This window comes from Sphingosinicella microcystinivorans, from assembly GCF_003634215.1.
GTDB classification, from domain to species: domain Bacteria; phylum Pseudomonadota; class Alphaproteobacteria; order Sphingomonadales; family Sphingomonadaceae; genus Sphingosinicella; species Sphingosinicella microcystinivorans.
In genome coordinates this window covers 384073-495409 of sequence record NZ_RBWX01000007.1, presented here as the reverse complement: position 1 = coordinate 495409, position 111337 = coordinate 384073, and the positions used below count along the sequence as shown (strand labels likewise).

Genomic DNA, 111337 nt, shown 5'->3' with positions numbered 1-111337 from the left:
CGTGCCGCAGCGCTGCGCGCTGTTGCTGCTCGATCTCGATCGCTTCAAATCGGTGAACGACACGCTCGGCCATCCGGTGGGCGACAAGCTGCTCGAACAGGTTGCCGACCGGCTCGGCACGCTCGTCGGCGCGGACGGCCGCGTGGGGCGGCTCGGCGGCGACGAGTTCGCGGTCGTCGTGCGCGATGCCGAAACGCTGGCCGGGCTTTCTGCCTTCGCCCAGCGCATCATCGACTATCTGTCCGCGCCGTATACGGTGGAGGGACACCGCATCATCATCGGTGCGAGCATCGGCATCGCCATCGGCCCCGACAACGGCCACAGTGTGGACGCGCTGATGCGCAATGCCGACCTCGCACTCTATGCGGCGAAATCCGACGGGCGCGGCAAGCACCGTTTCTACGAGGGCGGGATGCACCGCAATGCCGAGACGCGGCGGCAGATCGAGAACGACCTGCGCGGCGCACTTGTGGGGAACGGGCTGACACTCAATTTCCAGCCGATCGTCGAAACGGCGAGCGAAACGCTCGTCGGCTTCGAAGCGCTGGTGCGCTGGCACCATCCGCGCCACGGAGAGATCTCTCCGGCGACCTTCATTCCGATCGCCGAGGAAACCGGCCTTATCGACGGCATCGGCGAATGGGTGCTGCGGAATGCCTGCATGGTCGCGGCGAAGTGGCCCGAGCACATCGGCATCGCCGTCAATCTCTCGCCGATCCAGGTGACGAACCCCCAACTCCCCGCGCTGGTGATGAACGCGCTCGCACAGGCCGGCCTCGCGCCGGAGCGGCTGGAGCTGGAGATCACCGAAAGCGTCTTCCTGGAGGAGAATCCCGCGACGCGCGCCACGCTGCAGCGCCTCGGGGCGATGGGCGTGCGGCTGACTCTGGACGATTTCGGAACGGGGTATTCGGGCTTTGCCTATCTCACGAAGGCGCCCTTCAAGAAGATCAAGATCGACCGCTCCTTCGTTTCCGGCGCGGCCGAGCGCGGCGGGCAGAAGGCCGCGATCGTGAAGGCGACCGTGGCGCTTGCAGACAGTCTGGGCATGATCACCACGGCCGAAGGGGTCGAGACGCACGACGACCTCGACGTCATCCGCCGCATCGGCTGTACGCAGGTGCAGGGCTTCATCTTCGGCAAGGCTGTGCCCTGGGCCGAGGCCGGCATTCTTGCACGCTCCGAAGCGCCGATCGCGCCGAACGGCGTGAAATCGAACCGGCCGCGTCGCATCGCCATGCTGCGACGCGCGACGATCCTGCATAACGGCCGCAGGCGCAACGCCCGGCTGCGCAACACGTCCGATACTGGCGCGATGTTCGAGGCGCGCTGGCTGCCGAAGCCCGACGACCGGGTCACGACCTTCGTGGAGGGCCAACAGCCCCGTGCGGGCATCGTGCGGTGGGTGGAGGAAGACCGGTTCGGCATCCACTACGATGAGCAGATCATCGCAGCCGACGTCGAAAGCCAGGAACGCGCTGCCTAACGCGCGCCTAGTGTCCGGGCGCCAGCATCGTTTCGGGGCGGACGAGCGCCCGGAAACGCGTTTCATCGATCAGATCGAGCGCTTTTGCCGCTTCGAGCAGCGTCAGCCCGTGCTTGTGCGCGTGCTTGGCGATGGACGCGGCATTGTCGTAGCCGATCTCGGGCGCAAGCGCCGTCACCAGCATCAGCGAGCGCTCCACGAGATCAGCGATGCGCGCTCGGTTGGGCTCGATCCCAACGACGCAGCGATCGGCGAAACTCACGGACGCGTCGGCAATCAGGCGGATCGACTGGAGCACGTTGTAAGCGATCACCGGCTTGAAGACATTGAGTTCCATATGCCCCTGCGCGCCGCCCACCGTGACGGACACGTGATTCCCCATCACCTGCGCAGCCACCATCGTCAGCGCCTCGGCCTGCGTGGGGTTCACCTTGCCCGGCATGATCGAGCTGCCGGGCTCGTTTTCCGGCAGGGACAGTTCGCCCAGCCCGGAGCGCGGCCCGGACCCGAGCAGGCGGATATCGTTCGCGATCTTGTTCAGGCTGACAGCAAGCACGTTGAGCGCGCCCGACAGCTCCACCATCGTGTCGTGCGTGGCGAGCGCCTCGAACTTGTTGGGTGCGGTTTCGAACGGAAGGCCGGAAAGCCGCGAGAGTTCCTTCGCGATGCCTTCGGCGAAGCCCTCGGGCGCGTTGAGCCCGGTGCCGACTGCCGTGCCGCCCTGCGCCAGCCGGTAGAGCCGCGGCAGCACCGCCTCGGCGCGCGCGATGCCATCCGTAAGTTGCTGCGCGTAGCCCGAAAACTCCTGCCCCAGCGTCACCGGCGTGGCGTCCTGAAGGTGCGTGCGGCCGATCTTCACGATGTCCGCAAACGCTTCCGCTTTCGCGGCAAGCGCCACGTGCAGATGGCGGAGCGCCGGGATCAGCCGTTCGTTCACCTCACGCGCCGCCGCGACGTGCATCGCGGTCGGGAACGTGTCGTTGGAGCTTTGCGACGCATTGACGTGATCGTTCGGATGCACCGGCACCTTGCCGCCGCGCGTGCCGGTAAGGATCTCGTTGGCGCGCCCCGCGATCACCTCGTTGGCGTTCATGTTGCTCTGTGTGCCCGAACCGGTCTGCCAGACGACGAGTGGGAACTGATCGTCACGCTTCCCCGCCGCAACCTCGGCGGCCGCCTCGATGATCGCGGGCGCGAGATTGTTGTCGAGCACGCCGAGCTCGGCGTTCACATAGGCGGCCGCCTGCTTGATGAGGCCGAGTGCGCGCACCAGCGGCACGGGCATACGCTCGCCGCCGATGGGAAAGTTACCGATTGAGCGCTGTGTCTGTGCGCCCCAGTAGGCCGAAGCGGGCACGTCGATCGGCCCGAAACTGTCGGTTTCGACGCGCGTAGCGCTCATTTCTTCCGGAAGGCGTCGAGCGTCACCACGTTCGACCCATCGCCGCTTTCGGGTGGTGTGGGCTCGGGTTCAGGCTCCGGCGCGGAGGGGATGACGCCCTCGGGTGTCGGAAACTGCAGCGCGAACTCCACCGAGGGGTCGTGAAAGCCCGTGATCGCCGTATAGGGAATCGAAAGCTTGGTCGGCACCTGGTTGAACGAAAGGCCGATCTCGAAGTGCTCGCGATCGACTTTCAGCTCCCAGTAGCGGTGCTGGATGACGATCGTCATCTCATCGGGATAGCGCTGGCGCAGGTGCACCGGCATCTCGACGCCGGGGGCGCCGGTCTTGAAGGCAATGTAGAAATGGTGGTTGCCGGGCAGACCCCCATCGGTCTCCACGCGCTTCAGAACGCCGTACACGACGCCGCGCAGCGCATCCTGCACGATCTCGTCATACGGGATCAGGCTTTCCGGTGTTTCGGCGTTCATGCGGCCCTCTTTATCACAAGGGCACTTGGTGGCGCGGCGTCGCGGCGCGGTCAAGCCTGTCTTCCGATGAACGATGAAAGTGGGGAGCTTCTGTTGCCCGGCGCTCCCCGTGCCGCTGGTGTCCGCTTCTGTTGCCCGGTGCGGCCCGAACCGCGCTAAGCTTTGTAACCTATTCCCCGAAGGGCTTTAGTTACGCGGCGATCGCGAATGCCTCGTTATCGTTGGCATTTGTAGGTTTTGAACGGTTTTACGGCGCATTCAGGCCGGGCGAAGAAAACCGTCTTTCAGCACACGTCGATCCTAGTTCGGCCCCATGTCCGGACAGGCCGCTATAGCCTGCCCGGCGAAACTGGTGGAGCCGCCGGGTACCGCCCCCGGGTCCGCTGTACCTATTTCACGGCATCATTTATCGCCATAGCCGCCCGAAGACGGCAACACCCATATAGGGGCTAACGTCGGACTTTTGAAGAGCTGCGTGCGACAACGGTGCGATAGCGCTGCAACAGCGCGCCGTTGATCGCGTCCCAATCGAAGCGCTTGCTGATCTCGCGCCCCGCTTTTCCGGCCGCCGTGCGGCCTTCCGGGTTGGCGATATAGGCGGAGAGCGCATCGGCCGATTCCTGGATGTCGTCGGGCGTCGTTAGCTGCCCGTTGAGACCGGGCGTCACCAGACTGAGGCTGCCGGTCGCCCGCGCCGCGACCACGGGAAGGCCGCTCGCCATCGCTTCGAGCGTCACATTGCCGAACGTTTCCGTGGACGACGGATTGAACATCACGTCCGACGAGGCATAGGCGCGCGCCAACGCCTCACCCGACTGGAAGCCAAGGAAGATGCCCTGCGGCGCCTGCGCCTCGATCCACGGTCGCGCCGGACCGTCTCCCACAAAGAGCGCCTTGTAGGGCACGTCCCGCGCGTCCAGCTCCGCAAGCGTCGCCGCGAACGTATCGAGGCCTTTTTCAAGCACCAGACGGCCCACGAACAGGATCACCGCGTCCTCGTCGGCGATGCCGAGGCTTCGCCGCCATTCCATGTCGCGCCGATCGGGGCGATAGAGATCGCCGTCAATACCGCGGCTCCAGATATGGACATTGCGGCTCATGCGCTGATCGGTGAGCACGGCAGCCATGCTTTCCGAAGGCGCATAAATCTCCACGCAGCGCCGGTAGAGGCGGCGCAGCAAGGCTTCGATCACCGTTTGCATCCAGTGCATCCGGTAGTAGCGGAAATAGGTTTCGAAGCGCGTGTGAACGGATGCGACCGCCGGCTTCCCCCGCGACCGTGCCCACGAGACCGCGCGGTGGCCGATGATATCGGGCGAGGCAATGTGAACGATGTGCGGATCAAAGGCCTTGAGATCCGCCTTCACGCCGCCGATCCCGAGCCCGAGCCGGTATTCGCCGCGCCCCGGAATGGGCACGGACGGAATCGAGACGAGGTCGCCCGTCGGCGCGAACGGAGGGTTTTCGATCGTCGGCGAATAGACGCGAACCGTCACGCCCTGCCTGAGCAGATAGCCGACGAGCCGGTTAAGCGCCTGATTGGCGCCGTCCTTCACGTAGTTGTAGTTGCCCGAGAACAGGGCGACCCTGAGATCGCTGTTAGGCAATATGACGCTCCGCATTGTGAAAGCGCCGGACGTTAGTCGATACGCGGAGCAAATTCCAACAGGTGTCCATGGACTTCGACAGGCTCCGGCGGCGTTGGCCCCGCCTTTCGGGCCTCCGCGACTTCGATGCAACCCCGAAAGTCACATTGATATAAGACGGATGCCGGAACCCCTACCGGTGAGGGACGCGAGCAACAGCGGGGCGTTCAGCCTTGCCGCTGGTTCTCGTCCTTATCCGTGGGCTCGTCGCCGAAATCTATCCGGCCGAGTGTCCGGCGGCCCGGCGCCGGCGGCGCCAACAGCGCAGCAAGGAGCAACGCACCAACTACGCCCGCGACCCACCAGAGCATCGGCCCATCTCCTGTCCCCCTGTCCCGTGATGGGACAAGCACGTATCGTGCCATCACGGCTGGAGGGCGGAAATCCAGTCTTTCCGCTCTGCAGGGCAGAGCGTCTCCTGACACGGATGTAAAGAGCGCCGACGCTGTGGCCAGAAACGAAAGAAGCCCCGCCGGTTTCCCGACGAGGCCCCTTTCATCATCATGAGGCGCTTCAGGCGTCGACGGTTTCGCCGACCGCAGCCTGCCCCGCATCCAGCGCCCGCTTCTGACGGGCACGGAGCTGCGCGTCGCGGCTGGATGCCGTGATGCGAGCGCGGGCAAGCGCGGCGCCGGTGCCGGCCGGGATCAGGCGGCCGACGATGACGTTCTCCTTGAGACCCATCAGCGTGTCCGACTTGCCCTGCACCGATGCCTCGGTGAGCACGCGCGTCGTTTCCTGGAACGAAGCCGCCGAGATGAACGACCGCGTCTGCAGCGACGCCTTGGTGATGCCAAGCAGGATGGGCTTGCCCACCGCAGGATCGCGCTTTTCCTTCGCGGCCTTGATGTTTTCCTCGTTCAGTTCTTCGACGTCGATCTGTTCGCCGACGAGCAGCGTCGTGCCGCCCGAATCGGTGATCTCGACCTTCTGCAGCATCTGGCGAACGATCACCTCGATGTGCTTGTCGTTGATCTTCACGCCCTGGAGCCGGTAGACCTCCTGGATCTCCCAGACCAGATATTCGGCGAGAGCTTCCACGCCCAGCACGTCCAGAATGTCGTGCGGATCGGGGTTGCCGTCGAGCAGGTAGTCGCCGCGACGCACGAAGTCGCCTTCCTGCACCGAGATGTGCTTGCCCTTCGGGATCATGTACTCGACCGCATCCGAACCATCTTCCGGGTGGATGATGATGCGGCGCTTGGTCTTGTAGTCCTTCCCGAACTCGATGCGACCATCGCAGCGCGCGATAACCGCATTGTCCTTCGGCTTGCGCGCCTCGAACAGTTCCGCGACGCGCGGCAGACCGCCGGTAATGTCGCGGGTCTTCGCGGCCTCCCGCGGAATACGCGCGATCACGTCGCCCGCTTCCACCTTCTGGCCCTCGTTCACCGAGAGAATGGCGTCCACCGACAGCATGTAGCGGCCCGCTTCGCCCGACGATTCATCAAGCAGGGTGATGCGCGGACGCAGATCGCCGGACTTCGGCTGGCTGCGCCAGTCGACCACCATCTTGTTGGTGATGCCGGTGGCCTCGTCGACGTTTTCGGTCAGCGAGACGCCCTCGATCAGGTCCTGATACTTCACCGTACCCGATTTGTCGGTGATGACCGGCAGCGTGTACGGATCCCACTCGGCCAGACGATCGCCCTTCGACACGATGTGCCCCGGCGCGTTCGCAAGAATCGCACCGTAAGGGATGCGATGCACCGAACGCTCGCGACCATCCATGTCGACGATCGCGAGTTCGCCGTTGCGGCTCATCGCGATGTGACGGCTGCGGCTGTCCGTGATCGTATCGAGGTTGCGGTGTTCGATCGTGCCGTCGAAGCTCGCTTCCAGCGTCGACTGCTCGGAGACCTGCGCCGCACCACCGATGTGGAAGGTACGCATCGTGAGCTGCGTGCCCGGTTCGCCGATCGACTGCGCCGCGATGACACCCACCGCTTCGCCGATGTTGACCGGCGTACCGCGTGCAAGATCGCGGCCGTAGCAGGCACCGCAAACGCCCTGACGCGTTTCGCAGACCAGCGGCGAACGGATCTGCACCGACTGCGGCGCCGCCGCCTCGACGATTGCCGTCTCGGCTTCGGTGAGCAGCGTGCCCGCCGGCATCACGACCTCGTTCGTCTTGTGATCGACGACGTCCGCGGCCAGCGTGCGGCCGAGGATGCGCTCGCCGAGCGAGACGATGGTGGTGCCGCCCTCGACGATGGCCTTGATGGTCAGTGCGTTGTCGGTGCCGCAATCGTCTTCGATCACCACGCAATCCTGCGACACATCGACCAGACGGCGGGTGAGGTAACCCGAGTTCGCCGTCTTGAGCGCGGTGTCGGCCAGACCCTTACGGGCGCCGTGCGTGGAGTTGAAGTACTCAAGGACGGTCAGACCTTCCTTGAAGTTCGAGATGATCGGCGTTTCGATGATCTCGCCCGAAGGCTTGGCCATCAGGCCGCGCATACCCGCAAGCTGCTTCATCTGCGCCTGCGAACCACGGGCACCCGAGTGCGCCATCATGTAGATCGAGTTGATCTGCAATTCGCGCCCGTTCTCATCGACCGGACGCGCCGAAATGCGCGCCATCATTGCGTCGGCAACACGGTCACCGCAACGCGCCCAGGCGTCGACGACCTTGTTGTACTTCTCGCCCTGCGTGATCAGACCGTCCTGATACTGCTGTTCGAAGTCCTTCACGAGCGCGCGTGTCTCGTCGACCATCCCTTCCTTCTCGTCCGGGATCACCATGTCGTCCTTGCCGAACGAAATGCCGGCCATGCAGGCGTGACGGAAGCCGAGGCCCATGATCGCGTCGGCGAACAGCACGGTCTCCTTCTGGCCGCACTCGCGGTAGACGGTGTCGATAACGTCCGCGATCTCCTTCTTGGTGAGGAGACGGTTGACGATCTCGAACGGCGCCTTGTGGTTCTTCGGCAGACACTCGCCGAGAAGCATGCGACCCGGCGTCGTTTCGTAACGCTTCATGTAGGTCTTGCCGGCCTCGTCCGTCTGCGGGACGCGGCTGGTGATCTTCGAATGCAGCGTCACGGCCTTGGCGTTCAGCGCCTGGTGCACCTCCACCATGTCCGTCAGCAGCATCCCCTCGCCCGGCTCGCCCTTGCGCTCCATCGAGAGGTAGTAGAGGCCGAGAATCATGTCCTGCGACGGCACGATGATCGGCTTGCCGTTCGCGGGGCTGAGGATGTTGTTCGTGGACATCATCAGAACGCGCGCTTCAAGCTGCGCTTCGAGGCTGAGCGGAACGTGCACGGCCATCTGGTCGCCGTCGAAGTCGGCGTTGAACGCCGAGCAGACGAGCGGGTGCAGCTGGATCGCCTTGCCCTCGATCAGCACCGGCTCGAACGCCTGGATGCCGAGGCGGTGGAGCGTCGGCGCGCGGTTCAGAAGGACCGGGTGCTCGCGAATGACTTCGTCGAGGATGTCCCAGACTTCCTTGCGCTCTTTTTCCACCCACTTCTTCGCCTGCTTCAGGGTCATGGAGAGACCCTTGGCATCGAGGCGCGAGTAGATGAACGGCTTGAACAGCTCGAGCGCCATCTTCTTGGGCAGGCCGCACTGGTGGAGCTTCAGCTCCGGACCCGTCACGATCACCGAACGGCCAGAATAGTCGACGCGCTTGCCGAGCAGGTTCTGACGGAAACGGCCCTGCTTGCCCTTCAGCATGTCGCTGAGCGACTTCAGCGGACGCTTGTTGGCGCCGGTGATGACACGGCCGCGGCGGCCGTTGTCGAACAGCGCATCGACCGCTTCCTGAAGCATGCGCTTTTCGTTGCGGACGATGATGTCCGGCGCGCGCAGCTCGATGAGCCGCTTCAGACGGTTGTTGCGGTTGATGACGCGGCGGTAGAGGTCGTTCAGATCCGACGTCGCGAAGCGGCCGCCATCGAGCGGCACCAGCGGACGCAGTTCAGGCGGGATCACCGGAACGACGTTCAGGATCATCCACTCCGGACGGTTGCCGGATTCAAGGAAGCTCTCGATGACCTTGAGGCGCTTGATGATCTTCTTGGGCTTCAGCTCGGACTTGGTGACCGCGAGCTCTTCGAGAAGGATCTTCTTCTCGCCTTCGAGATCGAGGCTTTCGAGCAGCTTCTGGATCGCCTCGGCGCCGATGCCCGCCGTGAAGGCGTCTTCGCCGTGCTCATCCTGCGCTTCGAGGAGTTCGTCCTCGGTGAGCAGCTGATACTTCTCGAGCGGCGTGAGACCCGGCTCGATCACGATGAACTGTTCGAAATAAAGCACGCGCTCCAGCTGCTTGAGCTGGATGTCGAGCAGCATGCCGATGCGGCTCGGCAGCGACTTCAGGAACCAGATGTGCGCAACCGGCGCGGCCAGCTCGATGTGGCCCATGCGCTCGCGGCGCACCTTGGAGACGGTGACCTCGACGCCGCACTTTTCGCAGACGATGCCCTTGTACTTCATGCGCTTGTACTTGCCGCACAGGCACTCGTAGTCCTTGATCGGACCGAAGATGCGCGCGCAGAACAGGCCGTCGCGCTCGGGCTTGAACGTCCGGTAGTTGATCGTCTCCGGCTTCTTGATCTCGCCGAACGACCACGAACGGATCCGCTCCGGGCTCGCCAGACCGATGCGGATCTGGTCGAAGGTCTCCGGCTTCGCCGCCGGGTTGTAGAAGTTCATCAGTTCCTGATTCATACCGCCTCCAGATCAGCCCTCGCGCTTTCGCAGCGAGGGAAGGGGCCCAAGCCTTGCTTGGGAGGAAGAGGGGCACGGGCCGCCGAAAATGGCCCCTCTTCCCGTGTTGCTTACTCGGCCGCGATGGCTTTCGCCTCGGCTTCGTCGTCCTCGCTGTTGCGCAGCTCGACGTTGAGGCCGAGCGAACGCATTTCCTTGACGAGCACGTTGAAGCTTTCGGGGATGCCGGCCTCGAACGTGTCGTCGCCCTTGACGATCGCCTCGTAGACCTTGGTGCGGCCGGCGACGTCGTCCGACTTCACCGTCAGCATTTCCTGCAGCGTGTACGCCGCGCCGTAAGCCTGCAGCGCCCACACTTCCATCTCACCGAAGCGCTGGCCGCCGAACTGCGCCTTACCGCCCAGCGGCTGCTGGGTGACGAGGCTGTACGGCCCGATCGAACGCGCGTGGATCTTGTCGTCCACAAGGTGGTGCAGCTTCAGCATGTAGATGTAGCCGACGGTCACCTTGCGGTCGAACATCTCGCCCGTGCGGCCGTCGTACAGCTCCACCTGACCCGACCGGTCGAGACCGGCGAGCGCCAGCATGTTCGACACGTCCGCCTCGCGGGCGCCGTCGAACACCGGCGTCGCCATCGGCACACCCGAAGCGAGGTTCGTGGCAAGTTCCATGAGCTCGTCGTCGGACTGGCCGTCGATCTCCGCATTGTACTGCTGGCCGTAGATGGCCTTCAGCTTGTCGCGCAGCCCCTTGGCGTCGTCCTTGTCGAGACCCTGCGCCTTGGCGTGGATGTCTTCCAGCATGCCGCTGATCTGACGCCCAAGACCGCGCGCGGCCCAGCCGAGGTGGGTTTCGAAGATCTGACCCACGTTCATGCGCGAAGGCACGCCGAGTGGGTTCAGAACGATGTCCACATGCGTACCGTCGTCGAGGAACGGCATGTCCTCGATCGGCAGGATGCGGCTGATGACGCCCTTGTTGCCGTGACGGCCGGCCATCTTGTCGCCCGGCTGCAGCTTGCGCTTCACCGCGACAAAGACCTTCACCATCTTGAGCACGCCCGGCAACATCTCGTCACCGCGCTGCAGCTTCTCGACCTTCTCCGCGAAACGGCGGTCCAGGCTCTTCAGTGCCTCTTCCCACGTCGCCTTCACGGCTTCAAGATCGGACTGGAGCTTGTCCTCCTCCACGGCGAACTTCCACCATTCGCGGCGCGGCTGCTCGGCGAGCATCGCATCGTCGATCACGGCGCCCTTCTTGATGCCCTTCGGCGCGGCCGAAGCAGTCTGACCGATGAGCATATCCTTCAGACGCGCGTAGGTCGCCCGATCGAGGATGGCGCGTTCGTCGTCGCGGTCCTTCTCGAGACGCTCGATCTCCTCGCGCTCGATCTGGAGCGCGCGCTCGTCCTTGTCGATGCCGTGACGGTTGAACACACGCACCTCAACGACCGTACCGGCAACGCCCGGCGGCAGCTTGAGCGAGGTATCGCGCACGTCCGACGCCTTCTCGCCGAAGATGGCGCGGAGCAGCTTTTCTTCCGGCGTCATCGGGCTTTCGCCCTTCGGCGTGATCTTGCCGACGAGAATGTCGCCCGGCTCGACCTCGGCGCCGATGTACACGATGCCCGCTTCGTCGAGGTTGCGGAGCGCTTCCTCACCGACGTTCGGAATGTCGCGCGTGATGTCCTCTGGCCCTAGCTTGGTGTCGCGGGCCATCACTTCGAACTCTTCGATGTGGATCGAGGTGAAGACATCGTCCTTCACGATCCGCTCGGAGATGAGGATGGAGTCCTCGTAGTTGTAGCCGTTCCATGGCATGAACGCGACGAGCACGTTCCGGCCGAGCGCGAGCTCACCGAGCTGCGTCGAAGGACCGTCGGCGATGATGTCGCCGCGCTGGACCATGTCGCCCACCTTCACCAGCGGACGCTGGTTGATGCAGGTGTTCTGGTTCGAACGCTGGAACTTCTGCAGCGTGTAGATGTCCACGCCCGACTTGCCGGCATCGCTCTCTTCCGTCGCGCGGATAACGATACGGGTCGCGTCGACCTGATCGATGATGCCCGTGCGGCGCGCAGCGATCGCGGCGCCCGAATCGCGCGCCACGGTGCCTTCCATGCCGGTGCCGACGAACGGCGCCTCGGCGCGGAGCAGCGGCACGGCCTGACGCTGCATGTTCGATCCCATGAGCGCGCGGTTGGCGTCGTCGTTTTCCAGGAACGGAATGAGCGACGCGGCAACCGAAACGAGCTGCTTGGGGCTGACGTCCATCAGCGTGATGTGGCCCTTCGGCGCCATCAGGAACTCTCCCGCTTCACGCGCGGAAACGAGATCCTCGACGAGACGGCCTTCACCATCGAGCTCGGCGTTCGCCTGCGCGATCGTGTGCTTCGCCTCTTCCATCGCCGAGAGGTAGATGACTTCGTTCGTCACCTTGCCGTCGACGACCTTGCGGTACGGCGTTTCGATGAAGCCGTACTTGTTGACGCGGCTGAACGTCGCGAGGCTGTTGATAAGACCGATGTTCGGGCCTTCCGGCGTTTCGATCGGGCAGATACGGCCATAGTGCGTCGGGTGAACGTCGCGAACCTCGAAGCCCGCGCGCTCGCGGGTGAGACCGCCCGGCCCGAGCGCCGAAACGCGGCGCTTGTGCGTCACTTCGGAGAGCGGGTTCGTCTGGTCCATGAACTGCGAGAGCTGCGAGGAACCGAAGAACTCACGCACTGCGGCCACAGCCGGCTTCGCGTTGATGAGGTCGTTCGGCATCGTCGTTTCGATATCGACCGAAGACATGCGCTCCTTCACGGCGCGCTCCATACGGAGCAGACCGACGCGATACTGGTTTTCCAGCAGCTCGCCCACCGAACGCACGCGGCGGTTGCCGAGATTGTCGATGTCGTCGATGTCGCCCTTGCCGTCCTTCAGCTCCACGAGCGTCTTCACAACCGCAAGAATGTCTTCGTTGCGGAGTGTCGTCACCGTGTCCTCGGCATCGAGGTCGAGGCGCATGTTCATCTTCACGCGGCCAACGGCCGAGAGGTCGTAGCGCTCCGGATCGAAGAACAGGCCGGCGAACATGCCTTCCGCCGTCTCGCGCGTCGGCGGTTCGCCGGGGCGCATGACGCGGTAGATTTCGGCAAGCGCGTGGTCGCGCTCTTCCACCTTGTCCGCCATCAGCGTGTTGCGCATCCACGCGCCGATGTTGACATGGTCGATGTCGAGCAGGTCGATGTCGCCGATCCCGGCGGCGTCGAGCTTCGCGAGGTTCTCTTCCGTCACCTCGTCACCGGCTTCGATGTAAATCTCGCCGGTCTTGTCGTTGACGAGATCGAACGCTGAATAGCGGCCGAAGATTTCCTCAGTCGGGATCAGCAGCTCGGAAAGACCGTCGTTTTCGGCCTTCTTGGCGGCACGGGGCGTGATCTTCTTGCCCTGCTCGAAGACGATCTCACCCGATTTGGCGTCGACGATGTCGAACAGCGGCTTGTTGCCGCGCCACTGATCGGCGAGGAACGGCACCTTCCAGCCGCCTTCGGCGCGCTTGTAGGTCACGCGGCCGTAGAACTCGTTGAGGATGTCCTCGCTGTTCATGCCGAGCGCATAGAGCAGCGTCGTCACCGGCAGCTTGCGCTTGCGGTCGATACGGACGTTCACGATGTCCTTGGCGTCGAACTCGAAGTCAAGCCACGAGCCGCGGTACGGAATGACGCGCGCGGCGAACAGGAACTTGCCCGAGCTGTGCGTCTTGCCGCGGTCGTGATCGAAGAACACGCCCGGCGAACGGTGCATCTGCGAAACGATCACGCGCTCGGTGCCGTTCACGATGAACGTGCCGTTCTCGGTCATGAGCGGCATGTCGCCCATGTAAACGTCCTGCTCCTTGATATCGAGGACGGAGCGGCTTTCCGTATCGGGATCGATTTCGAACACGATGAGGCGCAGCGTCACGCGCATCGGCGCTGCATAGGTCATGCCGCGCTGGCGGCACTCGTCGGTGTCGTACTTCGGCTCTTCGAGCTCGTAGTTGACGAAATCCAACTCGGCGGTGCCGGCGAAGTCGCGGATCGGGAAGACCGACCGCAGGGTCTTTTCAAGACCCGAGACATAACCGCGCGACGGATCCGAGCGCAGGAACTGCTCATAGGATTCGCGCTGCACCTCGATGAGGTTCGGCATCTGCACGACTTCGGCAATGTGGCCGAAGACCTTGCGGACGCGCTTTTTACCGGTGAAGGATTTCGCCTGGGTGGCCATGCTGTTTGTCGCCCTTGCTCTTCAAAATTCGTCAGGCGCTGACGCGAAAAAAGCCGCAGGCTCCCCCGCATCCGGGAGAACCGCAGCTTTCCGCATCAAGCCGCAGCCGATCCATTCGTGCGATGCGCTGCGCGAAGGCGCATCATTTCCCGAAAGGCTGTGGAAGGAAGCGGGATATAGGAGCCGCAGGCGGCTCTGTCAAACCCTCCGCGCAAGAGTCCCTTTCGGTCCGGCGCGCGCTCTCCTAACAGTGGGCCCACATATCACGGGGGAGAGCGTCGCCACATGACCGATTCAAAGGCCGCAGACAGTCGTAAACGCCTGAAATCCATCATCGGCGGCGCCACCGGCAACCTTGTGGAATGGTACGACTGGTATGTCTATGCGGCCTTCGCGCTTTACTTCGCGCCGCACTTCTTCCCTGAAGGTGACCGTACCGCGCAGCTTATGAGCAGTGCCGCCGTGTTCGCCGTCGGCTTCCTGATGCGCCCGATCGGTGCGTGGATCATGGGCATCTATGCCGACAGGCATGGGCGCAAGGCGGGCCTCACCCTCTCCGTCACACTGATGTGCGCGGGCTCGCTGCTCATCGCATTGACGCCGGACTATCAGGCGATCGGCGTGTTCGCCCCTGCCCTCCTCGTCCTCGCGCGCATGATGCAGGGCCTTTCGGTCGGCGGCGAGTACGGCGCGAGCGCCACCTACCTTTCCGAAATGGCCGGGCGCGACCGGCGCGGCTTCTTTTCCAGCTTTCAGTACGTGACGCTGATTTCCGGGCAGTTGCTGGCAATTTGCGTACTGCTTGTGCTGCAGGCCGTATTGCCGGAAGGCGCGCTCGACAGCTGGGGCTGGCGCATCCCGTTCGCGATCGGCGGCGTGCTGGCGATCGTGGTGTTCTACATCCGGCGCGGCCTTGCCGAAACGGAGAGCTTCACCAATGCCAAACGCGAAGGCATCGCGGTTTCCGGCCTCGGCGAGTTGTTCCTGCGCCATCCGCGCGAAGCCGCGGTGGTGATGCTGCTCACGGCGGGCGGCACGCTCGCCTTCTACGCATACTCGATTTACATGCAAAAATTCCTTGTAAATACAACCGGCTTCAGCCGCGAAGTCGCCTCGCAGATCAATGCGGGCACGCTGTTCGTCTTCATGTTGCTGCAGCCGATCGCGGGCGCACTGTCGGATCGGATCGGACGCAAGCCGCTGATGGTCGGTTTCGGGATCGCAGGCGTGCTCTTCACCTATCCGATCTTCTCGGCTCTGGAGACGACGCAAGACCCGCTCGTCGCCTTTGGCCTCGTGCTCGGCGCGCTCATCATCGTCACGGGCTACACCTCGATCAACGCCGTGGTGAAGGCGGAACTGTTCCCGGCGCACGTCCGCGCGCTCGGCGTCGCTTTGCCATACGCGCTCGCCAACACGATCTTTGGCGGCACCGCCGAATATGTCGCCCTCTGGTTCAAGGCGCAGGGCATGGAGCAGGGCTTCTACTGGTACGTCACAGCGATGATCGGCATTTCGCTGATCGTGTACCTGCGGATGCGCGACACGCGCACCCACAGTCGCATTCTGGAGGATTGAAGCGTCAGGCCGTGGTCCAGCCCGATCGACGACCGGCCGCGACGATCTCCCAAACCGCCATGAACAGCGCTGCGATGACGGGGCCGATGACGATGCCGTTGAGCCCGAACAGTTCGATGCCGCCAAGCGTGGAGACAAGTACGATATAGTCGGGCATCCGCGCGTCGCGACCGACAAGGATCGGGCGCAGGATGTTGTCGATCAGCCCGATCACGAAGAAGCCGCAGAACACGAGCACGACGCCCTGCCAGATCGAGCCGGTGACAAGCAGATAGATGGCGACCGGCACCCAAACGAGCCCCGTGCCAACCGCCGGCAGCAGGGAGAGGAAGCCCATAAGCACGCCCCACAGCAGCGCGCCGTGGATGCCAAGGCTCCAGAACACGACGCCGCCGACCGCGCCCTGAAGAATTGCCACGACAATGCTGCCTTTCACGGTCGCGCGGATCACCGTCACGAACTTGGCGATGAGCGCATTGCGCTGCGCCGGATGCAGGGGGATCGAGGCGCGCAGCTTCTCGACGAGTGCGTCTCCATCGCGCAGGAAGAAAAAGATCAGGTACAGCATCACCCCGAGACCGACGAGGAAGCCGAACGTCCGCTGCCCGATCAGGACAGTCTGCGCTGCGAGCACCTGGAAGCTGTCGGCGATGCCATCCGCGATCTTTTCGCGGATGGCGCTGATGTTGCCGAGGCCCAAGCGGCGTAGCATCGATATGGCCCAGTCGGGCAGCAGGGCCTGAACCTGACGGAAATAGCCGTTCACGTCGATCTGGCCGCCTTCGATGCGCCCATAGATCGCGGTCGCTTCCTGCAGCAGGAAAACGCCCAGCGTGATCGCGGGCAGGATCACCATCGCCACGATCACCAGCAGCGAGATGACCGCGCAGAGGTTCGGACGTCCAGGCAGCTTCGCCAGAAGCCGGCGGTTGAGCGGTTCAAAAAGGATCGCGGCAATCAGCGCCCACAGGATCGCGCCGAAAAACGGCAGCAACACCCACGCGAATGCCAGTGAAACAATGACGATAAGGGCGAGAAAGGTTCTGTCTTCGATCTTGCGCATGGCTGCCGCCCGGTCCGTAGCTTTGTACCATACATCAAACGCGCGGCTTGGAAATCAGCCGCTTATGCGCGCATGAAAAAAGGGCGGCTCCTTTCGGAACCGCCCTTTCATTCGATAAGCCGTGAAGCTTACTTGATTTCGACGGTCGCGCCGGCTTCTTCAAGCTGCTTCTTGATCTTCTCGGCTTCTTCCTTGTTCACGCCTTCCTTCACCGGCTTCGGGGCGCCTTCGACGAGCGCCTTGGCTTCGCCGAGGCCGAGGTTGGTGATCGCGCGGACTTCCTTGATGACGTTGATCTTCTTGCCACCGTCGCCGGTGAGGATCACGTCGAACTCGGTCTTCTCTTCCGCAGCCGGGCCGGCGTCGCCGCCGCCACCCGGAGCCGCCGCAACCGCGACAGCAGCAGCGGCCGAAACGCCCCACTTCTCTTCGAGGAGCTTCGAGAGCTCAGCCGCTTCGAGAACGGTAAGAGCGGAAAGGTCGTCAACAATCTTCTGAAGGTCTGCCATTTTAAGTCTCCATGCGGGCCAATCGGCCCAATGTTTCAATATCGGTCGTGAACAATTGTCCGGACTGGCTTACGCGGCGTCCTTGGCCGCATAGGCACCCATGACACGGGCCAGCTGGCCTGCGGGCGCCTGGACGATCTGAACGAGCTTGGTCGCCGGCGCATTGAGAAGGCCAACGATCTTGCCACGCAGTTCGTCAAGCGACGGCAGCGATGCCAGCTGCTTGATGCCATTCGCATCGAGGACGGTATCCCCCATGGCGCCGCCGACGATTTCCAACTTTTCGTTGGTCTTCGCGAAATCGACGGCTGCCTTGGCAGCGGCAACGGGATCACTCGACGTTGCCAGCGCCGTCGGGCCGACCAGCATGTCGCTGATCGCCGTGTACGGCGTACCTTCCAGTGCGATCCGGGCGAGCTTGTTCTTCGCGACTTTATAGCCCGCGCCCGCCTCGCGCATCTTGCCGCGGAGAGCCGTCACCTGGGCGACGGTAAGGCCGTGGTTGCGCGTAATGACGACAACCCCGGTCTCCGAGAAGACGCGGTTGAGCGATGCGACGAGCGCCTTTTTTTCAGCGCGATCCATGCTTCACTCCTGGTTTGTCTTTCCGGCGATCGCTCGCCTTCCAGACGGTTGAGCCGAAATCCCGGACCATTCCGGGGGTCTCGGCCCGTCCGCGGGGTCGTCGTCTGCATGGGGGCGAAAGGAGCCCTTCGGCAGACCCGGTTCGCCATCGCACGGCTGCAACCGGTAAAACTTGTCCCCGTCTCATGCAGGCTGGCGTTTTGAGCTTCCTCTCGGAAACGCCTGCAATCTCGGACGGTATCTTGGGGCGACCCGTCTCCGGCCCGCCCCGCGATGCTATTTAGGCGGCCGCGCCTGCGGTCGCCGTGTCGATCTTCACGCCCGGCCCCATCGTGGAGCTGATGGCGATCTTGCGAACATACTTGCCCTTGGCGCCCGCCGGCTTCGCCTTGACGATGGCGTCGACGAAGGCGTCGAAGTTCGCCTTCAGCGCCGCGTCGTCGAAGCTCACCTTGCCGATGCCGCTGTGGATGATGCCGGCCTTCTCGACGCGGAACTCCACCTGGCCGCCCTTGGCCGCTTCCACGGCTTCGGCGACGTTCGGGGTAACGGTGCCCAGCTTCGGGTTCGGCATCAGGCCCTTGGGGCCGAGCACCTTGCCGAGGCGGCCGACGATGCCCATCATGTCGGGCGTCGCGATGACGCGGTCGAAGTCGCTGCGGCCGCCCTGTATCTCTTCCATCAGGTCTTCGGCGCCGACGACCTCGGCACCCGCCTTCTTCGCGTCTTCAGCCTTGTCGCCGCGTGCGAACACGGCAACGCGAACGTCCTTGCCCGTGCCGCTCGGCAGACGGACGACGCCGCGCACCATCTGGTCGGCGTGACGCGGGTCGACACCGAGGTTCAGAGCAACTTCGACGGTCTCGTCGAACTTGGAACTCGCGAGGCTCTTCACCAGCGCGATGGCTTCGTCGATGCCGTAGAGCTTCTCACGGTCAACCTTGCCGGCCAGCGCCTTGGCCTTCTTCGTCAGCTTGGCCATGTTCAGCCCTCCACCACTTCGAGACCCATCGAGCGGGCGGAGCCTTCGATGATCTTCATTGCCGCGTCGATGTCGTTTGCCGACAGATCGACCATCTTCGCCTGCGCGATCTCACGAACGGCGGAACGCTTGATCGTTCCGGCGCTCGCCTTGCCCGGCGTCTTGGAGCCGGACTTGAGGTTCGCTGCCTTCTTCAGAAGGAAGGTGGCGGGCGGCGTCTTGGTGACGAAGGAGAAGCTGCGGTCGGCGTAGACGGTGATGACCGTCGGCACCGGAGCACCCTTTTCCATTTCCTGCGTCTGGGCGTTGAACGCCTTGCAGAATTCCATGATGTTGACGCCGCGCTGACCGAGCGCCGGCCCGAGGGGCGGCGACGGGGTGGCAGCGGCAGCCGGCACCTGCAGCTTGATATAGCCGGTGATCTTCTTGGCCATTGGTCTCACTCTCTTTCAAGTTTAGCGGTCCAGACGGCCACCCGAAGGCAGCCTCCCGCAGGCAACGCCCCTCCCCTTAACGGCGAGGGGTAAAAAACTACTTCGTACGCTCGACCTGCTCGAAGTCGAGCTCGACAGGCGTCGCACGCCCGAAGATCGACACCGAAACCTTCACGCGGGCGCGATCGAAATCGATCTCTTCCACGAGGCCGTTGAAGCTGGCGAACGGGCCGTCGAGCACGCGCACTTCGTCGCCGATCTCGAAGTTCACCTTCATCTTCGCCTTCGGCGCTTCGATGTGGTGACCCTTGGTCGAAAGGATGCGCGCTGCTTCGGCCTCGCTGATCGGCGAGGGCTTGCCGCTCGCGCCGAGGAAACCCGTCACCTTCGGCGTGTTCTTCACAAGGTGGAACACGTCGTCGGTCATGTGCAGCTTCGCCAGCACATAGCCGGGGAAATACTTCCGCTCAGCCTGCACCTTCTTGCCGCGGCGGACTTCCGTCACGGTTTCGGTGGGCACTTCGACCTGCTCGACGAGCGCTTCAAGGCCGAGCCGCTTCGCCTCGTCGAGGATCGAATCGCGGACCTTGTTCTCGAAGTTCGAGTAGGCGTGAATGATGTACCAGCGCGCGGCCATACCCGTTTTCGAACCTTCCCCGTTTACTTCGCAAAATCGAGCAGGAACTGAACGATTCGGCCCAGCACCTGATCGACGCCCAGGAAGAACAGCGACAGGATGGTGGTCATGATAAGCACCATGATCGTCGTCACGATCGTCTCGCGGCGCGTCGGCCAGGATACCTTTGCGGTCTCCTGACGAACCTGCCGCACGAACGTGCCCGGATTGGTCATCTTAGCCATCTAACGCGCTCAATTCCCAAACAAAAACAGCCGACCGGCAGCGCCCTTCTCTTCCGGGCGGCGCCGGTTGACTGGTGAACCTCTACTCGTTCCCGAGCCCCAAAACTGCTCGCCTATCGGAGACTGGCAGGAGTGGAGGGACTCGAACCCACGGCCCTCGGTTTTGGAGACCGATGCTCTACCAACTGAGCTACACTCCTAGAGCCCGGGAGCCGCGTCTATAGTCGGCGGCTTTCCTGCACGCAAGTCCTGTCGTTTGATGTGCATGCGGGGTTGATCCGGCAGGTGCGCTGCCTCCACAATGGAGGAACCGAAGGCAGCCGAAGGACGTTCTTCATCGCGCATCACATGGGCATCGATTCTTCCGCAGAGACTTCAACAAACGACGCGCGGACGCCGCCGCCGCCGCCCCTGCCCGGAATGATCGAGCGCCTGTCGGTTTTCCTCGATTTCGACGGCACGCTTGTCGAATTTGCGCATGCACCGGATGCCATCGAGCTCGGATCAGGCTTGATAGACCTGCTCGAGCGCGCCGCTGCCGCCCTCGAAGGGCGGCTTGCGATTGTCAGCGGTCGCGCGCTTGCGGATCTCGACCGTCACCTCGGCACACGCCGCCTTACCCTCTCGGGCTCTCACGGCGGCGAACTGCGTCTTGCCGCCGCCGACGCGAACGCGCCTCCAGGCTCAGCATTCCCGCGTCAGGCGCACTTGGAAGCGAGCGCCTTTGCCGCCGCGCACGGGCTTCTGCTCGAAACCAAGCCTCTCGGCTTCGCCTTTCACTATCGGCAGAAGCCGACAGCCGGCGCAACCGTGGAAGCTTTCGCCCGGCAGCTCGGCACGCGCTACGGGCTTGAGATGAGGGCCGGCAAAATGGTTGCCGAACTCATGCCTCCGGGCATCGACAAGGGAGGCATCGTGGCATCGCTGATGGCAACGCCCGGATTCCGAGGCAGCACGCCCGTGTTCATCGGCGACGACCTGACAGACGAGGACGGCTTCCGGGCCGCCGCGGCGCACGGCGGTTTCGGGATTCTCGTCGGCACACGTGCCGGGACCGCCGCGACGGCAAGCCTTGGTGATGTGAACGCCGTTCACAAGTGGTTGGGGCACATATGAGCAGTCTTGATCTCTGGCCCGTCGGCAACTGCCAGGTGAGCGGGCTCATCGACACCGCCGGGCGCCTTGTTTGGGGCTGCGTTCCACGGGTCGACGGCGACCCTGCTTTTTGTGCGCTCCTCAACAACGACCCAGGCGACCACGCGAACGGCGCCTGGGCAATTTCGCTCGAAGGGCAGGTTTCTGCGCGGCAGGCCTATCGGCGCAACACCCCCATTCTGGTCACCCGGCTTGAGGATGAATCCGGCGGCGCTGTCGACATCATCGACTTCTGTCCGCGTTTCGAACGCTCAGGACGCATGTACCGGCCCGTCGCCTGGGTGCGTGTCGTAAAGCCGGTCGCAGGGTCGCCGCGGCTCAGGATTCATCTTGCTCCGATGCGCGGATACGGGCGGGAACTTGCGCCGCGCACCAGCGGCACCAACCACGTCCGGTACCTGCTCGACGACCAGACGCTGCGTCTGACAACCGATGCGCCGGTCGGCTATGTTCTCGATAGCCGTCCGTTCCGGCTCGAACGTCCCTTGCACTTCTTCCTCGGGCCCGATGAGCCCTTCGCCGGCAATGTCGCCTACGAGGTGCAGGCCATGCTGGACCGTACCGAGTCCTACTGGATGCAGTGGGTCCGCGGCCTCGCGACACCCCTTGAATGGCAGGACCATGTGATCCGCGCCGCGATCACGCTCAAGCTCTGCCAGCACGAAGAAACCGGCGCGATCGTTGCCGCGCTGACCACATCTATCCCGGAGGCTGCAGGCTCGGGGCGGAACTGGGACTACCGCTACTGCTGGATCCGCGATGCCTATTATACGGTGCAGGCGCTGAATCGGCTTGGTGCGCTCGATGTCCTGGAAAAATACCTCGCCTACCTGCGCAACATCGTCGACGCTGCAGACGGACAGCTTCAGCCGCTCTATGGCGTGTCGGGCGAGCGCACGCTGGACGAAACGATCGCGGGCAGCCTCGCCGGCTATCGCGGCATGGGCCCGGTGCGTGTCGGCAATGCCGCTTATACGCAGGTCCAGCACGACGTGTTTGGCCAGATCGTGCTGCCCAACATCCAGGCATTCGTCGATCGACGGCTGCTCAGAATGGGCAACCTCGACGACTTTCACAGCCTGGAGCACGTCGGCGAAATGGCATGGCTGCGACACGACACGCCCGACGCCGGCCTGTGGGAATTCCGCACACGCACCGCCGTTCACACATACAGCGCGGTTATGAGTTGGGCAGCGTGCGACCGATTGGAGAACGCGGCGCGTATTTTCGGCCTCGAAGAGCGCGAACGCTACTGGGGCGGTCGTGCCGCCGCTATCCGCGAGACGATCGAGACCCGCGCCTGGTCGGAAGACGCCGGGCACTTCGGCGCCTCCTTCGGCGGCAACGAACTCGATGCGAGCCTGCTCCAGCTGGTCGATCTGCGCTTTCTGCCGGCCGATGACCCCCGCATGGCCGCAACCTTCGCGGCGGCTGAAAAGGCACTGCGCCGCGGCGAGCATATGCTGCGCTACGACACGGAGGACGATTTCGGAAAACCGGAAACTGCGTTCAATTTCTGTACGTTCTGGCTGATAGAGGCACTCTGCCTGAGTGGGCGCGAGAGTGAGGCGCGCGGCCTTTTCGAACGGATGCTGGAGCACACGACAGATGCAAGCCTGCTGTCCGAAGACATGGACTTCGAGACCGGCGAACTGTGGGGGAACTATCCGCAGACCTATTCGCTGGTGGGAATCATCAACTGCGCAGGATTGCTGTCGAAACCCTGGAGTACCATCCGATGAACCGCCTTATCGTCGTTTCGAACCGCGTTTCCGTTCCAAAAGCGGCCGATTCGAAGGGCGCCCAGGGGGGGCTCGCCGTCGCGCTGGCCGCCGCGCTCCGTGAACACCGCGGGATATGGTTCGGCTGGTCGGGAAACGAAACCGAAACGTTCACCGGCCACCTCAACATGCAGCGCCAACACGGCGTGACGACCGCCACGATCGACCTCGAACATCAGGACATCGACGAATATTACAACGGCTACGCGAACCGGACGCTTTGGCCGCTGTTCCACTATCGCGTGGATCTCACTGAATATGAACGCAGCTTTGGCGCCGGCTACGAACGCGTAAATCAGCGCTTCGCCGACAGTGTGACGCCCCTCGTGGAACCGGACGACCTCGTCTGGATACACGACTATCACCTGCTGCCGCTCGGGAAGTTCCTCCGAGACCGCGGGATGAACAACCGAATCGGGCTCTTCCTGCATATTCCGTGGCCGCCGACACGCCTGTTCGTATCCCTGCCGTTCCACGAGCGTCTGGTCGAACACATGCTCCACTACGACGTGATAGGCTTCCAGTCGCGAGAATGGCTCGAATCCTTCAATCATTATGTCGAAAAGGAGCTTGGAGGCACGGTTTCGGACGACGGTACGGTCGAATGGAATGGCCGCCGCGTGGTGGCGCGCGCCTTTCCCATCGGCATCGATTACGCCGAGTTCATGGCGGCCGCCGAAAGCGACATCGCCAAGCGCGCGTTCGAACGGCTGAAATCAAGCGCCGACGGGAAAAAGGTCATCATCGGTGTCGACCGGCTCGACTATTCCAAGGGCCTCGTCGAGCGCTTCGAATCGTATCACCGCTTCCTGACCGAACACCCGGAGGCAGCGAAAGATGTCGTGCTGCTCCAGATCGCGCCCCCCTCCCGCGAGGACGTCAACACGTATCAGGACATCCGCAACACGCTGGAGCAGTCGGCCGGCCACATCAACGGTGCCCATGCGGACGTCGACTGGGTGCCGATCCGGTACGTGAACCAGGGCTATTCCAGGGCGGAGCTGGCTGGCTTCTACCGCGCATCCCGCGTGGGGCTCGTGACGCCACTTCGGGACGGCATGAACCTCGTCGCCAAGGAATATGTCGCAGCACAAGACCCGGAGGACCCGGGCGTTCTCATTCTCTCGCGCTTCGCGGGCGCCGCGCTGCAACTTGCCGAGGCACTCCTCGTCAACCCGCACAGCAGCGAAGAGGTGGGCGATGCCATCAACACCGCGCTGTCCATGCCGCGTGAGGAGCGTATCCGGCGCTGGCAGAGCATGGTGCAAAGCGTTCGCGACGAGGATGTGATTGCCTGGCGCGACGACTTTGTCACGGCGCTCAAAGGTCCGCCCGCAAACGCCAACCCGCGCCAGGCGGCCGCATAACAACAAAAAAGGCCGGGGGCATTCGTCCCCGGCCTTTTTCAATGCAATTCAACAGGTTCAGGCGGCTTCGCGCTTGCCTTCGATCACCTGCGAACCGCTCTGGCCGCCGATGACGACCTTGCGCGGCTTCTTCTCCTCCGGAATCTCGCGGACGAGATCGATGTTGAGAAGACCGTGCTCATAGTTCGCGCCTGTCACCTTGATGACGTCGGCGAGCTGGAAGCGGCGCTCGAAAGCACGCTTGGCGATGCCGCGGTGCAGGAACTGGCGGTCGCCGTTCTCCGTCTCGGCGGTCTTGCCGGTCACGATCAGCGTGTTTTCCTGAACCGTGATGTCGAGTTCGCTCTCAGCGAAGCCCGCCACCGCCATCTGGATGCGGTACGCGCTCTCGCCGGTCTTTTCGATGTTGTAGGGGGGGTATCCGCCGCCCTCGTCGCCGCGCGCGGCGAATTCCGCGAGCCGGCTGAGGTTTTCGAAGCCGATCGACGAGCGAAGCAGCGGGGTCAGATCGAATGTACGCATGTCCATATCCTTTCAATTCAAAGCAATATGCGGTCCTTCAGCCCACCATATGGCTGGGCCTTGCCGGACGCTCGGACCCCATCTCGGGCATCCCTTCGCCGGCGCTGATGAGGTGGTTGTTAACCCCTTTTGTTTCAAGATGTCCGTTGACCCGGGAACGACAAGGCGCGATTCACTCGCGGCAACGATGATGAACGAACACACGCCGATCACAGCGAAGCTGGTGGCTGCCCTCTATACGGAGGCAATGCTGCTTGCAGACGAGGCACGCAGCTACTTCGATTCCGAAGGCCAGCTGGAGCGCGCAGCGCTCGATCCTGTGCTGCGCGTCGCGTATTCGTGCGAGTCTCTGCGCGTAACGACACGGCTGATGCACGTCGTTTCATGGCTCCTCGTCCGCAAGGCCGTGGCGGCAGGCGAAATGACCGAGGCCGAGGGCGAGGCGCCCGAACGCCGACTCGGCCGCGCCGGCGACACCGAACTCGATTCCACGCGCCTGGGGCAGCTTCCCCCGCGCGCCCGCGAAATCATCGAAGCGAGTCGCGACCTCTACGAGCGCGTGAAGCGCCTCGACGACCAGTTCGCCACCGAAGTACCGCTCTCCCCGGCACGCGCGCTGCTCGGGCGTCTGGAGCGCTCCTTCTAGGGCCTTGCGTGCCCGGCAGGGGCTTGCCACTGTCGCGCCCATGACCCTTCAGCCGTTCCATCTGGCCTTTCCCGTCGATGATCTTGCCGCCGCCCGCCGCTTCTACGGCGATCTGATGGGCTGTCCCGAGGGACGCTCGTCCGACAGCTGGGTGGATTTCGACTTCTTCGGCCACCAGATCGTCGCACACCTCGCCCCGCCGGGCAGCATCCACCGCAATCCGGTGGACGGCGACCAGGTGCCCGTGCCGCATTTTGGCATCGTTCTGGATTGGAACAGTTTTCATGCGCTTGCCGAAAGGCTCGGCGACGCGGGCGTCCACTTCGAGATTGCGCCGCACATCCGCTTCGCCGGCGAAGTCGGCGAGCAGGCGACGATGTTTTTCTTTGATCCCAGCGGCAATGCGCTCGAATTCAAGGCGATGCGCGCGCCCCAAAACCTGTTCGCGAAGGACTGAGCATGGCGGCAAACGGCTATGAACGCAGCCTCAACATCGCGCTCCTGATCGACGCGGATCAGGGCGGCCAGAAATATCTCGATGCGGTGCTCACCGTGCTCGCCGAACTCGGCACGGTGAACATCCGCCGCGCCTACGGCAACTGGTCCAAGCCCGAGCTCGGCACATGGGAACCAGTCTTCCATTCCTACGCAATCATGCCGATGCAGCAGTTCGATATCGCCAAGCGCAAGAACGCCACCGACATGGCGATGGCGATCGATGCGATGGACCTGCTCTATTCCGGCCGCGTGGACGGCTTCGGCCTGATGTCGTCGGACAGCGACTTCATGCCGCTCGCCATGCGCATCCGGCAGAATGGACTGCCCGTCTACGGATTCGGCCGCGCCAGCACGCCTGAGTCTTTCCGGCAGTCGTGCACCCGCTTCATCGATGTCGATGCACTGATGCCGGTTGCCGACAAGGCGCCGAAAGGCGAGGTCGACGATCAACTGATCGACCTGTTGATCGACGCCTACAACGCCGTGAAGCGTGACGAACAGGGCTACGCACGCCTTGCCGAGGTCGGCAAGATCGCGGGCAACCGTTCCTCCTTCGATGTGCGCAACTACGGCTTCAAGCGGCTCTCGGAACTTGTCGAGGCGGTGCCGAACTTCGTCACCGAGCGCCGCGAGGGCGGCACCGTCTTTATGAAGCGCGTGCGCTGATCAGCGCGAGGTGATCGCGTAAAGCGCCACGGCTGCCGCGTTTGAGACGTTGAGGCTCTCGACCCGGTTCGAAATCGGCAGCTTCGCGAGCACGTCGCAGTGTGCGCCGACGTTCTGGCGCATCCCCGGGCCTTCCGCGCCGAGCACAAGCACTGTCGGCATGTCGGCAAGCGTGTCGGCAAGCACCTTGTCCGCATCGCCGGTGAGCCCGATGCGCCAGTAGCCCGCCTTCGCCAGCTCCTCCAGCGCACGCGACAGATTCGTCACCCGCACCCAGGGGACGACTTCCAGCGCACCGGACGCCGCCTTCGCCAAAGCGCCCGATTCGGGCGGAGCATGACGATCCTGCGTCACCACCGCCGCCGCGCCGAACGCCGCCGCCGAACGCAGTATGGCGCCTACATTGTGCGGGTCCGTCACCTGATCAAGCACAAGAATCGGCCCGTCGAGGCCGACTACATCTTCTATATGAAGGTCGTCGAGCGGCTCGACTTCCAATACCAACCCCTGATGCGGCGCATCGGCGGGCACAAGCCGCGCGAGGTCCGCCGCCTGTCCGATCTCCACGGGAAGGCCTTCAGGCAGGTGGAACTTCTGCGCGATGTCGCTCGTCACCCACAGCTTGCGGGGGATGCGGTCCGGGTTACCGAGCGCCGCCTCAACCGCGTGCTTTCCATAGAGGCGCGGATACCTGAACGCGCCGCCGCCTTTCGCCTTGCCGGATTTGCCCCGTCTACCCATTGCTGTCTTCCCGTTTCGCCGCGACGCTGCGCGCTTCCTTGCGGTTCCTTAGCCCGCGTGTCTTCGCGCTCCAACCCTCTGTTCGGTGTCAGCGGATTGCGGTATGTTCGGCGCGTCAAAGGGATGGGGGCTTCCATGGCAACACTGGCACCGCGGCGCCCGGTCGCCCACGCCGACCGCTGGTTCTTTTCATCGACTGCGCTGCTGATGCTTGCGCTCGTCTTCGTCGGCTTTGCACCGAGCTACTATCTTTCGGGGATCGTGGGGCCGCCGCCGGGACTGAAGCCCGCAACAACGCTCGTTCATATCCATGCCTTCCTCTTTTCGGGCTGGATGCTGCTGTTCGTGCTGCAGACCCAACTCGTCGCTTGGCGCCGCACGGATCTCCACCGAATGCTCGGCACCATCGGTTTCGTGATGCTGCCCGCCATGATCCTGATCGCGGCTTTGTCTGCGCTGTACGGCGTCCACCGCGGTTCTGGCCCGCCGATGATTCCGCCGCTCACCTTCCTGGCCGTGCCGCTGCTCGACATCCCGGTGTTTGCGCTGCTGATCGGCGGTGCGCTCGCCAACCGCCGCATTCCCCAAACGCACAAGCGACTGATGTTCATCGCCATGATCGGCATGATGAGCCCCGCGATCGGCCGCATGCCCCTGCCCCCACCGTTCGTGGGCCCGGTGGCGATCTTTGCCCTGCCGGACGTCTTCCTGCTTGCGCTCGTGCTGTTCGACCTGATGACACTGGGTCGTGTCCACCGCGCCACCTTGTGGGGCGGGCTGCTGCTTGTGAGCTCGCAAATCCTGCGTGTCCTCATCTGGGAAACCGAGAGCTGGCTCGCCTTCGCCCGCTGGGCTTCGGGGCTCGTTGCGTGAAGCTGCACATCACGCGTTGACATCGCCGCAGCCATTCGCCATCTAGCCCGCCTTGCCGCGCCCGGCTCCACTGCCGGGCCGCCCGCCCTGTGGAGGGGTGGCCGAGTGGTTAAAGGCAGCAGACTGTAAATCTGCCCGCATAGCGTACGCTGGTTCGAATCCAGCCCCCTCCACCATCACCCCGAAACGAGACCTGAAGTCGCAGCTCTCCGCTCAAGGGGTATCGGCTTGCCGATTCCAGGCTTCGACAGCCTGTTGCCGGGTGTGGACGTGCAGCTTGGTGTAGATTCGCTTCAGATGATGCCGCACGGTCTCGTACGAGAGGTTGAGATGCCGGGCGGCGAGCTTGGTCGGGTGCCCCAGGCAGAGTTCGGCCATCACCTCCTGTTCGCGCGGGCTAAGAAGCCTGGCGAGACCGCCGCGGTCCGCATCCTGAGCGACGCGCGCTGAGAGGAAGCTGAAGATTTCATGCCCCCGTTCATTCTGCAGTTTCTCCTCAAGCAACGCCTGAACATCTTCATGGGCATCAAGGAAGAGCCGAACTGCACCGCTCCCTTCCACCTGCTTCACTGCCAGATCGATCGCGGCCTCGGCCCTGCCGCGATGGCCAGCGGCCAGCGCAGCAGCAGCGGCGTCCAGAAACCCTCCGGCTCCCATCAGAAGACGCCCGCTTTGCAACGCACGCACGGCGAATTCATGCGCAAGATTATAGGCACGGTCGGCTTCGTCCGTCCGTAGCCAATAGCGGGAAAACAGCCGCACCAGCGATTCCGTTTCGAGCCATGGGCGGACAAACCATGTGCGGTGCTGATCAAGCACAGCATCAAGCTTCGCGGACCTTATCAGCTGCTCGCAACCACTCCTGTCTCCCGCTGCCAGCCGTAACTCCGCACCCACAGCCGGCGCGATGACGGACATGTGCGGCAGAGCCTCCTCCAGCGCATATTGATAGTCGTCGTCGAGATCAGAGAGTGCCTGATCAATCTCGCCCCCAAGAAAGAGGCAGCGCGCACGTGTGCAGATTGCGTACACCTGTGTGCTCAGCAGCGAATAGGCTATCTGCCTCGGCACCGCATCAAAGTGAGCCAGCGCGACATCGACCATGTTCTGCTCGAAAAAGCTCTGGCCGAGAATGGCCGTGCAATGCCGCCGCATGAAGGTGTTGCGCATCTCGCCGGCGTCCGCGAGGCGTTCCAGAACTACACGCGAGTAATGCTCTGCGTCGCGGGATTGCCCTTTGGTGACGGCAATGAAAGACAGATGATTGGTGATCCATACCGTGTTGGGCGCATAATGCTCGGTTTCGAAAAGCGCCTGCAACTCCTGCGTCCGTCTTTCGGCGAGGCTGACCGACCCATAGTCGCAGAGCAGAATTTGCTCCGCAGGCAGGCAGATGCCGAGATAGCGAGGTTCCTCATATCGCAAGGCCAGGCACTTTTCCCTGAGCTTCGCGAGTTCTGCCCAAGGTGCGCTGAGTACGGCGTAACGTGTTTCAGAGCAGTTGCGGATCGCCCTTATGAGGTCCGTGAGGAACACGTACGTATCGTCCGCAGACGCAGCGTGTGTAGCCCCGCAGAGATAGTCCAACCGCTCGAAATCCCCAAGCCAATCGGCGGACGTGCCTTCCATCGCTTGCTGCATCACACGCAATTGACGCAGCTTGGTCTGTGCCGTCACCACATTCGCAGGAAGTGTAGCGAGAAACGCTCCTGCCGCGGCAATCCCCTCGCTGATCACGAGAAGCGTCCCCCCTGCGTCCTCCAGAATCTTGACGGTCAAATCGTTCTGACCCGACAGGCTTGCGTGGTGTACCGCCCTATGCAGATCGTGCACAGCGGCGAAATGAACCGCGGCTCTTTCGTGCAAAGCGTTGGGCGCAGACGGTATTCTGACGGCGAGTTCCTGACGCAGGAAATCTCTGAAGAGCGGGTGTAGGCGCAGCGAAAGCGGTGCTTCGGAAAGCGTGGTGACGATGGGGCTGAGATTGAGCGCGGCGCGCAGGACTCTCTCCGAGGTCTCGTTCTGCGTAACGGCGCACGCGGACGCCACATCGACATCCGAAAGGATCGATATCTGCAACAGGAATTCCTGCAACTCCTGTTCCTGTTGCGCCAGCACCTGCTCGGCAATATAATTGAAGATGCTGGCCCGATGCTGACCCGCGATCGGTGGGATACCCGTTTTCTGCAATGGCTGCCCTTCAAGGCGCAACAACTGCAGGATCACCGGCCAACCATCACATTGCTCCAGCAGACCTCCGTATTGATCCATGTCTCCCATGTCGGCCATGAGAAGGCGGGTTTCCGCCGGGTTAAACTGCAGCTCATTTGCTTTCAGCAGCCGCGTTCGTGCATCGACGAGCAGTTTAGAAAGGCTGATCTTTGGAAGCTCGCGAGTTGCCACGAACAGCTTGCAGTTCGGCGGCAGCATGCGGATGAAGAGTTCAAGAAAATTGTCGGTCTCATCCGAACTCGCGCACTCATACTCATCGATGAAGATCGAGACAGGGCCACAACCGGAAATCGACGAGACAATGTCGCTGAGCCCAAATTCCGACATCGATGGAAACATTCCAACACGCTGGAAACTCGCCGCGAGGTCGACCAGAAACGCCGCGGGTTGAACATGATCAGCGGTGCAGTTGAGCCACGCGGACCGAAAGCCCAACGGCTGAAGCTCGTCTCTGATCTGCACGAGCAACGTTGTCTTGCCGTATCCCGCCGGTGCAGTGATGATCGTGGAGCCGGCCGCTGCCGGTGCACCCCGCAGTGCAAGCTCGATCAGCCGCTTTCTCTCAACCGCATCCGAAGCGGTTCCGAGCGGCAGGAACTTCATGCCGCCGGGGTGCCGGTTGGTGCCAAACGCGCCATGGATCGTCTTTCCTCCCCCTTCATGACGAGCGCGGTGCTGCCCGTTTTATCGGCCGCATCACGATACTCGACGTGAGGCTCCGCACACTCGGCAGTTTCAACAATGTATCCATCGTCAACTGCGCCATGTCGGCCATATCGCGGACCACCGCCCGTACCAGTATGTCGTGGGTTCCGGTAAGCGCAACGCATTCGACGATGCGGTCGTCACGCGCGATCTTGTCAAAAAACATCTTCGCATCGGTTTCGATACGCTGGTCGAGATCAATCATGATGTAGAGTGAAATGCTTGACCCCAGCGCTGCCGGGTCGACGACAGCAACATAGCCACTGATGATCCCCGCCTCTTCGAGCGCACGTGTGCGCCTCAGGCACGTGGAGGGCGACATGCCGACGCGCGCTGCAAGATCGATGTTGCTGAGACGTGCATTCCGCTGCAACTCACGCAGAATTTTTCGGTCACCAATATCGATCGATATGGTCATTTCCACCATTTTCTATATATTTTTGATTCACAAATTTCGATTTATATCAAAATTATGGCATATCTGGCGAGACTCTTCAATCCACTCCTCTTAATCTCCCCGAAACAGTGAGATGAGGGCCCACGGCGCAATGACGCAGGATCGCATACCTTGGCTTGAGATCACTGAGGAGGCGCTGCATCGTGACCCTTATCCGGCGTTCCGGCAGTTGCAGTCGGGGTCGTCCGTAGGCTGGGTCCCAGACCTCGGCATGTGGCTTGTTGCAGGCTACAAGGAGGTGGAGGCCATCCTTCGCAACAGCGATAACTTCGTGACAGGGACCGCGGACTCGCTGATTTTCGATACGTTCGGGGAACACATGCTGACCACGGAAGGCGCGCAGCATGAGCGCTTCAAATCCCGCTTCCGCGGCGCCTTCAGCCCGGCCCGCATCCGCGCGTCCATGGAACAAAAGACGGAAGCTTGCTCGAAATTGCTTCTCGATGGGCTCGTGGGCCGCGGCAAGGCCGAGTTTCGCAAAGTGTATGCCAGCCGGTTGCCCGTGCTCTCGATTCTCGCCCTGTTTGACATTCCCTTTGAAGAAGAGGCGAAGCTGCGCCTCTGGTACGATGGCTTCGAGCAAGCGCTTTCGAATTTCGCGCGGCGCGAGGAAATTCGGTCGCGTGCACACGGATACGTCAGGGAATTTCATACCCTTATACAGTGCCACATCGCGCGGGTAAGGGCGGCGCCCGATGACAGTCTTCTCAGTCAGGTCGTCAGCGACCAGAGCGATGACCGGCTGGATGACGCAGAGATATGCAGAAATGCGTCCATCATTTTCTTCGGCGGAATATCGACGGTGGAAGCGGTCGTGCTCAACAGTCTTTATGCGCTCTGCACACACCCCGGTGCGCTTTCGAGCGTGCGCCGGAATCCCGATCTCATCCCGCAAGCCATCGAGGAGACGCTGCGCTGGCTTTCGCCGGTGCAGTCCGCCACGCGCCACGTCGTAAGGGATTTCTCCTTCGGCGAATCCACCTTTCGCGCTGGCGATATCGTCAATTGCATGCTCGGCGCTGCCAACCATGATCCCCGCGTTTTCGACGAGCCCAGCAAGTATCGGCTGAACCGGACGAACGTGCGGAAGCATCTTGGCTTCGCGCTCGGCCCACATTTCTGCCTGGGATCCAACCTTGCACGCCTCGAAGCCGTCACTGCCATCCGGCATATCCTGGGGCACTGCCCGGATCTTCGGCTTTCGACCGATCACCTTACGGATGTTCGCGGCTACGAGTTCCGCCAGCCGACAGCGCTGCATCTTGAGTGGCGGGTTTAGGCACTTTCGCATCAGCCTTCACAAGTGGGCGCATCGAAGCTCTGTCTCGCTCGCCAAATCGACGAGGGCACGTGCCGCAGCAAGGTCCTGAACGATATGGCCCAGCGAGCGATAGAGCGTGATATCGTCATCACATGTTCGCCCGACTACGCGACCCAGGTAAACGTCGCCGATTTCGGCAACGATATGCGTATCTGTAATCGTGCCGTTCCGAAGCAGTGAACGGAATTCGCCGGCCTCGGCGAGAACGGATGCGCGGCAGTCGGCGATATAGCGCGCGCGGAGCACCAGATCGGCATCAATCTCAGCCGCCTCACTTCTGGCAAAGCCGACGACATTGATGTGGGTGCCTGACGCTATCCAGCGACCGCAAAGGATCGGTTCGGCCGCTGCCGTTGTCGTGCAGATGATGTCGGCGCCGTCAACTGCCCTCGCAATATCGGTCACTGGCGTGCACGGAACAGCACATGTCGCCGCAATACGATCGGCAAAGCGTACACAGCGTTCCCGATCACGGCCCCACACGCGGATGCTCTCGACCGAACGAACCTTTAGAATCGCACGGATATGCGTCTCAGCCTGCTCGCCGTATCCCAGAACAGCGAGCGTTGTCGCATCCAGCCGGGCAAGGACATCAGTTGCAGCAGCGCTAGCCGCGGCCGTTCTGATCGCAGTAAGCGCCGAAGCATTGATGAGGTAGGAGAGGTTTCCGTCCATGGGGTCGAACAATGCGACAAGACCAAGGTGCGACGGCTTTCCACACCGGATGTTGCCGGGAAACAGGCTGATCAGCTTGGCGCCGAATATGTCGCCCGCGCCAAGACTTCCCGCCATTGCACCGAACATGTTGCCGCCCGCGAGATCGAGAAAGGTGCGCGGAACGCCGCTCGCCCGTCCTTCGGAGAACGCCGCCATGGCACCCCGCATTGCAGCGATGCAAGCTTCGTAGGAGAGATGCGCCCACACGTCGGTGGCACCGAAAATGCGCACATCGTGTCCCTGATACATGGTTAAGGAACCTTTCGCATCCGCTCGGAAACGCAGGATGCCTCCGCCAAGCGTGTGGCGACGGCACCCTGATCCGATCTGGAAATCAGAACTTGTAGGAGCCCTGAACGCCGAATTGGCGCTTCGGGCTTGGAATACGTGAATGCAAGCCGTCTCCGAAGGAATTGGCGAGTGCCTGCGTCGGATAGCGCGCGTTCGTAAGGTTATCGACGTAAGCCCCGATCGAAAACCCGCTGCGCTCGACGAACAGCCGAGCGTTGATGAGGTTCCTCGCGGGCGTCCGCAGCGTGTTGGCAGCATCCCACATAATCGAGCCGCGCCGCACGAAGCTGCCGTTGAAGCGAACGTCGAATTCATCCGCCAGCGGGATCACATAATCCATGCTGAGGCTTGCCGTGTACGCTGGGCTCTGCGGGGCGCGATTGTCCTTGTAAAGCGCGGGCGCGGCATCACTGAACCGCTTGATCGTCGCATCCGAGAGACCAAAGCCCGCGTTAATCGTAAGCTGCGATGTCGGGCGGGCGGCGAGCTCGACTTCAAGGCCGGAAATATCCACCTTGTCGATGTTCACAACATTCTGGGATGGCGGGCTCACGGTGATAAAGAAAAATTGCTGATTGTCGAACTTGATGTGAAACGCCGATGCAGAGAACGTCAGACGGCGATCCAGGAAATCCCCCTTCATGCCGACCTCGAAGCTGTCAGACCTTTCCTTGTTGAATTGACGGTCGGCGCCAGCGGCAAAGAACGCGTTGAAGCCACCCGACCGGAACCCGCGCCCATAGCTCGCGAACACGTTGAGATCGTCGGCAATCTTGTATTTCAGCTGTAGCTTTGGCTGGAACGCCTCGAACGTATCGCCAGCCTCGGAGGCACCCCCAATTGCGGTATCCACGGACCGCCGCTTGTCGCGATCGTAGCGCATACCAAGCGTCAGCTCGAGATCATCGGAGACATCAGCGCTCGTCGAACCGAATGCTGCGATCGACTTGCTCGTGCCCGCGTCAAAGCTCTGGATGGCGAATGTGCCGTTCGATTGGCCCGTGCCGTCATCGAAGGGAATGAGCAGGAAATTGTCCGTGTCGCGCTTCTGATAATAGAGGCCAACGAGCCACCGCAGCCAACCATCCCCCTGCGACGACAGCCGCAGCTCCTGCGTGAAAGCCTTTACGGTCAGATCGAGATCCTGAAGCAGGAACGGCGTCGGCGAGAAATCCGCGTCGCCGAACAAATGCGCATCGCTCCGGCTGTATCCGGTGATCCATGTGAGCATCGCTGCACCGAAATCATAATCGGCCTTGAGCGAAAGGTCATAAATCTCCCGCTTATCATAGGTCAGCACATTGCGGTTCAGCAGCGAGGTACCGTAATCATCAAAATTGGCGTTGGTAACCACCTCGAGCGAGGGCGCACCTGCGCGTTGGTGGAGATAATTGCCCCTCAGATTGATCTCAAGCCGATCAGTCGGCGTAAAGATCAGGCCAGCCTTGACGAGGTAATTCTCGTCGTAGTCGGCCTTGCGGTCTCCGTCGCGCGCGGTCTGGTCGCGCAACTGCCCTTTGTAGTCGCGCATCGAGGCGGCGAGGCGAAACAACAGCTTGTCCTTGACAAGCGGCCCCGAAATAGCGCCGCCGACGCGGATGTCGTTGCCGCTGGCGTAGGAGGCGCGGACCATGCCTTCGAGTTCGTTGGTCGGACGCCGGGTCGTGATGTTGAGCGCGCCGCCGATGGCATTGCGACCGTAAAGCGAGCCCTGCGGACCGCGCAGCACCTCGATCTGCTCGATATCCAGCAGTTCCTGGTTGACGAATGTGGGATGCGAGACCTGCACACCGTCGATCACGACCGCAACAGGAGCCTCTCCCCCCTGCGCAGTCGGAATACCACGGATCGTCATCTGCATTTCCGCCGGTCTGAACGTCGGCGTGAAGAACATGTTGGGCGTAAGGTTGGCGAAATCCGTAACATCGTTGATGCCGGCGTTCTCGATGGTCTGCGCCGTGAAGACGGTGACGGCGTCGGGAACCTCGATCTGGCTTTCCGCGCGCTTGCGCGCCGTAATCACAATTTCGCTTTGCTCGGGCTCTGCGGCAACGGCAGGTGCGGCAACGACAACCAAGCCGGCAGCCGAAACAGCGGCCAGAATCCGCGTTCGAACGGTTTCCATCATATTCCCCCTCTTTATGTACAACCGATACTTGCGAACGAGTACCCGTGAACGATAGTCGGGGCGAACGGCGGGTGGTCCAAGTCAAATGTTGGGTGATCCCCCATAGTTGAGGCCTATGCCGAGACGGCTTTGGGTTATCCCCCATGTGTAACCTTGCAAAGAGGCCCGCACCCCGCTTCCCTCAATGAACTGAGTTCATCGTTCGCAAGCCCGGCTGGGTGCGCGGGCAAATTATCGAGAGCGGGAGCGCATGACACAGGATCGCTACAGGGTCGCCGTGGACGTAGGCGGCACATTCATGGACTTCGTTTTGATGGATGAGGCCACCGGTGCCGCCCGCGTGGAGAAGATTCCCTCGATTCCGGACAGGCTGCACGAGCAGTTCCTCAATGGCATCGAGAGTCTCGATGTCGACATCGACAGCATCCAGCAGATTTTCCACGGCATGACCGTCGGCGTGAATGCGCTGGTTCAAGAAAAGGGGGCAAAAGTCGGCCTGCTGACCACCAAAGGCTTCCGCGACGTTCTGGAGATGGGCCGCGGCGGTCGGAAGCCCGTTTACAACTTCCTGCACCAGGCGGCGGCGCCGCTTGTCGAACGCTACCTCCGCCTCGAAATACCGGAGCGCATGACCTTCGACGGGGAAGTGCTGACGCCGATCGATCTTGAAGCGGTCGATACGCAGGTCGACCTGCTGCTGGCACGCGGCGCGGAGGCAATCGCGATCTGCTTCCTGCACGCCTATGCCCAGCCCGCCCATGAAATCGCGGCGCGGCAGCGCATCCTCGCGCGGCACCCGCATCTGCCGATCTCCATGTCGCACGAGATCGCGTCCGAATGGCGCGAATATGAGCGGACCTCGACGACGGTGCTGAACGCCTTCATTCAGCCCACGGTCCAGACCTATCTCACCAATCTCGAAACGAAGCTGAAGTATACAAACTACACGCGCGCGCTTGCCATCATGCAATCGAGCGGCGGCGTAGTAGACGCCAAGACGGCTGGTCAGAAGCCGATCCGTACACTGATGTCCGGCCCCGCGGGCGGCGTGATCGGTGCCAAGTTCCTTTGCGATCGCCTCGGCTATGCCAACGTCATCTGCACAGACGTCGGCGGCACCACCTACGATGTCGCGATCATCGAGGAAGGACGCGTGCTCGAACGCAGCCAGGCCGAGATCGCGCAGCGGCCGATCCTCGGCTCGCTGATCGACGTCATTTCGATCGGCGCGGGCGGCGGTTCCATCGCTTGGCTCGATCATCGCGGCGGCCTGCAGGTCGGCCCGCAAAGTGCCGGCGCTTCGCCCGGACCGGTGTGCTTCGGGCGCGGCGGCACGGAGCCGACCGTTACTGACGCACATCTTACGCTCGGCCGCCTCGATCCCGCCTATTTCCTCGGCGGCCGAATGCAGCTCGATACCGACGGCGCGCGCGCGGCCATTGAAAAGAAGATCGCCGAGCCCCTCGGGCTCGATCTTCAGTTGGCCGCGCAGGGCATCGTTTCGATCGCCGAAACCAACATGGCGAACGCCATTCGCAGCAAGACGGTCGAACGCGGTCTCGATCCGCGCGAGTTCGTGCTGCTCGCCTACGGCGGCGGCGGCGGGCTGTTCGCCTGCTCGGTGGCGGAAGAGCTGGAGGTGCCCAAGGTCATCGTGCCCAACGCACCGGCGAACTTTTCGGCGTGGGGCATCCTCACCACCGATTACATGGAGGATGAGGTCCGCACCAAGGTCATGCCGTTCGACGCCGCGCACATCGCAGGCGCGCTGGTGACGATGAACGACCTGGAAACGCGGGCGGCGAGCGGCATCGGCCAATACGGCTTCGCTGACGGTGATATCGAGCGCGTGAAGCGGTTCGACCTTCGGTTCGAAAATCAGGAATACACGATCACGATCGATCTGGAGGACGCATGGCAGGATGCCGCGTCCATTCTGGAGGGCGCGCGGAAGCGGTTCGTCGAATCGCATATCCGGCTTTATGGCCACGGCGAACCGGATGCCCCGCTGGAGCTGGTCTCCATCCGCTGCCGCGCGATCGGGCGTGTCCGCGCGCCGGAGATCGCGCCGATGCCGGAGAGGCCGCAGGGCGCGGCGATGCGACAGCTGGACGTCTATTTCCCGCGTACAGGCAAGGCCGTGCCGACCGACGTCTTCGATCGTGAAACCCTCGCGGCCGGTCAGGTCGTCACCGGCCCGGCGATCATCAACGAATGGACAATGACGACGATCGTTCCGCCCGGATGGCAGTCGACCTGCGACACCTTCGGCAATCTCGTTCTCGAACCCACTCTCTAAAGGCGGAAAGACATATCATGCGCAAAGTAGACGTCGTTCTGACGGAGATCATCCGCAACCGCTTGGTGGCCGCGACCGAGGAGATGGCGAAGACCATGATCCGCACGGCCTTCAATCCGCTGCTCTATGAAGTCCAGGACTTCAGCGTCACCATCATGTCGGCAACCGGCGACATGTGGGCGGAAACACCGGGCGTGATCGTGTTCAGCCAGGCCTTCCCGGAAGCCGTGCGCGCCGGAATGGCGCGCTGGAAGGGCAATTTCGCGGAAGGCGACGTTCTCATCGTCAATGATCCGTTCGAAACCGGAACGCACATTTCCGACACGAACGTCTACATGCCGGTGTTCTTCGAAGGTGAACTCGTCGCCTTCTGCGGAACCGCCGCGCACTGGGCGGACGTCGGCGGCAAGAATCCCGGCGGCTGGTGCCCGGATACGACGGACACGTTTCAGGAAGGCCTCTGCTTCAGGCACCAGAAGATCGTGGAGCGCGGCGTGAAGAACCAGGGCCTGTGGGATCTGATCGACTGCAACGTCCGCGTGCCGGAAATCGTGAAGGGCGACCTTGAAGCGCAGATCGCATCGTGCCGGCAGGGCTGCGAGCGCATCCAGTCGCTGTGCGCCAAATACGGCACGGAAACGATCCGCGAGGCGATGGACTATGTGATCGACCAGACCGACCGCTCGATGCGCGCGACGATCGCGGCATTGCCGGACGGCGAATACGGCACCTCGATTCGGCTCGACAGCGACGGGGTGCAGGAAGACGGCGAATTCCTCGTCTGCCTGAAGGTCACGATCCAGGGCGACCGCGTCCACTTCTCGCTGAACGGTTCGAGTCCCACGGCGCGCGGGCCGATCAACCTCCCCGCCCCTTGCACCAAGGGCATATTGGCATCCTCGCTGAAGGGCATCCTGCTGCCGTTCGATCCCTGCAACGCCGGCCACACCAAATGCCTGGATTTCGAACTGCCGCCGGAATCGATCGTCAATCCGGTGTGGCCCGCGCCGACCGACTCCTACGGCTATGTCATCGAGTGCCTGATGGAGATGATGTTCCGGTGCTTCCTCAATATCGTGCCGGACAAGTGCCCGGCCGGAGGCTATCAGCTGACCGGCGCGTTCTTCTCCCGCAGCCAGTCTCGCCATGGCAAGCCGTTCGTGATGATGGATCCGATGCACGGCGGCAACGGCGCGCTGATCGACCGAGACGGTGCGACCAACCAGCTTACCGGCAACGGCGACCTGCCGAACACACCGATCGAGATCACCGAGACGCGCCACCCGTTCCGCGTCGAGCTGTTCGAGTTCGCGCCGGAAGTCGCGGGGGTCGGCAAGTTCCGGGGCGGCATGGGGGTTCGCAAGGACTACCGGTGTCTCACCGATGGTGTCTACGCCTCCTTCGTCATCGAAAACACCGCAGACACCACGGCTGCGGGCTTCAACGGCGGTACGGACGGCGATCACGGCAGCCTTACCGTGACGCCTGTGGGCGGCGAACCCATCGTCTACAACGAACGCGTCGGCTCCATCGGGCCGTTTGGCGAGGGCACATTGTTCCGCGTCATCACCGGCGGCGGCGGGGCGTGGGGCGAGGCCATCGAACGCGATCCGGAGCTTGTGCTCAGCGATGTGCGCAACGCGTTCATCACCCCCGAAGACGCGCGCAGGCTTTACGGCGTCGCGATCGAGCAGAACGGTGGAACATGGTCCATCGACCTGCAGAAAACGCGGGAGCTGCGGGCCGCGGCATGACCACGGTTCCCGAGGCGACGTTCGACATTGCCGTGATCGGTGCGGGCATGGCCGGCGCCTCGATCGCAAGCGCGCTGGCCTCGACGCACCGGGTTTTGCTTATCGAACAGGAAGATCAACCGGGTTACCACGCGACGGGGCGCTCCGCTGCGGTCTTCACAGCCATCTACGGCGGTGAAACCGTTCGCGCCCTGTCGCGTGCCAGCCGGGGATTTCTGACGGCACCGCCCGACGGCTTCGCCGATGAGGCACTGTCATCACCGCTGGGAAACATGTTTGTCGCGCGCGCGGATCAGCTCGGCCGCCTGCAGGCCTTCCATGAAAGGCCGGATATCGGGCGCCTCACGACATGGCTGGACGCTGCCGCCACACGCAGCCTCTGTCCGCTGCTCGCCGAGCCTTATGTGGCGGCCTCGGTTTATGAGCCCGGCGCGCTTGCGATCGATGTCGACGCCCTGCTGCAGGGCTATCTGCGCACATTCCGGCGAAACGGCGGTGTTTTGGCCACACAGTCGGAGCTGATGGGCCTCGACCATAGCGGCGGCGGCTGGACGCTGCGCACGGCGACGGGCGTTTTCGCCAGCGCGTTCGTCGTGAACGCAGCCGGCGCATGGGCAGGCCGGGTCGCCGCCATGGCAGGATCGAGAGCCGGCTACGTGCAGCCATTCCGCCGCACCGCCATCCTCGTGGACCCGCCCGCCGACACGACGACGAAGCACTGGCCGATCGTGATGGATATTGACGACGAATTCTATTTCAAGCCCGACGCAGGCGCGCTGCTGCTGTCGCCTGCCGATGAAACAGCCTGCGAACCGTGCGATGCGCAGCCAGACGAATGGGACATCGCCGTCGCAGTCGACAGGGTGTGTGCGGCGACAACGCTCGAGGTCCGCCGCGTTCGCCACAGCTGGGCCGGCCTCCGCACGTTCACACGGGACCGGCTGCCGATCGCCGGGCCGGACCGCGACCTGCCAGGCTTTTACTGGCTTGCCGGTCAGGGCGGCTACGGCATTCAGACGGCCCCTGCGCTTGCCCACCTGCTTGCGGCGCGCATTCGGGACGAGGACTGCCCGGAAGCGCTGCGGGCCGAAGGCGTTTGTTACGCGGACACGGGCCTTGAGCGTTTCGATTTGCAGCCTGCGGCCTGAGTAAGGCGCCGCCGTCAGCACTGCTTTTGCGTGAAAGGGAGCCGCGCAGACCGACGGTCAGCCTTTGCAGAGCAGCGCCAGCCCCCTATATTCCTCTCTATGCGTACCGCGAAGTCCATTACACACTCTGCCGCTGCTCCCACGCCGCGCCTCCTGCCGCCCTTTGGCGAACCTGTGACCACCGCCAGTTTCGGCATCGGTGAAGTGGTGCGGCACCGCTTTTTCCCGTTTCGCGGCATTATTTTCGATGTCGATCCGGAGTTCGCCAACACCGAGGAATGGTGGGAAGCGATTCCCGAGGACATCCGCCCGGCGAAGGACCAGCCCTTTTATCACCTGCTCGCCGAAAACGACGATCAAACCTATGTGGCCTATGTCAGCCAGCAAAACCTGCTGCCCGACGAGAACCGTGCGCCCGTCCTGCACCCTGCGGTTTCCGAGATGTTCGAGCGGATGCCGGACGGCAGCTATCGACTGAAATCGCGGCATCGCCATTGATGGCAAAAGCTGCGCTGAATCGGTTGACATTCGCGCCCACGGCCAGTAGCTAGCTGCGCTTTCCACAGGCATCGGCGTGGTTCCACGCGCTGGTGCCTGTTGTTCAATTTCTGGGCCTAAGGTAGCCAAAGCCATGTTCGCAGTCGTGCGCACGGGCGGCAAGCAGTATCGCGTCGCCGCCGAACAGAAGATCACAGTCGACCGCCTGAAGGGTGAAGTCGGCGAAACCGTCCAGCTGGGCGATATCCTTGCCATCGGCGAGGGCGGCGAACTCAAGGACGTGGCCGGCCAGGTCGTTTCTGCCGAGATCGTGGCCCAGCCCAAGGGCGACAAGGTCATCGTCTTCAAGAAGAAGCGCCGCCACGGCTATCGCCGCCGCAACGGCCACCGCCAGCTTCTGACGGTTCTGAAGATCACCGCGATCGGCAAGGCCGCCGCGAAGGCGCCGAAGGCCGCGAAGGCCGAAGCCGCTCCGGCCGCGGAAGCCGCCGCCGAGCCGGCTGAAAAGCCAGCGAAGAAGGCCCCGGCAAAGAAGGCTGCGCCTGCCAAGGCCGCTGCCAAGACCGACGCCGAGTAAAGAGGAGTTTGAACCATGGCACATAAAAAAGCTGGCGGTTCGTCGCGTAACGGTCGCGATTCGGCAGGCAAGCGTCTTGGCGTGAAGCGCTTCGGCGGGCAGGACGTGCTCGCTGGCAACATTCTCGTCCGTCAACGCGGAACCAAGTTCTACCCGGGCCGTAATGTCGGCATCGGCAAGGACCACACGCTGTTCGCGCTCGTCGAGGGCCGCGTAGCGTTCCACGACGGCAAGCTTGGACGCAAATTCGTCAGCGTCGATCCGATGCCGATGGCAGCGGAATAGCGAGGCGGCCCGCTTGATATACGGCCGCCGGGTAGGCGGCCCCTGAATCTGGTGCAGACGCACAGGGAAAGGGAGATGGGTCGCCATCTCCCTTTTTTCGTTTCTCCCCTTCCCGATCGGGCATGGAGCGAGAAATGTTTGCACGTACGAGACGGCTGTTCCTGAGGCCGGCGTGGCCGGAGGATGCAGAGGCGCTGGCCGCTGCGATCGCCGACGAGGCGATCGTCCGCAACCTTGCGACCGCGCCCTGGCCCTACGGCATCGACGACGCGCGCGACAAGATCGCCAAGGACGCCGAAACGCCGCCGCGCGAGGCAAGCAGCCTTATCTTCCTGCGCACGGACGGCGCGCCGGAACTCGTCGGCAGCGTCGGTTTCGGACGCTGGAACGACAAGATCACCATTCCGGAAATCGGCTATTGGGTGGCACGGCGCCACTGGGGCAAGGGCATTGCGGTCGAAGCTGCCGAAGCGATCATAGCGGCGGCCTTCCTCGGTGCGCGCAACGACATGCTCGGCGCAGGCCACTTCATCGACAACCCGGCCTCGGGGAAGGTTCTAAGAAAGCTCGGCTTTGTGCCGACGGGCGAGATCGTGCCCCACTATTGCCGCGCGCGCGACTGCGAGATCGATTCGGTCGAATACCGCCTGTCACGCGAACGCTGGCTAGATCGCATCGGCATGTATAGGGAAGCGGCATGAAGTTTCTCGATCAGGCCAAGATCTACTTGCGCTCCGGCGGCGGCGGTCCCGGCGCCGTGTCGTTTCGCCGTGAAAAGTACATTGAGCACGGCGGACCGGACGGCGGCAACGGCGGCAGGGGCGGCGACATCATCTTCGAAGCTGTCGAGGGTCTCAACACGCTGATCGACTTCCGCTACCGCCAGCATTTCAAGGCGCCACGCGGTGAAGGCGGCGCCGGCCGCAACCAGACCGGCGCATCAGCCGAAAACCTGGTGATCCCCGTGCCGGTGGGCACGCAGATACTCGCGGACGACGAGGAGCGCACAGTGCTCGCCGACCTCACCACGGTCGGCGAACGCCTCACCTTTCTGCATGGCGGCATGGGGGGACGCGGCAACGCCTCTTACAAGACCTCCACGAACCGTGCGCCGCGCCAGTCGCAGCCCGGCATTCCGGGCGAGGAGATGTGGGTTTGGCTGCGGCTGAAGCTGCTGGCGGACGCAGGTCTGCTCGGGCTGCCGAACGCAGGCAAATCCACCTTCATCAATGCCGTGACCAACGCCAACGCCAAGGTCGGCGCCTACCCCTTCACGACGCTGAAGCCGCAGCTTGGCGTCGTGCTGCACCGCGACCGCGAGTTCGTACTCGCCGACATCCCTGGCCTCATCGCGGGCGCTGCGGACGGCGTCGGTATCGGCGACCGCTTCCTCGGGCATGTCGAACGCTGCCGCGTGCTGTTGCACCTCGTCGATGCGAGCGCAGCCTCACCCACCAAGGCGTACCGCACCATTGTGGACGAGTTGGAAGCGTACGGCGCCGGGCTTGAGGACAAGCCGCAGGTGGTTGCACTCAGTAAGATCGATCTCATCGACGCGCGCGGGCGCGCGGCCAAGCTTCGCGCACTGGAAAAAGCCTGCGGACACAAAGTCCATCTCGTCTCCGCCGCCACTGGCGAAGGCCTGACCGAAGTGCTCGATGCGCTGCTGACCGAAATCGGCGAGCCCACGCGCGGAGCACGAAAAGAGGCGGACAAACAGGCAGCATGGTCACCGATCTGAGTCCCTTTTCGCCCGGCAACTGCAAAGCTCTGGTCGTCAAGGTGGGTTCAGCCCTGCTTGTCGACGAAGACGGCAAGCTGCGACGCGAATGGCTACAAAGCCTCGCTGCCGACATCGCGGACCGCCGGGCGCGCGGCCAGCGTATCGTCGTCGTCTCCTCGGGCGCCATCGCACTCGGTGCGCGGCGGCTCGGTCTGCCGAAGGGCGGCCGCGCCTGCCTTGAAGATGCGCAGGCCGCTGCTGCGACAGGCCAAATTCTGCTCAGCCAGGCGTGGGCCGAGCTTCTGGGCGACAACGGCATCACCGCCGCCCAGATGCTGCTGACGCTCGGCGACCTTGAGGATCGCCGCCGCTTCCTCAACGCTGCCGCGACGCTCGAACGCCTGCTCGGCCTCGGCGTCGTGCCGGTGCTCAACGAGAACGACAGCGTCGCGACCGAGGAAATCCGCTTCGGGGACAACGACCGGCTCGCCGCGCGCGTCGGACAGGCTGCAGCGGCAGAGGGCGTGCTGCTCCTCTCCAACATCGACGGGCTGTTCACCGCCGATCCGCGCAGTGACCCGAACGCGGAGCTCATCGCGCGTGTCGACGACATCGACGCCGTGCTGAAGCGGGTAACGCTCGGCGAAAGCGCCGCGATGGGATCGGGCGGCATGGGTGCCAAGGTCGCCGCCGCACGCATCGCCTGCAAGAGCGGCATTCCGCTCGGCATTGCGCAGGGCACCGGTCTTAACCCCCTCGCGCGGCTGGAGGAAACCGGCCGCTGCACGTTGTTCGCCGCCGTTTCGGCGAGCCGGGCGCGCAAGGCGTGGCTCGCGGGCCGCCTCACCTCCGCCGGACGTCTCACCATCGATGCGGGCGCCGTGAAAGCGCTCCAGCGCGGCGGCAGCCTCCTCGCAGCGGGCGTGCGGCAGGTGGAGGGCAAATTCGCGCGTGGTGACGCCATCGAGATCACTGACGAAAGTGGCCACGTGCTTGCGCGCGGGCTTGCGGGTTACGATATCGCTGATGCGCGGGCAATCGCGGGCAAGCGTACCGAGGCGCAGGCAGAGATCCTCGGCTATGCGCCGCGCTCCGCCATGGTACACAGGGATCATCTGGTATTGTTATGAGTGAGATCGAAGCCCGCATCGCCGAAATGGCCGTAGCCGCTCGCGCCGCATCGCGGACGCTCGCGGCAATGCCGACCGCGCGCAAGGCTGCAGCCCTCAAGGCCGCTGCCGCAGCGATCCGCGCCGATGCGTCTGCAATCCTTTCGGCCAATGCCGAAGACATGAAAGCCGCCGAAGCGCGCGGCACTTCGGGCGCCATGCTCGATCGGCTCCGGCTGGACGATGCTCGCCTGGAAGGCATCGCCGCGGGCGTGGAAGCGGTGGCGAACCTCCCCGATCCCGTCGGCGCGCCGATCAAGGGCTGGACGCAGCCGAACGGCCTGAAATTCGAGCAGGTGCGCGTACCGCTTGGCGTTATCGGCATCATCTATGAAAGCCGCCCCAACGTTACCGTTGACGCAGGCGCACTGTGCCTGATGTCCGGCAACGCCTGCATCCTGCGCGGTGGCTCAGAAGCGCTTGCCACATCGAAAGCGCTGCACGCCGCGTTCATCAAGGGCGTAAACGCCGAAGACCTTCCCGCCGACGCCATTCAGCTCGTCGATACGCCCGATCGCGCGGCCGTGGGCGCGATGCTGGGCGCCGCGGGCCTTATCGACATCATCATCCCGCGCGGGGGCAAGGGCCTCGTCGCGCGCGTACAGTCCGAAGCGCGCGTGCCCGTGCTCGCGCATCTCGACGGCATCTGCCATGTCTACATCGACCGCGACGCGGACGCGGACAAGGCCGAAGCCATCGCCCTCAACGCCAAGCTGCGCCGCACCGGTATCTGCGGCGCGGCCGAGACACTGCTCATCGACGAGGGCGCACAGGCGACCGGCGTGCGCGTTGTGAAGGCGCTGCTCGATGCGGGCTGCGAGGTGCGCGGTGACGAGGCGGTGCAGGCCATCGATCCGCGCGTGGTGGCAGCGGACGAAGCCGACTGGGGCACCGAGTATCTGGACGCGATCATCTCCGCGAAGGTGGTGGACGGCGTAACCGGGGCGGCCGAACACATCGCCCGCCACGGCAGCGCGCACACCGAGAGCATCGTCACCGAGAACGCCCAGACCGCGGAACGCTTCCTCGCAGGCGTGGACAGCGCCATCGTCATCCACAATGCCTCCACGCAGTTCGCGGACGGCGGGGAGTTCGGCTTCGGCGCGGAGATCGGCATCGCCACGGGCCGGCTGCACGCACGCGGACCGGTCGCGCTTGAAGGCCTGACCACCTACAAGACGGTGGTGCGCGGCAACGGGCAAGTCCGGCCCTGATCGCCGCATGACCCCACTTTCGATCCTCGACCTCTCGCCCGTCGTTCAGGGCAGCAACGTGCGGCAATCATTCGCGAACTCGGTGGCGCTCGCGCAGGCGGGCGAACGCCTCGGCTACCGCCGCGTCTGGCTCGCGGAACACCACGGGATGCCGGGCATCGCAAGCGCCGCCACATCCGTGCTGATCGGCCATATCGCGGGCGCGACCTCTACGATCCGCGTGGGCGCGGGCGGCATCATGCTGCCGAACCACGCTCCGCTGCTGATCGCCGAACAGTTCGGCACGCTGGATGCCCTCTACCCCGGCCGCATCGACCTCGGCCTCGGCCGCGCGCCCGGCTCCGATCAGAAGGTCTCGCATGCGATCCGCCGCGATCTCCACGCCGCTTCCGACCGCTTCCCGCAGGACGTGCAGGAGGTAATGGCCTATTTCCGCGGCGAGGGCCCGGTTCTCGCCGTGCCCGGGGGCGGCGCGAACGTGGACGTGTGGGTGCTTGGCTCCAGCCTGTTCGGTGCGAGCCTCGCCGCGCATCTCGGCCTGCCCTACGCCTTTGCCTCGCACTTCGCGCCGCAGGCGCTCAGCCAGGCGATCGAGGTGTACCGCGGCCACTTCAAGCCATCTGCCTACCTCGACAAACCTTACCTGATGCTCGGCTACAACGTCATCGCCGCCGATACGGATGAGGAGGCCGCCGTGCTCGCCACCTCCCAGCAGCAGGCGTTCGTCAACCTGGTCACAGGCCAGCCGGGTCGGCTGCCACCGCCGGTCCCGGGCTTCCGCGAATCGCTGCCCGCTGAACTTCAAGCCCACCTCGCGCGGACGCTCTCCTGCTCAGCCGTCGGCAGCGTGGAGGCCGTATCGCGGCAGATGCAGGCGTTCGTAAAAGAAACAGGCGCAGACGAGCTGATGGTCGCCGGCATGATCTTCGATCAGGCCGCCCGGCTCCGCTCCTATGAAATCGCCGCGCAGGCGGCGGGGCTGTAGTGGCTCGGATCGGCCTCATCGGCGGATCGTTCAACCCGGCGCATCAAGGCCACCGGCACATCAGTATCGAGGCTTTGCGGCGGCTTGCGCTCGACGAGGTCTGGTGGCTGGTCAGCCCGCAGAACCCCTTGAAAGAAAAGGCGGGAATGGCCCCGCTTGCTGCGCGCATGGAGTCCGCTCGGCGTGCTGCGCGGCATCCGCGCATTCGTCCCACGGACATCGAGGCGGCGCTGGGCACCGTCTACACTGCCGATACGATCACAGCACTGAGGCGCACGTTCCCGCAGCACCGCTTCATCTGGATCATGGGCGCGGACAATCTGTTGCAGTTCAGCCGCTGGAAACGCTGGCGCGATATCGCACGCGAAGTGCCGATTGCCGTAATGGCGCGGGGCGATTACATTGGGCGGGCACGCCGGGCTCCGGCCATGGCGTGGCTTCGGCGGCATATTCGCGGCGAAGCGCGTGCAAAACTCTGGGCTGAATGGGAGTTGCCGGCGATAGTGATCCTTTCGATCCCGCTCGATCCCACCTCCGCCACAGCGATCCGCACGCGCGATCCGGGATGGGCGAGCCGAATTGGTGCAACGAACCCGAAGGGATAAGGATTGTCTCCCAGCAGCGCCGCGGCAACGCCCGGCGACCATGAAGGCGGAAGCTCCGAAGAGCTGCACGCCCTCATCCTGAAGTCGCTCGACGACGATCAGGCCGTCGATGTCATCGACATTCCGCTCAGCGGAAAAACGCAAATCGCCGATCACATGATCATCGCCAGCGGCCGATCCACGCGGCAGGTGGCCTCCATGGCTCAGAAGCTCGCTGAAAAGATCAAGGCGGACCTCGGACGTGTTGTGCGCATCGAAGGCCTGCCGACCGCCGATTGGGTACTGATCGACGCAGACGACGTGATCGTTCACCTGTTCCGCCCGGAAGTCCGCAGCTTCTACAACCTCGAGAAGATGTGGGCCTTCGACAAGACGCCGGCGGCGGCCGCAACCGCCTGAGAGGTGCTCCTCCATGTCATCGCGCGCGGACGCATCGGGCGCGGCCCGGAAGCTGATCTTGTCGAACGCTACCGCGCGCGGATGAGTTGGCCGTTTCGCATCACCGAGCTTCCCGACAAAGGCGGCCGCGTGCCGACACCGACCGGCGATTGCCGCACGGTGGCACTCGACGAACGCGGCGAAAGCCTCGCTTCCACGGCGTTTGCGGAACGTCTCGGGCGCTGGCGGGACGACGGCGTCCGCGAAACACGCTTCCTGATCGGTGCGGCTGACGGCCACGAGGCTGAAACGCGCGAACGCGCGGACCTCCTCATCAGCTTCGGCAAGGCGACATGGCCCCACCTGATGGTGCGCGCCATGCTCTCCGAGCAGCTTTACCGGGCAACGGCCATTCTCGCCGGCCACCCCTACCACCGCGAGGGCTGATGCGCGCCGCGGCCTTCGCCCTCCTGTTCCTCGCCGCGGCCGCACCTGCGGACAAGGCGGAACAGGACGCGCTGAAGGCCGACTCTCGCGCCTCCGCGCTGCGCCGCGACGCCGACGCCGCCGACACCAGGGCACGCGCCGCGCGGCAGACCGCGATCGATCTTGCTCGGCGCATCCAGAACGGCGAGGCGCGCGTGAACGCCATCGAGGCTGGAATCACCCGACTCGAGCGGCTGCGGCGCCAGCAGCGCGCCCGGCTCGCCGCGCAGCAGGGCGAAATCAGCCGCCTCCTCGCCGTGCTCCAGACGCTGAGCCGCCGACCGGCCGGCCTTGTGCTTCTCGAACCTTCCTCCGCCGTTACGACCGCCCGCGTCAGCGCGCTTCTGGAAGCCGTGCAGCCGACGCTTCGAACCCGCACCGCCGAATACCGCCGCGCACTCGTCGACTCCCGTGCCGTGCAGGCTAGGCTCGTTACGTCGAAGCAGCAACTACTGGCCGCCAACACCGAGCTTTCACAGGCGATCCGCCAGCTGGATGACATGCAGACCGCTCTCCGCGCCGAGCGCGACTCGCTCGATCGCGAGGCCGACGAGGAACGCGCGCAGGCGCGCACGCTTGCCGCAAAGGCGATGGACCTGCGCGGCCTTGCAGGCGCATTCGATGAAAGCGCGGGTACGAACGCCAGGCGGCTGGCCCCGCCCCGCCCCATCCGCGCCGCCGCCGCGCCTCTGCCGTTTCCCTATCTGCAGCCTGCTGCAGGCCGCATCGTGGAGGGTTTTGCAGACATGAGCCGAGTCGGCGTCCGTGCGCGCGGCATCACGCTCGCAACGCGCAAGGGCGCGCAGGTCGTCGCCCCTGCGAAGGGTCGGATCGCCTACGCCGGGCCGTTCCGCACCTACGGGGATATCGTGATCGTCCAGCATCCCGGGCGTTTGCTGAGCATGATGTCGGGTCTAGAACGCGTCGACGTTCTTGTTGGGGAAACCGTGTCGGCCGGAACGCCGATCGGTCGCATGGGATCGCTGGAGCCCCAGCTTTACCTCGAACTCCGTCAAAGCGGCCGCCCGATCGACCCGGCACCGCATGTTCGCAAAACCGGCAGCGATGGCTGAAATCCGTTACTCGCCAATTCATCGGCGCGTGCTATGATAACGCCAACACGCTGGGACAGAGGGCCGCACCGTCGGTCACGATAAGGGCCGGTCACGACAAGGAAGAAGTGATGTCTCGTAAGCTTTTGCACACGCTGATCCCCGCCGTGGCGATCGCGCTCATTCCATCGACAACCGCCGTGCAGGCGGCGAACCCGGCCAGCACCTATCGGCAGCTTGACCAGCTGATGGACGTGTTCGAGCGTGTGCGCGCCGAATATGTAGACGAAGTAACTGATGAGAAGCTGATCGAGGGCGCGATCAACGGGATGCTTTCCAGCCTCGATCCGCATTCCAGCTTCCTCAACATGCGCAACTTCGAGCGGATGCGGACGCAGACCGAGGGCGAGTACGGCGGGCTTGGCCTTACCGTCAGCCAGGAAGACGGCGTCGTGAAGGTGATCGCGCCGACCGACGACACCCCCGCCGCGCGTGCGGGCATCAAGGCAGGTGACTACATCACGCACATCGACGGCGAGCTCATCTACGGCCTGTCGCTCGACGATGCGGTCGACAAGATGAAGGGCGTGCCGGGCACCACCGTGAAGATCAGCGTCGTGCGCACCGGCCAGCAGAAGCCGATGGAACTGACGCTGAAGCGCGAGATCATCTCGCTGAAGCCGGTGAAGTCCGAGGTGAAGAACAACATCGGCATCCTGCGCATCTCCGCCTTCAACAAGCAGACCGGCGAAGCGACGCGGCAGGCGATTACGGCAATGGAAAAGCAGGCGGGTGGCAAGCTGCTCGGCTTCGTGGTCGACCTACGCTCCAACCCCGGCGGTCTCCTCGATCAGGCGATCGAAGTGTCGGACGCATTCCTGGAGCGCGGCGAAATCGTCTCGCAGCGCGGTCGCCGCAAGGGCGACGTGCAGCGCTACTACGCGCGCGAGGGTGACGATACGAAGGGCAAGCCCGTCGTCGTGCTCGTCGACGAAGGCTCGGCGTCCGCCGCCGAGATCGTCGCGGGGGCGCTGCAGGACCACCGCCGCGCGCTTGTGCTCGGCCAGCGCAGCTTCGGCAAGGGATCGGTGCAGACGCTGATCCCGATGACGCAGGACACGGCGCTCCGGCTCACCACCGCGCGTTACTACACGCCGTCTGGCCGGTCCGTGCAGGAAGCGGGCATCGAGCCCGACATCACCGTGCCGCAGCTTTCGGACGCCGATTACAAGGAACGCCGCGTGATCCGCGAGGCGGACCTCCGCCAGCACCTGCGCAACGACGCGGTGAAGGACAACAAGATCATCGAGGAAGACGACAAGCAAAACCCGCGTTTCACGCGGACCGCCGCCGAACTCGAAAAGGCGGGCGTGAAAGACTACCAGCTCGACTACGCGATGAAGATCATCGGCCGGTTGGGTCCGCAGCCGGTGCAGACCGCAGAGGTGTCCCGCTGAGCGACGACATCGCCCCGCGTCGGGGCCGGGGACTGCTGCTCGCGCTTGGCGGCGCCGTGCTGTTCATTGGCCTTGCGACCGTGTTCGTCGAGCTGCTTCGGCCGCTCGCACCGAGCCATGCCGCCGCGCAGACCAGCGACGTGCCGCGCCGCGCGCTGCCGCCGGAAGCCAAGGTGAAAGCGAAGGATGCGGCTGGTGCCGGCACGCTTCGTCCCCCCATCGCGCAGGTGCCCGTCACCGACGTCGACAAGCCCGAGATCGACCAGGCGCGGCTTGCCGCAGGCGACACGCCGCCCACTCGCCCCGCGATGCCGGCAGAGCCGATCCCGACGGGACCGATCGTCGCCATCGTGCTTACCGAGCTTGGCCCGAACGCGACTGCCGCGAAGGCTGCGATCGACCGCTTGCCTGCAGCCGTGAGCCTCGCCTTCTCGCCCTATGCCGACGCCTCGCGCGACCTTGCCAAGGCCGCGAAGGCGGGCGGGCATGAAGTGTGGCTGTCCGTGCCGATGCAGCCGAAGTCATATCCGCGCGTCAATCCCGGCCAGAACGTGCTGCTGACGGCCGAGGCGCCCGCCGAAAACGTGCGGCGGCTGAACTGGGCGCTGTCTCGCGTCGAGGCGCCCATGGGCATAACCAACATGATGGGCAGCGCCTTTACGGAGAATGCCGCCGCGATGCGCCCGGTGCTCGATGCAGTGAAGGCGAAGCAGCTCTTTTACGTGGATGCACGCTCCTCCGGCCGCTCGGTTGGCGAGAAGGAAGCGCGCGCCATCGGCCTCGCCTCGGCCACCAACGATCGCTTCCTCGACGAGCCGGAGACCCCGGCGAACATCCGCAACAACCTCGACGCCCTTGTCGCCACGGCGAAACGTCGCGGCTATGCGGTCGGCTACGCCCGCCCCGTCTCCACGACCATCAGCGAGATCGAGCGCTGGTCGGCCGAGCTTGAAAAGAAGGGCGTCACCCTCGTGGGCGCAAGTCTCGTCGCACGAAAGGCGAGCAATGGTTGACCGGCTGCGCCCCGCGCACCTTCTGCTGCTGCTCGGGCCATCAGCGCTGCTCGGCGGCGCCTTCGCCTTCCAGCATATCGGCGGACTGCACCCCTGCGAGATGTGCATCTGGCAGCGCTGGCCGCACGCGATCGCGCTGAGTCTCGCCAGCCTCGCGCTGTTCGTGCCGGGCATGGGCAAACGCGCGCTGCTGGTGCTCGCCGCGCTCGCCGAACTCGTCACGGCGGGCATCGGCGTTTTCCACGCGGGCGTCGAGCAGCGCTGGTGGCAAGGCCCCACGGCGTGCAGCGCAAGCGACCTCGGCTCGGGCGATTTCCTGTCCAACGTGATGGCGACGCCGGTCGTGCAGTGCGACCAGATCGCGTGGTCGCTGGCGGGCATTTCGATGGCCGGATACAATGCCATTTTCTCCGGTCTGATCGCGGGAGTCGCATTGTGGCTGATCCTGAAACGCTGAAACGTCTGCTTCCGGGAGACCGGGGGGCCGATACGGCAGCGATGCTGCGCGTCGACCAGGCAGGCGAATACGGCGCCGCGCGCATCTATGCGGGACAACTCGCGGTGATGGGGAATCGCCACCCTGACAGCACCGAGATCGCGCGGATGCGCGCGCAGGAACAGCATCACCTCGACGTCTTCAACCGCATGGTCGTGGAACGCGGCGTGCGCCCGACGGCGCTGGCGCCCTTCTGGCATGTCGCAGGCTACGCGCTGGGGGCAGCGACCGCGCTGATGGGTCCGCGCGCGGCGATGGCCTGCACGGCCGCAATCGAGACCGAGATAGACCGCCACTACGCCGAGCAGGCGGAAGCGCTCGGCGACAGCGATCCCGAGCTGAAAGCCCGCATCGAGGAGTTCGCCGAGGAAGAGCGAGAACATCGCGATACGGCGATTGCGCACGGGGCCGAGCAGGCCCCCGCCTATCCGCTGCTCTCCGCTGCGATCCGCGCCGGTTGCCGGGCGGCGATCGCGATTTCCAAACGGGTTTAGTTCGCCGGCTCCAGCCGATCGTTGACGAGGCGGCCCTGCCGGGTGAGGCGGGCGACGACGACCATCGGCTCCCGGCGCAGCATATCCTCAAGTTTTGGCGCGCTCGTTTCGGAAACGAAGATGCGACTGGAAAAGTCCGGTGCCTGTCCTACTGCGCCGCTGAAATACCGGATGTTGCTGCCGTTTACATCGATATAGGCGGGGCAGGCGGTGCCCGGCGCCACCATCGTCGCCACGATCTCTCCCGTCTCTTCAGCAAGACAGAGACTGCACGCTGCGCCCGTGCAAAGCCCAGGATCGCCGGCCACGCGCCAATCGTAGCGGAACTGGATAAAGCGACCGCGAATGGGGTCGCGCGGATCGAAGCCTGCGATCGGAATGCGCCATTCAGACGCCCCCGAAAGACCCGCCTCCCGCGCGGCGATGCTGAGCGCGAGACCGACGAGCGGGAGCAACAGGGCAAGGGCGAGCCAGCGCTTCATGCCCGTTTCCTCCCGACGAGTGCGAACACCCGCCGCCAGCCGAGCGCGAGCGCGATGAGCAGCACACCGCCGATGATGAGGCCGGCGCCGGTCGTCGCCAGCGAGCCGAACAGTTCAAAGTAGATTATAAAGATGCGGATGCCGATCGCGGCGATGGCGACGCCAAAGAGCGCGCGCCATCCCGATGCGATCGCGGCGCGGGCAACAAGGCCCCACATCGCCATATAGATGAGCGCGCCGACGAGTCGCGCGGGCCAGCCATCAGCATGGGGAACCACGGTCGCCAGCAGCAGCGCCGCCATCGGCGCGGCAATGATCGGCAGCAGCATCGTTTGCGGGATCATCCGCCAGCGCCGGCCGGCCAACATTGCGCCTGCGGCGATGATGACGGGCACGACCAGGCGCACCGCCATCTCCCCAGCCTCGGACGAGGTCACGGTGCCCGCCCATACGAAATGCGCGAAGCTGACGCCGCCGAGCCAAACGAGGATACCGACCTCGCGCAGCCCGTCCGCGAAGCTGAGGCGGCTCCGCCACGGCAGCAGCGACAGACCGATGAGAATGACCGGGCCAGCAATCGCGAGGCCGTGGGCAAAGTACCACAGGCCGGCGGCGTGTTCGTTTTCCAGCGCCAGCGATGCCAGCGTCCAAAGCAGCATACCCGCCCAGCCATAGGCCACGAGCCGCGTACTCCCCGCGATCAGCATCGCGGGCGTCATCAGCACCAGCCAGGGCACGAGCGCCTGCCACATCGGGCCGGTGAGCTGATAGACCTGCGAATGGAGCGCGATCCCCGCGAGGACGAGCGCGGCGAGCAGGAACAGCGCGCCTTCCTTCAGCCACCGATTGCCCCGCGCGGCCCCGATCCAGACAGCGGCGGCAGCGGCGGCAGTCAGCGCCATATGGACGCTGAGCTTCAGCCAGTCGGCAATAACGTCCCAATTCGCGGCAACGATGAGCGCGAGGCCAAGCGCCAGCGCGAACAGGCCGAGGCCCACGATCGCCCACAGCACGTAGGGGCGATCGTTCGCTTCCTCGTGGGCGCGGATACGCGCGGCGGCATCGGCATCGATGAGACCGGCGGCGACCCACGCCTCGAGCTTGCTTTCAAGCGACATGGCGCGGACTGTGACGAAGTCGCGGCACCCTGTCTAGGCGGCGAGAAACGCCTTCTCTTCCGCCACGACCGCTGCGAAAGACGACCGGGATAGAATCGTGGGCAGCCACGCGCCAAGCCGGGGATGCTTCGCACAATCCACATCGAGCGCGCAGTGCGACAGATTCACGAACGGGCTCGCCACCGCGATATCGGCAAGGCTGAGCGCATCGCCGACGAGGAAACCGCCGGGTTCGGGCACGACGCCCTCAAGATAGTCGAACAGGCGGGGCAGTTCGGCAATGCCCTGCTGCACCATGTCCTCGCTGCCCGCCTGCTTCAGGAAACGCGGGGCAACGACGCGGTTGAAGAACACTTTCCCGGCGGAGGCGACAACGATGGTGTCCCCAAATTCATCGTACCAGACCGCGCGCGCCAGATCCTCGGGCGATTGCGGGATGAGGCGCGGCTGGGGATACTTCGCATCAAGGTAGTGAACGATGGCGGAGGAATCGGAGATGGCGAAATCACCGTCGCGAAACGCCGGCATTTTGCCGAAGGGCGAGATCGAGAGAAACTCGGGATCACGCGCCGGAAGGCCCGAGGGCACCACCTCGTAATCGAGCCCCTTCTCGGCGAGAACCACGACGACCTTGCGAACGAACGGCGACAGTGTCGACCCGTAAACCTTGATCATGGTCCTCTCCTCGATAGCGGCTATTCGGTGAGTTCATCCCATTTGGCACGAATCTTCGCGAAGAAGCCGTGGCTTTCCGGGCAGCTCGCCGCCTCGGGCTCCAGCGCCTGGAACTCTTCCAGAAGCTCGCGCTGTCGCTTCGACATCCGCGTCGGCGTCTCCACCTCGACCTCGATGATAAGATCGCCGCGTCCGCCAGAATTCAGCGGCGGCATACCCTGGCCGCGCCGCGAAAACTGCTTGCCGCTCTGCGTGCCGGCCGGAATCTTCAGCTCCACCGCCTCGCGATCGATCGACGGCACTTCGATCGTGCCGCCGAGCGCGGCGAGCGTCATCGGGACGGGCACCTTCACATAAAGATTGGTGCCGTCGCGCTCGAAGATGTCGTGCGGTTCGAGGTGGACGAAAATGTAGAGATCGCCCGGGGGACCGCCACGCGCGCCCGCCTCGCCCTCGCCCGAAAGGCGGATGCGCGTGCCGTCGTCGACGCCCGCCGGGATGCGCACGTCGAGCGACTTGTGCTTGTCGACGCGGCCCGCGCCGTGACATTCCTTGCAGGGATCGGAAATGACGCGCCCCGCGCCGTGGCAGTTCGGGCAGGTGCGCTCCATCAGGAACATGCCCTGCTGCACGCGCACCTTGCCGTGGCCGCCGCAGGTGCCGCACGTGTTGGCCGTCGCGCCCGGTGCAGCGCCCGAGCCGTTGCACGGCTCGCAGGCTGTGGCGACATCGATTTCTATGGTGCGGGTGTTGCCCGCGAAGGCTTCCTCAAGGCTGAGATTCAGATCGAAGCGCAGGTCCGCGCCGCGCATCGCGCTGCTGCGCTGCCGCTGGCGCCCGCCCCCCATGAACTCGCCGAAAATGCCTTCGAAAATGTCGGCGAAGTCGCCGAAGCCGGCACCGCCCGCGCCGTTGCCGGGGCCGCCGTTCTGGAACGCAGCCTTGCCGTAGCGATCGTAGGCGGCGCGTTTCTGGTCATCCTTCAGGCAATCATAGGCTTCGTTGATCGCCTTGAACTTCGCCTCGGCATCCGTGCAGCCGCCGTTCTTGTCGGGGTGGTACTGCATGGCGAGCCGCCGATAAGCGGACTTGATCGTGCCACCGTCAGCGGTGCGCTCGACACCAAGGAGTTCGTAGTAATCGGCTTCAACCATACGCCCGGATCGCCCCCGCTGGCACGGCGGCCACCCGTTGCCGGATGACCGCCGTTCCTGACTTTACGCTTTCTTGTCTTCGTCGACTTCCGAGAACTCGGCGTCGACGACGTCTTCGTCACCGGAGGACGTGGAGGCCTGTGCTTCGCCCTCGCCCGACGCGGCCGACTGCTCGGCCTTGTAGATGGCTTCGCCGAGCTTCATCGCTTCCTGCGCGAGCGCCTGCGTCTTGGCGTTGATGTCGTCGACATCGTCGCTGTCGAGCACGGACTTCAGCGCGGCGACGGCGGTTTCGATGCTGCCCTTCGTGGCGGCATCCACCTTGTCGCCGTGATCGGCAAGCTGTTTCTCGGTCGAGTGGACAAGGCTGTCCGCCTGGTTGCGGGCCTCGGCCTTCGCGCGGCGCTTCTTGTCCTCGTCGGCGAACTTCTCGGCGTCCTTGACCATCTGTTCGATGTCGTTGTCCGAAAGACCGCCCGAGGCCTGGATGCGGATCTGCTGCTCCTTGCCGGTGCCCTTGTCCTTTGCAGACACGTTCACGATGCCGTTCGCGTCGATATCGAACGTCACCTCGATCTGCGGGACACCGCGCGGCGCCGGCGGGATGCCGACCAGATCGAACTGGCCGAGCGCCTTGTTGTCCGCCGCCATCTCGCGCTCGCCCTGGAAGACACGGATTGTCACCGCGCCCTGATTGTCCTCGGCGGTCGAGTAGACCTGGCTCTTCTTGGTCGGGATCGTCGTGTTGCGATCGATCATGCGCGTGAACACGCCGCCCAGCGTCTCGATGCCGAGCGACAGCGGTGTCACGTCGAGCAGGAGCACGTCCTTGACGTCGCCCTGCAGCACGCCCGCCTGAATGGCGGCGCCCATCGCAACGACCTCATCGGGGTTGACGCCCGTGTGCGGTTCCTTGCCGAAGAACCTCTTCACCTCTTCGCGGACGAGCGGCATGCGCGTCATGCCGCCGACGAGGACGACCTCGTCGATCTTGTCCTTGTCGAGCCCGGCGTCCTTCAGCGCCTTGCGGCACGGCTCCATGGTGCGGGCGACGAGATCGCCCACGAGCTTTTCAAGGTCGGCGCGCGTGATCGTTTTCACGAGGTGCTTCGGGCCGTTCTGGTCGGCGGTGATGAACGGCAGGTTCACCTCCGTCGCCTGCGCGGACGACAGCTCGATCTTCGCCTTCTCGGCAGCTTCCTTCAGGCGCTGCAGCGCAAGACGGTCGGAGCGAAGGTCGATGCCTTCGTCCTTCTTGAAGCCTTCGGCGAGCGAATCGACGATCTTGGCGTCGAAATCCTCACCGCCGAGGAACGTGTCGCCGTTCGTGGACTTCACCTCGAACACGCCGTCGCCGATCTCGAGGATCGACACGTCGAACGTGCCGCCACCAAGGTCGTAGACCGCGATGGTCTTGCCGTCGTTCTTCTCAAGACCGTAGGCAAGCGCGGCCGCGGTCGGCTCGTTGATGATGCGCAGCACTTCAAGACCCGCGATCTTGCCCGCGTCCTTGGTCGCCTGGCGCTGCGCGTCGTTGAAGTAGGCAGGAACGGTGATGACGGCCTGCGTGACGGTTTCGCCGAGATAGGACTCGGCGGTTTCCTTCATCTTCTGAAGGATGAAGGCGGAGATCTGCGACGGGCTGTAGTCTTCACCGCCGGCCTTCACCCACGCGTCGCCGTTGCCGCCCTTCACGATGTGATAGGGGACGAGCGCGATGTCCTTCTTGGTGACGGGATCGTCGAAACGGCGGCCGATCAGGCGCTTCACAGCGAACACCGTATTGTCCGGGTTCGTCACCGCCTGACGCTTCGCCGGCTGGCCGACGAGTCGCTCGCCGTCCTTTGTGAACGCGACCATCGACGGCGTCGTGCGCGCGCCTTCCGCATTCTCGATAACCTTGGGCTTGCTGCCCTCCATCACGGCAACGCAGCTGTTGGTCGTGCCAAGGTCGATACCGATTACCTTGCCCATATCTCCCGTGCTTCCTCTTTCAAATTCCAAGCAGGAACAAACGATTGATCTCGCCGCTGCGCATATTTGCCGCAGCGTCGTTGATCCACGCGGGCGATGTAGGAACAGCGCCAGCGCCATACAAGGGCGCATGCGCGCCGCCGATGCGTTTTGCTTGTGCAATGGGGACGTGCTGCCGCATGGCGCAAATGCCCCCAGCTGTGGCATGAAGCGTTCATGCGGAGTGTGGATGCCTCTGGCGAAGGATACAAGATCTTGGCGCGTATCGACAGAAACCTTGGAATCGCGGCGTGTGTGACCGCGCTGCTGCTGCTCGTGGCGGCGGCGATCGGCGGCCGGGCGCTGGCAGCACCCCCCACCCCGCCGGCCGTGAGCAACGCCTGGATTCGCCTGCCCGTCGTCGCGGGCCGGCCTGCCGCGATGTACGCCACGATCACGGGCGGCCCGCTCGCGGATCGGCTGATTGCCGTCGAGGGGCCGAAACCCGCGCGCTTCGAACTGCACGCGAGCAAGGCCGAGAACGGCGTGATGCGTATGGTTCCGCTCGTCGGACTGCCGGTCAATCCGGGCCAGAAGATCGAATTGAAGCCGGGCGGCATGCACGTGATGGTATTCGGCCTTCCTGCAACCAAGCCCGATTCGCGCGTGCCGCTCACCTTCGTGTTCGAAAAGGCGGGCCGCGTAACCGTCTCCGCGCACGCGATGAGCGCGACAGCGCCCGAGATGAAGGCCGGAGAGCATTCACATCATTAGACCGCTGACGGAAGGCGAGCGCATGATGGCACGCCGCGCCTTCGGCAACGCCATCGATCTGGCGCGCGTCACCCTCCGGCGGGCGAAGTGGTGGTGGCTGCAACCGGCATGGGTGGTGATGGCGCCCGACGGGCACATCTGGTTCCACCCCAACAACGCCTCCTGGCGCGAAGATTTCAGCCGCGCCTCACTGTTCCTGCAGGGCCTGATCGTCCACGAACTGACGCATGTGTGGCAGCATCAGCAGGGCGTGAACCTGATCCTGAGGCGCGGACCGCTGGCGCGCTACGACTACCTCCCCCTGAAGCCCGGCCTCGGCTTCTCCGACTACGGTTTGGAGCAGCAGGCGGAAATCGTCCGCGACGCCTATGTGAAAAGCCTGGGCGGCGAGATACCGGGCACCCCGCCGCTCGCGACCTATGACGCGTTGTTACCGTTCCGGGGGGAGCGCGGGGAGCGGAGGATTGCTTAGCGCTCGCGTGCGCGCTCGCCACGGCTCCAATATTCAGCATTAGAAACGCCGTTCCGACGATAACGGTCTCCAGCGCCTTCGAGGCGCCGGGGGCGATTCTGCACGTGCGCGGCATCGGCTCGCCGCATGAGACTCTCGAAACGTCTCCGTAATACTGGCGTTAACCACAATGTTGTGTCCGAAGGATGCATCCGAACACGCAAGGCATCCGTGACGTTCGGGTTCGGCGCCAGGGAGGGGACTCCGGCAGCCGGATACGGCGTCGCGGAAGATGCAGATCGGACGACACGCGCGCCCACGCGCGGTCGGTTGGGTCGAATTTGAAGGAGCAACACGATGAGCGTCATTTCCAAAAGTCCGAGAATGTTCTTGCTGCTTGCGCTTTCCGGCATGGTGCCGGCCAGTTTGCATGCGCAGCCGCAGGATATGAGCGCGGCCGACCCGTCCATAGACGTGAACGCCTATCCGCCGGCGGACCTTTCCGGCATGCCCGCGGGGCCGGACGTCGAAGGCTTCATCTCGGCACGCAAGGACCAGAAGATGCTGGTCACCGCCCCGGGCGGCGCGAAGCAGACAGTGTTCATCAGTGACGCGACCAAGGTGAAATCCAGCGGCGGCTTCCTTGGCGCGAACAGCAAGAAGCTGGCCGCCGATGCGCTACTGAACGGCCTGCCCGTCACCATCAAGACGGTGCAATGGGGCGAGGCGCTGGTGGCAAGCCAGATCGCCCTCAAGAACAAGGATCTCAAGACCGCATCGATGATCCACAACGCGACGGACCAGCGCTTTGCGGAACAGACAGCGGCAACCGAGGCGCTTCGCGGCCGCGTCGCGGATATCGATCAGTATAATGTGAAAAACACGATGAGCGTGAACTTCGACACCGGCAAGGCCGTGCTTTCGGACCAGGCGAAAACCGATCTCTGCGCGGCCGCGAGCGAAGCCGAAGCGATGGACAACGCGCTGCTGCTTGTCGTCGGCTACACCGATTCCACGGGAAGCGAGGAATATAACCAGGTTCTGAGCGAGAAGCGCGCCGCGCGGGTCGTGAATTTCCTGCAGCAGGCCTGCGGCTGGAAGCCGTATCGTATGCTGACCCCGACCGGTATGGCGGAAGCCGACCCGGCGGCGAGCAACGATTCCCCGGAAGGCAAGGCGCAGAACCGCCGCGTTGCCGTGAATATTCTCGTCAGCAAGGGTCTCGACGGGATTTGAGGTCTTGCGGGGCGGGCTTCGCGCCCGCCCCCATCATTTTTCGCGCGGCGTAGCGCTGCAATCAGACCGCGCGCACCCAGATGATGTCGTGGAAAAATTCGGCGCCCGACCGGCTGGTTTCGGGGGGCGTGCGGAGCACCAGGCGACCGTCGCCCGTGGGATCGAATTCCACCACGCGGCGCGTGAGCGTCGTGCCGACCCAGCGCTGGACGGTGGCGTGCTCGACGGCGTGGTGAACGTCGTCGCCTTCACGCCGCCAACGGCCTGCATAGGCGATGACCTGCGGATCGCCGTCTGTCTGCCGCGTGAGGATCGCGCTCACATGACCTTCGGGATGGTAGAAGATGCGCCCGCTCGCATCGAGGACGTAGGGATCGCCGTCGCGAAACTCGACCCACTGGTCGAGCTGCCACACGCCGCAGATGGGATCGGGCTCAGCCATCAGCCTTCCTTTGCCACAGTGACCATCGCAGGACGCAGCAGGCGGTCCTTGAGGACATAACCGGTTTGCAGCTCGGCAACGATCGTGCCCGGTTCCGCACCGTCCTGCACGACTTCGAGCATCGCCTGGTGCCGGTTCGGATCGAGCTTCTGACCGACGCTTTCAACGCGCGCGATGCCGTGCTTTTCGAACGCCTTGAGCAGCTCCTTCTCGGTGATCTCGACACCCGAAAGCAGCGGGCTCGCCACGACATCGTCCTTCGCGGCGGCATCGAGCGCGCGGCGGAGATTGTCGGCGACGCCGAGCAGATCGCGCGCGAAGCCGGTGACGGCATAGGCGACCGCATCCGCCTTTTCACGTTCGAGGCGGCGGCGGACATTTTCCGATTCCGCGACGGCGCGAAGCAGCCGGTCCTTGAGATCGGCGACCTCGGCCTCCTTCTGGGCGAGCGGATCGGCTTCCGGCGTCTCCACCGGCTGTTCGGCGGCGGCGATCTCTTCGGGGGTCAGCTTTTCGTTGTCTTCAGTCATCCTATCAACCTGCTGAGTGTTCGGGCGGTATAATCCACCATGGGTACGATACGTGCGTAGTTGAGGCGCGTGGGGCCGATGACGCCCACGACGCCGACGATCCGGCCTTCGGCGCCGCTGTAGGGCGCGGCGATAACCGATGAACCGGAGAGCGAGAAGAGCTTGTTTTCCGAGCCGATGAAGATTTTCATCGCCCGCGCCTCGCGCGCGTCATCGAGCACGCGCAGCATTTCGACCTTGTCGTCGAGATCCGCGAGAAGCGAACGCACGCGCTGCAGATCCGCCTCCGCCGCATCGTCGAGCAGATGCGACTGGCCGCGCACGATGAGCACGGCGCGATCGGCATCGTCCGAAGACCAGCTGGCAATGCCGCGCGCGACAAGATCGCGCGTCGCCGCATCGATGAGCGCGCGTTCGGTTTCAATCTCCAGCTTCAGCAGCGTCGACGCATCGGCGAGCGTGGAGCCGGCGAGGCGTGCGGTGAGATAGTTTCCCGCCTCGATGAGCGCCGCGGGCGAGACCGGATACTCCAGTTCGACGATGCGGTTTTCAACCGTGCCATCGTCGGCAACGAGGATCGCGAGAATGCGCGTCGGCGACAGCGCCGTGAAGCTCGCCTGCCGCAGCACGCGCTCGGTGCGCGGCACCATGACAACGGCGGCGCAGGACGAGAGGCCGGAAAGCACGGCGGTGGCGCGCGAAAGCACATCCTCCACAGCGCGGTCCGGCGCGCTGAGGCCCGCTTCGATGGCGGCGCGCTCCTCCGCACCCGCCTCGCTCGCCTGCATCATGCCGTCGACGAACAGGCGCAGGCCGAAATCAGTGGGCACGCGGCCTGCCGAGGTGTGCGGGCTGCCGAGCAGGCCGACGCGCTCCAGATCGTGGAGAACGCTGCGGATCGAGGCCGACGAGAGGCCGAGGCTATCGGCGCGCGTCGCGAGCGTCTTCGAACCGACCGGCGTGCCCGAGGCGATATATTCCTCGACCACCTGCCGAAACACGGCGCGCGCGCGGTCGGAAAGCTCTGATATGGTTGGACCGCTCGTCATCGTGACGCAATGTAGGGTGGCGCCGCGCCCCTCTCAAGTGATCTGGACCCCGGTGCCGCGAGCCGGTACACGGCGCGGCAGAACCCATTCCCCCGTACAGGAGTTTTCATGCGACCTTCCGGCCGCGCGCCCGACGAGATGCGCACCATCGAAATGATCCCCGGCTTCTCGCGCCACGCCGAAGGTTCCTGCCTCGTGAAGTTCGGCGACACCCATGTGCTGGTGACGGCGAGCCTGGAAGAGCGCGTGCCGCCGTTCCTGCGCGGCAAGGGCGAAGGCTGGGTGACGGCGGAGTACGGAATGCTCCCCCGCGCCACGCACACGCGCGGCTCGCGCGAGGCGGCGAAGGGCAAGCAATCCGGGCGCACGCAGGAAATCCAGCGCCTGATCGGCCGCTCGCTGCGCACGATCGTGGACCTGAAGGCGCTCGGCGAGCGGCAGATCACCGTCGATTGCGACGTGCTGCAGGCGGACGGCGGCACACGCACTGCCGCCATTTCCGGCGCCTGGGTGGCGCTACGGATCGCCATCGACAAGCTGATGGCGGACGGCCTGCTGACGGTGGACCCCATTCGCGCGCAGGTCGCGGCGATCAGCTGCGGCGTTTATGAAGGTGCAGCCGTGCTCGACCTCGATTACCCGGAGGATTCCGCCGCCGAGACCGACGCCAACTTCGTGATGACCGACAAGGGCGGCATCGTCGAGGTGCAGGGCACCGCCGAGCGCGACCCGTTCGACGAGGAGACGCTGCTCCGTATGCTGCGCCTCGCGCGCATCGGATGCAGCAAGATCTACGCTGCACAGCTGAAGGCGACCGGGCGCTAGGCTGTGGCGCGCAGGCTCCTTCCCGGCACGCTGATCGTGGCGAGCCACAACCCCGGCAAGGTGCGGGAAATCCGCGACCTGCTGGCACCGTTCGGCATCGAGCCGGTGTCGGCGGGAGATGCCGGCCTGCCCGAACCGGAGGAAACGGAGACGACGTTCCGGGGCAATGCCGAGCTGAAGGCGCTCGCCGCCGCGCGCGCCTCGGGGCTTCCGGCGCTTTCCGACGATTCGGGGCTCAGCGTTCACGCCCTCGGCGGCGATCCCGGCATTTATTCGGCGCGCTGGGCAGGGCCGGAGAAGGATTTCGGCCTCGCGATGCGCAAGGTGCACGAGGCGCTCGGCGATGCCGCGGACCGCACCGCGCACTTCACCTGCGCGCTGACGCTGGCGTGGCCGGACGGACACGTCGAAACGTTCGAGGGCCATGTGCACGGCACGCTCGTGTGGCCGCCGCGCGGCGACAAGGGCTTCGGCTACGACCCGATGTTCGTGCCCGAGGGGCACGACATCAGCTTCGGCGAGATGGCGCCGGACGCGAAGCATGCGATGAGCCATCGCGCACGCGCATTCGCGCAGTTGGTTGAGGCATGTCTCCAGTAGCGGATCCGCTCGCGCTTTACGTCCACTGGCCGTTCTGCGTCTCCAAATGCCCGTACTGCGACTTCAACAGCCATGTCCGCGAGCGCATCGACGAGGCGGCGTGGCGCGACGCGCTGATCGCCGACATGGAATACGAGGCGCGCCTGACGCCGGGGCGGCGGCTTTCAAGCCTGTTCTTCGGGGGCGGCACGCCTTCATTGATGTCGCCCGAAACCGTTGGCGCGATCATCGCAGCGGCTGACCGGCTGTGGGGTTTCGACAACGCCGAAATCACGCTGGAAGCAAATCCTTCGAGCGTCGAGGCCGGGCGCTTCGCGGGGTTCGCCGCGGCGGGGGTGAACCGCGTGTCGTTGGGGCTGCAGGCGCTTGACGATACGGCACTGAAAGCGCTGGGGCGCGCGCACGACCTTGCGGAAGGGCTTGCCGCGCTCGATGTGGCGCAGCGGCATTTTCCGCGCGTGAGCTTCGATCTCATCTACGCACGCGAAGGCCAGACGCCTGAGGAATGGGAAGCCGAACTCAGGCGTGCTCTGGCGTTCGGCACGGAACACCTTTCGCTCTACCAGCTCACCATCGAGCCGGGGACGGCGTTCGCGACGCGCGCGCGGCTCGGGCGGCTGACGCTGCCGGAGGAAGACGCCTCGCTCGGCATGTTCGAGATGACGCGCGCGATGACCGCGGCGGCGGGGCTTCCGGCCTATGAGGTTTCGAACCACGCCCGGCCGGGCGCGGAGAGCCGCCACAACCTCACCTATTGGCGCTACGGCGACTACGTTGGCGTCGGCCCCGGCGCGCACGGACGGCGCGGCGGCATGGCGACGACCCGCGAACGGCTGCCGGAGACGTGGCTGAAAACGCCGGTGGCGAGCGAAACGCCCCTCGAAGCCAATACGCGCGCCAACGAAGCGCTGATGATGGGGCTGCGCCTGCTTGAAGGCATCGACGAGACGGCGTTTGCCGCGCGGACGGGCGTCGCGCTCGACACGGGGATCAGCACCGCGGGTCTCGCCGAAACCACGCGGCTCGGGCTGGTCGCGCGCGAGAATGACCGCCTGCGACTGACCGAAGCGGGTCAGCCGCTGCTGAACGCGGTGATCGCGCGGCTGATGGCCTGATCAGGCGCCCGGACGCTTCGCGAAGGTGCGCGGCGCGGGCGAGACGACGGTGGTGCCCGATGCGCCCACCTGCCCCACTTCGAGCCCGCGATCGGCAATGCCCGACGCGCCGAAGCGGAAGATGCCATCGACACCCGCGAACCCGTCTGAATCGCGCAGGCGGCCTTCGGGGAAGCTGGAACCGATCGTCCAGCTATCCGCGATCGCATTCACCAGCAGCACCGAATCGTAGCCCAGGCTGGCGAGCCGGGACGGCGCACCGCCGAACTTCGCCCGGTAGCGCGAGGCGAGCTGCGTGAAGCGCGTATCGGGCACGCTCGCGTACCACGCGCCGTGCAGACCCTGCACGGTGCGGATGCCGGGCTCGGCATTCCAGAGTTCCGGCCCAAGGTAGCGCACCTTGCCCGGACCGGCGCCGTACTGCGTGAGCGGACCAAGGAACGCGGACGCGATCTGGCTGCCGTCCGCGATCAGCAGTGCCTGGAAGGACACCGGCCCAAGGCGTTCCTGCACCGGCGCGACGGTGCCGTCAGCGCGAACGATGCCGCCCTGGCTCGCCCGTGCGACGCGCGCTTCATAATCGGTGAGGCGGCGCACGGCGGCCTGCAGCTTGGCGCGCGAACGCTCGTAGGTTTCGACCGCCGTGACCTTGCCGCCCGCGTCGCGCACCGCGCGCAGCATCGCGCCGGACGCGCGCTGGCCATAGTTGCCGACGGGAACAAGCGCGCCGAAGCGTTCGACACCCTGCGAACGCGCATAGCGCACGACGCGGTCGATCGACTGATCCGGCTGGAAGCCGAGGATATAAACGCCGTTTCCGGCGACCTCCGCGTCATTCGAATAGGAGATGATCGGAATGCCCGCCGCCTTGGCGACGCCGCGCACGGCGGTGACGTCCGCCGCGAGCAGCGGCCCGAGGAACAGCTTGTTGCCCTCCGCAACCGCGCGGCGGGCGGCAGCGGCGGCACCGGGCGCGGTATCATAGACGGTGAGCTTGATGTTCGTGTTCTTCACATCGAGCAGCGCCATGTTCGCGGCGTTCGCCAGCGATTGGCCGACACGCGCGGTGCCTCCCGACATCGGCAGCAGCAGAGCAACGCGGTTTTGCGGAATTTCCTTTGGCGCTTCCACGACCGGCACAGGCGCGGGAGGCGCCTCCACTTGCGGCGCTTTCTGGACCGTTTGCGTACAGGCAGCGGCGGCAAGCGCCACCATCGGCAGCGCCGTCCGCTTCAGGCCGGAAAAACAGCGATTCCAAAATCGCCCGCGGCCCTCCATGCTGTAAATCGACATGTCCATGGCACCCTTACCCCCAGAATCTGAACCCGGTAATCTTGAACCCGGCCTTTACATCGTGGCGACGCCCATCGGCAACCTGGGCGACATAACGCTCCGTGCGGCCGACGTGTTGAGGTCCGCAGGCTTAATCGCCGCTGAAGATACACGCGTGACAGCAAAACTGCTCGCCCGCATCGGCAGCGACCGCCCGATGGCACCCTACCACGACCATAGTGACAGCCGCGTGCGCTCACGCCTGCTGGAACGTATGCGAAATGAATCGGTTGCACTCGTGAGCGACGCGGGCACGCCGCTGATTTCCGATCCCGGATTCAAGCTGGTGCGGGAGGCACGCGCTGAAGGCATCCCGGTCACCACCATCCCGGGGCCGTGCGCGGCCATTTCCGCGCTGACGCTGGCGGGGCTTCCCACCGACCGCTTCCTGTTCGCGGGCTTCCTTCCGGCGAAAGCCAAAGCGTCGGCGGACACGATCGCGGAATTCGCGGGGCTGGATGCAACGCTGGTGTTCTACGAATCCGGCAATCGGCTGGCGCGGTCGCTGGAGGCGTTGAAGCAGGGCCTCGGCGACCGCCCCGCCGCCGTGGCGCGCGAGATTACCAAAGCCTTCGAGGAAACCGTGACGGGCACGCTCGGCGAACTCGCCGCGCGCTATGCGGACGCGCCGCCCAAGGGCGAGATCGTCATCGTCGTCGGCCCACCCGAACCGGCTGCGCCAGCGGACGCCGACACGCTCGATGCGGCACTCGCCGCCGCGATGGCAACCCAGCCGCTGAAATCCGCCGTGGCGGAAGTGAGCGCCGCGCTCGACCTCCCCCGCAAACAGGTTTACGCCCGCGCGCTCGAACTCCGCGACAACGCATGAAACGACAGGCGGCCGAACGGCGCGGCCGCCGCGCCGAACGCATCGCGGCGCTGTGGCTGCGCGTCAAAGGCTACCGCATCCTTGGTGAGCGCGTCCGCACACCGGCGGGCGAGATCGACATCGTGGCGCGGCGCGGCCGGATGCTGGTGTTCGTCGAGGTCAAGGCGCGCGACGACGAAACCGACGCCTCCGCAGCGCTCGAGCCCGCGCGCCTGCGCCGTGTCGCGCGCGCCGCCAACCTCGCGCTTGGCCGCTATATGGCGGATTGCGAAGGCGCGCGCATCGACGCACTGGTCATCTCGCGCGGCCGCCTGCCCCGCCACATCGAAGGCGTGGTCGACGGCGATTGGGCTTAGCTGCTAGACGGCCTTCGCGAATCAAAGGAACGCCCATGAGCCTCACCGTCGCTGTCCAGATGGACCCCATCGAGCGCATCAACATCGCGGGCGATTCGAGCTTCGCACTGATGCTGAAGGCCCAGGAGCGCGGCTACACGCTCTATCACTACCTCGCCGACCAGCTTTCCTGGCGCGGCGGGCGTGTGATCGCACACGCGCGGCCCGTCTCCGTGCGCAACGTCGCGGGAGATCACTACACACTCGGTGAGGCGCGAGACATCGACCTCGGCAGCGAGGTCGATGTCGTGCTGATGCGGCAGGATCCGCCGTTCGACATCGGCTATATCACCGCCACGCACCTCCTGGAGATGCTGGAGGGCGAAACGCTGGTGGTGAACAACCCGCGCGAGGTGCGCAACGCGCCCGAGAAGCTGTTCGTCACGCAATTCGCCGACCTGATGCCGCCCACGCTGATCACGCGGCGGCTGGAAGAGGTGCTGGCGTTCCGCAAAAAGCACGGCGCCATCGTCGTGAAGCCGCTGCACGGCAATGCGGGCGCCGCCGTGTTCAAGCTGGGCGAAGACGACGGCAACCTTCCCGCGCTTGTCGAGCTGTTCTCGAACGTATGGCGCGAGCCTTTCATGGTGCAGCGTTTCCTTCCCAAGGTAAGCGACGGCGACAAGCGCATCGTTCTTGTAGACGGCAAGGTCGCGGGTGCCATCAACCGCCTGCCCAAGGCGGGCGAAATCCGCTCCAACCTCGCGGCGGGCGGCAATGCGGCGAAAACCGAACTGACGCCGCGCGAGGAGGAAATCTGCGCGCGGCTGGGGCCGGAGCTTGAACGGCGCGGACTGATCTTCGTGGGCATCGACGTGATCGACGGCAACCTCACCGAAATCAACGTCACCTCCCCCACCGGCATCGTGGCGATCGACCGATTCAACGGCACCGATACGGCGGGCATGATCTGGGACGCGATATTGAAGCGGCTTTCCCGCTGATATGGGTGAGTGGGTCCAGCAGCTGATCGCCGAGAGCGGCTATCTCGGCATCGCCTTCCTGATGTTCCTGGAAACGGTGTTCCCGCCGATCCCGAGCGAAGTCATCATGTCTTTCGCGGGGCTTGAAGCCGCAAAAGGCGGGTTCAGCCTCATAGGCGCCATTGCGGCCGGCACCACGGGCGCGATGTTCGGCAACGTCTTCTGGTATCTGCTCGCCAAGCAGATCGGCATCCACCGCTTCGATTCCATTGTCCGGCGCTTCGGCCGTTGGCTGACCGTCAGCCTCGGCGACATCGAGAAGGCGCACAAGTGGTTCGACCAGCACGGCGCGGCCTTCGTTCTGTTCGGTCGCATGTTGCCGACGCTGCGTTCGCTCATTTCCGTGCCTGCGGGCTTCATGGAAATGCACTTTCGGCAGTTCGTGATCTATTCGACCATCGGCACCGCGGGCTGGACATCGCTGCTCGCCATCGCAGGCTACAAGCTCGGGCAGGATTATGCCGAGATCGAGGCGTATGTCGGACCCATCGGCACTGCGGTGATCGTGGTATGCGTGGCCGGCTACCTGTGGCGCGTCATCACCTGGAAGCCGCACGCCTAAGCGCGCGGGTGCGCGTGCCGGTAAACATCGAGCAGCCGCGCCGCATCGACCTCCGTATAGACCTGCGTCGAGGACAGGCTGGCGTGGCCGAGCAGTTCCTGGATCGAGCGCAGGTCCGCACCGCGCGCCAGCAGATGCGTCGCGAAGCTGTGGCGGAGCGCGTGCGGCGTCGCAGAGGGCGGCAGGCCGAGCGCAGCGCGCGCACTGCGCATCGCGGCGCGGATCATGCCCGCTGAGAGCGGCCCGCCCTTCGCGCCCCGGAACAGCGGCGTGCCCGGCGCGGGCGTGAACGGCGCGAGCGCGAGATAGGCGTCGATCGCCTCCTTCACCTTCGGCAGCACGGGCACGACACGCGTCTTGCCGCGCTTGCCGGTGATGGTGATCGTCGCGCCGACCGGCAGCACATCGCCGGTAAGCGACAACGCCTCCGCGATGCGAAGGCCGGACCCATAGAGCAGCAGCAGCACCGCCGTGTCGCGCGCACCGATCCATGGCTCGCGCGCATCCTCTCCGGCAAGGTCGGCAACGCCGGTGGCATCGGCAGGCGCGAGCGGGCGCGGGACACGTTTCTTGAGGCGCGGTGAGGCAAGTCCCGCGATCGCCTTGCAATCGATGCCGCGGTGTTTTCTTGCCCATCGGAAGAAACTCCGAAGCGCCGCCACCTCCCGCGCGACGGAGACGTTGGCGAGACCCTCGCCACGGCGGTGCGCGAGATAGGCGCGAAGGTCAGCGAGGCTGAGCGCAGCGAGCGCGCTGTCCGTCACTGCGGCGCCAAGGTGCCCGCCCATGAAATGCACGAAGCCGTTGAGGCTCGTCTGATAGGCGCGAAGCGTGTGCGCGGAGCGGCGCTCGGCAGCTTCGAGGTGGCCGAGCCATTCCGCGACGCGGGCGTGCGCGGGCTGGTTCAGCGCCGGAAGGTTTAGGGGGTCTAGGGCTCGATCTGCATCCACCGCGCGATCATGCGCGAAACCACATCGCCGAGAAAGGCGAGAAGCTCGTTGCCGTGATAATCGCCAAAATTGTGCGGCGCGCGCGAGCCGAGCGCGATGATGCCGGTGGGCGCGGGCGGCGTGGGTTTGAGCGCGATCAGCGCTTCCGAGCGGATGAGATCGGCGGCCGGACCGAACACGGGCGAGCCGTGCTTTACGCTGCGCGCCTGCCCCACGGGAAGCAGGTGGCACCAGAGCTCGACCTGTTCGGGATCGATGAACTGAACGCCGCTCGCACTGGCGCGAATACCCTGGCCGCTTGTCGTCAGCCCAAGGCCGACGGCATCGATGCGGAGGATATCCACCCAGTCCTGCGTGACGACATGGATCAGATGCTCGAAGTCCTGCGCGTCCATCGCGGCGAGCGCGGCGGCGTGAATCTGCTGCACGGCGCCTGCATGACCGCGCGCATAGGCGAGCAGATCATTGTTTGCTTCACCGAGGACGGCGACCCGCGTGCGGAGGCGAACCAGCGCTTCGGACTGGAAATCGAGAACGGCCATGCCCGCGACTCTATCGCGGACATGGTTAAGAGAAGCTGAGCGTTACAGGATGGACTGGCCGGTCTTTTCCCAATCGGCGAGGAAGCCGGCGATGCCCTTGTCGGTGAGGACGTGGTTGAAGAGCGCGCGGATCACAGCCGGGGGCGCCGTCATCACGTCCGCGCCGATCTTCGCCGATTCGAGCACATGAATCGGGTGACGGATGCTGGCGACGAGGATTTCGGTCGCGAAGTCGTAGTTGTCGTAGATGAGGCGGATGTCGCTGATGAGCTGCATCCCGTCGAGGCCGTTGTCATCGTGGCGACCGACGAACGGCGAGATGAACGTCGCGCCGGCCTTCGCTGCGAGCAGCGCCTGATTCGCCGAGAAGCAGAGCGTGACGTTCACCATTGTGCCGTCGCTGGTGAGTGCCTTGCAGGTCTTCAGCCCATCGATGGTGAGCGGCACCTTGATCGCGATGTTGTCGGCGATTTTGCGGAGGACTTCGGCCTCCTTCATCATCGTCTCGTGATCGAGCGCGACAACTTCGGCGGAAACCGGACCGTCGACGATCCCGCAGATCTCCGTCACGACCTCCACGAAGCCGCGGCCGGACTTGTGGATGAGGCTCGGGTTCGTCGTCACGCCGTCGAGAAGCCCGGTGGCGGCGAGGTCGGCGATGTCCTTGGTGTCGGCAGTGTCGACAAAGAATTTCATGGGTCGGGCTTTCGAAAGAGGCGTTTGAACTGCCCTTAGCGATTCGAATCGCCGGGCGTCCATAGCGCGGCTTTGCCTTCGCGCGCGCGCGCCTACATAAGGGCCCGATGCCCGCCGCCCGCCTCCGTGTTCTCACCCGCAATGCCGCGCTCGGCCCGCTCGATTACCGGGCGCCGGCGGAGGGTGTGCCGGTGGGAAGCGTGGTCCGTGTGCCGCTCGGGCCGCGCGAACTTCACGGCGTGGTGTGGGAGGCGGACCGGCTGCCGACGACCGAAGTCGCCGACGCGAAACTGCGGCCGATACTCGGCGTGGCGCCCGTGCCGCCGATCCCGGCGAGCGTGCGGCGGCTCGTCGAGTGGGTTGCCGCGTACTACCTGGTGCCGCCCGCCGCCGTGCTGCGCATGGTGCTCTCGGTCACCGCCGCGCTCGACGGCGCGCGCACCGTCACCGAATACCGGGTTTCCGGCATCCTGCCCGAACGCATGACGGAAAAGCGGGAGGCCGCACTTTCCTCGCTCGGCGATGCGCAGGGACTGGTGCGCGAGCTTGCCGAATGGTCGGGCGTGTCGGACGCGGTGATTCGCGGCCTCATCTCGGCAGGGGCGATCGAGCCCATAACGGTGTCGGTGGACCGCGCGCCGCCCCTCCCCGACCCCGATTTCGGCCCGCCCGTGCTGGAAGCGGAACAGGACGCTGCTGCTTCGGCGCTCGTCGCAGCGGTGAAGGCACACGACTTCGCGCCCTTCCTGCTCGACGGCGTCACGGGGTCGGGCAAGACCGAGACGTATCTGGAGGCTGTGGCCGCCGCGATCGATGCAGGGGGGCAGGCCCTCGTCCTCCTCCCCGAGATCGCGCTCACCGAACCGTTTCTCCGGCGCTTCGAGGCCCGCTTCGGCTGCAAGCCGGTGCAGTGGCACAGCGATCTGCGCTCTTCCGAACGCCGCGCTGCCTGGCGCGCGGCGGCAAGCGGTACGGCGAAGGTGGTCGTGGGCGCGCGCTCTGCGCTGTTCCTCCCCTACCCCGACCTGCGCCTCATCGTGGTGGACGAAGCGCACGAGACGAGCTTCAAGCAGGAAGACGGCGTCCCCTATCACGCGCGCGACGTCGCCGTGATGCGCGCGCAGATCGAGGCGATCCCCATCGTCCTCGCCACCGCGACCCCCGCCATCGAGACGCTGGCGCAGGTCACGCGCGGCCGATACCGTCACCTTGAGCTCGCGAGCCGTTTCGGCGGCGCGCAAATGCCCGGCATCGAAGCGATCGACCTGCGTGTGACGCCGCCCGAGTCCGGCCGCTGGCTCGCACCGCCGCTCGTGGAGGCGATCAAGGAGACGCTGGCGCGCGGCGAACAATCGCTGCTGTTCCTCAACCGCCGCGGTTACGCCCCGCTGACGCTCTGCCGCCACTGCGGAACGCGCATCGAATGCCCGAACTGCACGGCGTGGATGGTCGAGCACCGGCTGGTGAAGCGCCTGCAATGCCACCACTGCGGACTGGTGGAGGCCGTGCCGGACGCCTGCCCGGAGTGCGGCGAGGAACACAGCCTCGTCGCCTGCGGCCCCGGCGTCGAGCGCATCGCCGAAGAGGTCTCCGCGCTATTCCCGGACGCGAACGTCGCGCTCGTCACGTCGGACACGATTCACTCGCCCGCGCAGGCGAAGGCGCTCGTGGACAGCGCGCTTGCCGGCGAGATCGACATCTTCATCGGCACGCAGCTCATCACCAAGGGCTACCACTTCCCCGAACTGACGCTCGTCGGCGTCGTCGATGCGGACCTTGCGCTGAAGGGCGGCGACCTCCGCGCGGGCGAGCGCAGCTTTCAGCAGATCAGCCAGGTCGCCGGGCGCGCGGGGCGCGGCGAGAAGCCCGGACACGTCTATATCCAGACCCACCAGCCCGAAGCGCCCGTGCTCGCCGCGCTGGTCGCGGGCGACGCGCCCGGCTTCTACGCCGCCGAGACTGAGGCGCGGCGCGCCGCAGCGATGCCGCCGTTCGGTCGGCTCGCCGCGATCATCGTTTCCGGGCCGGACGAGGCGGAGGTCGCCGCAACCGCCCGCGCGATCGGCCGCGCCGCACCCACGGGAATCGACGGCCTCACCATCCTCGGCCCCGCGCCTGCGCCGCTCTCGCTGCTGCGCGGACGTTTCCGGCACAGGCTTCTCGTCCACGCCGCGCGACGGGCGGACGTGCAAGGGCTGATCGCGGAATGGCTGGGCGGCACAGAGGTCCCGCGGAACGTGCGCGTCGCGGTGGACATCGACCCTTACAGCTTCGTTTAGAAGCTTGTAACCTTTTGGGCGGCTCATACGTATAGTCCCACGGAGGTCGTGTGCATGATCCGACGTGAATTTCTTGGACTCGGCGCAGGGTTGCTGGGCGCTGGCCTGATGGGACGCTGGGCACTTGCCGGGGATGATAAGCCGGTTGGTGACTTCCCGGTCCGCTACAGCGATGCCGACTGGAAACGCCGCCTGACGAGCGAGCAATATTATATCCTGCGCAAGGCGGGCACCGAGCGCGCCTTCACAAGCCCGCTGCTGAAGGAAAAGCGCAAGGGCACCTTCATCTGCGCAGGCTGCGCGCTGCCGCTCTACCGCTCCGCCGACAAGTACGACAGCGGCACCGGCTGGCCGAGCTTCACGCGTGCGATACCGAATGCGGTCGCCATGAAGACCGACCTGACGCTCGGCATGGTCCGCCGCGAGGTGCACTGCCGCCGCTGCGGCGGGCACCTCGGCCATGTGTTCAGCGACGGGCCGCCGCCCACGGGCATGCGGCACTGCATCAACGGCGACGCGCTCGGCTTCGTGCCGGCCAAAACCTGAAAGGACGATGACGATGGATAAGAGACTGACGGAAACCGAGTGGAAAGCCCGGCTGACGTCAGAACAGTATCGCATATTGCGCGAGGCGGGCACGGAACGCCCATGGTCGAGCCCGCTCAACGACGAGAAGCGCGAGGGCGAGTTTGTCTGCGCAGGCTGCGGCGCGGTGCTTTACGGCTCCTCCGACAAATTCGACAGCGGCTGCGGCTGGCCGAGCTTCACGCGCGCCGAGGGCGACATCGTCGAGCGCCCCGACCATAGCCACGGCATGGTCCGGACGGAGCTGCTCTGCGGTCGCTGCGGCGGTCACCTCGGCCACGTGTTCGACGACGGCCCGCTTCCCACCGGCCAGCGCCACTGCATCAACGGTGTCTCGCTCGCATTCGTACCGGAAAAGACGGAATGACACGCGCCGCCCTCGCCCTGCTGCCCGGCCTGCTGCTCCTGGGAGGCTACGCGCCCGCCGAGACGCCAGCGCGCGCGGAGGCGATTTTCGCCATGGGCTGCTTCTGGTCCGCGGAGGCCGCCATGGAAAAGCAGCCGGGCGTGATCGAAGCGGTTTCCGGCTTTGCGGGCGGAAACGTGAAAAACCCCACTTACCGGCAGGTCGTGCAAGGCGGCACCGGACATCTGGAAGCCGTGCGCGTCGTCTACGACCCGTCGAAAACCACTTACGCGAAGCTGCTCACCGCCTTTTGGCACAATATCGACCCGTTCGATCCCGACGGCCAGTTCTGCGACAAGGGCGCATCCTACCATACCGCGGTTTTCGCGCTGAACGAGGCGCAGGCCGCGATGGCCGAAACCACGCGCGCGCAGATCGAGGCGCAGTTCGGCAAACCGGTGGCGACGGCGATTCGCGGCAGTACGCCGTTTTACCCTGCCGAGGGCTACCATCAGGATTTCGCGAAGCGGAACGCGCTGCGTTACCGCGCCTATCGCTCCGGCTGCGGACAGGACCGGCGGCTGAAGGCGGTGTGGGGATAGCCTCTCCCGTCAGTAGCGGACGGTTTCCTGCGCGATCGGGCACCATTTATCGTCATATTCGCCGCGCTTGCGGGCCTCCTCGCACTTTCGGCGTGCCTTGCCGATGCGCTCTTCCTGCTTCCTGATCTCCCGTCCGCGCTTCTCGTCCGCCTCCGATTGGCTGGTGGTGACGGCATCGACCCCGGCGCTCGCCGCCTTCACGGGCAATGTGACGATATCGACCGCCGTGCGGGCGATGCAGGCCGGAAGCAGCAGCGCGGCAAATGGCAGCATCAATCGGGCAGACGCGAATCGGGTGAAGCGCACGGCACAAACCTCCAGCGGAAGACACCCCCGTCCTTACGCCGATGCTTATGAACAATCCCCGATCCGCGTCGCTATCGGGCGCGCATCAGGGGCATTTCGTCGCGTGCCCCGCAGGCCGTGTTTTGCCGCCTCTTGCTGCCTTGCAACATGAAGGGGTGCGTGCTAGTCGGCCCCCGCCAGTCGTGAAGGGGGTGCATTCGCGTGCCCTTCGCTATGCGCAGGCAATTCGACATCCGGGCTTACACCGAACGAGACCCAAGAGGACGCGTGGACACAGGCGGCAATACAGTGAGCAGGGCACACGGGCTTTCGGGGCGTTACGCCACCGCATTGTTCGATTTGGCCCGTGACGGCAAGGCCATCGAGGCTGTCGAGACGAGTCTTGCCGCGGTTCGCGCCGCGCTTTCCGAATCGGAAGACTTCCGCGGGCTGACGCTGTCGCCGCGGGTCGCACGCAGCGAAGCGGCGAAAGCCGTGGCGGGTGTCGCGAAAGCGCTCAAGCTCGATCCGCTCACCACGAAATTCCTCGGCGTGCTTGCCGAGAACCGCCGTCTCGGCGCGCTGTCTGCGATCATCCGCGATTACAACGGCCTGGCCGCTGCCCACCGCGGCGAGGTGACCGCCGAAGTCACGGCGGCTCAGGCCCTGACCGCGAAGCAGCAGGATGCGCTGAAGGCGAAGCTCAAGGCCGGCCTCGGCCGCGACGTGGCGCTCGATGTCAGCGTCGACCCCGCCATCCTCGGCGGCCTCGTCGTGAAGGTCGGCAGCCGCATGATCGACAGTTCAATCCGTACGAAGCTTGGCGCGATGGCGCAGGCGATGAAAGGTTAAGGCAAGATGGATATCCGCGCCGCCGAGATTTCGGCCATCATCAAGGATCAGATCGCGAACTTCGGCACCGAGGCTCAGGTCTCTGAAGTCGGCCAGGTGCTGTCGGTCGGCGACGGCATCGCGCGCGTCCACGGCCTCGACAACGTCCAGGCGGGCGAAATGGTCGAGTTTCCGGGCGGCATCAAGGGCATGGCGCTGAACCTCGAAGTCGACAACGTCGGCGTCGTGATTTTCGGGTCCGACTCGTCGATCAAGGAAGGCGACACCGTCAAGCGCACCGGCGACATCGTCGACGTGCCGGTCGGCAAGGGCCTCCTCGGCCGCGTCGTCGACGCGCTGGGCAACCCGATCGACGGCAAGGGCCCGATCGATTCGACCGAACGCCGCCTCGTCGAGGTGAAGGCGCCGGGCATCATCCCGCGCAAATCGGTGCACGAGCCGGTGCAGACCGGCCTCAAGGCGCTCGACGCGCTCGTCCCCGTCGGCCGCGGCCAGCGCGAGCTGATCATCGGCGACCGTCAGACCGGCAAGACCGCGGTCGCGCTCGACACCTTCATCAACCAGAAGACCGCCAACGCAGGCAGCGACGAAAGCAAGAAGCTTTACTGCATCTACGTCGCCGTCGGTCAGAAGCGTTCGACCGTCGCGCAGATCGTGCGCGCGCTCGAAGAGAACGGCGCGATGGAATATTCGATCGTCGTCGCCGCCACCGCTTCCGAGCCGGCGCCGCTGCAGTTCCTCGCGCCCTACACGGGCTGCGCGATGGGCGAGTACTTCCGCGACAACGGCATGCACGCCGTGATCGTGTATGACGACCTTTCCAAGCAGGCCGTCGCCTACCGTCAGATGTCGCTGCTGCTGCGCCGCCCGCCGGGCCGCGAAGCCTACCCGGGCGACGTGTTCTATCTCCACTCGCGCCTTCTGGAGCGCGCCGCGAAGCTCAACGAAGCGAACGGCAACGGCTCGCTCACCGCGCTTCCGGTCATCGAAACGCAGGCGGGCGACGTTTCGGCCTACATTCCGACGAACGTGATTTCGATCACCGATGGTCAGATCTTCCTTGAAACCGACCTGTTCTATCAGGGCGTGCGTCCGGCCATCAACGTCGGCCTCTCGGTGAGCCGCGTCGGTTCCGCCGCGCAGACCAAGGCGATGAAGAAGGTCGCGGGCTCGATCAAGCTCGAGCTGGCGCAGTACCGCGAAATGGCGGCGTTCGCGCAGTTCGGTTCGGACCTCGACGCCTCGACGCAGCGGCTTCTGAACCGCGGCGCACGCCTCACCGAACTTTTGAAGCAGCCGCAGTTCTCGCCGATGCCGGTGGAAGAGCAGGTCGCATCGATCTTCGCGGGCGTGAATGGCTATCTCGACGGCATCCCGGCGAGCGCCGTGACGCGCTTCGAAGCCGCATTCCTTTCGGACCTGCGCGCCAACAACGGCGAAGTCCTGCGCAGCATCCGCGAGTCGGGCGCGCTCTCCGACGAAACCACGGCCAAGCTGCACGAAATCCTCAAGGAATTCGTGCGGACCTTCGCATAAGGCCGACACCTAGATGGCAACCCTCAAATCCCTCAAGCTTCGGATCGCCTCGGTCAAATCGACCCAGAAGATCACGAAGGCGATGAAGATGGTGGCTGCCGCCAAGCTTCGGCGCGCGCAGGAAGCCGCTGAGGCGGGCCGTCCCTACGCGAGCCGGATCGAAGCGGTTGTCGCCTCGCTGGGCGCGCGCGTCACGCCGGGGCCGCAGACCTCCAAGATGCTGACGGGCTCGGGCAAGGAGGACACTTACCTCCTCGTCGTCTGCACGTCGGACCGCGGCCTTGCCGGCGCGTTCAACGCGAACATCGTGAAGGCGGCGCGCCAGCGCGCGCTTGCGCTGATCGCTGCGGGCAAGACGGTGAAGTTCTATCTCGTCGGCAAGAAGGGCGGCGCGGTCATCCGCCGCCTGTTCCCCGGCACGATCATCGCGTCCACCGAGTTCGCGGGCGTGAAGCAGATCGGCTTCGAGCATGCCGCACCGATCGCCGACGACATCGCCGCGCGCTACGAGGCGGGCGAGTTCGATGTCGCCTACCTCTACTACGCGAAGTTCCAGTCGGCGCTCGTTCAGGAGCCGACCGAGCAGCAGATCCTCCCCGTTCCGGTGCAGGCCGGCGGCGGCGAGGCAGCGGCGGGTGTCTCCGCGGCCGTCGAGTACGAGCCGGACGAGGAAGGCATTCTCGCGGACCTGTTGCCGCGCAACCTTTCGGTCCAGCTCTTCCGCGCGCTCCTGGAGAACGCCGCGTCGGAGCAGGGCAGCCGCATGACCGCGATGGACAATGCCACGCGCAACGCCGGCGACATGATCAACCGCCTGTCGATCCAGTACAACCGGCAGCGCCAGGCAGCGATCACGACCGAACTCGTCGAGATCATTTCGGGCGCCGAAGCGCTCTAGTCAGATACGAAGGCAAGGATAGAGACCCATGGCCAAGACGACCAACAACACCGGCCGCATCGCGCAGGTCATCGGCGCCGTCGTCGACGTGCAGTTCGACAGCGCGCTCCCGGCGATCCTTTCGGCGCTCGAAACGCAGAACCAGGGCAAGCGCCTCGTTCTTGAGGTTGCACAGCACCTCGGCGAGAACATGGTCCGCACGATCGCCATGGACGCGACCGACGGCCTGACGCGCGGCCAGGAAGTCACCGACACGGGCGCGCAGATCAGCGTGCCGGTCGGCCCGCAGACGCTGGGGCGCATTCTGAACGTCATCGGTGAGCCGATCGACGAGCGCGGCCCGGTGAACGCGGCCACGACCGCCCCGATCCACGCCGAAGCCCCGCTCTTCGTCGACCAGTCCACCGAAACGAGCATCCTTGTCACCGGCATCAAGGTCATCGATCTCCTCGCGCCTTACGCGAAGGGCGGCAAGATCGGCCTGTTCGGCGGCGCCGGCGTCGGCAAGACGGTGCTCATTCAGGAGCTCATCAACAACATCGCCAAGGGCCACGGCGGCACCTCGGTGTTCGCGGGCGTCGGCGAGCGCACCCGCGAAGGTAACGACCTTTATCACGAATTCCTCGACGCCGGCGTTATCGCCAAGGACGCCGACGGCAACCCGACGCCGGAAGGCTCCAAGGTCGCCCTCGTGTTCGGCCAGATGAACGAGCCGCCGGGAGCCCGCTCGCGCGTCGCTCTTTCGGGTCTGACGATCGCCGAATACTTCCGCGACGTCGAAGGCCAGGACGTGCTGTTCTTCGTCGACAACATCTTCCGCTTCACGCAGGCGGGTTCGGAAGTGTCGGCGCTGCTCGGCCGTATTCCTTCGGCGGTGGGCTATCAGCCGACGCTGTCGACGGACATGGGCGCCCTGCAGGAGCGCATCACCTCCACGAACAAGGGTTCGATCACCTCGGTGCAGGCCATCTACGTGCCCGCCGACGATCTTACCGACCCGGCGCCTGCTACCTCGTTCGCCCACCTCGACGCAACGACCGTGCTTTCGCGCGCCATCTCCGAGCTCGGCATCTACCCGGCCGTCGATCCGCTCGACTCGACCTCGCGCGTGCTTGAGCCGCGCGTCGTCGGTCAGGAGCACTACGAAACGGCCCGCCGCGTTCAGGAAATCCTGCAGAAGTACAAATCGCTGCAGGACATCATCGCCATTCTCGGCATGGACGAGCTCTCGGAAGAGGACAAGCTGACCGTCAGCCGCGCCCGCAAGATCCAGCGCTTCCTGTCGCAGCCGTTCCACGTCGCTGAAGTCTTCACCGGCATCCCGGGCAAGTTCGTGGCGATCGAAGACACGGTGCGTTCGTTCAAGGCGGTTGTGGACGGCGAGTACGACCACCTGCCGGAAGCGGCCTTCTACATGGTCGGCGGCATCGACGAAGCGGTCGAGAAGGCCAAGAAGATGGCGGCGGAAGCAGCCTAAATGGCGGACAACCTCCACTTCGAACTGGTGAGCCCCGAGCGGCTTCTGCGCTCCGGCGACGTCCACATGGTGGTCGTGCCGGGCACGGAAGGCGACTTCGGCGTGCTCGCAGGCCACGCGCCTTTCATGTCCACGATCCGTCCCGGCGCGATCGAGGTGTATGAGAGCGCGAGCAGCCCGGCGACGCGCATCTTCATCGACGGCGGCTTCGCCGAGGTGAACGACAGCGGCCTCACCATCCTTGCCGAAAACGCGGTTCCGGTCGCGGAGATCAAGGCCGACGAGGTTGCCAAGAAGCTCTCCGATGCCCGCGAGGACGTGCGCCTTGCCAAGTCGGACGTCGAGCGCGCCGTCGCTGAAAAGCAGGTTGCCCGCTACGAGGCGATGCAGGCCGTCGCCGCCAACTGAGCGCACAGCTGCAAGACTGCCGAATGAAAAAGGCCCGTGCATGAGAATGCCGGGCCTTTTTCTATTCAGGTGTTCAGCCGCGCGCCCTCAGCCCTTCGGTCGGTAAGGCCCCCACCCTGCTTCCGGCTGCGCCAGCCGGTCGGCCACGATGCGCAGCACGTCGGCGTTCCACGCAAGCCCGATATGCGTGCCGCGCACCTTCAGCGTCTCCCACGTCGGGCCGCTGCCGATGTCGGCGCTCTCGGGCGCGACGATGCCGTCGAAGGGTGTCAAGATCGACGTCACCGGCACGGGCGGCAGCTCCATGAGGTTGGTTTCGATCGGCGGCGCGTCCACGCTATGGTCGTTCAGCCGCTCATAGAGCCGCCAGGCGTTGTTTGCGTGAAGGTCCCGCGCGGCGGGCGTGCCCAATGTTACGACCAGCCGTACACGGTCAGGAATACGTTTCGCGATCTCGCGCGCGTAGAGCCCGCCGAGGCTCCAGCCGACGAGGCTCACCTTGCGCTTCTGCCCGGCGTGCACCGACTTCACATAATGCACCATCTGCGCAAGCAGGCCGGGTTTGAGGCCAAGATTGGTGCCGAAGCGCCACCCGGCATTCCAGTAGCCGAGCGCGCTGAGACGGCGCCGTAGCGGCCACGTAAGCGCATCGCTCGCCAGGAAGCCCGGAAAAACGATCACGGGATGGCCATCGCCCTTCGGCAAGCCCTGCGTTCGCCGCTTCATGACGAAGCGGCAGAATTCCGGCACGGCTTTCACTTCGAGCGCGAAACGCCCGAGCGTTGGCGGCGCAAGGCCTGATGGCGGCATCAGCGCACGTTCGCGTCGATCCACGCCTTCACCTCCGGGCCTATGTCGTCGCGTTCGAGCGCAAGCGCGATGTTCGCCGTCACGTAGCCGGCCTTGTCGCCGCAATCATAGCGCGTGCCTTCAAAGGGCAGCGCGTGGAACGGCGAACCGCCGATCAGCTCCGCCATCGCGTCGGTAAGCTGAATCTCGTCGCCCGCCCCGCGCTTGCGCGCCTCCAGCTTTTCCATGACGGCGGGTTCGAGGATGTAGCGGCCGATCGCGGCCATCGTTGAGGGCGCATCGGCGGGCTTGGGCTTTTCGACGAGGCCGAGCACTTCCGTGAGCGCGCCGCGCTGCGCGCCGGGCGAGACGATGCCGTAGCGGTGCGTGTGCTCGCGCGGCACGTCGAGCACGCCGATGACGTTGCCGCCGACCTCGGCATGTGCCTCGACCATCGCCTTCAGACAGGGCCTCGCCGGATTCCACAAGAGTTCGTCGGGGAGCAGAACCGCGAACGGATTGTCGCCGATCAGATGCCGCGCGCACCAGACGGCATGGCCGAGCCCGAGCGGTTCGCGCTGGCGGACATAGGCGATCGTTCCGGCGGCGAAGCGCGTGCCCTCGAGCTGCGCCAGCACCTCGTTCTTGCCGCGTTCGCCGAGAGTCGATTCAAGTTCATAGTGACGGTCGAAATGGTCTTCGATGGCATTCTTGCCGCGACCGGTGACGAAGATCATCTGCTCGATCCCCGCCGCGACCGCCTCGTCCACCGCATATTGGATGAGCGGCCGGTCGACGACGGGCAGCATCTCCTTCGGCATCGCTTTAGTCGCCGGCAGGAACCGCGTGCCGAGACCGCCCACCGGGAACACCGCTGTTCGAACCTTGCGCATCCGCTCTCGCTCTCCCGTCCTAGAACCGCTTGAGAAGTCTAAGGTAATAGCCCCGTTCCTCGTCCGAACGCGAGGGGTCGCTTGCGCGTTCTTCGAGAATCTTTCGTATCTGCTGGATACGCCGCACATCCGCCTGGTCGGGGAGCTTGACCGCGCCCTGCCCAAACCCGGTGCCCGGACGCCCAAGCGGATCGAGCCCCGAGCCTGCCGCGCCCGGCTGCATCGCGCCCGCGCCCGCCGCCTGCGCCATCTGCTGCGCCGTCGCCTCCGCCGCGTTCGCCGCCTGCCGGAGCAGATCGAGCGCGCGCGTTTGCGCCCGGATCGCACCGCCCGCATCCCCGGCGCCGAGCGCACGTGCCGCTTCCCCCATTGCCTTCGCGGCCGCGCCGAGCGGCTGCGGCGCAGGCACGCCTGCCGCGCCGAACTGTTTGACGAGCGCTTCGGTGTCCGACCCCAGTGTGCGCTGCGGCGGGGCGTTTTCGCGAAGGCCGCTGTCGTTCCCGAACGAGGCCTCGATCATATCGGCGATCGTCGCGTCGCGCAGCGCGCCCTGCCGCGCCTCGATCGCGCGGAGCGCCTGCGCGGCCTCGGCAGCGGCGGCGGCGCGGGCCTGTGCCGCCGGATCGGGCGGCGCATTGCCAAACCGGATCGTTTCCATGAGCTGCCGCAGGTTCGCGAGCGCCTCTGCCGCCCCTGCCTTGTCTCCCGCCGCCAGCCGATCGCGAAGGTCCGCGAACATCTGGTCCAGGAAGCCGAGATCGACCGATACGCCGGAGGCGCCCGTCGATGAAGGCGGCTGCGCGCCGCCTTCGGAAAGCGCGGCCTGGATCTGGCGGCTGAGATACTCGCTCATCGCAGCTTCGAGCCGGTCCGCCATCGCCGCAAGCGCCGTGTCGTCGCCCGCGTCGATGCCCCGCGCCAGGTCTTCCATGGCGCGGCGCATCGCATCCATCGCCTGCGTCGCGCCGCCATCTTCAAGGTCGGTGGCGATGTCCCACAGCAGCGCCGCGATGCTGTTCCGCGCATCCTTGCGCGTATCGTGAACAAGCCGCCACGTCGCGGAGCGCAGCCCCGCGAACACGCCGAGATCGCCCTGATACGCCGTGTGGTCAGCCGCCAGCACCGAAAGACGGCGTGCAATGATGCTTCTTTTTGCGCCGGCGAGCAGATCGGCGCGCACAGCGACAATCGCCTGCGCGAGCGGGTTGGCGAAGCGGCGCTGCGGCAGCGTGATGCGGATGGGCGGCGACACACCTTCTTGCCCGGCGCCGTCGGTTGCGACGAACATCAGCTCCACGACTGATCCGGCGAACGGATGCGGCGTGAGATCGGCAAATACACTGCCTCGCCCCGGCGGTACGCGCGTTTCGAGATCGACGTCGCGCACCTCCTTGCCCCGCCGGACGCGTAGCGACAGCGCGGAAACGCCGTGATCGTCGCGCAGGCGGAAGCCGAGCCGAAGCGCGCCGGTGGGCGTGATGGCGGGATCGCCATCAAAACGGATCGCTGGCCTCAGATCGGCGGCAAGCGAAAGGTCGAGCGCCGCTATCCGGCGACTGCCCTGCTGCACGCTGTATTCGCCCGCGCGTTTCAGCGGAAAGGACACGCGCCCGCCTTCCGCCGCCGCATCCATATCGGGGCCTGCGACGTGCCAGCCGCCTTCAAGACCTTCGACGCGGATCGTGACCCGGCTTGCGGCGAGCCCATCAAGCGCGGCCTCCGCCCCGCCCTTCAGATCGATACGGCGCGGCGGCGCGCCCACATAGGCGGGCGGCTCCAGCGTCACCGCGACACGCACGCCTTCCAGCGTCGTCGGCCACGGCGAGAAGGCAGCCGCGAGTCTCTGCGGCGCGTCCGCCTTCGCGAGCATCAGGCCGAGGAACAGCGCCGTGCCGATGAGCGGCCAGAGCCCGTAACGGGTTTCGAGTGTCGGCTGCCATTCAAGGCGGCCGAGGCGCGGTCGCAGCGTCCGGGCATCAGCAAGCGCACGCCCCCAGAGCGCGGCGCCCAAATCGTCCGGATCGCTGACGGGCGCGTCGGCGACAAGTGCGAGCGCCCCCCGGCGGAGCCCGCCACCCCGCTCCAGTCGCGCCCGGCGCGCGGCAGGCGTAGGAACGCCGATGCGCCAGGCCGCGCGGATCGACAGGGCGGCCGTGCCGACGATGAGGAGCGCCAGCAGTGCGACGCGCAGCGTCCCCGGCACGGCCTGCATCAGCCCAAGCAATGCGGCGGCGATCCAAAGCAGCCAGAGCGTGAGGACAAGGCCGAGTTCGCGCGGCAGCGCACGCTCTGCGGCGAGAACGATGCCCGAAAGAGCGAGCGGCACGCGCATCGCGGCAAGGAAGGCTTGCTGCGGCGCGGGCGCGGTCATCGCGCTACCCCACCCAGTTGGGTACGCGGTCCTGCGCGATCAAATCCTCGATCGTGCTGCGCGGCCGCACCAGCGCCCATTTATCGCCCTTCACCAGCACCTCGGGCGTCAGCAGGCGGGAATTGTAGGTCGAAGCCATCGCTGCACCATAAGCGCCCGCGGTGCGGAAGACGACCAGATCGCCGGCCTCCACCGCAGGAATCTCACGCCCTTCCGCAAACGTGTCACCGGTTTCGCACACCGGGCCGACAACCGTTGCGGTCATCCGCGCGTCCGTCTGCATCACCGAATCGATGTCGTGCCACGCGTCGTAGAGGCTGGGGCGCAGCAGATCGTTCATCGCCGCGTCGATGATCACGAAGTCGGTCGTCGCGCCCGTCTTCACGCGGATCACGCGCGAAACGAGCACGCCTGCATTGCCCACGATCACGCGCCCCGGCTCGAACGTCAGGCGCACGTCCCACTCGGCGGTGACGCGCGCGACCATCGCGCCATAGGCTTCGGGGAGCGGCGGCCCAGGGGTGTGCGCCATGTAGGGGACGCCAAGCCCGCCGCCGAGATCGGCGCGGCTGACGGTGTGGCCTGCCGCGCGCAGTTCCGCAATCAGCGCACCGAGGCGGGTGAACGCCTTTTCAAGCGGTGCAAGATCGGTCAGCTGGCTGCCGATGTGCAGCGCGACGCCGACAGGCTCGATGCCCGGAAGCGCCGCCGCCAGCGCAAACGCTTCCTGCGTGGTATCGATGGGTATGCCGAACTTGTTCTCGGCCTTGCCGGTCGAGATCTTGGCGTGCGTGCCCGCATCGACATCGGGGTTCACGCGGAACGCCACCGGCACCGTGCGCCCCATGCGCGCCGCGACCGCCGAGAGCATCTCCGCCTCGGGCAGCGATTCAAGATTGATCTGAAAGACGCCCGCGTGAATCGCGGCTTCCATCTCGTCGGCCGTCTTGCCGACGCCCGAGAAGACGATGCGCTCGGCCGGGACGCCCGCCGCGAGCGCGCGCTTCATCTCGCCGAGCGAAACGACATCCGCCCCCGCGCCGATCCGCGCCAGCGTTGCGATCACCGCCTGATTCGAGTTCGCCTTCACTGCATAGGCGACGAGCGGCGGCCCATTGCCTGCGCCCGCCACCGCATCGCGGAACACGGTGAAGTGCCGTTCGATCGTCGCCGACGAATAACAGTAAAAAGGCGTGCCGACGGTATCGGCGAGCGCCGCCACATCGACATCCTCGGCCATCAGGCGGCCGTCCCTGTGCTGGAAATGGTCCATCAGAGCCCCGGCGGCAGATCGAATTCGTCGTCGCGTCGCTCTTCCGAGCGGCGGACCGGATCGTCGACGCGCTCGGGCGCAGCCTGCGGCGGCGGCTTCAGCATCTGCTCGGTGGTGAGCGGTTCCTTCACGCCGGGCGGCGGCGGAGGCGGGCCGCCTTCAGGCCACGCGAGCGGCCCCTTGGCCCCGCACGCGGCAAGTAGAAGCAGCAGAGGTAGTGCAGCCTTCATTGGCCCGCCTCCCGCGCCGCGACGACGGCCGCGCGCACGTTCGCGGGCGATGTGCCGCCAAAACTCGTGCGGCTCGCGACCGATGCATCCACAGTGAGTACGCCGAAAACACGCTCATCGATGCGCGCGTCGACAACGCGCAGCGTCTCCAGCGGCAGCGCCGCGAGATCGCATCCCGCCGCCTCGGCAGCCGCGACGCAGCGGCCGGTGATGTGGTGGGCCTCGCGGAACGGCACGCCGCCCTCGCGCACCAGCCAGTCGGCAAGGTCGGTCGCGGTTGAGAACCCAGTGCCCGCCGCCGCGCGCATCCGGGCGGTGTCGAACGTGATCGTCTCCACCATGCCGGTCATCGCGGCGAGGCACAGCGCGAGCGTATCGAACGCCTCGAACACCGGCGCCTTGTCGTCCTGCATGTCCTTCGAATAGGCGAGCGGCAGCCCCTTCATGATGACGGCAAGGCGCTGGTACGCCCCCAGGAACAGTCCCGCCTTCGCGCGCACCAGCTCCGCGGCGTCGGGATTGCGTTTCTGCGGCATGATCGATGAGCCGGTCGAGAAGGCATCGGGCAGCTTCACGAACCCATAGGGCTGGCTCGCCCAGATGATGATCTCCTCGGCAAGCCGCGACAGGTGCAGCCCGGCCATTGCCGCCGCCGACAGGAATTCGAGCGCGAAATCGCGGTCCGAGACGGCATCGAGGCTGTTCGCCATCGGCCGATCGAAGCCGAGCGCCTTCGCGGTCGCCTGGCGATCGATCGGGAACGACGTGCCCGCAAGCGCTGCGGCGCCGAGCGGCGATTCGTTGAGCCGCGCCCGCGCATCGGCGAACCGGCCGCGATCGCGCCGCGTCATCTCGTGGTACGCCATCAGGTGGTGACCAAGCGTGACCGGCTGCGCGGTCTGCAGGTGCGTGAAGCCCGGCATCACGTCCGCCGCGTGCTGCTCCGCGCGCACCAGGAGCGCTTTCTGGAAACCGCCGATCCCCGCGTCGATCGCATCGATCGCGTCACGTACCCACAGGCGGAAATCGGTCGCCACCTGATCGTTGCGGGAGCGCGCGGTGTGGAGCCGCCCGGCGGGCTCGCCGATAATCTCCTTCAACCGGGCCTCGACGTGCATGTGGATGTCTTCAAGCGCGGCGTTTTCCACGAGGCCGCCCGCGGCATACTCGGCGTCTATCGCATCGAGCCCGCGCGCGATTTCGGCTGCATCCGCCTTGGAAAGAATGCCCGCTGCGGCCAGCATCGCGGCATGTGCGCGGCTGCCTGCGATGTCCTGACGCCACAGGCGCTTGTCCACGCCGATAGAGACATTAATGTCCCGCATGACAGCAGATGGTCCTTCGGCGAAGCGGCCACCCCACATGTCATTGGAGTTTGCAATGCGGTCTGTAATGTTCGCGATCCTCGTTCTCATGCCGCTTTCCGCCTGCGGCAAAGCCAAGGAGGCCGATAAAGCAGACGCGCTCGCCTCGCAAGAAAGCGCGGCGCCGGCAACGAAGAAAGCCGCCGCGAAAACGGCGACCGGATCAGTGGACACGTCGCAGGCCGGCACGCCCGCCCCCACGCAGACATTCTCGCGCGAGGACGGCAGCAAGGTGACACTCGCCGATTTCCGGGGCAAGCCGGTCCTCGTGAACCTGTGGGCGACCTGGTGCGCGCCCTGCATCGCCGAAATGCCCGCGCTCGATCGGCTTGCGAAAGCGAAGGCGGGCGAGATGGCGGTGGTCGGCATCAGCCAGGATCTGCAGGGCTGGGCCAAGGTGAGACCGTTCCTCGCCAAGGCGAAGCTCCAGCACATGACGATCCTGCTCGATGAGGAAGGCGCGCTCGCCACCACGCTCGGCGCGCCCGGCCTTCCTTACACGGTGCTTTACGACGCGGACGGCAAGGAAGTCTGGCGCGTGAACGGCCCGCGCGAGTGGGATCAGCCGGGCGGCCTCCCCGAAATGCCCGTGCCTCCGGGGCCTGTGGTACACTTCCATGCTGTCGGGCAGGAACCAGGCTGGACGATGGACATCGCCACCGGCTGGGACGTGGAGGTGATCGCCGACTACGGCGCGAAGACCGCCACGTTCAAGGCGCCCGCACGCCTCTCGCTGGAAGGCACGAGCAACTTTGCGGTCGCGGACGGCAAATCCTCACTCGCCGTTTCGATCGTGAAGAAACGGTGCGAGGACACGATGAGCGGCAAGCCTTACGCCTACGCCGTCACCATGACGCTCGACCGCAAGCGCTACGAGGGCTGCGGCGAAGTTCTCTAGTACTCGATTCGGTCGAGCCGCCAGTCCTCGGCATCCGCGCCGGCATACCAGTCCTGCATCAGCGGATGCGCCAGAACAGCGTTCACATAGGCGGCAGACGTGTCTGAAAGCAGCACATCGTACGTGCGGAAGCGCGTGACGACGGGGGCGTACATGATATCCGCCGCGCCGAATGCGCCGAACAGAAAAGGCCCACCCTCGCCGCCGAAGCCGTGCAGCGCCTCGCGCCACAGCGCGTCGATCCGGCCGATGTCGCGCTCCACCTCCTGCGTCAGCGGGAACGACGGATAGGTCCGGCCGGTGTTCATCGGGCAGTGCCTGCGCAGATTGGCGAAGCCCGCGTGCATCTCCGCCGCAATCGAGCGCGCGAGCGCCCGCGCGGCATTATCCTTCGGCCAGAAGACATCGCGGCCCACCCGGTCGGCAAGCCAGTCGATGATGGCGAGGCTCTCCCACACCGCGACGTTGCCGTCCCACAGCACGGGCACCGTCCCTGAAGGCATCAGCGACGCATCCGCCTTGGCGGCAGTGAACTCCGGCGTATCCAGCGGGATCATCACCTCTTCGAAGGGAATATCCGCCAGCTTCGCAGCGAGCCAGCCGCGCAGCGACCACGATGAATAGCGCCTGTTGCCGATCACGAGTTTCATACGCCGCCCTCGTCCTTCGCGGCGCCGAGCACTGCGGCGCGCAGTTCCTCAATGCCGTGATTCTTTTCGGAGCTGGTGGCAAGCAGGCTCGGAAACGAAGCCGGATGCCGCTTCAGGAGCGCAGGCAGGTCCTCGCGCAGCTTTGCCACCCAGCTTTCCTTCACCTTGTCGGTCTTGGTGAGCACGATCTGATAGGAGACAGCAGCGCTATCCAGGATGTCCATCACATCCTCGTCGACCTTGCCGATGCCGCGACGGCTGTCGATCAGCAGCAGCACGCGCTTCAGGTTGGCGCGGCCGCGCAGATAATCGAACACCGCGCGTTTCCACGCGTCCACCATCTTCTTCGGTGCCTCGGCATAGCCGTAGCCGGGCATATCGACGAGGCGCAGCACGGCGGGTTCGCCGACATCGAAGATGTTGAGAAGCTGCGTGCGGCCCGGCGTGTTCGATGTGCGCGCAAGCCCCTTGCGCGCCGTCAGCGCATTCAGCAGCGACGACTTGCCGACATTCGAACGCCCCGCGAACGCCACCTCCGGCAGGTTCGCCGGGGGCAGGTCGTCCATCGTCGGCGCCGACTTCACGAAGGCGATCGGCCCTGTGAACAGTCGGTTCGCCTCCCGGGGGCTGATGCCGGTCATTTCGCCTTTGCGGGTTCCGGCGCCGGGGCCGGATGCTTGCGGATCAGCACCCACTGCTGCGCGATGGAAATGATGTTGTTCACCGTCCAGTAGAGCTGCAGACCCGCAGCAAACGGCGCCATGATGATCATGAACATCCACGGCAGGATGGCGAACACCTTCTGCTGGATCTCGTCGAGCGGTTGCGGATTGAGCTTCTGCTGGAGCCACATGGTGATGCCCAGCAGGATCGGCAGCACGCCGATGCCAATCCATGTGGGCGGCGTGAAGGGCAGCAGGCCGAACAGGTTCACCGGCGTCAGCGGATCGGGCGCGGAGAGATCCTTGATCCACAGGTAGAACGGCTGGTGACGCATATCGATGACGAGGAACAGCGTCTTGTAGAGCGCGTAGAAGATGGGGATCTGCAGCAAAATCGGCAGGCAGCCCGCGAGCGGATTGACCTTCTCCGTCTTGTAAAGCTCCATCATCTCCTGCTGGAGCTTTAGCTTGTCGTCCTTGTAGCGCTCCTGCAGCGCCTTCATCTTCGGCTGCACCTGACGCATCTTCGCCATGGAGGCGTATTGCTTGTTCGCGATCGGGAACAGCACGAAGCGGATCAGGATGGTGAGGCAGATGATGGCGACGCCGAGGTTGCCGACCTTTTCGAACAGCCAGTCGAGCAGGTGAAAGATCGGCTTCGCGATGACTTCGAACCAGCCCCAGTCGATCGCGCTGCCGAGCCGGACGATGCCGAGATCGTCCTGATAGCGATCGAGGACGTCCACTTCCTTCGCGCCGGCGAACAGGCGCATCGTCGTCGAAGCCGTCTGGCCCGGGCCGACCGCGAGCGGCTCGCCGCGCACGCCGGCCTGATACCGCTGGTCGCCGCCGCCGCGGAAATTGCCGTCGAACGTTGCGTCGTTCGCGGGGATCAGCGCGGAAAGCCAGTATTTGTCGGTGAAGCCGATCCAGCCGCCCTTCGAACGGAAATCGAGTTGCCGGTTCGGCGCTTCGTCGACGTCGTCGTAATTATTGTCGTAGTCGGTCTTGCCGCCGAACACGCCGATCGGCCCGGTGTGGGCGTTGAACGTGCTCTTGTCCGGCCCGGTGCCGACGCGCGCGACAAGCCCATAGGGCCGCGCGACGAGTGCCTGGCCGCCTTTGTTCACGACGCTCTGCTTCGCGGTGAACAGATAGTCCTTGTCTACCGACAGGGCGATCAGGAAGGTCTGTCCGGCATCGTTCGTCCACGACAGCGTCACCGACTGTTCCGGCGTCAGCGTCGGCGCGTTTGCCGCCCAGCGTGTTTCGGCGTTCGGCAGGCCTGAGGAACCGGTCCAGCCGAATTCCGCGAAATAGGCGCCCTGCGTTCCCGAAGGCGAGAACAGACGGACGTTCGGCGAATCCTTCTTCAGCGTCTCATCGTGGCGCAGCAGCAAAAGATCGTCGATGCGGGCGCCGGTCAGGTTGATCGAACCCGAAAGCGCGGGCGTGCGGATCGCGACGCGCGTGCCTTCCGCGATCACGGCCGCACGGTCGCGCAGCGTGGCAGGCGTGTCGGCGATCGGCGCGGCCGGGTCCGTCTGCTGCGCGGTGCTGACGGGTTCGTTCGACTTCGGCGTCGGGAAGAAGCGCTCGGAGATCGCCGCCCAGCCGAACAGCACGACGATCGACAACAGGATCGCCAGGAACATGTTGCGATTATCGCTCAAGCTCGACCACCTTCTTGCGGCCCGCAGCAGGGCCTCGACTTCATTATGGATTCAGAACCGGGGACGGGATCGAAGCCCGAACCGCCCCACGGATGGCAGCGCAATATCCGACGAAGCGCGAGCGCGCCACCCTTGATAGGGCCATGCCGCTCGATCGCCTCGATGGCGTATGCCGAGCACGACGGCGCAAACCGACACGTCGGCGGCAGGATCACCGAAAAGCTGAGCTGCCAGCCGCGCGCCACGAGGATCATCATCCGGGCGACCAGCCTGCCGATCATCTCGCGACCTTCCGCACGGCGCGCGCCAGATCGGCGGTCAAGTCGGCATAATCACGGGTGAGCCCCGCCTCGCGGCCGATCAGCACATAATCATGGGCGGGAGATGCGAGCGCAGGCATCGATTCGGAAACCAGCGCACGCAGGCGGCGCTTCAACCGGTTGCGGACAACCGAATTGCCGATCTTCTTGGTGACGGTGAAGCCGACACGCACACCGCCGCCATCGGCGCGGTCACGGGCCAGCAGGATGAAGCCGTCAGTCACGGCGCGGCGTCCTTTGTTCGCGGCGAGAAAGTCGCGCCGCGCACGGAGCCGCTCCGGCTTCGGAGCTACGCCGACAGCCGCTTGCGGCCGCGCGCGCGGCGGGCCGCCAGAACCTTGCGGCCGCCCGGCGTCGCCGAGCGCGTGCGGAAGCCGTGGCGCCGTTTGCGGACGAGCTTGCTCGGTTGGTAGGTGCGCTTCATCGGACATGCCTTCTTGCGAATCGAATCAATAAAAACGGCCGCGCACGCGTGCTCGCGCAATCGCGACCGAAACCTTCGGGCGAGCGCATAGGCCAAGCGCGCGCCCAAAGTCAACGGAAAGCGTGGCCGCGCTTACTGCGCGCGCGGCTTTTTGCGGCGGCGAAGTCCCTTGTCCACCCAGTGCGCGGCCTTCGGATAACGGCGCTTGAACGCGACATAGCGCTTGCGCGCGCCGTGCGAGTTCCTGAGCACGAGCGCGAGGCCGATTGCAGAGCCGATGAAGCCGAACGGCCCTGGAATCAGTGGCCCGCCGATGATGGGCGACAGAATCATAAGCATCACGCCCGCTGTCATCTCCGCGCCACGGCGCGCGAGCGAGCGCGGCCGCCGCGGCTTGCGTGCGGGTGTGGAAGGCGTGGTCACGGGGAATCCTCGGGCGCGTGCGAATCGTCTCTGCTGCGCAGAGTGCGCCCACGGCGTGTCAAAAAAGAGGCCGTAACCCCAAGGGTTTGACGATAATGTTGACGCACTTTACCGGGGTCCCACGGTGGATCGTTTCGATGCATCAACGGGGGAAGCTGGTCATGGTTGCGCGCGTGCAGACAGTCGCGTTCATCGGGCTTGAAGCGCGCAGTATCGATGTGCAGGTGCAGATCGCGCGCGGGGGAGCCAAGTTCACCATCGTCGGCCTGCCCGACAAGGCCGTGGCCGAAAGCCAGGAGCGCGTGCGCGCGGCGCTTTCCGCGATCGGCCTCGCGCTTCCCTTCCAGCGCATCACGGTCAACCTTTCGCCCGCAGACCTCCCCAAGGAGGGCAGCCACTACGACCTTCCCATTGCGCTCGGCCTGCTGGCCGCGATGGGCGTCGTCGATCTCGAAGCTCTCGCAGGCTACGCGGCAGTGGGCGAACTCGCGCTCGACGGGCGCGTAAGCCCGGTGCCCGGCGTCCTCCTCGCCGCGCTCCATGCCTCGACGAATGACCTCGGCCTCATCTGTCCGGCCGCGCAGGGCGGCGAAGCGGCATGGGCGGGCTGCGACGTGCTCGCCGCGCCCGATCTCCTGAGCCTGCTCAACCATCTGAAAGGCACGCAGCTTCTCAGCCCGCCGACGGCCTCGGTCGCCGAAGATACAGCCGACGCCCCCGATCTCGCCGCCGTGAAGGGCCAGGAAACCGCCAAGCGCGCACTCGAAGTGGCGGCAGCCGGTGGTCACAACCTCCTCATGTTGGGAACGTCAAGACCCAATCAGATACGCGAGCTTGAGCTGCAAATTTTGGAGCATTGCAGAACTCGGTACAGGGACGACCGTTGAATGTTCGGTTTGAGAGAACAGAACAAATACACAATAGGTAGTGGGTCACCTCAGAAAGACCCAATTAGACTCCTGATAAATCCCTGAAAAATCTAATCTTTTCAAGAAATTCTGGATTCTGCTTGCGTACCTGTTTGCTTATCCACATTAAGGGATTTGACGCTGTCGAATAGATGAGGGCCCAGCGGTGGCACGCTGAGCCCTCTGATCGACAGGGCCTCGCGGGATGGTAGTCCGGCACGCGTGGCGGGAGTCAGATCGGGGGTGAGCTATGCCCACATCTGACTCCCACGGTCAAGCCGGTCTGTCTCAGAGGAGACTGGCGTTGAGTCAGAATGACGACGGGAAACGGCCCCGCAAGCCGATGACAACAGAAGCTTATGCGGAAGTCCGCCGCAGGTTGCGGATGGGACATTTGCAGCACGACATTGCGGCTGACCTTGGCTGGAACCAAGGCCGCATCAGTGAAGTGAAAACAGGGAAGCGGGGCAGCGATCCGTCCCAGCCTTCTTTTCTGTAGCAGCGTTGCGGGGGTGGGGCTTTGCCCTGCCCCCTTCTGTTGTCCGGCTTCTGCATGGACACGCCTTTGGCAGCTCACCGCCGAAACCCCCTCAAAACGCCGCAAGAACACGCGAGGAGTCCTCAGGGTAGGTAGGACTACCTGAGGAGCCGTTTCGTTCACCCTTGCCGCGATTTGCAGCGGTTTTACGGGCGAAATGGGCTAAACTTCGAGAAAGCTAAATGCCCATTGGCAAGCTCGATTTGTCATGAAATTCTATCGTGCATATTTTTCAACGGAGCACTTGATGCACAGGCGTCAAAGGTCTGAAATTCTCTCGCAGCTAGAAGTTCAAATATCCTTCTTGCGAAAATCTGCCGCCCTTTATGATAGTGGAGATTTCGAAGAAGCGCGCCGACTTTCAAGCACCATTCACATAATTTGCTATGACAAAGGGCGCACCGTTTCTCTTCTTTCTCAGCTGGGGTTTAAAAGTTCAATTATGCTGCCGTGTTCAAGACGACACATTGAATCAGTATTTATGGCGGGGAGTGCCATCCTTAAGGTGCCGATGGTTGTTGAGCGTCTTGGGCCGCTACTGTGCATGAAGAAGAACGACGCCGACGGCATTCATTGTGCGAATAATTTTGAAGGTGTGGAGAATTTCCCGCGAGTGCGATTTGAAGTGTGGTGGAAAGATATCATCTGGCGCCACCCCGAGGGCGAACTGACTCGTGAAAGCCTCATCCTGTCTATGAGGGATCAGGACGGGGGCAGCCATTATGACGGGCAGCTCAATGACAGCGGCTACAATCGGCTAGCACGGCTGGGCGACGATAGGGTCACTCTTCACAACGGAAAGCCCTCGATATGGACGCATGGTGCGGGTCCGGGAAAGCCGCTGATGAATGGACACCACGCTTCTGTCCGCCAAATAGCATTCGAACTCGATGAGGCGTTAAAGGCTCTAAACCTTTAGCCAGCCGAGTTCCGACCCTTACATATGTCAGAAAAGCTACCTCGGCGGTGCCCCCTCGCGACCGCCTCAAACACTTCAGGCGTCCCGCCCATGCCCACGCTTTTCATGATGGCGTTCCTGCATCCCCGCAGCCGGGTCTCCCGCACGTAGTTCGTCGCATCCTCATCCTGACCACCGTGCCCCTCGTAGCTCAAGGCTTTCCAAAACTCATCGTAGGGCAGCCGGTTGCCGTCACTCTGGCTGTAGAGATACGCGAGGCAGAACCGCAGCGCGAAGGTCGGCCGGGGCTTCTCGCCGGTGTATTCGCCGATAGACTCGTCCAGCGCCACGACGGCCTTGTAGATCATCTGTTCGCGGGTGAACGGCATGGGCGCCGGGAGTGGGCTAGATGGGGAGCCGAAGTTGGTTTTGGTCCACCTCAGGCGCACCTTCGAGCCGCCGCACGACGTTTTCGGCAAGCGCCCGCGCGGCATCCTTCCGGGCGCCTTCACTGTGCGTTGCAAGACCGATGCGGGCACCTAGAGGGGCGCGGTGAGAATTAGCGAGGCGAGTTCGGTGGGATCGATTCGGGACATGGGCCAAAGAGAACATAAGAGGAACATTCTTGCAACGCCCCTCTATCGGCAGCGCGACGGGCGGAGTAGGTGGAGGCCCTGAAGGTCCACCGATAGCCCCTGAAAGTTCCGCCGTGTTCGCCGCTGCCCTCATCCTCTCTTGCATCGCTCCTTCGGTCCACGACGGGGACAGCCTGCGGTGCCAGGGCGAACGGGTCCGGCTGGTGGGCATTGATGCACCTGAGATGGCCGACAGTCCCCGTTGCAAGGACGGCCGAAGGGCACGTTCGGATTGCCATGAGGGCCGTGCGGTGGCGTCGAGGGACTATCTACGCTCCCTCACGCGCGGCGAGGTGCGTTGCACGGTGACGGGGCGGGATACTTACGGCCGGGCGTTGGCGCGGTGCGTGTCGGGCGGGGTAGACCTCAATAAGGCGATGGTGCGCGCAGGGATGGCACGCCGTTACAGGTGAAGCTCGGGAGCTTTCCGACGCAGCCACGGCTCCACCGTCCGCTCGATTTCGGTAAGCCCCGCCGGGAAAGTCCGGTCCTGAAAGCCCCGCACGTCGTCCAGCGAGCCGTGCAGCCAGCGCTCCCACTCATCCGGGAGCAATAGGACCGGCATCCGATGATGCACCGGCTCGACGACCGCGTTGCAATTGGTCATCAGCCCCGAATAGACAGCGCCCCACTCGTCGCTGTCCTTCCACATCCCGGCCCACGCGAACACGGGCTGTCCCTTCACCCGAAACCACGTCCGCGTCTTGGCGCCTTGTTCGCCTTCGGCCTCGGCAAAGCCGGTGAGCGGGATCAGGCAGCGGTGTTCTGGACGGTGCGCGATATGGCGCCACATGAAGCTGGACAGGTCGGCGATATTGTTCACCGGCTTGGGCTTGATCGGCAGGCCGGTTTTCTTGCTCTTTTGTGGCAGCGGGAATCCCCACGTCATTGCCTGCACCACGCGCCCGCCGTCGGCCTCGCGCACCACCATGCCGGGGGCGCCGGGATACACGTCGCCCTGCGCGGCATTGAAGGCAGTCGGCATCCGGGCATTGAAGGCGTCGGCGATGTCGGCCGCGCTCACGTTGACGGTGTAGAGGTTGCACATTGCGCTAGCGTATCATGCTTCCGACCGGCAACAATGGCCGCCGCTGGGGAGGGGGATAGATGTTGCAAACGGGCTGGGGAGTTATTCGCGACTTCATGGACGTGCTAGCCACGAGGGGGCGAAAGTATGCCATCTATAGAGGGCAATCAGATGAGCGATGGTCTCTTGTGCCGTCGATTTTCCGGCAGGGAACCTACGGAATTAACCACCCTATACATCTCGGTGATTGGAAGAGACGGGCAAGTAGGTTTGCTTCGCCACTCCCCACGGATGACATTGAGTGGCTAATACTCGCGCAACATTACGGCCTCGCCACGGCCTTGCTGGATTGGACGACCGGGCCTCTAGTTGCTCTGTTTTTTGCTTGCGATGACCGAAACAACCGTGCGGCAGACGGGTGCGTCTGGTGGACGCTCCGAACTGAATTTGAGGAGGCGGTCGATACCATGATGATTGAGGTCTTCAAACCCGTTCGGGACAGGCCATTCCTGATCAATGCCGTTGGACGCAATGTCCGTTCGACTGCGCAGGACAGCTTGTTAAGCCTGCACACTGCCAGCGATTTCCAGACTTTAACGGCGGAACGCATTTTCACGGTGAAAGCGGCTGATAAAGTTGCGACGCTGGATGCGCTGGAGAAGTTGGGCTTTTCGGGGGAGCGCCTGCACTTTGATATCACAAAGCTGGTCGCTCGCTTCAAAGAGGAAATGGCCGGTCGGCGCGCGGCCGCTACGCGCTAACTTCAAAGCTCCCCTTCGGGAACGGCCTGAGAAGGTCCTCCACAGCCCTCCGCTGCCTCAACCAGTCCTCCCAATCCTCAGGGCGCACCACGGCCAACTGTCGGTCCTTGTAAGGCGCCACATCAGGCCCCGCCTCGGTGGTCAGCGCCGCGAACGCCTCGGGCCAATCGTCCGTCGCCGGGCGCCACATGCCCGCGAAGCAAAAGAACGGCTCATCCGTCACCAGCCGGACGGAGTAGCGCTTGCGGCGGGAGCCCATACCCGCTTCCACCTCGAACTCTGACGCGATGATGAGGCAGGGGTTGACGATGGTGCGCCCTTCGGAGCGCAGGAGGCTTATGGGGTCGCCGTAGGGCTCCCTCGGTGCCAGCCCCCATTTGCATCGGCGTTGCCGCGCGGCCCCGTCCTCCCACACGACAATCTGCGCGAGCTTTCCGGGGCCGTCCCTCCAGCGCTCCGAAGGTGCCCTTTGGCGTACCGCAGCGGTCATTCGGCGCCCCCGTCAACGCCGCCGCCGTAGCTCCTTCTTCCAAACCGTCTCGCTCGGCATCGGCAGGGTCTCATCGGTCGGCAACTCATGGACAAGGTCCAGCGTCGGCCTCCGCGCCCCGCAGGACGTGCAACGGCACTTCTCGCGGACATCGGGGAGCCAGTCGGGACGGCCGCGCTTGTGGAAATGATACCAGAGGGCGTGAGGGTCAAAGATGCGCTGATGACGGCAGCGGGTGCAGGTGAGCTTGACGGCATAGTGGCGGACGGCCGCGTCAAACAGGTCGCGGATGGGGTTGGCGAGTTCGCGGGGTGTTGAAGGTGGCACTGAGGGGGCCGTGGGGTTTCGGTGAGTCGGCGCATGGGTGGATGAGAACATAAATGGAACAAATGGACAAGGTCCACTAAAGGGTTTCAGCCTCGCATAGAGCCCCGGTTATCGAGAATGCGCGCCAGAATGGCCGGGGCCGCGATTTCGCTCGGTGCATCCTCTTGCCCAATCCCCACCGTGCCCGGTCGAAACAGGGCATTGAGGATCACTAGGCGGTCGTCATCCTTGGCCGCACTTTCATTGATGAGAGCCAAATACGTCTGCGTCATTACACGGCGCTCCTCAGCATCCGCCTGCATATGGTTCTCGGTAAGGTACAGTCGGAGAAAGACGCGAGCGGCCCAAAAAATGAACGTCAGCAAGAAAGCCAGCGCCGCACTAACCACCACAAAGAATGCCGGGCTGACATTGTTTGAGGCAGTCTTTCCAAGGGAAACCCCCCACATATTCAAGCCCGATGCCTCAAGCACAAAGGAGCCCGCGAAGAAAAAGCCCAAACCGGCGGCAACTGCCGCAATCCCACCGAACCACCGAAGATTGCGCAGCGCAGCCTTGCGTTGGTCGCGATGGCCTTCCCTTTTCTCCTCCCAATACTGAACTGCTGCACGGAGGCGTATCTGTTCCGCATAGGCCGCCTTCGTGGCCTCAAGCTCCTCCTTGAGCTTGTAAAACTCGTCACGGTGAACCTTGCTCAGACCTTTGTGCACCTTCACCAGCCGCCGAAACACACGCTTCCGGGCGTTGCGCGTATTCGCAAGCTGGTCAGTCCAGTTGGACTCAAACGTGCTCATGGCGTCATCAAGACGGTTCTCAAGTTTTGTGACGTTCGCGCGCGCTGCCCGTCGTTCTGACGCCAGTTGATCTAGTATCGCGGCGGCATCTACCGCAGCCGGGTTAGCCACCAACGTCAAAAGCCGGAATTGCTTGGGGTAACGAATAAAATCAGCGTTCAAGACACCCCGAAGGATGCCGTAAGCGGTCGCCGCGTCAAGCGGGGACAGCCGTTCCTTTATCGCGAGCAGGGCCAGCCCTACTTCGCTTGAAGAGTGAAACAAGACTGGGGGCTGGCCCGCGTAGTTGCTAAGCAGAATATGAGCTATATCACGACCCTCTACTGTATTCGCATGTCGCATCTCTCTGGCGACGCCTCTGATATAGCTAAGGCTTTCCTGCGCCGAATTGAGAAAGTCATAATTTTGTAGCCCCGGTGTCGAGGGCGTAAGCCAACTCCACGCGTCGCACTCTGCCTCAATCCAATCGACAAAATCAGAAAAAGTAGCGGGCGCAACAACGCCGCCATTTTCCCCAAGGTCAACATTGAATACTTCCACGATGCCCCCAGAAAGATGCTATTTCTTCACACTGAGAACCTACGTTCTGCCCACCGAATATAGAAGAACAAAAAAAGCAGGTGAGAACGGAAGGAAATTTGGACTGACCCGGACCTCCCCGGCCCCCTCGGTTCTCCGCAAGGCCCTCCCGTGGCTACGCCGCGTCCTTCAACACCTTCTGCACCGTCGCGGTGGACACGCCCGCACCCTTCGCAACCTCCCGGATGCTCTTTCCGGCGCCCCTCAGGTCAACAATGGTCCGCCTCAGGTTCTCCGGCAGCGTGGGGCGGCCGATGGCTTTGCCCGTCTTGGTGCCGCGCTCCTTCGCCCGTGCCAGCCCGGCCTTCACACGCTCTTGGATCATGGCCCGCTCGAACTCCGCGAACACGCCGAGCATCTGGAAGAAGGCCCGGCCCGAGGGCGTGGAGGTGTCTAGGGCTTGCTGGTGCAGGTAGAGGTCGCAGCCGACCGACCGAAGCTCATTCAGGAAGCCCACGAGGTCGGACATGGAACGGCCCAGCCTGTCCACGCTCCACGCGGCCACCATGTCGAAGCGGCGGCGGGTGGCATCCTTTAGCAGGGCATCGAAGGCGGGGCGCTTGTCGCGGCTCTTGGCCCCGCTGATCCCGGCATCCTCATAGACCTGCACCACCTCCCAGCCGCTACGGGCGGCGATGGCGTCCAGCTCGCGGCGCTGATTGTCGGTGGTCTGCTCCCCCGTTGAGACGCGGAGGTAGAAGGCAACGCGCTTGGTCATGGTCTGCTCCCGTTAGTGCCGGGGAAGGCTTATCGCTAAGTGTATCAATAAACAAGTGATTAGTGATACGAAAAATGGGGACCGGAGAACCGCAGAATTGCGTGGGGCCGGGAGCCCATTTGCGGAGAGGGTTTCTGATACGCACCCCGCAGGGCACACCACCGGCGCGCTTATGGCGAAGGAAAGGAACCGAAAGGGCGCCGATGGTGTGTTCGGGTGCCCGGCCGCTAGGCGACGGCGGGCCGAGCGAAGAACGCCGCCGTGCGTGCGACCGATGCCGCGACAGCGACGGCGTGCGAATTGTCGTCTCCCGCATCTGCAAGCGGCGATAGCCATGCCGGGCGGGTGCGCCGCGTGACACGGTCGAAGAACGCCGCATTGCGCTGCGCTACGCCGCGAGCATTGGCGAGAAGCGGGTCGGCCTGTGAAAGCTGGAATGTCATGGGGTCTGCCCTCCGATTAGCGTTGAGGGCATACCACATAACACGATCTAAGCTATTGTAAACAAAGAAATACTTCGTTTAATCGAACTATGCCCCGTCAACATATGCCACCCCCCTGCCGCCATGACGCTCCGCCGGAAACCTCGGTCAAGAGGATGAACCCCGAGGTTCACCGGCGGAGCGCCACAGGGCACCCCTATGGGGGGAACGGCGCTGACGGTTCAGCGTATATGCCCCCACGGAATTTTTCGCCGAAACCATCGGACCCCCTCAGGTCCGCTTTCGGTTTCGCCGCAGGTCCGCCCCTAGTCTTCGTCCGGCAGCGGCTCGTGATACGTCACGAATACCGGCGACAGCCCCGGAATGGGGTTGTGCGACGTGGTGCGCGGTGCGTTGGGCACCTTCGGCGCGGGCGGCGTCACCGGCTCCAGCGCCGCAATGTTCGTGCGGAACGTGGTCGTGCCGAGGGTTTCGGTGCGGTAGACGGGTGTTGGTTCTTCGGTAAGCATCGGTTTTCCTTCAGTCAGCAATCGGCGCCCCGCCGTGTCCCTCAGTGCCCTCTCGGAGCTTCTGAAGGTCCGCCGAGGTCAGCTTTCGCTTGGGCGGGCACGGCCGGAAGTCGAACAACGGGCAGTTGCCGCTTTCGCAGGCGGCGACTTGCTGTCGCCATGTCCCGGCAGCGCCGGGGTCGTAAATACAATCCCGGCACTTGGCGCTGATCGCCTCCGAGCGGGTGGTGGGGTTAGGCATTCGTTTCCTTGGTCTATTTCACCGGGAAAACCCTGTCAGAATGGACCGCCAGACACCGAAAGGGGCCTTGGGGGTATGGTAGTACCGGGGAGGCGACCGAGGGCGTTCTTTTGGTTTTTCTGAAGGGGTTTTCGGGGTGGCCCTTATTTGGCCGTTGGTATCTCGTCCCGCGCCTTTTTGGACGTGCCGGAGCCGCTGCGGGTCATCAGCCAGTTCGACAGGCGTTCGGCAACGTCGGTCGGGTCTTTCCCGCCATCGACAAGAGCCGAGCCGTATGCGGCAAGGGCTTCGGCGTGCAGGGCGTGGAGTTCCGCGCCGATCCGCGCCTTCTCGTCACGGGTCCGCTTGCTCCGCTTGATGGCCTGTTCAATGTAGGCTTTGCTGGCGTCGATGGCGGCAAAGCCACGGCGCCCCTCAGGTGTCGCTAGAACCGTTGCGCGGATTTCGCGGAGCTTCCTGATGGACTCTGCGGTTTCCGAGGTAGCCCGCTTGCGAACATCGCCCACACCGAAGGCGCCGTCAGCGTTGGCGCGGGCGATTTCCTTCATGGCTTGCGCGGAGGTGATGGAGCCGGTCACGTAGCGGGCGACGATGTCATTGCCCACGGTGTCCGCGCGGCGCTGCTCGGCGAGCGTCTGAGAAGCGGCAATCTCGCGGGCATTGGCGCGGGCCTCTCTGGCGTCTGCTTCCATCCAGCCGAACAGCGAGGAGACATGCTCGGCGTCCAACTTGCCCTCGCTGCGGAGCTTGGTGATTTCCGTGCGGGTCGGGGGCTTGCCGAAGTTGTATCGGTCGGTGAGCGCGTCCATTGTCGCTTCCTGCACCTCCGCAACCCGGCGGCGCTCGGCGACCTCAAGACGGGTTTGCGTCTGGTCCCGCTGGTTTCGGATGGTCTTGACCTGATCCGGGGACCACGATGACTGGCCATCGGCACGCTTCGCGCCAAGCAGGGCGTTCATGCCTGCCACGTCACCGCGTTCGTCAGCGTCCTCTAGGAGGACCGTCAGCATGGTCGAACGGGTGTCGCCTGCGCTCATGCCCGGCAGTCGGCGGGCAAGCAGGGTCTCAACGTCCAGCGTCCCGGCCGCAAACTCCGCCTTGGCACCCACGGCCATGTTGCCGAGGTGTTCGGTGTGGACGCGGTCGGTGATGACCTGTTGGGCCGCGATGAGGGCTTTTTGGCGCGCATCGCTTGCCGCTTGGGCCACCGCACGGGTCGCTTCGGGAGAACCGAAGTCACGGAGGTTGCCCGTCTCGTCCATGAGGGTTGAGCGGTAGTGCGCCTCAATCGCCTCGTTCACGTCGTCGAGGTCGGCGCGCTTCTCGGGGTCGTTCAGGAGTTCGTCCACAAGGGCGCCGGTTTCGAGCGTGAGCTTCACGCCTTGGGCTCGGGCCGCTTCAACGGAGTAGCCGTCCGCATAGGCGCGGCTGCGCTTGGCGCGCTCGGCGTCCTTGTCCTTGCCAGTGGCGGCATCCGTCATGCCGGTGGCGGCGTCGGCGGCGCGCTGGCGCTCCGCAAGGCGTTCGTCGCGTTCGCTCTGGATATCGGCGACACCTTGCGCGGTGCGGTTCACGAGACCGAGGACGCGCTTCAGCTCATCGGCGCCGCCGTCACCGCGTCGAGCCGTGCCCATGCGGGCGTTGATTTCGAGTTCGGGGGCGCGGACGTTGCGGGTGGGCAAGGTGCCCGCGCGGTTGTTCGTCGGCCGTGCCGCAACATTGGTGCGGGGGTCGAGGCGCGATAGGTCGCTATTCGCCATGCGTGGGGACACCTTCCGGGTTTGCTTCGATGGAGAGGCGGCTAAGGACCATCAGCCGCGCGTGTTGCTTGGCGAGGCGCCGAAAGCGGGCTTCAAGTTGCGCGGGGGTGAGCCGAAGGTCTTGGCGGGCAGCCGCCCGCGCTTTGTCGCACGGCTTGCAGACGTACATCTTGCCCAAAGGGCGCGAACGGTCGGCGGCGTAATCCGTGAGCGGCTTCACGACCTTGCAGGCGCCACAGCGGCGGGTCGTCGGGGTGGCTTTGGTCATGGCAGGCTTTCGGAATGCAAATAGGGATAGGGCAACGCCCCTCCACCGCCGGACGGTGTGTCTGGCGGCGGAGGAAGCGCGGCAGACGCCCGCTCGCTGCGGGCGTCAGGTACGGCTTTACGCAGAGAACCGGGCGTAAAGCTGCACGCACTTGCCGGGGAGGCTTGGGATGACGCTGACGCGGGAGAAGCCAGCTTCCTTGAGGAAACGGACGATGCGCGGCCGGTCACTGGCGAAGGTGTTCCACAGCGAGGCGTAGCGGTGTTCCAAGAGGCCGTCGAATACGGTCCTGGCTTTTGCACCGATGGCATCGGCGTGACGGCTGAATGCCTTCGTCCCGACCACCCACACCTTGCCTTCGGCTTCGTGGTTCCCCGGAAGGATGCCAAAGAGGCCGATGGGAACGCCCGTGCCACCAATGACCACGTGGGCGAACGTGGAGCCGTTGAACACGTCGCGTAGCTTCATGCCGGTCGTTTCCTCGACATGATCCAGCCATCGGAGGTCGGGCGCACTGATGTTTGCCCAGACGTAGCAGCGGGCCGCGTCGGCAAAGCCCAGCTCGCAATCGACCACGTCGCGGATTGTGATGTCGGCCACGGCTATTCCTTCTCGTCGGTAACGATGTCGATGGGGCCGCCCATGCTGACCACGGTCATGCCGGTGGGCGTTGTGGTCTCGTGGGCGCGGCTGCGCTCGGCGTAGGACGGGCTGTTCGGGTTGTACGGGTCGGCGGAAGGCCGCTTGGGATAGCTGCGATACCACTGGGGCTGGCGGCGCATGGTTAGACCCGCGTCCGCTTCATCGCGGCCTTGGCCTTGGCCATCCGCTCAACCTCTTCCTCGCGGACCATCGCATCGGCGCGGGCGTCAGCTTCGCGCAGAATGTCGATGCGCTCGGCGGCTGCTTTCCGCTCGGCGACCGCCGCGTCGAGGGCACGTTGCAGGCGGCCTTCGCCTTCGGACCCCGTAAGCGCGGCGAGGTGTTCGCCAAGGCGGAGAAGTTTCGCCTCCCACTGTCGGCGCTGCTCGCCTTCCAGCTTGAACACCGGCACGGCTTGCGGCTTGCCGGTCGCCGGATCGTATTCGGTGCGATGGGAGCTGATGGCTTGTAGCTCCGCCTCCACCTTGTCCATCTGGAGTTCAATCTCGTACTTGTCGCGAGCGAGCTGGAACACCTCGATCTGATACGGGTTCGCGCCCGGACCCGGTCCCGCCATCAGGCGCGCATTGACGGCGCGCTTGGTCATCATCTCGGCGATAGCGCGCTGTTCGGCCTTCTCCCCGCCGCCGAACTCCTTGGCGCGGGCTAAGATGGCTTCACGGTCGGTCGGCGAGAATGTGCTGAGCGGCGGGTTGGCAAGGATTGCGGCAGTGCTGTCGTTTACGGTCGCATCCCAGCCGTAGGACTGCGTCTTGCCGTTGTTGTCTTTCTCTTCCCAGCCGAACGAGTTGGTATCGCTGATGATGTCGAAATTCTGGATTTCGGCGCGCAGGGCTGCGTCGGCAGCACCTTCCGCCGCCGATGGCGCCGTGGCCGTCGTCGTGTCAGTCATTGGGTATTCTCTCTTGATGGGCGCTCAGGGGCGCCATTGGTAGACAACCGCCTTGGGGCGGTCGGGGTTGTGCGGCTTCAGGGTGAAGCCCATGCACCGGGCAAGCCGGGCGTGGCTTTCCGATGATCGGTGAGCGGTCAGACACACGCCCTCGGGGCACTGCGGTGCCGTGGCGGCGAGGAGACCGAGAAGGGGGTCGGTGTCGATGACCGGGAAGCGGTCGTAAGCATTCGTGAGGGCAAGCCAAAGGACGCCCTCGGGTTTGCCGACATCGAGACCGGCAATGGCCAGCGGCGCCCCGCCGTGGACGTAGGACAGCACCAGCGGCGTTGAGGTGGCAAGCTCGGGGAGCCATGAGCGGGCGTCGGCACGACCGTGGGAGGCTGCCAGCGCAAGGACGGTGCCCATAGACACGTCCGCAGCGGCGGCCACCGCGTGAGACACATGGAAGGGGATGGCCGATACGGCACGCATCGGCGGTCCTTTCGGATGGAATGGGGTGCAGCGGGCCATCGGCCAGCGGGAGGGGCACCGACGGCCCGCTGCAAAGGGTCCGTCACCGCGTCGATAGACAGCGGGAGGTCGCCTTAGGGGAACTGAGGAACGTTGAAGTGAGACCGAAAGAGGGTTCTAGGTTAGACCACTCCTAACCCTCTTTCCTCCTTCAATGAGGTCTTTCCGAATGTCTGTAGAAGGAACCTGAGAAGGAGTAGGAGAAGGAGCATATATAGATAAACCTAAGGACGCGCGTGTGTGGGAGCGGTCTGTCGAAGTTCAAGAGTCCATCGAAAATTTTTCTGTCTGACCATGTCCACCCGGTCGGCGGTGTCTTCCCGGCGCAGCCGTTTTGGTCGGTCGCGTGGAGGTCGCGCGTGCAGGCGCGCGCGTGTTTCTTTCACCGAGAGTGCGGGCTAATTGGGGTATGCGGACCTCCCCACCTGAAACCCGCAGAAAACCGCCGTTTCTTCCCGGCCTCTTGCCGTCGCCATCTCGGTGCCAATCGGCCCGTCTTTGCCCGACTCTGTTGGCTGTCCGTTGCCCTTTTTGACAATCCAGTCAGAAAGAGCCGCCGGGCAATGTATGCACCCCGCCGTTGCGGGAAGTATTCTGCGAAAATGCGGAAAAGCCCTTCCCGATTTATTGGACAAATTTGTCCAAAAGTTCTCCGCGCGGAGCGCATCCGGGTACGTCTGAGGTATCGGCATCTCGTCCCGCTGGTCCGCCGCAGCGGTCGCGCGGGCCTCCTCATTGAGCAGGTAGCCGCCGGTCTTGCGGATGGCCGGAAGGACTTCGCGTGTGACCCAGTCTTGGAAGGTGGCCGCCTCCGGTTTATCGGAGCGCATGATGAGCATATACAGGCCCGGCTCCGACACGACCTTCATCTCAGTGACGTGGTCGGCCTTTGTCGGGACGGGGGTTTGTATCGGATACAAACGGGTCTCTGCCTGCTCCACCTTGCGGAGCGCGACGGTCACATTCGCCTGTCCCCTGTCGGAGATATAAAGCCCGAGCGCCCGGCACACGTCCGCCGCGACGAACCAAGGTTCTCCTTCGATCATCACGTGGCGGACCTGATGGCCCTTGAAGTTGTGGAAGGATTTTTGGGTCCGCACCCGGAAATCCATGTTTTGCTGTGTAAGCAGCAAAAGCGCCCCTTATTGCGAAATAACGCAGAAAGGTGGCAGCGGCGGGCGTCGGTCGGATGACTTTCCACCAAATCCGGTGAAAAGCTCGACGCATCTCAGGCGGTTTTGAACTTCGAAGTGCAAAAGTCGGCGCCGCATTTTCCACAATCGAGTGGAAAATTCTGCCGCCATCTCCACCGCAGCGCTCTCCATCAGAATGAAGTACCGCCGCGTCTTCCGCCCGATCTCATTGTTCTCGACCATCGCCAGCTCCTTCGCCATGTCGCGGGAGAGCAGGAACTCGACGCGCGGGCGTCCTCGGCCGGAGGGACTTTTGTGCGAAATTGCATGAAAGTCGGAACCGGCCTCGAAGCCGTAGGTGTCAATGCGACGCCTGATCCACACGTTGAACTGGTCCTTCACCCCCAGCCACGCATGAAGGGACCGGGCGTCGAACCGAGGCTGCCCCTCATGTTCGACTGGAGGGAGCGCTGCGCGGAACTGGTCGATGTCCTGAGGTTGAGACAAGGTTATCATGAGGTTCTCCTGTGGCAGCGCTTGCCGCCGTGGCGAGCGGCGAAAACGACAGACGGCGCGCGACACGCCGACGGTTATCCCTACGGGAATGCGGGCCAATCGACGGATATCGTTTAGAATCAAATGGTTGTTCAGATTCAGCACTCGCCGCCGCCCGGCCACTTCCGTCCCGCGCAAGCCGTGCTATCTTGGCGCCGCTCGGGCCTCCCGAGCTTGGCACTGGGCTACTTCCGTAGCTCTATCAAAACAGGGCAGCGGCCACCTTGACCAGTACCGCCGCCCATCCTGCCGTTTCTCTCCGGCAGGGCTGGCGACAGGTCCGCTTCGGCGGGCACGTCAAGACGGCGGCTGGTTGACCACGGCCGCCGTCTCGTCCGGCCAACCATACATGACATCCGAGCTGCCTCCCTGCCGCCACTGGAACCGCAGGAACCCCTCTCGGTAGTCCACGACGACCCCGCTAAACAGCGTGCGGAGGAGCCCATTGATTTCGGCCTGTTCGGGCAGGTTCTCCTCATCGGCGAGACGGTCGGCGAGCGCCCCCGCTCGCGTCACCATGAGCCCGCCGTCAGCCACGGCGCGCTGCTCCCCGAGGTCCGCCAACTCCGCCCGTAACGTCTCAATCTCGGCTTCCAGCTTCACGATGCGGACGACGACGGCCCGCGAGCGCTGTTGAGCTTCGATTTCCAACAGCTCTTGCAGGTGGTCCTCAAGGGCGCTCACGGTTGCCTCAAGCCGGTTGAAGTCGTCGTCCATCGCCGCGCCGCGCTCACCGGCCGGAACATCGGCGAGGAGAAGTGCTTGCCAGTCGCGCCGAAAGGCGTCCTCAAGTGTCGGGAGGTCGATAGCGCGGTATCCGTGCGCCGCTGCACCAAGCTTGGCCTGCGTGCAGACGAGCTTGGGCTTGCCGCCCTTCGGCCCGCCGCCCTTGTAAACCCGCGTCATGGCAGCGCCGCACTCGGGGCACTTTGCCAATCCGGCAAAGATATTCGTGACCGGGGCCGAGCCGTGCTTCCCTCGGGTTGACCCTCGGGTGTCCTTGATGGCCTTGACGGCAAGCCAATCGGCCTCCGCGATGATGGACGGAAAGGCGTTCTCAATCGGTTCTTCCATGACGCGGCGGGCCTTCCCGCCTTCGAAGTCCATGAAGCCGCAACGCAACCGACCGATAACGGCATCATTCCGCAGTATCTTGGCGACAGACGAGCGGTGCCAAAACTTGGCACGCCCAAGCGGCGGGACGCCTTCGGCGTTCAAGCGGTGCGCGATGAGGTGTTCCCCTGTGCCCTCAAGGGTCATGCGGTAAATCCGGCGGACAACCTCCGCTTTCGCTTCGTCCACTTTGAAGCCGTCGCCATCGACGGCGAGCCATGCAGGTGCGCGGCTAGTAAGCCGACCGCTCTCCCCTGCCCGAACCTTTCGGCGTTTCTCAGCCCATGCGGCAGCGAGCCGCCGACCCTTGGTCTTGCTTTCCTCGTGGGCTCGCCATGACACCATCATTGAGATGAGGAGGGCCATCGGGTCTTCATCGAGTCGGGCGGCGGTATATTCTTGGCCGTCGTTTAGGGTCACGATGGTGACGCCGCTGTCCACAATGTCATTGATGAGCGATTGAGCCCGGCGCGGAGTCATTCGGCTGATTCGGTCGAGACTTTCGACCAACAGGAAGGAGCCCGGCTCCACGAGTTCCTTCCGGCAAGCCTCCAAGAAGTTGCCCAAGCCGCTGTCGCTCGCGGCGTTCGAACCCCGATACGCCGACACGCCCGAGTCTTGGTAAGAGAGCCTGTCGTCCAGCTCTAGGCCGCGCTGATGCGCCCATTTGGCGGCAGCATCAGATTGCCGCCGGAAGCTGTCGCCTTTGGACTGTTCATCGGTTGACCATCGGGAGTAGCTGTAAACTTTCGACATCCGGCGCAGTTGCATCATGGGCGGCTCCAAAACAAGAGGTCTCCAAGTGCATTACTTGCTGTTCTCCGGTCCTCCGGGCGCGGGCAAGTCGCTGCTCGCCGCCGCGCTGCCGGGCATATTGCCGCCGCTCACCCCGCGAGAAGCGCTCGAAGTTTCGATGGTCGCATCGGTCGCGGGGGCGCTCGACGGCGGCAAGCTGATCCGCGCGCGCCCGTTTCGCGCGCCGCACCATTCAGCGTCAATGGCGGCGCTTGTCGGCGGCGGCGCGAAGGCGCGGCCCGGTGAGGTCAGCCTCGCGCATCTCGGCGTGCTGTTCCTCGATGAACTGCCGGAGTTCCAGCGCCAAACACTCGATTCGCTGCGTCAGCCGCTCGAAACCGGCGAAGTCAGCATCGCGCGCGCCGCGCTTCATGTCACCTACCCCGCGCGCGTGCAGTTGATCGCCGCGATGAACCCATGCCGCTGCGGGCACCTCAGCGACCCCGCGCTCGCCTGCGCCCGCGCGCCGCGCTGCGCGGCGGATTATCAGGCCAAGCTCTCCGGGCCGCTCCTCGACCGCATCGACCTGCACGTCGAGGTCGAACCCGTTTCCGCCGCCGATCTCGCGCTGCCGCCGCCCGCCGAAGGCTCTGCCGAAGTCGCCGCGCGCGTCGCCGCTGCCCGCGCACTGCAGACCGCCCGCTATGAAGCGCACGGTGTCCGCACCAATGCGGAAGCGGACGGCAAACTGCTCGAAGACGCCGCCGCGCCCGATGACGCGGGCCGGCAGCTCCTTATGCAGGCCGCCGAATCCATGCGCCTCACCGCGCGCGGCTACCACCGTGTCCTCCGCGTCGCCCGCACGCTTGCCGATCTTGCGGGCGCGGAGAGCGTGGCACGCATTCACATTGCCGAAGCGCTCAGCTACCGGCGAAGAGCGCCGGTGAACTGAACGCATGCCTTGCAGCTATTCGCTTCCAAAACCTGAACGCATTTCCATCGCCAGACCGCTCGTCTATCGTCGCCGCCCCAAGGGCAGAGGGAGTCATTGATGCCGTTACATGTGAAGATGCTGATCGGGTTCGCGGCCGGTCTTGTCGCGGGTCTTGTCGTGCATTTCACCGCGGGTGCGGATGCCGCGTGGGTGCATACGATCACGACCTACGTGACCGGCCCCATTGGCCAGCTGTTCCTCCGCCTGCTGTTCATGCTCGTGATTCCGCTCCT

At 64.6% G+C, this 111337-nt stretch carries 115 protein-coding genes, 2 tRNA genes, 1 other RNA gene and 5 pseudogenes (2 of these 123 running past the window's edge); 58 read left to right on the top strand and 65 right to left on the bottom strand.

The genetic code is table 11. The features are described 5' to 3' along the window. A protein-coding gene (locus tag DFR51_RS02785) for a putative bifunctional diguanylate cyclase/phosphodiesterase (protein ID WP_121047513.1) crosses the window boundary here: on the top strand, positions 1-1486 show its 3' portion. Its footprint begins 1142 nt before the window's first position; 1486 of the gene's 2628 nt are visible here — the last part of the coding sequence; its start codon lies off the left edge, out of view; its stop codon occupies positions 1484-1486. A gap of 7 nt (positions 1487-1493) precedes the next feature. Here DFR51_RS02785 and fumC read toward each other — a convergent pair whose 3' ends face one another. The 6 genes from fumC to rpoB form a co-directional block, all read right to left on the bottom strand. After that, positions 1494-2888, bottom strand: a complete 1395-nt coding sequence (fumC, locus tag DFR51_RS02780; protein WP_121047512.1) for a class II fumarate hydratase — start codon at positions 2886-2888, stop codon at positions 1494-1496. Further along, positions 2885-3358, bottom strand: a complete 474-nt coding sequence (locus tag DFR51_RS02775; RefSeq protein ID WP_121047511.1) for an SspB family protein — start codon at positions 3356-3358, stop codon at positions 2885-2887. Before DFR51_RS02775 ends, fumC begins: the two co-directional genes overlap by 4 nt. A 117-nt stretch (positions 3359-3475) precedes the next feature. Beyond that, positions 3476-3830, bottom strand: a transfer-messenger RNA (tmRNA) gene (gene ssrA, locus DFR51_RS02770). Continuing rightward, positions 3808-4965 carry a glycosyltransferase family 4 protein gene (locus DFR51_RS02765; protein ID WP_160119124.1) on the bottom strand — a complete coding sequence of 386 codons (1158 nt, stop codon included), beginning with the start codon at positions 4963-4965 and terminating at the stop codon, positions 3808-3810. The genes ssrA and DFR51_RS02765 overlap by 23 nt, the downstream gene beginning before the upstream one ends. Positions 4966-5517: 552 nt before the next feature. Further along, a complete protein-coding gene (gene rpoC / locus DFR51_RS02760; RefSeq protein ID WP_121047510.1) occupies positions 5518-9678 on the bottom strand; it encodes a DNA-directed RNA polymerase subunit beta' in 4161 nt (1386 codons plus the stop codon). Between the two features lie 110 nt (positions 9679-9788). Beyond that, entirely contained in the window at positions 9789-13934 is a 4146-nt protein-coding gene (gene rpoB / locus DFR51_RS02755; RefSeq protein ID WP_121047509.1) for a DNA-directed RNA polymerase subunit beta, read from the bottom strand. A 285-nt stretch (positions 13935-14219) separates the two neighbouring features. Between rpoB and DFR51_RS02750 the strand changes: the two genes are divergently transcribed. Then, positions 14220-15512 (top strand): MFS transporter, encoded by a 1293-nt coding sequence (locus DFR51_RS02750; RefSeq protein WP_121047508.1) that lies wholly within the window; start codon positions 14220-14222, stop codon positions 15510-15512. A 4-nt stretch (positions 15513-15516) separates the two neighbouring features. Here the strand turns inward: DFR51_RS02750 and DFR51_RS02745 are convergent, their stop codons facing one another. From DFR51_RS02745 to DFR51_RS02710, 8 genes are all read right to left on the bottom strand, one after another. Then, positions 15517-16575, bottom strand: coding sequence for an AI-2E family transporter (locus DFR51_RS02745; protein ID WP_121047507.1), 1059 nt, complete (start codon positions 16573-16575; stop codon positions 15517-15519). A gap of 128 nt (positions 16576-16703) precedes the next feature. Beyond that, positions 16704-17084 (bottom strand): 50S ribosomal protein L7/L12, encoded by a 381-nt coding sequence (gene rplL / locus DFR51_RS02740; RefSeq protein WP_121047506.1) that lies wholly within the window; start codon positions 17082-17084, stop codon positions 16704-16706. Positions 17085-17153: 69 nt separating this feature from the next. After that, the gene (gene rplJ / locus DFR51_RS02735) at positions 17154-17669 is read right to left on the bottom strand and encodes a 50S ribosomal protein L10 (protein WP_121047505.1); all 516 of its coding nucleotides are present in this window, start codon (positions 17667-17669) and stop codon (positions 17154-17156) included. A gap of 280 nt (positions 17670-17949) precedes the next feature. After that, positions 17950-18651 carry a 50S ribosomal protein L1 gene (gene rplA / locus DFR51_RS02730; RefSeq protein WP_121047504.1) on the bottom strand — a complete coding sequence of 234 codons (702 nt, stop codon included), beginning with the start codon at positions 18649-18651 and terminating at the stop codon, positions 17950-17952. Between the two features lie 2 nt (positions 18652-18653). Beyond that, positions 18654-19085, bottom strand: a complete 432-nt coding sequence (rplK, locus tag DFR51_RS02725; protein WP_121047503.1) for a 50S ribosomal protein L11 — start codon at positions 19083-19085, stop codon at positions 18654-18656. 97 nt (positions 19086-19182) lie between these two features. After that, positions 19183-19722, bottom strand: a complete 540-nt coding sequence (gene nusG / locus DFR51_RS02720; protein WP_121047502.1) for a transcription termination/antitermination protein NusG — start codon at positions 19720-19722, stop codon at positions 19183-19185. Between the two features lie 23 nt (positions 19723-19745). Beyond that, complete coding sequence (secE, locus tag DFR51_RS02715) at positions 19746-19946, bottom strand: preprotein translocase subunit SecE (protein ID WP_121047501.1); 201 nt, start codon at positions 19944-19946, stop codon at positions 19746-19748. 124 nt (positions 19947-20070) lie between these two features. After that, positions 20071-20146 (bottom strand) — tRNA-Trp (locus DFR51_RS02710). A gap of 148 nt (positions 20147-20294) precedes the next feature. Here DFR51_RS02710 and otsB point away from each other — a divergent pair. The 3 genes from otsB to otsA are packed head-to-tail and all read left to right on the top strand — an operon-like array spanning position 20295 to position 24249. Beyond that, positions 20295-21062 carry a trehalose-phosphatase gene (otsB, locus tag DFR51_RS02705; protein WP_243445586.1) on the top strand — a complete coding sequence of 256 codons (768 nt, stop codon included), beginning with the start codon at positions 20295-20297 and terminating at the stop codon, positions 21060-21062. Continuing rightward, positions 21059-22843: a glycoside hydrolase family 15 protein gene (locus tag DFR51_RS02700; protein WP_121047500.1), complete on the top strand. Its 1785-nt coding sequence runs from the start codon at positions 21059-21061 to the stop codon at positions 22841-22843. The genes otsB and DFR51_RS02700 overlap by 4 nt, the downstream gene beginning before the upstream one ends. Next, entirely contained in the window at positions 22840-24249 is a 1410-nt protein-coding gene (otsA, locus tag DFR51_RS02695; protein ID WP_121047499.1) for an alpha,alpha-trehalose-phosphate synthase (UDP-forming), read from the top strand. The genes DFR51_RS02700 and otsA overlap by 4 nt, the downstream gene beginning before the upstream one ends. Positions 24250-24306: 57 nt before the next feature. Here the strand turns inward: otsA and DFR51_RS02690 are convergent, their stop codons facing one another. Beyond that, entirely contained in the window at positions 24307-24771 is a 465-nt protein-coding gene (locus DFR51_RS02690; RefSeq protein WP_121049637.1) for an Hsp20 family protein, read from the bottom strand. Positions 24772-24958: 187 nt separating this feature from the next. Here DFR51_RS02690 and DFR51_RS02685 point away from each other — a divergent pair, with 187 nt between their 5' ends. From DFR51_RS02685 to DFR51_RS02675, 3 genes are read left to right on the top strand one after another with little or no spacing between them, the layout of a single operon-like run. Next, positions 24959-25417 (top strand): DUF1465 family protein, encoded by a 459-nt coding sequence (locus tag DFR51_RS02685; protein ID WP_121049634.1) that lies wholly within the window; start codon positions 24959-24961, stop codon positions 25415-25417. A 40-nt stretch (positions 25418-25457) separates the two neighbouring features. Then, positions 25458-25874 (top strand): VOC family protein, encoded by a 417-nt coding sequence (locus tag DFR51_RS02680; RefSeq protein WP_121047498.1) that lies wholly within the window; start codon positions 25458-25460, stop codon positions 25872-25874. A 2-nt stretch (positions 25875-25876) separates the two neighbouring features. Continuing rightward, positions 25877-26581 (top strand): NYN domain-containing protein, encoded by a 705-nt coding sequence (locus DFR51_RS02675; RefSeq protein ID WP_121047497.1) that lies wholly within the window; start codon positions 25877-25879, stop codon positions 26579-26581. Here the strand turns inward: DFR51_RS02675 and rlmB are convergent, their stop codons facing one another. After that, positions 26582-27322 carry a 23S rRNA (guanosine(2251)-2'-O)-methyltransferase RlmB gene (gene rlmB, locus DFR51_RS02670; RefSeq protein WP_121047496.1) on the bottom strand — a complete coding sequence of 247 codons (741 nt, stop codon included), beginning with the start codon at positions 27320-27322 and terminating at the stop codon, positions 26582-26584. 135 nt (positions 27323-27457) lie between these two features. Here rlmB and DFR51_RS02665 point away from each other — a divergent pair, with 135 nt between their 5' ends. Further along, the gene (locus DFR51_RS02665) at positions 27458-28195 is read left to right on the top strand and encodes a hypothetical protein (protein WP_121047495.1); all 738 of its coding nucleotides are present in this window, start codon (positions 27458-27460) and stop codon (positions 28193-28195) included. A gap of 91 nt (positions 28196-28286) precedes the next feature. Beyond that, positions 28287-28371: transfer RNA gene (locus tag DFR51_RS02660), tRNA-Tyr, on the top strand. A 37-nt stretch (positions 28372-28408) separates the two neighbouring features. On the opposite strand, the gene DFR51_RS02655 is transcribed toward DFR51_RS02660, so the two are convergent. Together DFR51_RS02655 and DFR51_RS02650 are read right to left on the bottom strand one after the other, a co-directional pair. After that, positions 28409-31030 carry a helix-turn-helix transcriptional regulator gene (locus DFR51_RS02655; RefSeq protein ID WP_121047494.1) on the bottom strand — a complete coding sequence of 874 codons (2622 nt, stop codon included), beginning with the start codon at positions 31028-31030 and terminating at the stop codon, positions 28409-28411. A gap of 55 nt (positions 31031-31085) precedes the next feature. Continuing rightward, complete coding sequence (locus DFR51_RS02650) at positions 31086-31550, bottom strand: Lrp/AsnC family transcriptional regulator (RefSeq protein WP_160119123.1); 465 nt, start codon at positions 31548-31550, stop codon at positions 31086-31088. Positions 31551-31680: 130 nt separating this feature from the next. Between DFR51_RS02650 and DFR51_RS02645 the strand changes: the two genes are divergently transcribed. Next, positions 31681-32868 (top strand): cytochrome P450, encoded by a 1188-nt coding sequence (locus DFR51_RS02645; protein WP_160119122.1) that lies wholly within the window; start codon positions 31681-31683, stop codon positions 32866-32868. Between the two features lie 18 nt (positions 32869-32886). Here DFR51_RS02645 and DFR51_RS02640 read toward each other — a convergent pair whose 3' ends face one another. Continuing rightward, positions 32887-33876 (bottom strand): ornithine cyclodeaminase family protein, encoded by a 990-nt coding sequence (locus DFR51_RS02640; RefSeq protein ID WP_121047491.1) that lies wholly within the window; start codon positions 33874-33876, stop codon positions 32887-32889. A gap of 85 nt (positions 33877-33961) precedes the next feature. Beyond that, positions 33962-36043: a TonB-dependent receptor gene (locus tag DFR51_RS02635; RefSeq protein WP_170151736.1), complete on the bottom strand. Its 2082-nt coding sequence runs from the start codon at positions 36041-36043 to the stop codon at positions 33962-33964. Positions 36044-36296: 253 nt separating this feature from the next. Between DFR51_RS02635 and DFR51_RS02630 the strand changes: the two genes are divergently transcribed. The 19 genes from DFR51_RS02630 to DFR51_RS02540 all read left to right on the top strand — a co-directional run bounded on the left by DFR51_RS02630 (position 36297) and on the right by DFR51_RS02540 (position 53679). Next, positions 36297-38345 carry a hydantoinase/oxoprolinase family protein gene (locus tag DFR51_RS02630; RefSeq protein ID WP_121047489.1) on the top strand — a complete coding sequence of 683 codons (2049 nt, stop codon included), beginning with the start codon at positions 36297-36299 and terminating at the stop codon, positions 38343-38345. A 17-nt stretch (positions 38346-38362) separates the two neighbouring features. After that, positions 38363-40099 carry a hydantoinase B/oxoprolinase family protein gene (locus tag DFR51_RS02625; RefSeq protein WP_160119121.1) on the top strand — a complete coding sequence of 579 codons (1737 nt, stop codon included), beginning with the start codon at positions 38363-38365 and terminating at the stop codon, positions 40097-40099. After that, a complete protein-coding gene (locus DFR51_RS02620; RefSeq protein WP_121047487.1) occupies positions 40096-41247 on the top strand; it encodes an NAD(P)/FAD-dependent oxidoreductase in 1152 nt (383 codons plus the stop codon). The genes DFR51_RS02625 and DFR51_RS02620 overlap by 4 nt, the downstream gene beginning before the upstream one ends. Positions 41248-41346: 99 nt before the next feature. Continuing rightward, positions 41347-41745 (top strand): heat shock protein HspQ, encoded by a 399-nt coding sequence (gene hspQ / locus DFR51_RS02615; protein WP_121047486.1) that lies wholly within the window; start codon positions 41347-41349, stop codon positions 41743-41745. A 133-nt stretch (positions 41746-41878) separates the two neighbouring features. Beyond that, the gene (rplU, locus tag DFR51_RS02610; RefSeq protein WP_121047485.1) at positions 41879-42322 is read left to right on the top strand and encodes a 50S ribosomal protein L21; all 444 of its coding nucleotides are present in this window, start codon (positions 41879-41881) and stop codon (positions 42320-42322) included. A gap of 15 nt (positions 42323-42337) precedes the next feature. After that, positions 42338-42607: a 50S ribosomal protein L27 gene (gene rpmA, locus DFR51_RS02605; protein WP_121047484.1), complete on the top strand. Its 270-nt coding sequence runs from the start codon at positions 42338-42340 to the stop codon at positions 42605-42607. A 134-nt stretch (positions 42608-42741) separates the two neighbouring features. After that, positions 42742-43308 (top strand): GNAT family N-acetyltransferase, encoded by a 567-nt coding sequence (locus tag DFR51_RS02600; RefSeq protein WP_121047483.1) that lies wholly within the window; start codon positions 42742-42744, stop codon positions 43306-43308. Continuing rightward, positions 43305-44348 (top strand): GTPase ObgE, encoded by a 1044-nt coding sequence (gene obgE, locus DFR51_RS02595; protein WP_121047482.1) that lies wholly within the window; start codon positions 43305-43307, stop codon positions 44346-44348. The genes DFR51_RS02600 and obgE overlap by 4 nt, the downstream gene beginning before the upstream one ends. Further along, positions 44333-45460 carry a glutamate 5-kinase gene (gene proB / locus DFR51_RS02590; RefSeq protein ID WP_121047481.1) on the top strand — a complete coding sequence of 376 codons (1128 nt, stop codon included), beginning with the start codon at positions 44333-44335 and terminating at the stop codon, positions 45458-45460. The genes obgE and proB overlap by 16 nt, the downstream gene beginning before the upstream one ends. Next, positions 45457-46713, top strand: coding sequence for a glutamate-5-semialdehyde dehydrogenase (locus DFR51_RS02585; RefSeq protein WP_121047480.1), 1257 nt, complete (start codon positions 45457-45459; stop codon positions 46711-46713). The genes proB and DFR51_RS02585 overlap by 4 nt, the downstream gene beginning before the upstream one ends. Positions 46714-46720: 7 nt before the next feature. Next, positions 46721-47698 (top strand): LLM class flavin-dependent oxidoreductase, encoded by a 978-nt coding sequence (locus DFR51_RS02580; protein ID WP_121047479.1) that lies wholly within the window; start codon positions 46721-46723, stop codon positions 47696-47698. Further along, a complete protein-coding gene (locus DFR51_RS02575) occupies positions 47698-48303 on the top strand; it encodes a nicotinate-nucleotide adenylyltransferase (RefSeq protein ID WP_121047478.1) in 606 nt (201 codons plus the stop codon). The genes DFR51_RS02580 and DFR51_RS02575 overlap by 1 nt, the downstream gene beginning before the upstream one ends. A 3-nt stretch (positions 48304-48306) precedes the next feature. After that, complete coding sequence (gene rsfS / locus DFR51_RS02570; RefSeq protein ID WP_121047477.1) at positions 48307-48702, top strand: ribosome silencing factor; 396 nt, start codon at positions 48307-48309, stop codon at positions 48700-48702. Between the two features lie 3 nt (positions 48703-48705). Continuing rightward, a complete protein-coding gene (locus DFR51_RS02565; protein WP_121047476.1) occupies positions 48706-49128 on the top strand; it encodes a 23S rRNA (pseudouridine(1915)-N(3))-methyltransferase RlmH in 423 nt (140 codons plus the stop codon). Next, complete coding sequence (locus DFR51_RS02560) at positions 49128-50240, top strand: murein hydrolase activator EnvC family protein (RefSeq protein WP_160119120.1); 1113 nt, start codon at positions 49128-49130, stop codon at positions 50238-50240. Before DFR51_RS02565 ends, DFR51_RS02560 begins: the two co-directional genes overlap by 1 nt. 110 nt (positions 50241-50350) lie before the next feature. After that, entirely contained in the window at positions 50351-51676 is a 1326-nt protein-coding gene (locus tag DFR51_RS02555; protein WP_121047474.1) for a S41 family peptidase, read from the top strand. A gap of 56 nt (positions 51677-51732) precedes the next feature. Next, the gene (locus tag DFR51_RS02550; protein WP_121047473.1) at positions 51733-52689 is read left to right on the top strand and encodes a divergent polysaccharide deacetylase family protein; all 957 of its coding nucleotides are present in this window, start codon (positions 51733-51735) and stop codon (positions 52687-52689) included. After that, positions 52682-53146 (top strand): disulfide bond formation protein B, encoded by a 465-nt coding sequence (locus tag DFR51_RS02545; protein WP_121047472.1) that lies wholly within the window; start codon positions 52682-52684, stop codon positions 53144-53146. The genes DFR51_RS02550 and DFR51_RS02545 overlap by 8 nt, the downstream gene beginning before the upstream one ends. A 41-nt stretch (positions 53147-53187) precedes the next feature. Continuing rightward, positions 53188-53679: a demethoxyubiquinone hydroxylase family protein gene (locus DFR51_RS02540; RefSeq protein WP_121049631.1), complete on the top strand. Its 492-nt coding sequence runs from the start codon at positions 53188-53190 to the stop codon at positions 53677-53679. Here the strand turns inward: DFR51_RS02540 and DFR51_RS02535 are convergent. From DFR51_RS02535 to DFR51_RS18915, 6 genes are all read right to left on the bottom strand, one after another. Next, positions 53676-54161, bottom strand: a complete 486-nt coding sequence (locus DFR51_RS02535; protein WP_121047471.1) for a GDYXXLXY domain-containing protein — start codon at positions 54159-54161, stop codon at positions 53676-53678. The genes DFR51_RS02540 and DFR51_RS02535 overlap by 4 nt on opposite strands. After that, on the bottom strand, positions 54158-55279 hold the full coding sequence (locus tag DFR51_RS02530; RefSeq protein ID WP_121047470.1) for a DUF2157 domain-containing protein: 1122 nt from the start codon (positions 55277-55279) through the stop codon (positions 54158-54160). Before DFR51_RS02530 ends, DFR51_RS02535 begins: the two co-directional genes overlap by 4 nt. Before the next feature lie 33 nt (positions 55280-55312). Then, complete coding sequence (locus DFR51_RS02525) at positions 55313-55954, bottom strand: glutathione S-transferase family protein (RefSeq protein ID WP_338068284.1); 642 nt, start codon at positions 55952-55954, stop codon at positions 55313-55315. Between the two features lie 20 nt (positions 55955-55974). Continuing rightward, on the bottom strand, positions 55975-57108 hold the full coding sequence (gene dnaJ / locus DFR51_RS02520) for a molecular chaperone DnaJ (protein WP_121047469.1): 1134 nt from the start codon (positions 57106-57108) through the stop codon (positions 55975-55977). A 63-nt stretch (positions 57109-57171) separates the two neighbouring features. Next, positions 57172-59082: a molecular chaperone DnaK gene (gene dnaK, locus DFR51_RS02515; RefSeq protein ID WP_121047468.1), complete on the bottom strand. Its 1911-nt coding sequence runs from the start codon at positions 59080-59082 to the stop codon at positions 57172-57174. 19 nt (positions 59083-59101) lie between these two features. Next, positions 59102-59263 (bottom strand): hypothetical protein, encoded by a 162-nt coding sequence (locus DFR51_RS18915; RefSeq protein WP_160119119.1) that lies wholly within the window; start codon positions 59261-59263, stop codon positions 59102-59104. Between the two features lie 74 nt (positions 59264-59337). On the opposite strand from DFR51_RS18915, the gene DFR51_RS02510 reads away from it, so the two are divergent. From DFR51_RS02510 to DFR51_RS02500, 3 genes are all read left to right on the top strand, one after another. Further along, a complete protein-coding gene (locus tag DFR51_RS02510; RefSeq protein ID WP_160119118.1) occupies positions 59338-59835 on the top strand; it encodes a copper chaperone PCu(A)C in 498 nt (165 codons plus the stop codon). A gap of 25 nt (positions 59836-59860) precedes the next feature. Beyond that, positions 59861-60307 (top strand): vgr related protein, encoded by a 447-nt coding sequence (locus DFR51_RS02505; RefSeq protein WP_243446531.1) that lies wholly within the window; start codon positions 59861-59863, stop codon positions 60305-60307. Positions 60308-60643: 336 nt separating this feature from the next. After that, entirely contained in the window at positions 60644-61522 is an 879-nt protein-coding gene (locus DFR51_RS02500) for an OmpA family protein (protein WP_121047465.1), read from the top strand. 61 nt (positions 61523-61583) lie between these two features. Here the strand turns inward: DFR51_RS02500 and DFR51_RS02495 are convergent, their stop codons facing one another. From DFR51_RS02495 to hrcA, 3 genes are read right to left on the bottom strand one after another with little or no spacing between them, the layout of a single operon-like run. Further along, on the bottom strand, positions 61584-61964 hold the full coding sequence (locus DFR51_RS02495; protein WP_121047464.1) for a lipocalin-like domain-containing protein: 381 nt from the start codon (positions 61962-61964) through the stop codon (positions 61584-61586). Next, a complete protein-coding gene (gene grpE / locus DFR51_RS02490) occupies positions 61964-62494 on the bottom strand; it encodes a nucleotide exchange factor GrpE (RefSeq protein ID WP_121047463.1) in 531 nt (176 codons plus the stop codon). The genes DFR51_RS02495 and grpE overlap by 1 nt, the downstream gene beginning before the upstream one ends. After that, positions 62491-63543 carry a heat-inducible transcriptional repressor HrcA gene (hrcA, locus tag DFR51_RS02485; RefSeq protein WP_121047462.1) on the bottom strand — a complete coding sequence of 351 codons (1053 nt, stop codon included), beginning with the start codon at positions 63541-63543 and terminating at the stop codon, positions 62491-62493. Before hrcA ends, grpE begins: the two co-directional genes overlap by 4 nt. 108 nt (positions 63544-63651) lie before the next feature. Here hrcA and rph point away from each other — a divergent pair, with 108 nt between their 5' ends. Genes rph through hemW form a run of 3 tightly spaced genes read left to right on the top strand, consistent with a single transcriptional unit; the run spans position 63652 to position 66083 of the window. Beyond that, on the top strand, positions 63652-64368 hold the full coding sequence (gene rph, locus DFR51_RS02480) for a ribonuclease PH (RefSeq protein WP_121047461.1): 717 nt from the start codon (positions 63652-63654) through the stop codon (positions 64366-64368). Between the two features lie 3 nt (positions 64369-64371). Beyond that, positions 64372-64968, top strand: a complete 597-nt coding sequence (gene rdgB, locus DFR51_RS02475; RefSeq protein WP_121047460.1) for an RdgB/HAM1 family non-canonical purine NTP pyrophosphatase — start codon at positions 64372-64374, stop codon at positions 64966-64968. Further along, positions 64956-66083, top strand: coding sequence for a radical SAM family heme chaperone HemW (gene hemW, locus DFR51_RS02470; RefSeq protein WP_121047459.1), 1128 nt, complete (start codon positions 64956-64958; stop codon positions 66081-66083). The genes rdgB and hemW overlap by 13 nt, the downstream gene beginning before the upstream one ends. Here the strand turns inward: hemW and DFR51_RS02465 are convergent, their stop codons facing one another. Then, the gene (locus DFR51_RS02465; protein WP_243446530.1) at positions 66084-67376 is read right to left on the bottom strand and encodes a penicillin-binding protein activator; all 1293 of its coding nucleotides are present in this window, start codon (positions 67374-67376) and stop codon (positions 66084-66086) included. 4 nt (positions 67377-67380) lie between these two features. Here DFR51_RS02465 and rsmI point away from each other — a divergent pair, with 4 nt between their 5' ends. From rsmI to DFR51_RS02445, 4 genes are read left to right on the top strand one after another with little or no spacing between them, the layout of a single operon-like run. Further along, on the top strand, positions 67381-68244 hold the full coding sequence (gene rsmI, locus DFR51_RS02460; RefSeq protein ID WP_121047458.1) for a 16S rRNA (cytidine(1402)-2'-O)-methyltransferase: 864 nt from the start codon (positions 67381-67383) through the stop codon (positions 68242-68244). Continuing rightward, on the top strand, positions 68241-68600 hold the full coding sequence (locus tag DFR51_RS02455) for a YraN family protein (protein ID WP_121047457.1): 360 nt from the start codon (positions 68241-68243) through the stop codon (positions 68598-68600). Before rsmI ends, DFR51_RS02455 begins: the two co-directional genes overlap by 4 nt. Before the next feature lie 35 nt (positions 68601-68635). Further along, a complete protein-coding gene (gene gshB, locus DFR51_RS02450; protein ID WP_121047456.1) occupies positions 68636-69583 on the top strand; it encodes a glutathione synthase in 948 nt (315 codons plus the stop codon). Position 69584: 1 nt separating this feature from the next. Further along, positions 69585-70184, top strand: coding sequence for a DedA family protein (locus DFR51_RS02445; protein ID WP_121047455.1), 600 nt, complete (start codon positions 69585-69587; stop codon positions 70182-70184). Here DFR51_RS02445 and DFR51_RS02440 read toward each other — a convergent pair. The 3 genes from DFR51_RS02440 to fsa are packed head-to-tail and all read right to left on the bottom strand — an operon-like array spanning position 70181 to position 72372. Beyond that, positions 70181-71134 carry a tyrosine recombinase XerC gene (locus DFR51_RS02440; protein WP_420853148.1) on the bottom strand — a complete coding sequence of 318 codons (954 nt, stop codon included), beginning with the start codon at positions 71132-71134 and terminating at the stop codon, positions 70181-70183. The two genes, DFR51_RS02445 and DFR51_RS02440, sit on opposite strands and share 4 nt — an antisense overlap. Then, positions 71113-71676: a DUF484 family protein gene (locus DFR51_RS02435; protein ID WP_121047454.1), complete on the bottom strand. Its 564-nt coding sequence runs from the start codon at positions 71674-71676 to the stop codon at positions 71113-71115. The genes DFR51_RS02440 and DFR51_RS02435 overlap by 22 nt, the downstream gene beginning before the upstream one ends. Positions 71677-71718: 42 nt before the next feature. Beyond that, positions 71719-72372: a fructose-6-phosphate aldolase gene (gene fsa, locus DFR51_RS02430; RefSeq protein WP_121047453.1), complete on the bottom strand. Its 654-nt coding sequence runs from the start codon at positions 72370-72372 to the stop codon at positions 71719-71721. 107 nt (positions 72373-72479) lie between these two features. Here fsa and DFR51_RS02425 point away from each other — a divergent pair, with 107 nt between their 5' ends. From DFR51_RS02425 to msrA, 4 genes are read left to right on the top strand one after another with little or no spacing between them, the layout of a single operon-like run. Next, positions 72480-74651: a primosomal protein N' gene (locus DFR51_RS02425; RefSeq protein WP_121047452.1), complete on the top strand. Its 2172-nt coding sequence runs from the start codon at positions 72480-72482 to the stop codon at positions 74649-74651. 54 nt (positions 74652-74705) lie between these two features. Further along, positions 74706-75197, top strand: coding sequence for a peptide-methionine (R)-S-oxide reductase MsrB (gene msrB / locus DFR51_RS02420; protein WP_121049620.1), 492 nt, complete (start codon positions 74706-74708; stop codon positions 75195-75197). Between the two features lie 13 nt (positions 75198-75210). Beyond that, positions 75211-75603, top strand: a complete 393-nt coding sequence (gene msrB / locus DFR51_RS02415; RefSeq protein WP_243445584.1) for a peptide-methionine (R)-S-oxide reductase MsrB — start codon at positions 75211-75213, stop codon at positions 75601-75603. Then, the gene (msrA, locus tag DFR51_RS02410) at positions 75600-76184 is read left to right on the top strand and encodes a peptide-methionine (S)-S-oxide reductase MsrA (RefSeq protein ID WP_121047450.1); all 585 of its coding nucleotides are present in this window, start codon (positions 75600-75602) and stop codon (positions 76182-76184) included. Before msrB (DFR51_RS02415) ends, msrA begins: the two co-directional genes overlap by 4 nt. A 9-nt stretch (positions 76185-76193) precedes the next feature. Here the strand turns inward: msrA and DFR51_RS02405 are convergent, their stop codons facing one another. Then, positions 76194-76490 (bottom strand): hypothetical protein, encoded by a 297-nt coding sequence (locus DFR51_RS02405; RefSeq protein WP_243445583.1) that lies wholly within the window; start codon positions 76488-76490, stop codon positions 76194-76196. Between the two features lie 213 nt (positions 76491-76703). On the opposite strand from DFR51_RS02405, the gene DFR51_RS02400 reads away from it, so the two are divergent. Genes DFR51_RS02400 through DFR51_RS02380 form a run of 5 tightly spaced genes read left to right on the top strand, consistent with a single transcriptional unit; the run spans position 76704 to position 81640 of the window. Beyond that, entirely contained in the window at positions 76704-77321 is a 618-nt protein-coding gene (locus tag DFR51_RS02400; RefSeq protein WP_121047448.1) for a F0F1 ATP synthase subunit delta, read from the top strand. A 6-nt stretch (positions 77322-77327) separates the two neighbouring features. Next, positions 77328-78857, top strand: coding sequence for a F0F1 ATP synthase subunit alpha (gene atpA / locus DFR51_RS02395; protein ID WP_121047447.1), 1530 nt, complete (start codon positions 77328-77330; stop codon positions 78855-78857). A 13-nt stretch (positions 78858-78870) separates the two neighbouring features. After that, positions 78871-79755, top strand: coding sequence for a F0F1 ATP synthase subunit gamma (locus DFR51_RS02390; RefSeq protein WP_121047446.1), 885 nt, complete (start codon positions 78871-78873; stop codon positions 79753-79755). 28 nt (positions 79756-79783) lie between these two features. Next, positions 79784-81232 carry a F0F1 ATP synthase subunit beta gene (gene atpD / locus DFR51_RS02385; protein ID WP_121047445.1) on the top strand — a complete coding sequence of 483 codons (1449 nt, stop codon included), beginning with the start codon at positions 79784-79786 and terminating at the stop codon, positions 81230-81232. Further along, on the top strand, positions 81233-81640 hold the full coding sequence (locus DFR51_RS02380; protein WP_121047444.1) for a F0F1 ATP synthase subunit epsilon: 408 nt from the start codon (positions 81233-81235) through the stop codon (positions 81638-81640). It abuts the gene before it with no gap. Between the two features lie 87 nt (positions 81641-81727). On the opposite strand, the gene DFR51_RS02375 is transcribed toward DFR51_RS02380, so the two are convergent. From DFR51_RS02375 to argH, 6 genes are read right to left on the bottom strand one after another with little or no spacing between them, the layout of a single operon-like run. Beyond that, the gene (locus DFR51_RS02375) at positions 81728-82474 is read right to left on the bottom strand and encodes an esterase/lipase family protein (protein WP_126494582.1); all 747 of its coding nucleotides are present in this window, start codon (positions 82472-82474) and stop codon (positions 81728-81730) included. Further along, positions 82450-83322, bottom strand: a complete 873-nt coding sequence (galU, locus tag DFR51_RS02370; protein WP_121047442.1) for a UTP--glucose-1-phosphate uridylyltransferase GalU — start codon at positions 83320-83322, stop codon at positions 82450-82452. The genes DFR51_RS02375 and galU overlap by 25 nt, the downstream gene beginning before the upstream one ends. 19 nt (positions 83323-83341) lie before the next feature. Further along, complete coding sequence (locus DFR51_RS02365; protein ID WP_121047441.1) at positions 83342-85693, bottom strand: DUF4175 family protein; 2352 nt, start codon at positions 85691-85693, stop codon at positions 83342-83344. A 4-nt stretch (positions 85694-85697) separates the two neighbouring features. Next, positions 85698-86966 (bottom strand): diaminopimelate decarboxylase, encoded by a 1269-nt coding sequence (gene lysA, locus DFR51_RS02360; RefSeq protein WP_121047440.1) that lies wholly within the window; start codon positions 86964-86966, stop codon positions 85698-85700. Then, positions 86966-87196, bottom strand: a complete 231-nt coding sequence (locus DFR51_RS02355; RefSeq protein ID WP_121047439.1) for a hypothetical protein — start codon at positions 87194-87196, stop codon at positions 86966-86968. The genes lysA and DFR51_RS02355 overlap by 1 nt, the downstream gene beginning before the upstream one ends. Then, entirely contained in the window at positions 87193-88560 is a 1368-nt protein-coding gene (gene argH, locus DFR51_RS02350) for an argininosuccinate lyase (protein ID WP_121047438.1), read from the bottom strand. The genes DFR51_RS02355 and argH overlap by 4 nt, the downstream gene beginning before the upstream one ends. A 16-nt stretch (positions 88561-88576) precedes the next feature. On the opposite strand from argH, the gene DFR51_RS02345 reads away from it, so the two are divergent. Continuing rightward, on the top strand, positions 88577-89458 hold the full coding sequence (locus DFR51_RS02345) for a redoxin family protein (protein ID WP_243445581.1): 882 nt from the start codon (positions 88577-88579) through the stop codon (positions 89456-89458). Here the strand turns inward: DFR51_RS02345 and DFR51_RS02340 are convergent. From DFR51_RS02340 to DFR51_RS02310, 7 genes and pseudogenes are all read right to left on the bottom strand, one after another. Continuing rightward, entirely contained in the window at positions 89455-90108 is a 654-nt protein-coding gene (locus DFR51_RS02340) for a glutathione S-transferase family protein (RefSeq protein ID WP_121047437.1), read from the bottom strand. The genes DFR51_RS02345 and DFR51_RS02340 overlap by 4 nt on opposite strands. After that, entirely contained in the window at positions 90105-90749 is a 645-nt protein-coding gene (gene yihA, locus DFR51_RS02335; protein WP_121047436.1) for a ribosome biogenesis GTP-binding protein YihA/YsxC, read from the bottom strand. The genes DFR51_RS02340 and yihA overlap by 4 nt, the downstream gene beginning before the upstream one ends. Then, positions 90746-92443, bottom strand: a complete 1698-nt coding sequence (gene yidC / locus DFR51_RS02330; protein WP_121047435.1) for a membrane protein insertase YidC — start codon at positions 92441-92443, stop codon at positions 90746-90748. Before yidC ends, yihA begins: the two co-directional genes overlap by 4 nt. A gap of 59 nt (positions 92444-92502) precedes the next feature. Then, positions 92503-92712: pseudogene (yidD, locus tag DFR51_RS02325) on the bottom strand (membrane protein insertion efficiency factor YidD); the annotation flags it as partial. An 8-nt stretch (positions 92713-92720) separates the two neighbouring features. Beyond that, positions 92721-93038, bottom strand: a pseudogene (gene rnpA / locus DFR51_RS02320) (ribonuclease P protein component); the annotation flags it as partial. 14 nt (positions 93039-93052) lie between these two features. Beyond that, entirely contained in the window at positions 93053-93187 is a 135-nt protein-coding gene (rpmH, locus tag DFR51_RS02315) for a 50S ribosomal protein L34 (protein WP_121049614.1), read from the bottom strand. Positions 93188-93319: 132 nt separating this feature from the next. Continuing rightward, positions 93320-93610: a hypothetical protein gene (locus tag DFR51_RS02310; protein ID WP_243445580.1), complete on the bottom strand. Its 291-nt coding sequence runs from the start codon at positions 93608-93610 to the stop codon at positions 93320-93322. A gap of 161 nt (positions 93611-93771) precedes the next feature. Here DFR51_RS02310 and DFR51_RS02305 point away from each other — a divergent pair. From DFR51_RS02305 to DFR51_RS18680, 3 genes and pseudogenes are all read left to right on the top strand, one after another. Then, positions 93772-94416: pseudogene (locus tag DFR51_RS02305) on the top strand (magnesium chelatase domain-containing protein); the annotation flags it as partial. Between the two features lie 406 nt (positions 94417-94822). Further along, positions 94823-95017, top strand: coding sequence for a hypothetical protein (locus DFR51_RS18685; RefSeq protein WP_126494581.1), 195 nt, complete (start codon positions 94823-94825; stop codon positions 95015-95017). Between the two features lie 247 nt (positions 95018-95264). Beyond that, positions 95265-95975, top strand: coding sequence for a hypothetical protein (locus DFR51_RS18680; RefSeq protein ID WP_126494579.1), 711 nt, complete (start codon positions 95265-95267; stop codon positions 95973-95975). Here DFR51_RS18680 and DFR51_RS02295 read toward each other — a convergent pair. Together DFR51_RS02295 and DFR51_RS19580 are read right to left on the bottom strand one after the other, a co-directional pair. After that, positions 95972-96343, bottom strand: coding sequence for a hypothetical protein (locus DFR51_RS02295; protein ID WP_121047431.1), 372 nt, complete (start codon positions 96341-96343; stop codon positions 95972-95974). The two genes, DFR51_RS18680 and DFR51_RS02295, sit on opposite strands and share 4 nt — an antisense overlap. A 16-nt stretch (positions 96344-96359) precedes the next feature. Next, positions 96360-96566 (bottom strand): DUF6771 family protein, encoded by a 207-nt coding sequence (locus DFR51_RS19580; protein ID WP_420853146.1) that lies wholly within the window; start codon positions 96564-96566, stop codon positions 96360-96362. 208 nt (positions 96567-96774) lie between these two features. Between DFR51_RS19580 and DFR51_RS19575 the strand changes: the two genes are divergently transcribed. Further along, positions 96775-97002: a thermonuclease family protein gene (locus tag DFR51_RS19575; protein WP_147423390.1), complete on the top strand. Its 228-nt coding sequence runs from the start codon at positions 96775-96777 to the stop codon at positions 97000-97002. Here the strand turns inward: DFR51_RS19575 and DFR51_RS02285 are convergent. Beyond that, positions 96993-97637, bottom strand: a complete 645-nt coding sequence (locus DFR51_RS02285) for an SOS response-associated peptidase (protein WP_121047429.1) — start codon at positions 97635-97637, stop codon at positions 96993-96995. The genes DFR51_RS19575 and DFR51_RS02285 overlap by 10 nt on opposite strands. Positions 97638-97696: 59 nt before the next feature. On the opposite strand from DFR51_RS02285, the pseudogene DFR51_RS19570 reads away from it, so the two are divergent. Beyond that, a pseudogene (locus tag DFR51_RS19570) lies at positions 97697-98008 on the top strand (FRG domain-containing protein); the annotation flags it as partial. A 75-nt stretch (positions 98009-98083) separates the two neighbouring features. Beyond that, positions 98084-98377 carry a hypothetical protein gene (locus tag DFR51_RS19270; RefSeq protein WP_243445579.1) on the top strand — a complete coding sequence of 98 codons (294 nt, stop codon included), beginning with the start codon at positions 98084-98086 and terminating at the stop codon, positions 98375-98377. Here DFR51_RS19270 and DFR51_RS02275 read toward each other — a convergent pair. The 15 genes from DFR51_RS02275 to DFR51_RS02200 all read right to left on the bottom strand — a co-directional run bounded on the left by DFR51_RS02275 (position 98367) and on the right by DFR51_RS02200 (position 110149). Then, positions 98367-98867, bottom strand: a complete 501-nt coding sequence (locus tag DFR51_RS02275) for an SOS response-associated peptidase family protein (protein ID WP_121047427.1) — start codon at positions 98865-98867, stop codon at positions 98367-98369. The genes DFR51_RS19270 and DFR51_RS02275 overlap by 11 nt on opposite strands. A gap of 12 nt (positions 98868-98879) precedes the next feature. Then, on the bottom strand, positions 98880-99194 hold the full coding sequence (locus tag DFR51_RS18675) for a hypothetical protein (protein WP_126494577.1): 315 nt from the start codon (positions 99192-99194) through the stop codon (positions 98880-98882). 86 nt (positions 99195-99280) lie between these two features. Beyond that, positions 99281-100528 carry a DUF6161 domain-containing protein gene (locus DFR51_RS02265; RefSeq protein WP_121047425.1) on the bottom strand — a complete coding sequence of 416 codons (1248 nt, stop codon included), beginning with the start codon at positions 100526-100528 and terminating at the stop codon, positions 99281-99283. A 154-nt stretch (positions 100529-100682) separates the two neighbouring features. After that, positions 100683-101285, bottom strand: a complete 603-nt coding sequence (locus tag DFR51_RS02260; protein ID WP_121047424.1) for a recombinase family protein — start codon at positions 101283-101285, stop codon at positions 100683-100685. Between the two features lie 227 nt (positions 101286-101512). After that, complete coding sequence (locus DFR51_RS02255) at positions 101513-101728, bottom strand: hypothetical protein (protein ID WP_121047423.1); 216 nt, start codon at positions 101726-101728, stop codon at positions 101513-101515. A gap of 305 nt (positions 101729-102033) precedes the next feature. After that, entirely contained in the window at positions 102034-102237 is a 204-nt protein-coding gene (locus tag DFR51_RS02250; RefSeq protein WP_121047422.1) for a hypothetical protein, read from the bottom strand. Between the two features lie 384 nt (positions 102238-102621). Next, positions 102622-104238, bottom strand: coding sequence for a hypothetical protein (locus tag DFR51_RS02240; RefSeq protein WP_121047420.1), 1617 nt, complete (start codon positions 104236-104238; stop codon positions 102622-102624). Further along, positions 104228-104506 carry a hypothetical protein gene (locus DFR51_RS02235; protein ID WP_121047419.1) on the bottom strand — a complete coding sequence of 93 codons (279 nt, stop codon included), beginning with the start codon at positions 104504-104506 and terminating at the stop codon, positions 104228-104230. The genes DFR51_RS02240 and DFR51_RS02235 overlap by 11 nt, the downstream gene beginning before the upstream one ends. A gap of 117 nt (positions 104507-104623) precedes the next feature. Next, entirely contained in the window at positions 104624-105106 is a 483-nt protein-coding gene (locus DFR51_RS02230) for a hypothetical protein (protein ID WP_121047418.1), read from the bottom strand. 2 nt (positions 105107-105108) lie between these two features. Next, on the bottom strand, positions 105109-105288 hold the full coding sequence (locus tag DFR51_RS02225) for a hypothetical protein (protein ID WP_121047417.1): 180 nt from the start codon (positions 105286-105288) through the stop codon (positions 105109-105111). Positions 105289-105290: 2 nt separating this feature from the next. After that, on the bottom strand, positions 105291-106061 hold the full coding sequence (locus DFR51_RS02220; RefSeq protein WP_121047416.1) for a hypothetical protein: 771 nt from the start codon (positions 106059-106061) through the stop codon (positions 105291-105293). Between the two features lie 24 nt (positions 106062-106085). Further along, positions 106086-106535 (bottom strand): hypothetical protein, encoded by a 450-nt coding sequence (locus DFR51_RS02215; RefSeq protein WP_121047415.1) that lies wholly within the window; start codon positions 106533-106535, stop codon positions 106086-106088. Positions 106536-106972: 437 nt separating this feature from the next. After that, on the bottom strand, positions 106973-107707 hold the full coding sequence (locus tag DFR51_RS02210) for a BRO-N domain-containing protein (RefSeq protein WP_197723698.1): 735 nt from the start codon (positions 107705-107707) through the stop codon (positions 106973-106975). Positions 107708-107716: 9 nt separating this feature from the next. After that, complete coding sequence (locus DFR51_RS02205) at positions 107717-108367, bottom strand: antA/AntB antirepressor family protein (protein WP_126494575.1); 651 nt, start codon at positions 108365-108367, stop codon at positions 107717-107719. 192 nt (positions 108368-108559) lie between these two features. Continuing rightward, positions 108560-110149: a recombinase family protein gene (locus DFR51_RS02200; RefSeq protein WP_121047412.1), complete on the bottom strand. Its 1590-nt coding sequence runs from the start codon at positions 110147-110149 to the stop codon at positions 108560-108562. 31 nt (positions 110150-110180) lie between these two features. On the opposite strand from DFR51_RS02200, the pseudogene DFR51_RS02195 reads away from it, so the two are divergent. Both DFR51_RS02195 and DFR51_RS02190 read left to right on the top strand, forming a co-directional pair. Then, positions 110181-111062: pseudogene (locus DFR51_RS02195) on the top strand (YifB family Mg chelatase-like AAA ATPase); the annotation flags it as partial. 99 nt (positions 111063-111161) lie between these two features. Further along, on the top strand, positions 111162-111337 hold the start of the coding sequence (locus tag DFR51_RS02190) for a dicarboxylate/amino acid:cation symporter (RefSeq protein WP_121047411.1). Its footprint extends 1108 nt past the window's final position; the window shows 176 of its 1284 coding nt (coding positions 1-176); its start codon is at positions 111162-111164; its stop codon lies beyond the right edge, outside the window.

Excerpts from the sequence above, each read along its gene's own strand:
- fumC (WP_121047512.1), bottom strand. The coding sequence starts at position 2,888 with ATGAGCGCTACGCGCGTCGAAACCGACAGTTTCGGGCCGATCGACGTG.
- DFR51_RS02775 (WP_121047511.1), bottom strand. The coding sequence starts at position 3,358 with ATGAACGCCGAAACACCGGAAAGCCTGATCCCGTATGACGAGATCGTG.
- rpoC (WP_121047510.1), bottom strand. The coding sequence starts at position 9,678 with ATGAATCAGGAACTGATGAACTTCTACAACCCGGCGGCGAAGCCGGAG.
- rpoB (WP_121047509.1), bottom strand. The coding sequence starts at position 13,934 with ATGGCCACCCAGGCGAAATCCTTCACCGGTAAAAAGCGCGTCCGCAAG.
- DFR51_RS02750 (WP_121047508.1), top strand. The coding sequence starts at position 14,220 with ATGACCGATTCAAAGGCCGCAGACAGTCGTAAACGCCTGAAATCCATC.
- DFR51_RS02745 (WP_121047507.1), bottom strand. The coding sequence starts at position 16,575 with ATGCGCAAGATCGAAGACAGAACCTTTCTCGCCCTTATCGTCATTGTT.
- rplL (WP_121047506.1), bottom strand. The coding sequence starts at position 17,084 with ATGGCAGACCTTCAGAAGATTGTTGACGACCTTTCCGCTCTTACCGTT.
- rplJ (WP_121047505.1), bottom strand. The coding sequence starts at position 17,669 with ATGGATCGCGCTGAAAAAAAGGCGCTCGTCGCATCGCTCAACCGCGTC.
- rplA (WP_121047504.1), bottom strand. The coding sequence starts at position 18,651 with ATGGCCAAGCTGACGAAGAAGGCCAAGGCGCTGGCCGGCAAGGTTGAC.
- rplK (WP_121047503.1), bottom strand. The coding sequence starts at position 19,085 with ATGGCCAAGAAGATCACCGGCTATATCAAGCTGCAGGTGCCGGCTGCC.
- nusG (WP_121047502.1), bottom strand. The coding sequence starts at position 19,722 with ATGGCCGCGCGCTGGTACATCATTCACGCCTACTCGAACTTCGAGAAC.
- secE (WP_121047501.1), bottom strand. The coding sequence starts at position 19,946 with ATGGCTAAGATGACCAATCCGGGCACGTTCGTGCGGCAGGTTCGTCAG.
- otsB (WP_243445586.1), top strand. The coding sequence starts at position 20,295 with ATGGGCATCGATTCTTCCGCAGAGACTTCAACAAACGACGCGCGGACG.
- DFR51_RS02700 (WP_121047500.1), top strand. The coding sequence starts at position 21,059 with ATGAGCAGTCTTGATCTCTGGCCCGTCGGCAACTGCCAGGTGAGCGGG.
- otsA (WP_121047499.1), top strand. The coding sequence starts at position 22,840 with ATGAACCGCCTTATCGTCGTTTCGAACCGCGTTTCCGTTCCAAAAGCG.
- DFR51_RS02690 (WP_121049637.1), bottom strand. The coding sequence starts at position 24,771 with ATGCGTACATTCGATCTGACCCCGCTGCTTCGCTCGTCGATCGGCTTC.
- DFR51_RS02685 (WP_121049634.1), top strand. The coding sequence starts at position 24,959 with ATGATGAACGAACACACGCCGATCACAGCGAAGCTGGTGGCTGCCCTC.
- DFR51_RS02680 (WP_121047498.1), top strand. The coding sequence starts at position 25,458 with ATGACCCTTCAGCCGTTCCATCTGGCCTTTCCCGTCGATGATCTTGCC.
- DFR51_RS02675 (WP_121047497.1), top strand. The coding sequence starts at position 25,877 with ATGGCGGCAAACGGCTATGAACGCAGCCTCAACATCGCGCTCCTGATC.
- rlmB (WP_121047496.1), bottom strand. The coding sequence starts at position 27,322 with ATGGGTAGACGGGGCAAATCCGGCAAGGCGAAAGGCGGCGGCGCGTTC.
- DFR51_RS02665 (WP_121047495.1), top strand. The coding sequence starts at position 27,458 with ATGGCAACACTGGCACCGCGGCGCCCGGTCGCCCACGCCGACCGCTGG.
- DFR51_RS02655 (WP_121047494.1), bottom strand. The coding sequence starts at position 31,030 with ATGAAGTTCCTGCCGCTCGGAACCGCTTCGGATGCGGTTGAGAGAAAG.
- DFR51_RS02650 (WP_160119123.1), bottom strand. The coding sequence starts at position 31,550 with ATGACCATATCGATCGATATTGGTGACCGAAAAATTCTGCGTGAGTTG.
- DFR51_RS02645 (WP_160119122.1), top strand. The coding sequence starts at position 31,681 with ATGACGCAGGATCGCATACCTTGGCTTGAGATCACTGAGGAGGCGCTG.
- DFR51_RS02640 (WP_121047491.1), bottom strand. The coding sequence starts at position 33,876 with ATGTATCAGGGACACGATGTGCGCATTTTCGGTGCCACCGACGTGTGG.
- DFR51_RS02635 (WP_170151736.1), bottom strand. The coding sequence starts at position 36,043 with ATGGAAACCGTTCGAACGCGGATTCTGGCCGCTGTTTCGGCTGCCGGC.
- DFR51_RS02630 (WP_121047489.1), top strand. The coding sequence starts at position 36,297 with ATGACACAGGATCGCTACAGGGTCGCCGTGGACGTAGGCGGCACATTC.
- DFR51_RS02625 (WP_160119121.1), top strand. The coding sequence starts at position 38,363 with ATGCGCAAAGTAGACGTCGTTCTGACGGAGATCATCCGCAACCGCTTG.
- DFR51_RS02620 (WP_121047487.1), top strand. The coding sequence starts at position 40,096 with ATGACCACGGTTCCCGAGGCGACGTTCGACATTGCCGTGATCGGTGCG.
- hspQ (WP_121047486.1), top strand. The coding sequence starts at position 41,347 with ATGCGTACCGCGAAGTCCATTACACACTCTGCCGCTGCTCCCACGCCG.
- rplU (WP_121047485.1), top strand. The coding sequence starts at position 41,879 with ATGTTCGCAGTCGTGCGCACGGGCGGCAAGCAGTATCGCGTCGCCGCC.
- rpmA (WP_121047484.1), top strand. The coding sequence starts at position 42,338 with ATGGCACATAAAAAAGCTGGCGGTTCGTCGCGTAACGGTCGCGATTCG.
- DFR51_RS02600 (WP_121047483.1), top strand. The coding sequence starts at position 42,742 with ATGTTTGCACGTACGAGACGGCTGTTCCTGAGGCCGGCGTGGCCGGAG.
- obgE (WP_121047482.1), top strand. The coding sequence starts at position 43,305 with ATGAAGTTTCTCGATCAGGCCAAGATCTACTTGCGCTCCGGCGGCGGC.
- proB (WP_121047481.1), top strand. The coding sequence starts at position 44,333 with ATGGTCACCGATCTGAGTCCCTTTTCGCCCGGCAACTGCAAAGCTCTG.
- DFR51_RS02585 (WP_121047480.1), top strand. The coding sequence starts at position 45,457 with ATGAGTGAGATCGAAGCCCGCATCGCCGAAATGGCCGTAGCCGCTCGC.
- DFR51_RS02580 (WP_121047479.1), top strand. The coding sequence starts at position 46,721 with ATGACCCCACTTTCGATCCTCGACCTCTCGCCCGTCGTTCAGGGCAGC.
- DFR51_RS02560 (WP_160119120.1), top strand. The coding sequence starts at position 49,128 with ATGCGCGCCGCGGCCTTCGCCCTCCTGTTCCTCGCCGCGGCCGCACCT.
- DFR51_RS02555 (WP_121047474.1), top strand. The coding sequence starts at position 50,351 with ATGTCTCGTAAGCTTTTGCACACGCTGATCCCCGCCGTGGCGATCGCG.
- DFR51_RS02545 (WP_121047472.1), top strand. The coding sequence starts at position 52,682 with ATGGTTGACCGGCTGCGCCCCGCGCACCTTCTGCTGCTGCTCGGGCCA.
- DFR51_RS02540 (WP_121049631.1), top strand. The coding sequence starts at position 53,188 with ATGCTGCGCGTCGACCAGGCAGGCGAATACGGCGCCGCGCGCATCTAT.
- DFR51_RS02535 (WP_121047471.1), bottom strand. The coding sequence starts at position 54,161 with ATGAAGCGCTGGCTCGCCCTTGCCCTGTTGCTCCCGCTCGTCGGTCTC.
- DFR51_RS02530 (WP_121047470.1), bottom strand. The coding sequence starts at position 55,279 with ATGTCGCTTGAAAGCAAGCTCGAGGCGTGGGTCGCCGCCGGTCTCATC.
- DFR51_RS02525 (WP_338068284.1), bottom strand. The coding sequence starts at position 55,954 with ATGATCAAGGTTTACGGGTCGACACTGTCGCCGTTCGTTCGCAAGGTC.
- dnaJ (WP_121047469.1), bottom strand. The coding sequence starts at position 57,108 with ATGGTTGAAGCCGATTACTACGAACTCCTTGGTGTCGAGCGCACCGCT.
- dnaK (WP_121047468.1), bottom strand. The coding sequence starts at position 59,082 with ATGGGCAAGGTAATCGGTATCGACCTTGGCACGACCAACAGCTGCGTT.
- DFR51_RS18915 (WP_160119119.1), bottom strand. The coding sequence starts at position 59,263 with ATGCGGCAGCACGTCCCCATTGCACAAGCAAAACGCATCGGCGGCGCG.
- DFR51_RS02505 (WP_243446531.1), top strand. The coding sequence starts at position 59,861 with ATGGCACGCCGCGCCTTCGGCAACGCCATCGATCTGGCGCGCGTCACC.
- DFR51_RS02500 (WP_121047465.1), top strand. The coding sequence starts at position 60,644 with ATGAGCGTCATTTCCAAAAGTCCGAGAATGTTCTTGCTGCTTGCGCTT.
- DFR51_RS02495 (WP_121047464.1), bottom strand. The coding sequence starts at position 61,964 with ATGGCTGAGCCCGATCCCATCTGCGGCGTGTGGCAGCTCGACCAGTGG.
- grpE (WP_121047463.1), bottom strand. The coding sequence starts at position 62,494 with ATGACTGAAGACAACGAAAAGCTGACCCCCGAAGAGATCGCCGCCGCC.
- hrcA (WP_121047462.1), bottom strand. The coding sequence starts at position 63,543 with ATGACGAGCGGTCCAACCATATCAGAGCTTTCCGACCGCGCGCGCGCC.
- rph (WP_121047461.1), top strand. The coding sequence starts at position 63,652 with ATGCGACCTTCCGGCCGCGCGCCCGACGAGATGCGCACCATCGAAATG.
- hemW (WP_121047459.1), top strand. The coding sequence starts at position 64,956 with ATGTCTCCAGTAGCGGATCCGCTCGCGCTTTACGTCCACTGGCCGTTC.
- DFR51_RS02465 (WP_243446530.1), bottom strand. The coding sequence starts at position 67,376 with ATGTCGATTTACAGCATGGAGGGCCGCGGGCGATTTTGGAATCGCTGT.
- rsmI (WP_121047458.1), top strand. The coding sequence starts at position 67,381 with ATGGCACCCTTACCCCCAGAATCTGAACCCGGTAATCTTGAACCCGGC.
- DFR51_RS02455 (WP_121047457.1), top strand. The coding sequence starts at position 68,241 with ATGAAACGACAGGCGGCCGAACGGCGCGGCCGCCGCGCCGAACGCATC.
- gshB (WP_121047456.1), top strand. The coding sequence starts at position 68,636 with ATGAGCCTCACCGTCGCTGTCCAGATGGACCCCATCGAGCGCATCAAC.
- DFR51_RS02445 (WP_121047455.1), top strand. The coding sequence starts at position 69,585 with ATGGGTGAGTGGGTCCAGCAGCTGATCGCCGAGAGCGGCTATCTCGGC.
- DFR51_RS02435 (WP_121047454.1), bottom strand. The coding sequence starts at position 71,676 with ATGGCCGTTCTCGATTTCCAGTCCGAAGCGCTGGTTCGCCTCCGCACG.
- fsa (WP_121047453.1), bottom strand. The coding sequence starts at position 72,372 with ATGAAATTCTTTGTCGACACTGCCGACACCAAGGACATCGCCGACCTC.
- DFR51_RS02425 (WP_121047452.1), top strand. The coding sequence starts at position 72,480 with ATGCCCGCCGCCCGCCTCCGTGTTCTCACCCGCAATGCCGCGCTCGGC.
- msrB (WP_121049620.1), top strand. The coding sequence starts at position 74,706 with ATGATCCGACGTGAATTTCTTGGACTCGGCGCAGGGTTGCTGGGCGCT.
- msrB (WP_243445584.1), top strand. The coding sequence starts at position 75,211 with ATGGATAAGAGACTGACGGAAACCGAGTGGAAAGCCCGGCTGACGTCA.
- msrA (WP_121047450.1), top strand. The coding sequence starts at position 75,600 with ATGACACGCGCCGCCCTCGCCCTGCTGCCCGGCCTGCTGCTCCTGGGA.
- DFR51_RS02400 (WP_121047448.1), top strand. The coding sequence starts at position 76,704 with ATGCGCAGGCAATTCGACATCCGGGCTTACACCGAACGAGACCCAAGA.
- atpA (WP_121047447.1), top strand. The coding sequence starts at position 77,328 with ATGGATATCCGCGCCGCCGAGATTTCGGCCATCATCAAGGATCAGATC.
- DFR51_RS02390 (WP_121047446.1), top strand. The coding sequence starts at position 78,871 with ATGGCAACCCTCAAATCCCTCAAGCTTCGGATCGCCTCGGTCAAATCG.
- atpD (WP_121047445.1), top strand. The coding sequence starts at position 79,784 with ATGGCCAAGACGACCAACAACACCGGCCGCATCGCGCAGGTCATCGGC.
- DFR51_RS02380 (WP_121047444.1), top strand. The coding sequence starts at position 81,233 with ATGGCGGACAACCTCCACTTCGAACTGGTGAGCCCCGAGCGGCTTCTG.
- galU (WP_121047442.1), bottom strand. The coding sequence starts at position 83,322 with ATGCGCAAGGTTCGAACAGCGGTGTTCCCGGTGGGCGGTCTCGGCACG.
- DFR51_RS02365 (WP_121047441.1), bottom strand. The coding sequence starts at position 85,693 with ATGACCGCGCCCGCGCCGCAGCAAGCCTTCCTTGCCGCGATGCGCGTG.
- lysA (WP_121047440.1), bottom strand. The coding sequence starts at position 86,966 with ATGGACCATTTCCAGCACAGGGACGGCCGCCTGATGGCCGAGGATGTC.
- DFR51_RS02355 (WP_121047439.1), bottom strand. The coding sequence starts at position 87,196 with ATGAAGGCTGCACTACCTCTGCTGCTTCTACTTGCCGCGTGCGGGGCC.
- argH (WP_121047438.1), bottom strand. The coding sequence starts at position 88,560 with ATGTGGGGTGGCCGCTTCGCCGAAGGACCATCTGCTGTCATGCGGGAC.
- DFR51_RS02345 (WP_243445581.1), top strand. The coding sequence starts at position 88,577 with ATGCGGTCTGTAATGTTCGCGATCCTCGTTCTCATGCCGCTTTCCGCC.
- DFR51_RS02340 (WP_121047437.1), bottom strand. The coding sequence starts at position 90,108 with ATGAAACTCGTGATCGGCAACAGGCGCTATTCATCGTGGTCGCTGCGC.
- yihA (WP_121047436.1), bottom strand. The coding sequence starts at position 90,749 with ATGACCGGCATCAGCCCCCGGGAGGCGAACCGACTGTTCACAGGGCCG.
- rpmH (WP_121049614.1), bottom strand. The coding sequence starts at position 93,187 with ATGAAGCGCACCTACCAACCGAGCAAGCTCGTCCGCAAACGGCGCCAC.
- DFR51_RS18680 (WP_126494579.1), top strand. The coding sequence starts at position 95,265 with ATGAAATTCTATCGTGCATATTTTTCAACGGAGCACTTGATGCACAGG.
- DFR51_RS02295 (WP_121047431.1), bottom strand. The coding sequence starts at position 96,343 with ATGCCGTTCACCCGCGAACAGATGATCTACAAGGCCGTCGTGGCGCTG.
- DFR51_RS19580 (WP_420853146.1), bottom strand. The coding sequence starts at position 96,566 with ATGTTCTCTTTGGCCCATGTCCCGAATCGATCCCACCGAACTCGCCTC.
- DFR51_RS19575 (WP_147423390.1), top strand. The coding sequence starts at position 96,775 with ATGGCCGACAGTCCCCGTTGCAAGGACGGCCGAAGGGCACGTTCGGAT.
- DFR51_RS02285 (WP_121047429.1), bottom strand. The coding sequence starts at position 97,637 with ATGTGCAACCTCTACACCGTCAACGTGAGCGCGGCCGACATCGCCGAC.
- DFR51_RS19270 (WP_243445579.1), top strand. The coding sequence starts at position 98,084 with ATGATGATTGAGGTCTTCAAACCCGTTCGGGACAGGCCATTCCTGATC.
- DFR51_RS02275 (WP_121047427.1), bottom strand. The coding sequence starts at position 98,867 with ATGACCGCTGCGGTACGCCAAAGGGCACCTTCGGAGCGCTGGAGGGAC.
- DFR51_RS02260 (WP_121047424.1), bottom strand. The coding sequence starts at position 101,285 with ATGACCAAGCGCGTTGCCTTCTACCTCCGCGTCTCAACGGGGGAGCAG.
- DFR51_RS02255 (WP_121047423.1), bottom strand. The coding sequence starts at position 101,728 with ATGACATTCCAGCTTTCACAGGCCGACCCGCTTCTCGCCAATGCTCGC.
- DFR51_RS02250 (WP_121047422.1), bottom strand. The coding sequence starts at position 102,237 with ATGCTTACCGAAGAACCAACACCCGTCTACCGCACCGAAACCCTCGGC.
- DFR51_RS02240 (WP_121047420.1), bottom strand. The coding sequence starts at position 104,238 with ATGGCGAATAGCGACCTATCGCGCCTCGACCCCCGCACCAATGTTGCG.
- DFR51_RS02235 (WP_121047419.1), bottom strand. The coding sequence starts at position 104,506 with ATGACCAAAGCCACCCCGACGACCCGCCGCTGTGGCGCCTGCAAGGTC.
- DFR51_RS02225 (WP_121047417.1), bottom strand. The coding sequence starts at position 105,288 with ATGCGCCGCCAGCCCCAGTGGTATCGCAGCTATCCCAAGCGGCCTTCC.
- DFR51_RS02220 (WP_121047416.1), bottom strand. The coding sequence starts at position 106,061 with ATGACTGACACGACGACGGCCACGGCGCCATCGGCGGCGGAAGGTGCT.
- DFR51_RS02215 (WP_121047415.1), bottom strand. The coding sequence starts at position 106,535 with ATGCGTGCCGTATCGGCCATCCCCTTCCATGTGTCTCACGCGGTGGCC.
- DFR51_RS02200 (WP_121047412.1), bottom strand. The coding sequence starts at position 110,149 with ATGATGCAACTGCGCCGGATGTCGAAAGTTTACAGCTACTCCCGATGG.